Annotated in this window: 80 protein-coding genes, 1 pseudogene and 1 riboswitch (2 of these 82 cut by a window edge); of the genes and pseudogenes, 47 read left to right on the forward strand and 34 right to left on the reverse strand. The window is 70.6% G+C overall.

What is annotated here, in order from left to right; genetic code table 11:
- Positions 1-760: the 5' portion of an ABC transporter permease subunit gene (locus JJJ15_RS08135; RefSeq protein WP_200510400.1), read on the reverse strand. Its footprint begins 62 nt before the window's first position; the window shows 760 of its 822 coding nt (coding positions 1-760); the start codon lies at positions 758-760; its stop codon lies beyond the left edge, outside the window.
- A 27-nt stretch (positions 761-787) separates the two neighbouring features.
- Complete coding sequence (locus tag JJJ15_RS08140) at positions 788-1,816, reverse strand: ABC transporter ATP-binding protein (RefSeq protein ID WP_200510401.1); 1,029 nt, start codon at positions 1,814-1,816, stop codon at positions 788-790.
- Between the two features lie 292 nt (positions 1,817-2,108).
- Between JJJ15_RS08140 and JJJ15_RS08145 the strand changes: the two genes are divergently transcribed.
- Complete coding sequence (locus tag JJJ15_RS08145) at positions 2,109-3,089, forward strand: Bax inhibitor-1/YccA family protein (protein ID WP_200510402.1); 981 nt, start codon at positions 2,109-2,111, stop codon at positions 3,087-3,089.
- A 319-nt stretch (positions 3,090-3,408) separates the two neighbouring features.
- Positions 3,409-3,816 (forward strand): FKBP-type peptidyl-prolyl cis-trans isomerase, encoded by a 408-nt coding sequence (locus JJJ15_RS08150; RefSeq protein ID WP_106110213.1) that lies wholly within the window; start codon positions 3,409-3,411, stop codon positions 3,814-3,816.
- 320 nt (positions 3,817-4,136) lie between these two features.
- Here the strand turns inward: JJJ15_RS08150 and JJJ15_RS08155 are convergent, their stop codons facing one another.
- Positions 4,137-5,213 (reverse strand): hypothetical protein, encoded by a 1,077-nt coding sequence (locus tag JJJ15_RS08155; protein WP_200510403.1) that lies wholly within the window; start codon positions 5,211-5,213, stop codon positions 4,137-4,139.
- A gap of 534 nt (positions 5,214-5,747) precedes the next feature.
- Here JJJ15_RS08155 and JJJ15_RS08160 point away from each other — a divergent pair.
- The 5 genes from JJJ15_RS08160 to JJJ15_RS08180 all read left to right on the forward strand — a co-directional run bounded on the left by JJJ15_RS08160 (position 5,748) and on the right by JJJ15_RS08180 (position 15,591).
- Positions 5,748-6,275, forward strand: coding sequence for a DUF2992 family protein (locus tag JJJ15_RS08160; protein ID WP_200510404.1), 528 nt, complete (start codon positions 5,748-5,750; stop codon positions 6,273-6,275).
- Positions 6,276-7,044: 769 nt separating this feature from the next.
- A complete protein-coding gene (ilvD, locus tag JJJ15_RS08165; protein WP_200510405.1) occupies positions 7,045-8,928 on the forward strand; it encodes a dihydroxy-acid dehydratase in 1,884 nt (627 codons plus the stop codon).
- A gap of 482 nt (positions 8,929-9,410) precedes the next feature.
- A complete protein-coding gene (locus JJJ15_RS08170) occupies positions 9,411-10,796 on the forward strand; it encodes an alpha/beta fold hydrolase (protein ID WP_200510406.1) in 1,386 nt (461 codons plus the stop codon).
- Positions 10,781-15,013, forward strand: a complete 4,233-nt coding sequence (locus tag JJJ15_RS08175; protein WP_200510407.1) for a tetratricopeptide repeat protein — start codon at positions 10,781-10,783, stop codon at positions 15,011-15,013. Before JJJ15_RS08170 ends, JJJ15_RS08175 begins: the two co-directional genes overlap by 16 nt.
- A gap of 98 nt (positions 15,014-15,111) precedes the next feature.
- On the forward strand, positions 15,112-15,591 hold the full coding sequence (locus JJJ15_RS08180; protein WP_200510408.1) for a hypothetical protein: 480 nt from the start codon (positions 15,112-15,114) through the stop codon (positions 15,589-15,591).
- A gap of 662 nt (positions 15,592-16,253) precedes the next feature.
- Here JJJ15_RS08180 and JJJ15_RS08185 read toward each other — a convergent pair.
- The gene (locus tag JJJ15_RS08185) at positions 16,254-16,862 is read right to left on the reverse strand and encodes a DUF1269 domain-containing protein (RefSeq protein WP_200510409.1); all 609 of its coding nucleotides are present in this window, start codon (positions 16,860-16,862) and stop codon (positions 16,254-16,256) included.
- A gap of 390 nt (positions 16,863-17,252) precedes the next feature.
- On the opposite strand from JJJ15_RS08185, the gene ilvA reads away from it, so the two are divergent.
- Together ilvA and JJJ15_RS08195 are read left to right on the forward strand one after the other, a co-directional pair.
- A complete protein-coding gene (gene ilvA / locus JJJ15_RS08190) occupies positions 17,253-18,824 on the forward strand; it encodes a threonine ammonia-lyase, biosynthetic (protein ID WP_246742260.1) in 1,572 nt (523 codons plus the stop codon).
- A gap of 97 nt (positions 18,825-18,921) precedes the next feature.
- A complete protein-coding gene (locus JJJ15_RS08195) occupies positions 18,922-19,476 on the forward strand; it encodes an NAD(P)H-dependent oxidoreductase (protein ID WP_200510411.1) in 555 nt (184 codons plus the stop codon).
- A 1,007-nt stretch (positions 19,477-20,483) separates the two neighbouring features.
- Here JJJ15_RS08195 and JJJ15_RS08200 read toward each other — a convergent pair.
- Both JJJ15_RS08200 and JJJ15_RS08205 read right to left on the reverse strand, forming a co-directional pair.
- Positions 20,484-22,571: an ABC-ATPase domain-containing protein gene (locus JJJ15_RS08200; RefSeq protein WP_200510412.1), complete on the reverse strand. Its 2,088-nt coding sequence runs from the start codon at positions 22,569-22,571 to the stop codon at positions 20,484-20,486.
- Positions 22,572-23,014: 443 nt separating this feature from the next.
- On the reverse strand, positions 23,015-24,094 hold the full coding sequence (locus JJJ15_RS08205; protein ID WP_200510413.1) for an acyltransferase: 1,080 nt from the start codon (positions 24,092-24,094) through the stop codon (positions 23,015-23,017).
- A gap of 90 nt (positions 24,095-24,184) precedes the next feature.
- Between JJJ15_RS08205 and JJJ15_RS13490 the strand changes: the two genes are divergently transcribed.
- Both JJJ15_RS13490 and JJJ15_RS13495 read left to right on the forward strand, forming a co-directional pair.
- The gene (locus tag JJJ15_RS13490; RefSeq protein WP_281433018.1) at positions 24,185-24,523 is read left to right on the forward strand and encodes a LysE family transporter; all 339 of its coding nucleotides are present in this window, start codon (positions 24,185-24,187) and stop codon (positions 24,521-24,523) included.
- On the forward strand, positions 24,514-24,789 hold the full coding sequence (locus JJJ15_RS13495) for a LysE family transporter (RefSeq protein WP_281433019.1): 276 nt from the start codon (positions 24,514-24,516) through the stop codon (positions 24,787-24,789). Before JJJ15_RS13490 ends, JJJ15_RS13495 begins: the two co-directional genes overlap by 10 nt.
- A 73-nt stretch (positions 24,790-24,862) precedes the next feature.
- Here the strand turns inward: JJJ15_RS13495 and msrA are convergent, their stop codons facing one another.
- From msrA to JJJ15_RS08230, 4 genes are all read right to left on the reverse strand, one after another.
- Entirely contained in the window at positions 24,863-25,540 is a 678-nt protein-coding gene (gene msrA / locus JJJ15_RS08215; RefSeq protein ID WP_200512001.1) for a peptide-methionine (S)-S-oxide reductase MsrA, read from the reverse strand.
- Positions 25,541-25,689: 149 nt separating this feature from the next.
- On the reverse strand, positions 25,690-26,172 hold the full coding sequence (greA, locus tag JJJ15_RS08220) for a transcription elongation factor GreA (RefSeq protein ID WP_200510414.1): 483 nt from the start codon (positions 26,170-26,172) through the stop codon (positions 25,690-25,692).
- 735 nt (positions 26,173-26,907) lie between these two features.
- Positions 26,908-28,242: a PPK2 family polyphosphate kinase gene (locus JJJ15_RS08225; protein WP_200510415.1), complete on the reverse strand. Its 1,335-nt coding sequence runs from the start codon at positions 28,240-28,242 to the stop codon at positions 26,908-26,910.
- A gap of 991 nt (positions 28,243-29,233) precedes the next feature.
- Complete coding sequence (locus JJJ15_RS08230) at positions 29,234-30,079, reverse strand: hemolysin III family protein (RefSeq protein ID WP_246741976.1); 846 nt, start codon at positions 30,077-30,079, stop codon at positions 29,234-29,236.
- Positions 30,080-30,262: 183 nt separating this feature from the next.
- Here JJJ15_RS08230 and uppS point away from each other — a divergent pair, with 183 nt between their 5' ends.
- Positions 30,263-31,054 carry a polyprenyl diphosphate synthase gene (uppS, locus tag JJJ15_RS08235; RefSeq protein ID WP_200510416.1) on the forward strand — a complete coding sequence of 264 codons (792 nt, stop codon included), beginning with the start codon at positions 30,263-30,265 and terminating at the stop codon, positions 31,052-31,054.
- Between the two features lie 199 nt (positions 31,055-31,253).
- Positions 31,254-32,567, forward strand: coding sequence for a PhoH family protein (locus JJJ15_RS08240; RefSeq protein ID WP_200510417.1), 1,314 nt, complete (start codon positions 31,254-31,256; stop codon positions 32,565-32,567).
- 578 nt (positions 32,568-33,145) lie between these two features.
- Here JJJ15_RS08240 and JJJ15_RS08245 read toward each other — a convergent pair.
- From JJJ15_RS08245 to xseA, 3 genes are all read right to left on the reverse strand, one after another.
- Positions 33,146-34,102, reverse strand: coding sequence for a PfkB family carbohydrate kinase (locus tag JJJ15_RS08245; RefSeq protein WP_200510418.1), 957 nt, complete (start codon positions 34,100-34,102; stop codon positions 33,146-33,148).
- A gap of 74 nt (positions 34,103-34,176) precedes the next feature.
- The gene (locus JJJ15_RS08250) at positions 34,177-34,425 is read right to left on the reverse strand and encodes an exodeoxyribonuclease VII small subunit (RefSeq protein ID WP_106110226.1); all 249 of its coding nucleotides are present in this window, start codon (positions 34,423-34,425) and stop codon (positions 34,177-34,179) included.
- 329 nt (positions 34,426-34,754) lie between these two features.
- The gene (gene xseA / locus JJJ15_RS08255) at positions 34,755-36,050 is read right to left on the reverse strand and encodes an exodeoxyribonuclease VII large subunit (protein ID WP_348641470.1); all 1,296 of its coding nucleotides are present in this window, start codon (positions 36,048-36,050) and stop codon (positions 34,755-34,757) included.
- Positions 36,051-36,313: 263 nt separating this feature from the next.
- On the opposite strand from xseA, the pseudogene JJJ15_RS08260 reads away from it, so the two are divergent.
- Together JJJ15_RS08260 and JJJ15_RS08265 are read left to right on the forward strand one after the other, a co-directional pair.
- Positions 36,314-37,309 (forward strand): annotated as a pseudogene (locus JJJ15_RS08260) (4-hydroxy-3-methylbut-2-enyl diphosphate reductase); the annotation flags it as partial.
- Between the two features lie 8 nt (positions 37,310-37,317).
- Positions 37,318-39,636, forward strand: a complete 2,319-nt coding sequence (locus tag JJJ15_RS08265) for a serine/threonine-protein kinase (protein WP_106110229.1) — start codon at positions 37,318-37,320, stop codon at positions 39,634-39,636.
- 314 nt (positions 39,637-39,950) lie between these two features.
- On the opposite strand, the gene JJJ15_RS08270 is transcribed toward JJJ15_RS08265, so the two are convergent.
- The 14 genes from JJJ15_RS08270 to JJJ15_RS13500 all read right to left on the reverse strand — a co-directional run bounded on the left by JJJ15_RS08270 (position 39,951) and on the right by JJJ15_RS13500 (position 54,624).
- Positions 39,951-40,559 (reverse strand): hypothetical protein, encoded by a 609-nt coding sequence (locus JJJ15_RS08270; protein WP_200510420.1) that lies wholly within the window; start codon positions 40,557-40,559, stop codon positions 39,951-39,953.
- A 236-nt stretch (positions 40,560-40,795) separates the two neighbouring features.
- Positions 40,796-41,134 (reverse strand): hypothetical protein, encoded by a 339-nt coding sequence (locus JJJ15_RS08275; protein WP_106110236.1) that lies wholly within the window; start codon positions 41,132-41,134, stop codon positions 40,796-40,798.
- A gap of 266 nt (positions 41,135-41,400) precedes the next feature.
- Complete coding sequence (locus tag JJJ15_RS08280; protein ID WP_106110237.1) at positions 41,401-41,685, reverse strand: pyrophosphorylase; 285 nt, start codon at positions 41,683-41,685, stop codon at positions 41,401-41,403.
- A 410-nt stretch (positions 41,686-42,095) separates the two neighbouring features.
- The gene (locus tag JJJ15_RS08285; protein WP_200510421.1) at positions 42,096-42,440 is read right to left on the reverse strand and encodes a hypothetical protein; all 345 of its coding nucleotides are present in this window, start codon (positions 42,438-42,440) and stop codon (positions 42,096-42,098) included.
- Positions 42,441-42,531: 91 nt separating this feature from the next.
- A complete protein-coding gene (locus JJJ15_RS08290) occupies positions 42,532-43,350 on the reverse strand; it encodes a hypothetical protein (RefSeq protein WP_200510422.1) in 819 nt (272 codons plus the stop codon).
- 288 nt (positions 43,351-43,638) lie between these two features.
- Entirely contained in the window at positions 43,639-44,316 is a 678-nt protein-coding gene (locus JJJ15_RS08295; RefSeq protein ID WP_200510423.1) for a hypothetical protein, read from the reverse strand.
- 147 nt (positions 44,317-44,463) lie between these two features.
- Positions 44,464-44,601, reverse strand: coding sequence for a hypothetical protein (locus JJJ15_RS08300; RefSeq protein ID WP_200510424.1), 138 nt, complete (start codon positions 44,599-44,601; stop codon positions 44,464-44,466).
- Positions 44,602-44,754: 153 nt separating this feature from the next.
- Positions 44,755-45,471, reverse strand: coding sequence for a hypothetical protein (locus tag JJJ15_RS08305; RefSeq protein WP_210338790.1), 717 nt, complete (start codon positions 45,469-45,471; stop codon positions 44,755-44,757).
- A 116-nt stretch (positions 45,472-45,587) separates the two neighbouring features.
- The gene (locus JJJ15_RS08310; protein WP_129591582.1) at positions 45,588-46,025 is read right to left on the reverse strand and encodes a hypothetical protein; all 438 of its coding nucleotides are present in this window, start codon (positions 46,023-46,025) and stop codon (positions 45,588-45,590) included.
- 47 nt (positions 46,026-46,072) lie between these two features.
- Complete coding sequence (locus tag JJJ15_RS08315) at positions 46,073-46,486, reverse strand: hypothetical protein (protein ID WP_129591583.1); 414 nt, start codon at positions 46,484-46,486, stop codon at positions 46,073-46,075.
- A gap of 281 nt (positions 46,487-46,767) precedes the next feature.
- Positions 46,768-47,139, reverse strand: coding sequence for a hypothetical protein (locus JJJ15_RS08320; protein WP_106110244.1), 372 nt, complete (start codon positions 47,137-47,139; stop codon positions 46,768-46,770).
- A 63-nt stretch (positions 47,140-47,202) separates the two neighbouring features.
- The gene (locus tag JJJ15_RS08325) at positions 47,203-47,613 is read right to left on the reverse strand and encodes a hypothetical protein (protein WP_106110245.1); all 411 of its coding nucleotides are present in this window, start codon (positions 47,611-47,613) and stop codon (positions 47,203-47,205) included.
- 2 nt (positions 47,614-47,615) lie between these two features.
- Positions 47,616-48,263, reverse strand: coding sequence for a hypothetical protein (locus JJJ15_RS08330; protein WP_106110246.1), 648 nt, complete (start codon positions 48,261-48,263; stop codon positions 47,616-47,618).
- The gene (locus JJJ15_RS13500) at positions 48,253-54,624 is read right to left on the reverse strand and encodes a DUF6531 domain-containing protein (RefSeq protein ID WP_200510426.1); all 6,372 of its coding nucleotides are present in this window, start codon (positions 54,622-54,624) and stop codon (positions 48,253-48,255) included. Before JJJ15_RS13500 ends, JJJ15_RS08330 begins: the two co-directional genes overlap by 11 nt.
- A 379-nt stretch (positions 54,625-55,003) precedes the next feature.
- Between JJJ15_RS13500 and JJJ15_RS08340 the strand changes: the two genes are divergently transcribed.
- The 8 genes from JJJ15_RS08340 (at position 55,004) to JJJ15_RS08375 (ending at position 59,547) form a co-directional block, all read left to right on the forward strand.
- A complete protein-coding gene (locus tag JJJ15_RS08340; protein ID WP_129591584.1) occupies positions 55,004-55,435 on the forward strand; it encodes a hypothetical protein in 432 nt (143 codons plus the stop codon).
- Positions 55,436-55,565: 130 nt separating this feature from the next.
- Entirely contained in the window at positions 55,566-56,015 is a 450-nt protein-coding gene (locus JJJ15_RS08345) for a hypothetical protein (RefSeq protein WP_200510427.1), read from the forward strand.
- A complete protein-coding gene (locus tag JJJ15_RS08350) occupies positions 56,005-56,586 on the forward strand; it encodes a hypothetical protein (RefSeq protein ID WP_200510428.1) in 582 nt (193 codons plus the stop codon). The genes JJJ15_RS08345 and JJJ15_RS08350 overlap by 11 nt, the downstream gene beginning before the upstream one ends.
- 105 nt (positions 56,587-56,691) lie before the next feature.
- Complete coding sequence (locus JJJ15_RS08355) at positions 56,692-57,396, forward strand: hypothetical protein (RefSeq protein ID WP_200510429.1); 705 nt, start codon at positions 56,692-56,694, stop codon at positions 57,394-57,396.
- Between the two features lie 100 nt (positions 57,397-57,496).
- A complete protein-coding gene (locus tag JJJ15_RS08360) occupies positions 57,497-58,057 on the forward strand; it encodes a hypothetical protein (protein WP_200510430.1) in 561 nt (186 codons plus the stop codon).
- 65 nt (positions 58,058-58,122) lie between these two features.
- Positions 58,123-58,440, forward strand: a complete 318-nt coding sequence (locus JJJ15_RS08365; protein WP_200510431.1) for a hypothetical protein — start codon at positions 58,123-58,125, stop codon at positions 58,438-58,440.
- On the forward strand, positions 58,437-58,787 hold the full coding sequence (locus JJJ15_RS08370; protein WP_200510432.1) for a hypothetical protein: 351 nt from the start codon (positions 58,437-58,439) through the stop codon (positions 58,785-58,787). The genes JJJ15_RS08365 and JJJ15_RS08370 overlap by 4 nt, the downstream gene beginning before the upstream one ends.
- Positions 58,788-58,824: 37 nt before the next feature.
- On the forward strand, positions 58,825-59,547 hold the full coding sequence (locus JJJ15_RS08375; protein ID WP_200510433.1) for a hypothetical protein: 723 nt from the start codon (positions 58,825-58,827) through the stop codon (positions 59,545-59,547).
- A 157-nt stretch (positions 59,548-59,704) separates the two neighbouring features.
- Here JJJ15_RS08375 and JJJ15_RS13505 read toward each other — a convergent pair whose 3' ends face one another.
- From JJJ15_RS13505 to JJJ15_RS08390, 3 genes are read right to left on the reverse strand one after another with little or no spacing between them, the layout of a single operon-like run.
- Positions 59,705-64,015, reverse strand: a complete 4,311-nt coding sequence (locus JJJ15_RS13505) for an FtsK/SpoIIIE domain-containing protein (RefSeq protein WP_200510434.1) — start codon at positions 64,013-64,015, stop codon at positions 59,705-59,707.
- A gap of 47 nt (positions 64,016-64,062) precedes the next feature.
- Positions 64,063-65,568, reverse strand: coding sequence for an ABC transporter substrate-binding protein (locus tag JJJ15_RS08385; RefSeq protein WP_129591589.1), 1,506 nt, complete (start codon positions 65,566-65,568; stop codon positions 64,063-64,065).
- Complete coding sequence (locus tag JJJ15_RS08390; protein ID WP_200510435.1) at positions 65,565-68,492, reverse strand: hypothetical protein; 2,928 nt, start codon at positions 68,490-68,492, stop codon at positions 65,565-65,567. The genes JJJ15_RS08385 and JJJ15_RS08390 overlap by 4 nt, the downstream gene beginning before the upstream one ends.
- Positions 68,493-68,897: 405 nt before the next feature.
- Between JJJ15_RS08390 and JJJ15_RS08400 the strand changes: the two genes are divergently transcribed.
- The 12 genes from JJJ15_RS08400 (at position 68,898) to JJJ15_RS08460 (ending at position 86,265) form a co-directional block, all read left to right on the forward strand.
- Positions 68,898-73,325: a polymorphic toxin-type HINT domain-containing protein gene (locus JJJ15_RS08400; RefSeq protein WP_246741978.1), complete on the forward strand. Its 4,428-nt coding sequence runs from the start codon at positions 68,898-68,900 to the stop codon at positions 73,323-73,325.
- Positions 73,326-73,610: 285 nt separating this feature from the next.
- Positions 73,611-74,171, forward strand: coding sequence for a pentapeptide repeat-containing protein (locus JJJ15_RS13165; RefSeq protein ID WP_281433042.1), 561 nt, complete (start codon positions 73,611-73,613; stop codon positions 74,169-74,171).
- 37 nt (positions 74,172-74,208) lie between these two features.
- The gene (locus JJJ15_RS08410; protein WP_200510439.1) at positions 74,209-74,847 is read left to right on the forward strand and encodes a hypothetical protein; all 639 of its coding nucleotides are present in this window, start codon (positions 74,209-74,211) and stop codon (positions 74,845-74,847) included.
- Positions 74,848-74,970: 123 nt separating this feature from the next.
- Complete coding sequence (locus JJJ15_RS08415; protein ID WP_200510440.1) at positions 74,971-75,612, forward strand: hypothetical protein; 642 nt, start codon at positions 74,971-74,973, stop codon at positions 75,610-75,612.
- A 967-nt stretch (positions 75,613-76,579) separates the two neighbouring features.
- On the forward strand, positions 76,580-77,377 hold the full coding sequence (locus JJJ15_RS08420) for a pentapeptide repeat-containing protein (RefSeq protein ID WP_165271641.1): 798 nt from the start codon (positions 76,580-76,582) through the stop codon (positions 77,375-77,377).
- 128 nt (positions 77,378-77,505) lie between these two features.
- On the forward strand, positions 77,506-78,366 hold the full coding sequence (locus tag JJJ15_RS08425; RefSeq protein ID WP_200510441.1) for a hypothetical protein: 861 nt from the start codon (positions 77,506-77,508) through the stop codon (positions 78,364-78,366).
- Positions 78,360-78,653 (forward strand): hypothetical protein, encoded by a 294-nt coding sequence (locus tag JJJ15_RS08430; protein ID WP_200510442.1) that lies wholly within the window; start codon positions 78,360-78,362, stop codon positions 78,651-78,653. The genes JJJ15_RS08425 and JJJ15_RS08430 overlap by 7 nt, the downstream gene beginning before the upstream one ends.
- Positions 78,654-78,928: 275 nt before the next feature.
- Positions 78,929-79,558 carry a DUF4291 domain-containing protein gene (locus JJJ15_RS08435; protein ID WP_200510443.1) on the forward strand — a complete coding sequence of 210 codons (630 nt, stop codon included), beginning with the start codon at positions 78,929-78,931 and terminating at the stop codon, positions 79,556-79,558.
- A gap of 701 nt (positions 79,559-80,259) precedes the next feature.
- Complete coding sequence (locus JJJ15_RS13170; protein ID WP_246741980.1) at positions 80,260-80,928, forward strand: excalibur calcium-binding domain-containing protein; 669 nt, start codon at positions 80,260-80,262, stop codon at positions 80,926-80,928.
- Between the two features lie 278 nt (positions 80,929-81,206).
- The gene (locus JJJ15_RS13175) at positions 81,207-83,534 is read left to right on the forward strand and encodes a phospholipase D-like domain-containing protein (protein ID WP_246741981.1); all 2,328 of its coding nucleotides are present in this window, start codon (positions 81,207-81,209) and stop codon (positions 83,532-83,534) included.
- A 286-nt stretch (positions 83,535-83,820) separates the two neighbouring features.
- A complete protein-coding gene (gene ychF, locus JJJ15_RS08455; RefSeq protein ID WP_106110266.1) occupies positions 83,821-84,921 on the forward strand; it encodes a redox-regulated ATPase YchF in 1,101 nt (366 codons plus the stop codon).
- Between the two features lie 372 nt (positions 84,922-85,293).
- The gene (locus tag JJJ15_RS08460; RefSeq protein ID WP_200510444.1) at positions 85,294-86,265 is read left to right on the forward strand and encodes a diaminopimelate dehydrogenase; all 972 of its coding nucleotides are present in this window, start codon (positions 85,294-85,296) and stop codon (positions 86,263-86,265) included.
- A gap of 1,029 nt (positions 86,266-87,294) precedes the next feature.
- Here the strand turns inward: JJJ15_RS08460 and JJJ15_RS08465 are convergent.
- Positions 87,295-88,584 carry a cell wall-binding protein gene (locus tag JJJ15_RS08465; RefSeq protein ID WP_200510445.1) on the reverse strand — a complete coding sequence of 430 codons (1,290 nt, stop codon included), beginning with the start codon at positions 88,582-88,584 and terminating at the stop codon, positions 87,295-87,297.
- A gap of 1,045 nt (positions 88,585-89,629) precedes the next feature.
- Positions 89,630-89,788: riboswitch (TPP riboswitch) on the forward strand.
- Positions 89,789-89,834: 46 nt separating this feature from the next.
- On the opposite strand from JJJ15_RS08465, the gene JJJ15_RS08470 reads away from it, so the two are divergent.
- The 11 genes from JJJ15_RS08470 (at position 89,835) to JJJ15_RS08520 (ending at position 107,226) form a co-directional block, all read left to right on the forward strand.
- A complete protein-coding gene (locus JJJ15_RS08470) occupies positions 89,835-90,944 on the forward strand; it encodes a thiamine ABC transporter substrate-binding protein (protein ID WP_200510446.1) in 1,110 nt (369 codons plus the stop codon).
- The gene (locus JJJ15_RS08475) at positions 90,941-92,662 is read left to right on the forward strand and encodes an iron ABC transporter permease (RefSeq protein WP_246741982.1); all 1,722 of its coding nucleotides are present in this window, start codon (positions 90,941-90,943) and stop codon (positions 92,660-92,662) included. The genes JJJ15_RS08470 and JJJ15_RS08475 overlap by 4 nt, the downstream gene beginning before the upstream one ends.
- 182 nt (positions 92,663-92,844) lie before the next feature.
- Entirely contained in the window at positions 92,845-94,023 is a 1,179-nt protein-coding gene (locus JJJ15_RS08480; RefSeq protein ID WP_246741983.1) for an ABC transporter ATP-binding protein, read from the forward strand.
- Positions 94,024-94,803: 780 nt separating this feature from the next.
- Positions 94,804-95,277: a hypothetical protein gene (locus JJJ15_RS08485; RefSeq protein ID WP_200510447.1), complete on the forward strand. Its 474-nt coding sequence runs from the start codon at positions 94,804-94,806 to the stop codon at positions 95,275-95,277.
- A 1-nt stretch (position 95,278) separates the two neighbouring features.
- Entirely contained in the window at positions 95,279-95,872 is a 594-nt protein-coding gene (locus JJJ15_RS08490; protein WP_200510448.1) for a hypothetical protein, read from the forward strand.
- 10 nt (positions 95,873-95,882) lie between these two features.
- Positions 95,883-97,721 (forward strand): HSP90 family protein, encoded by a 1,839-nt coding sequence (locus tag JJJ15_RS08495; RefSeq protein WP_200510449.1) that lies wholly within the window; start codon positions 95,883-95,885, stop codon positions 97,719-97,721.
- A gap of 101 nt (positions 97,722-97,822) precedes the next feature.
- Positions 97,823-101,005 (forward strand): hypothetical protein, encoded by a 3,183-nt coding sequence (locus JJJ15_RS08500; RefSeq protein WP_200510450.1) that lies wholly within the window; start codon positions 97,823-97,825, stop codon positions 101,003-101,005.
- 442 nt (positions 101,006-101,447) lie between these two features.
- Complete coding sequence (locus tag JJJ15_RS13510; RefSeq protein WP_281433020.1) at positions 101,448-102,524, forward strand: ABC transporter permease; 1,077 nt, start codon at positions 101,448-101,450, stop codon at positions 102,522-102,524.
- A complete protein-coding gene (locus JJJ15_RS08510) occupies positions 102,521-103,510 on the forward strand; it encodes an ABC transporter permease (protein ID WP_200510451.1) in 990 nt (329 codons plus the stop codon). Before JJJ15_RS13510 ends, JJJ15_RS08510 begins: the two co-directional genes overlap by 4 nt.
- Before the next feature lie 237 nt (positions 103,511-103,747).
- Positions 103,748-105,397: an ABC transporter substrate-binding protein gene (locus tag JJJ15_RS08515; protein WP_200510452.1), complete on the forward strand. Its 1,650-nt coding sequence runs from the start codon at positions 103,748-103,750 to the stop codon at positions 105,395-105,397.
- Positions 105,397-107,226, forward strand: coding sequence for an ABC transporter ATP-binding protein (locus JJJ15_RS08520; protein WP_200510453.1), 1,830 nt, complete (start codon positions 105,397-105,399; stop codon positions 107,224-107,226). Before JJJ15_RS08515 ends, JJJ15_RS08520 begins: the two co-directional genes overlap by 1 nt.
- A 7-nt stretch (positions 107,227-107,233) precedes the next feature.
- On the opposite strand, the gene JJJ15_RS08525 is transcribed toward JJJ15_RS08520, so the two are convergent.
- From JJJ15_RS08525 to JJJ15_RS08535, 3 genes are all read right to left on the reverse strand, one after another.
- Positions 107,234-108,016, reverse strand: coding sequence for a potassium channel family protein (locus JJJ15_RS08525; protein ID WP_200510454.1), 783 nt, complete (start codon positions 108,014-108,016; stop codon positions 107,234-107,236).
- Positions 108,017-108,246: 230 nt separating this feature from the next.
- Positions 108,247-113,604, reverse strand: coding sequence for a DUF3418 domain-containing protein (locus JJJ15_RS08530; RefSeq protein ID WP_200510455.1), 5,358 nt, complete (start codon positions 113,602-113,604; stop codon positions 108,247-108,249).
- A 257-nt stretch (positions 113,605-113,861) separates the two neighbouring features.
- Positions 113,862-114,716 carry a class I SAM-dependent methyltransferase gene (locus JJJ15_RS08535; protein ID WP_246741984.1) on the reverse strand — a complete coding sequence of 285 codons (855 nt, stop codon included), beginning with the start codon at positions 114,714-114,716 and terminating at the stop codon, positions 113,862-113,864.
- A gap of 537 nt (positions 114,717-115,253) precedes the next feature.
- Between JJJ15_RS08535 and JJJ15_RS08540 the strand changes: the two genes are divergently transcribed.
- On the forward strand, positions 115,254-115,343 hold the 5' end (the start) of the coding sequence (locus JJJ15_RS08540) for an RpiB/LacA/LacB family sugar-phosphate isomerase (protein ID WP_106110278.1). Its footprint extends 354 nt past the window's final position; only the first 90 of its 444 coding nucleotides appear in the window; the start codon lies at positions 115,254-115,256; its stop codon lies beyond the right edge, outside the window.

The following is a 115,343-nucleotide window of genomic DNA, read 5'->3' on the forward strand; positions in this document are numbered from 1 at the left end:
CGAAGGTGACTATGGCCATGGTGTGCGTGGGCGCGCCCTCGGAGTAGCGCCGGGCGATATTGAAGGGGTCGGCCAGCGCCGGGGACGTCACGAGAGGTGTGTGGTGGCTGAGGACCTCGGCCCAGTGCCACTGGCTGCCAGCGATCTGCAGCGGGATGTCAATGACGAACAGCAGGGTGAGCACCACGGTGGTGGCGCCCGCCGTGGAGCGCATAAAGAAGCCCAGTCCCAGGGCCATGAGCGAGATGGTGGCGAAGCCTAGGCCTGAGCCCCACACCAGGCCCCACACCCTGGCGTCGCCGAAGGACGGGGCCTTGTCTCCCATGAACGGGGCGGAGATCACCCAGGTCAGGAGCACCGAGAAGGCGCCAGCCAGGAAACTCCAGAGGGCGATGCTCAGGCTCTTGGCCCAGAACAGGCGCCAGCGGTGCGGCACGGCGGCCAGGGAGGAGCGGATCTGGCCCGAGGAGTACTCCCCGGTGACAATGAGGGCGCCCAGGACCGCCATGGCGATCTGGCCGAAGGTGATTCCTACCACCATAAGGGCGGGGGCCTGGTCAGCGAGCAGCTCCTCGTTGTCGGAGGAGGCGATGGACAGGCCTGCACCGATGAGGACCGCCAGGCCCACGGCGATGACGGAGGTGATCCAGGTGGAGGCCAGGGTGCGCAGCTTGACCCACTCGGCGGCGATGGCCCGGCCAAAGGTCTGGCGTCCGTTAATGCGGCCGGTCCGGGTGCCGGGTGCGACGGCGGTGCTCATAGTGTCTTCTCTTCTCACGTCGTGCGGTCAGTGGGTGGTGGGGGTGGTCCCGGCCGGGCGCCCGCGTCGGGCCTGGCCCGTGGGCGTGTCCCCGCCGGGGGCGGCGTGGCCGGGGCGGGCGGCGTGGCCAGAGTGGGCGGCGTGTCCTGAGGGGGCTCCGGTGGAGTACTCGACCTCCCCGTTGGTGAGCTCCAGGTAGGCCTGCTCCAGGGAGGCGTGGATAGTGGTCAGCTCGTGCAGGACGATCCCCGAGGCCGCCGCGATCTCGCCGATCCTGGCGGCGGGCGCCGTGCTGGTGGTCAGGACCCCCCGCTCGGGGGACTGGACCGCGATCCCGGCCCGGCTCAGGGCGGTGGCCAGTTCCGTGGCCTGCGGGGAGGCCACCCGCACCTGGTCCGAGGTGGCGCGGGAGATGACCTCGTCCACCGGGCCCTGGGTGATAATGCGGCCGCGGCCGATGAGCACCAGGTGGTCGGCCGTCTGGGACATCTCGCTCATGAGGTGGCTGGAGATGAACACGGTGCGCCCCTCGGAGGCCAGGCGTCGGCAGGTCTCGCGCACCCAGATGACCCCCTCGGGGTCCAGGCCGTTGACGGGCTCGTCGAAGATGAGCACCTGGGGGTCGCCCAGGAGGGCGGCGGCTATGCCCAGGCGCTGGCCCATGCCCAGGCTGAACCCCTTGACCCTCTTCTTGGCCACGCCCGTCAGCCCGGTCAGCTCCAGGACCTGGCCCACCCGGGAGCGGGGGATGCCGTTGGAGACGGCGAGCTGGGTCAGGTGGGAACGGGCGGAGCGGGAGCCGTGCAGGCCCTTGGCGTCCAGGAGGGCGCCGACCTCGCACAGGGGGGCGGTCAGGTCGCGGTACCGCCTGCCGTTGACGGTGACGGTCCCCGAGGTGGGACGGTCCAGTCCCATAATGAGGCGCATGGTCGTGGACTTGCCCGCGCCGTTGGGGCCCAGGAAGCCGGTGACGGTCCCGGGTTCCACGGTGAAGGAGATGTGGTCCACGGCGGTCTTGTCGCCGTAACGCTTGGTCAGGTCATGGGCTTCAATCATGTGCGGTGCTGCTCTCATTGAGGTGGGTGCAGGTGGCGTCCTGGCAGGTCCTGAGGTCTTCACCTGGGGGTGCTCCCGGGCTGACGTCCCCAAGGCTAGGAGGCGGGGAAGGGGGCCATCATCGGAGTGCGGGATGAACCTGGCGGGGGCCTTCTGGGCCCCGTGGGGGAGGAGCCTCCTCCCACAGGAGGAGAGGGGCCGGGTATGAGGTCTTTCCCAGGAATGTGCGGCAGGATAGGGTTGTTGACCCCATGTGGACGGGGCACATCAGCCCCTGAGAGGACCGACACCAATGAGCAATCCCTTCTTCGACCGTAGCCCAGCCTTCAACAGCAAGGGGGGCGTCGGCACCACCCCCAACGGCTACCCCGCCATGCCCGGCTACCAGCCCGGTGCCCAGTACGGCCAGGCGCCCACTCAGGGCTACCCCGGCTACAGCCAGGCAACCACCCAGACCTACCCGGGTTACGGCCAGGCGCCCGCCCAGGGCTACCCCGGCTACGGCCAGGTGAGCCCGAACCAGGTCGCCGGCCTGGAGGCCCAGTACGCCGCGCCCAGCGCCACCAACGTCGACCGCGGGCGCATGACCTACGACGACGTCATTGTCCGTACCGCCGGGATGTTCGCCCTCATCCTGGGCACGGGGGCCCTGTCCTGGATGCTGGCCACCAACAGGGCCACCATGGGGGTCGGCTACCTGGTCATGATCCTGGGCTCCATCGGCGCCCTCGTCCTGGGACTGGTCAACTCCTTCAAGAAGGAGCCCAGCCCGGCCCTCATTATGGCCTACGCCGCCTGTGAGGGCGCCATGCTCGGGGCCTTCTCCGGCGTCATGAACTACTTCTACCCGGGTATTGTGATTCAGGCCATGGGGGCGACGGCGGCCACCTTCGTCGTCATGCTGTGCGCCTACAAGTTCGCGAACTTCCGGGTCTCGGCCCGGGTGGCCCGCATCCTGCTCATTGCCATGGGCGGCTACCTGCTCTTCAGCCTGGTCAACCTGGTCCTCATGGCCACCGGTGCCGTCACCGACCCGTGGGGCCTGCGCGGCAGCGTCACCATTATGGGCATCCCGCTGGGCGTCATTGTGGGCCTGGTCGTGGTGGTCATGGCGGCCGTGAGCCTGGCCATGGACTTTGAGGCCATCCAGCGCGGGGTCGAGGGCGGCCTGCCCACCCGCTACGCCTGGGCCGGTGCGTTCGGGCTCGTGGTCACCATTGTGTGGCTCTACGTGGAGTTCCTGCGCATCCTCGCCATTCTGCGCGACAACTGAGGCCCGCGCCTGCCTCGTACCGCGGTCCGCCCGGCTGGTAGCCGGGCGGACCGCTGTCTGTAGCGGCACGTCTGGGTGGCGCGGGTGGTGGCCCCTGCCGCGGGGCAGGCCGCGCTTAACGCGAGCGGCTGGACGGGCCGCCCCGAGACGGTGGCCTCTGCCGCGGGCCGTGCGCTGGTCCGCCTCGTCCTCGGAGCTGGGCGTCTCGGGGGAGGCTCTACGGGGAAGCTCTAGTCGATGGCCTCCTTGTCCCCGGGGGCCAGTTCGCGCTGGGCCAAGGAGGACGGTGAGCTCGGCGTCGTCCCGTAGGCTCGCGGGCATGAGCAGTACCAGTATGCCCTCGGTTCAGGGCGCTAAGGGCACCAAGCCCGTTCTCACCTTCCCCGGCCCGCAGGCCCCTGAAGGCCTTCAGGTCCAGGTGCTCGACGCCGGGGACGGCCAGGTGGTCGAGGCCGGGGACACCGTCGTCACCCACTACCTGGGCCAGGTCTGGGACGGGCAGGTCTTTGACAACTCCTACGACCGCCACCAGCCGCTGGACTTCCAGGTCGGCGTCGGCATGGTGATCCGCGGCTGGGACGACGGCCTGGTGGGCCAGCGCGTGGGCTCGCGCCTGCTGCTGTCCATCCCCGCCGAGCTCGGCTACGGGGAGCGCGGCGTCCCGCAGGCCGGCATTAAGGGCGGGGACACCCTCGTCTTCGTCACCGAGATCCTCGGCGTCATGTGACCACCAGCCCCTGACAGACCGGGGCGGTCCGGCACCACTGTGGTGCCGGACCGCCCCGGTTCGTTCGGGTAGGGCCGCCTGGCTCAGGCTCGGGTAGGGCCGCCCCGGTCTGGGAGGCCGCCCGGTTCGGGTAAGGCCGCCTTGAGCGGGTGCCGCAGCCCCTCAGCGCCCCGGTCGCGGCCTCCTGCTGCTGGGCGCGCGGCCTAGCCGACACTCCAGGACCAGATGGGCCTGGGTGCCGCTGCTGGGCGCGCGGCCGGGACCCGTGCCAGGGCGGGTCGGCTAGGACGGTCCGCCCCCGGGCCCGCTCGGCTACCCCCTTAGGACCGGCGCATCCGCCTGAGCACCAGGAGGAGGCCCGTGGCCGTCAGCCCCAGTGCAATGCACAGCACACCGGCGATCTGTACGCCGGTCATGGCCAGGCCCTCTGAGTCCTGGGTGGAGGCTGCCTGGACGGGAGCGGGCTCATTGGGGGCGGGCTGGGCGGGAGCCGGGTCCGGCGCCTTGGGGTCGGGGTTCGGCGCCGGGTTGGGGGCCGGTGCCGGGTTGGGAGCAGGGTTGGGCTCGGGCTCGGGCTCGGGGTTGGGGGCCGGGTCCGGGGCTGGCGCGGTCTTGGTGGTGATACGGAAGGACGGCGACTGGATCGGTGTGCCGTCCACGACGACGTCCGGGGTGTGCGTGGCCTCGGCTCCGTAGCTGTCGGGGGCCGTGTAGGTCACGTCGAAGCTGGCCTTCCACACCCCGTCCTCCACGGTCCCGGTGACCGTCTGGCCGTCGACGGTGACCGTGGGCGGGGTGGCGGGCGCCTGCGCGGCCGGAGGGGCGGGCGGCGTCTGGGAGCCCAGCTTCCAGGCGGACAGGACCTCCCCGCCGAAGTTCCCCCGGCGGTAGGCCGTGAGCCTGGTGCCGGAGTCCGGGACCGTGCAGGTCACGGTGGTCTCCTGACCCGGGTCCAGCTTCTGCTCCTCGGGTTCGCAGGTGCCGCCGGTCAGCTCCTGGCTGGCGTCGTCAGTAATGTGGAAGCGCATGTCCGCGGGGTTGGCGAACACGCCCGAGCCGTTCCTGACCAGGAACGAGACGGAGCGCTGCGAGCCCGCGGCCTGTGAGGGGATCTCAATGCCGTAGCTCCGGGTGACCTCGGCGCCCGGGTCCACGTCCAGGGCGTCGGCCGGGGAGTCCAGCAGGCTGACGCGGGGGCTGCCCCAGGTCGTGGCGGGGGCGGGCTGGGTGTCGGCGTAGGCGGCCGTGAGGCTGCCGAAGTGGCCGGGGTCGGAGCACATGAAGCCGTCGGCGCACTCCAGGGTCGGCTGGTCGGCGGCGGCGGTGGGGGCCAGCAGGACGCTTCCTGCCACCATGACGGCTGCGGCCGTGGCCGCTGTGAGTGGACGACGTCGCATGGGAGAGGCTCTCGTTTCAGGGCGCGGAGAACAGGATGGAGTTGAGGGAAGCCTAACGAAGGCGTGGTCTCCAGGAGAGCACCCGAGGTCATGGTATGTCTCACGTCACCGCGACACCGCGGACACCTGGACGCGGGCCACCCAGTCGAGCAGGGCCCAAGGCCCCGCCCCTTCCGTGAGAACGGTGCTTGTTCGTCGTGAGAACGGTACTTATTCGTCGCGAGAACGGTACTTATTGCTCGTGAGAACGGGGGTGCCCTGGTGGCCTGGCTGCCGACGCCCCTGCCCTGGTCCGGTAGGTGAGTCGGTGGACGCCCGCGGTATCCTGGCCACGGCGCAACCGCGCCACACCCGGTCGCACGAACTGCACGGTCCGGAGGAAGTCCGGATGACGCCGCTGGGGCAGGAGTGCCCCCAAGCCCATAGGGGAGTGATAACCAGGCGTTCGTCACCCACGGCACGACGGCCCACTGCCACCGCCGCGGGACTCCAGCTGCCACCGGGTGCGAGTAGTCGCACCCGAAGGAGTCCGCAGTGCCCTCGTCGTCCGCGCCGTCCTCGTCCCGGTCCAGCTCCCCGCCCTCGCCAAGGGTCTCAGCCCGCTTCACCGTCTTCTTCGACGGCCAGTTCTGGGTAGGCGTCCTTGAGCACGTCAGTGCGGCCGGGGCCAGTGGCGCCGCTGACGGGGCCGTGGCGCACACCGTCCGTGCAGCCAGGTGCGTGTTCGGCGCCGAGCCCGGCGACGCGGAACTGTACGCCTTCCTCCTCGCCCACGGCGATGACCTCATCGACGCTGTTGAGAGCTCGACGCCGGTGACCGCCACCGGCCGTGCCGGACGCATCGGCCCTGCGGTCAATCCCAAGCGTGCTGCTCGCCTGGCGGCCAAGGAAGCGGCCCGTCCCCGCCCCTCCACGGCGGCTCAGGTAGCGCTCGCGGCCGCTCGCCAGGAGCAGGCGGCGCGCGCGGGGCAGGAGCGGAGCCGAGGCCGCCGCCAGCAGGCGGATGAAGCCTGGGCCCGGCGTCGTGAACGAGCCCGGCGTCGTCATCGTGGACGTTCGTGACGTAAGGGTTCCCCACCCCGCCCCGGACGACCAGGCCCGCGTGCACGGCCTCGCGGCGCCTCGCGGAGGCCGCGCGCCCCGCCCCGGCTGACCAGACCCGCAACCAGGCCTCGCCTACGCTGTACGCCAGGGCGCGGCGACCGCTGGCCCGGTGGCGGAAGGCGCACAGCGTCCGCCCGGGGAGGTGACGACGGGCCGTCAAGGACGGCGGCGGCGTCGCAGCGGCCGCCTGGGGAGGTGACGCAAGACGTACGTCACGCAATTGCCCCTCCTGGTCGCCCGGGCACGTCAGCGGGACGCACGGTGCGACGCCAAGGTGCTGTGTCTCACCTCTGTCGCCCCGTCCTCTTCTCTCGTGGTCGCCAGCTCGCTGCCTGACGCCCTGGTGCCAGCGGCCCGCCCGCTACGAGGCAGGCTCCGAGCCACCAGGTCAGGTGCCTGGAAACAGCGTGGTACCGCCGTTTGACGCCCCTAGGTCCCGGCGTGGGACCAGGGGCGGCGCACCGTCCGCCGTGGTGCGGGGGCGTCACGGTCGGGTGGGGGAGCGGGGCGGGGGGCGTCGCGGTCAGGGGGTCGGGTGGCCTGCCCGCGGGCCCGGGAACAGGCGCGGGTGCTGCGCGGTTGCCTCCTCGAGCCTCGGTGGCACCTGTGGCGCGTCGCGGCCACGTGCCGCAGACTACGCTGGGGACGACACGGCGTCGTGAAGCGTCGGCCCCGGTCGGCTCCTGCGACGCCGTTCCCGTCAGACACGTCCGCAAAGGATCGCCACATGCCGCAGTACCGCAGCGCCACCTCCACCCACGGCCGCAATATGGCGGGCGCCCGCGCCCTGTGGCGCGCCACCGGCGTGAAGGACTCCGACTTCGGCAAGCCCATTATCGCCATTGCCAACTCCTTCACCCAGTTCGTCCCCGGACACGTGGGCCTGCGCGACGTCGGCCGCCTCGTGGCCAAGGAGATCGAGGCCGCCGGGGGCCTGGCCAAGGAGTTCAACACGATCGCCGTCGACGACGGTATTGCCATGGGGCATGACGGCATGCTCTACTCCCTGCCGTCCCGCGACCTCATTGCCGACTCCGTGGAGTACATGGTCTCCGCGCACTGCGCCGACGCCCTGGTGTGCATCTCCAACTGCGACAAGATCACCCCGGGCATGCTCATGGCCGCCATGCGCCTGAACATCCCCGCGATCTTTATCTCCGGCGGGCCCATGGAGTCGGGCAAGATGGTGGCCGCCGACGGTACCACCCGCAAGCTCGACCTCATTGACGCCATGATGGACGCCGCCGACCCCACCGTGGACGACCAGACCATTAGCGCCATTGAGCGCCTGGCCTGCCCCACCTGCGGCTCCTGCTCCGGGATGTTCACCGCCAACTCCATGAACTGCCTCACCGAGGCCCTGGGCCTGGCGCTGCCCATGAACGGCACCCTGCTGGCCACCCACGCCGACCGCGGTGAGCTGTTCAGGCGGGTCGGCCGCCAGGTCGTCGAGATCACCCGAGCCTACTACGAGGGCGGGGACGTCTCCGTCCTGCCCCGTTCCATCGCCACCAAGGCGGCCTTCGAGAACGCCATGAGCCTGGACATCGCCATGGGCGGGTCCACCAACACCGTCCTGCACCTGCTGGCCGCCGCCCAGGAGGCCGAGGTCGACTTCCACATGGCCGACATCGACCGCCTCTCACGACGGGTGCCCCACCTGGCCAAGGTGGCGCCGTCGACGAACCTGTACCACATTGAGGACGTCCACCGTGCCGGCGGCATTATGGGGATCCTGGGCGAGCTGGACCGCGGCGGCCTGCTGGACACCTCCACCACCAACGTGCTGCGCTCCACCCTGGGCGAGGTCCTGGCCGCCTACGACGTCGCGCGCCCCGGCCCCGACGGCGTCCCCGGCTCGGGCGTCGCCGACTCCGTGCGCACCGGCTACCTGGCCGCCCCGGCCGGGGTGCGCACCACCGAGATGTTCTCCCAGGCCTCCCGCTGGGAGTCCCTGGACACCGACCGCGCAGGCGGCTGCATCCGCGACATTGAGCACGCCTACTCCGCCGACGGCGGCCTGGCGGTCCTCTTTGGCAACATCGCGGAGAAGGGGTGCATTGTCAAGACCGCCGGGGTGGATGAGTCCATCCTGACCTTCTCCGGGCCCGCCGTCGTCTTTGAGTCCCAGGAGGACGCCGTGGCCGGGATCCTCGGCCGGAAGGTGGCGTCCGGCGACGTCGTGGTCATTAGCCACGAGGGGCCGCGCGGCGGGCCGGGCATGCAGGAGATGCTCTACCCGACCACCTACATTAAGTCCATGCACCTGGGCAAGGAGTGCGCGCTGCTGACCGACGGCCGTTTCTCCGGGGGCACCTCGGGGCTGAGCATCGGGCACGTGTCCCCGGAGGCGGCGGCCGGGGGCCTGATCGGCCTGGTGCGCAGCGGCGACGTCATTGACATTGACATCCCTGCCCGCTCCATCTCCGTGCGGCTGGACGAGGCGGAGATAGAGCGACGGCGCCGGGAGGAGGAGGCCCGCGGCGAGGCCGCCTGGAGGCCGCACACTGTGCGCCCCCGCAAGGTCTCCGCCGCCCTGCGCGCCTACGCCATGCTGGCCACCAGCGCCGACCTGGGGGCGGTGCGCAGCCGCGAGCTCCTGGGGCTGTAAGGACCGCCCTCTGAGGTCTCCATCTGCTTCATGGGCCCCGCCCGCTCCGGCCGTGGGGAGCGGCGCAGGCACCTCCATGCCACGGCGGCCCGGGCAGGAACCGGGCCAGGGCCGTAAGAACTCTGTCTCCATGCCCTCGAAGACCTTTGCCACCAGTGCCTGCTCCGTTACACCACGCCAACCCCATCCGCAACGGTGGATCAGGGTTTAGACAGGCGGGTCTGTACAAGTACTTGTCGGTTCTTACGCTTGCATCTTCTGCTGGTTCCGGCCCTGCGTCGCCCGCGTCCAAGACGTCCAGGCCCTACACGGCCCAGCCCCACGTCACCCAGCGGGGTCCCAGACCCTCGATCGTGTGGTCCATGGCCCTGGCCCTGAGAGGCCTGCCGATACCAGAACCTGTTATGTGACCTGCTGTGCAGGTGGGCTAGGGCGCTGTTAAGCTACTAATTCAGTGGTAGGTCTTGACTCGAGAGGTTGCCATGGAACCCCTGATCGTTGTCATCCCTGGTATTGGCGGGAGCATCTTGGCCGACGATGACGGCCGCACCGTCTACACGGTGAAGGCCTCGACTGCCCTGGCACGGTGCCTGGACCCGCAGGCACTGGACATGGACCGCTCCCTGCACCCGGTGGGGCTCATCCCCACCTTCGGCGCCTGCCACCCTCTCCTCATCACCGGCTACGACAGGCTCATGAGCCGTCTGACCCAAGTGCTCGGCCTGAGTCAGGCGGAGGTGGCTACGGCTCGTCCGGACGATCCTCAGCCGGTGCGACCCGACGCCTCCCTCGTGGCCTTCCCCTATGACTTCCGCCGCTCCGTGGCGCACAATGCCGAGGTCCTGGACCAGGAGATCCGTCGGCGCGCCCAGGGACGACCGGTCGTCCTCGTTGCTCATTCCATGGGCGGGCTCGTGGCGGCGTCGTGGTGGGCCAGTCTCAGCGACGGGATCGAGGTCAGGGAGATCATGACCCTGGGTACCCCCTACCTGGGGGCCACGAAGGCCCTCGAGGTCCTGGTCAACGGGGCGAGCGCGCGCGGCCTGCCCCTGCCTGGCCCTTTCAACCGCGTGCTGCGGGGCTGGGACTCGGTATTCGACCTGCTGCCCCACTGGAAGGCGGTCGGGGACGGGACGGGCCGACTCTACCCCTACCAGGTGGCCCAGGCCGAGCAGGTTGTGCCCGGTTTCCAGGCCCGGGCCGAGGCGGCCTACCTGGCAAACCGCGCCCTGCACCAGGAGCTGGACGCCAAGGCGGCCAGCATGGGTGGGAACCCCTTCACCGTCTACTACACGCAGGGCATCCCCACCTTGTGCCGGGCCGTTCTGACCGGTGACCGCCTGAGGACCGAGAAGGCGGACCTGCCCGGGTTCGGTACGGGCCGCCACGGCGGTGACGGTACGGTTCCGGCGACCTTTGCGATCCCCGATTTCCTGGAGGGGACACCGAGATCCTGGCACCGATTGAAGAGTAAGCACGGCGAGCTCATGGAGGAGGGTGCCGTGGACGGGCATGTCGCCGGTTACGGCACGTCGCCGGTGCCTGCGGCCATCCGGGGCGCCGAGGAGCACCCTGCGGCCTATATGTGTCTGGACCTTAATGACGTCGTCCCGGCGGGGCAGCCGCAGACGGTGCGTATCACTATTGAGGACGCCTCCGGCCAGGCGCTGGATGCCACCGATCTCCGGGTCGTCCTCACCTCAATGGGCGAGGTTCCCGTCGAGGCCGACGGTGAGGCGTGGGTGGCGCAGATCCCGCCGCTGAAAGCCGGGGTCCACCGCCTGAGGGCCATGGCCGCGGGTGTGTCCGGGGGGCTGGCACTGGAGGAGATCGTCCGAGTGGGGGTTGTGCCGTGTCTGAGCGAATAAGGTGGGACGCCGAGCAGCATCCAACCTACCTGGCGCGTATGGTGCACGCTGGCTGGGTGCATCGCCTCCTACCTGCGGCGGACGGCCGGCAGATGCCTGGGCCGGACTCGAGCGAAGTTTCTCTCAAGTGCCAGCGGATCATAGAGCAGCTGGCCCTGCTGGGCATCCGCTACGTGCGCGAGCCGACGGACTCTGAGCGCGGGGCGCAGGACGTGCGCCCTCTGAACGAGGTGCTGTCCTGGCGGCTGGCCACCTGCCTGGACATGTGCGTCACCTTCTGCTGCGCCGCCCTCGATGCGGGTGTGTACCCTATGATCCTCACCCTTAAGCGGGGCGAGCGAGAGCATCAGCAGCGGCATGCGATCGTCCTGGTGCCTGTGAACGCCTCCTGGAGCGTGGGCTGTCCGGTCCGGCTGGAGGAGGGGTTTGCGCGCGAGCCCTTCCTCGATGAGGACTTCCGGATTGAGGACCTTGTCGCGTCCGATCCTGAGCGCGCCCAGTCCTGGCTGGCGATTGACGCGCAACAGGCGACGACCCCTCCCGGTGGATCTCCGGGCGACTGGGCAAAGGCTTTGGCCAAGGGCGCCGAGTACCTGCGGACCTGGCAGTGGGACGTGTGCGTGGACGTCGGGGGCCTGCGGGCCACCACGATGCTCGACGACGCCTCTGCACCCGAGGTCAAGGATCCCTCCGTGATTCTGCTGCCTGGCTACCTCCCTTTGGCCGAGGGGGTGACGCCACTGCAGCTGCTCCGCACACGCAGCGGGGTGGTGCCCTTCTGCCCCCGCCAGGAGCTGAACCAGCTGCGTGACTGGGCCCGCACCGCCAGTGGCACGTCCAAGGATTCCGATCGCACAGGCGCCGATCTGGCGGTGGCCCTGGTGACGGGCGCGGGAGGATGCGGCAAGACGAGGCTCGCGGCCGAGCTGTGTCACAGCCTGAGCACCTTGGGCTGGTGCGCGGGTTTCCTGCCCGCGCGGGCGGACCTGTCTGACGCCGAACTGGCCGAGTTCAGTAAGCTGACCACCGAGTTACTCATTGTGGTGGACTATGCCGAGGAGTCCCGCCAGGAGCAGTTGCGGCGTCTTCTGCGCGCCCTGGCCGCGCGCCGTTCCCCGACGCGGCTCGTCCTCACCGCCCGCGGCGCGAACGTGTGGTGGGAGCAGTTCCGGGAGAACATGGAGGAGGACGGGGTCCGCCTGGGGCCGATGCTACCCGTAACGCTTGATCAGCGTCTTAAAGTTCCGGAGCTCCTATACCGCCGGGCTGCCCGCGCCTTCGCCAAGGCCATGGACTCATCCTTACCCGCAGACCTGCCCTCCCCGGAGCGGGAGGGGAGAACCACCCTGGACATTGTGCTTCAGGCCTGGCTGACGGCGCTGCCGAAGAAGGAAGCTGATGCAAAGAAGGCCGACGTCGAGAAACCAGCACCAACACGGGCCGACCTGTATGGCAGGGTGCTAGAAGCGGAGTTCGGGCGGTGGCGTGAGGAGGCACGGGGATCGGGCCTCACAATTATTAGTAAGGCCCATCATCGTCGGGCGGCAGCCGTCCTGACCATACTGGCTCCAGCCCCCGACGCCGAGGCGGTCGACGAGGTTCTCTCCCGGCTGCCGGAGTGGAGCAACGAGCACCTCCTGCGGAGCCGCTACGCCGAGCTCCTGGAGGAGACGCTGCTACGCGGTGCCGGGGATGGCGGTGTGGCCCTCCAGCCGGATCCGGTGGCGGAGAACCTGGTCCTCCAGGTCTGCAGAAAGGCGCCGGAGCTGCTCGATGAGGTGTTGCCCCAGGACCCACTGACGGTGCCGGGCCTTGAGGATCCTGAGGCTGACGACTTGGTGGTTGCGCGGGCGCTGGCACTGAGGGAGCAGGCAGAGCGGTGCTGCGCCGTCATTACCCGAGCCGCGGACCTGGACCCGGAACGAGCACTGATCCTGGCCAGGCGAGTCCTGGCCGCACGTCCGCATCTGTGGCGTGCGGCTCTGCGTGTTTCCCTGGCTCAGGGAGGACCTTTTGTGTGGGCCCTGGAGGAGCTCGTCACTAGCGGAGCTGATCTGCCACTGGCGGAGATTGATGAAGCCATTCCCCTCGGCCACAGCTGGCTGAGAAATCTGGGTGTGGCGGTGGCGCAGCGACTGGAGACCTTGGCGGGAGACGAACCTGCGCAACGAGCCCAGACGCTGAACAACCTTGCCGTCCGTCTGTCGGAGGCTGGGCGTCGGGATGAGGAGGCGCTTCGTGCCGCCCAGGAGGCCACAGGTCTCTACCGGCAGCTTGCGGAGTCCAATGAGGCTGCCTACACCCCTGACCTCGCCATCTCCCTGAACACCCTCGCCAACTGCCTGTCGGAGGCTGGGCGTCGGGATGAGGCGCTTCGTGCCGCCCAGGAGGCTGTTGACCTGCGCCGGGTCCTGGTCGAGGGCAATGAGGCTGCCTACACCCCTGACCTCGCTATGTCCCTGAACAATCTTGCCGTCCGTCTGTCGGAGGCTGGGCGTCGGGATGAGGCGCTTCGTGCCGCCCAGGAGGCCACAGGTCTTTACCAGCAGCTTACCGAGGTTAATGAGGCTGCCCACACCCCTGATCTCGCTATGTCCCTGAACACCCTCGCCAACTGCCTGTCGGAGGCTGGGTGTCGGGATGAGGCGCTTCGTGTCGCCCAGGAGGCCACAGGTCTTTACCAGCAGCTTACCGAGGTTAATGAGGCTGCCCACACCCCTGATCTCGCTATGTCCCTGAACACCCTCGCCAACTGCCTGTCGGAGGCTGGGTGTCGGGATGAGGAGGCGCTTCGTGTCGCCCAGGAGGCCAGCGGTCTCTACCGGCAGCTTGCGGAGTCCAATGAGGCTGCCTACACCCCTGGCCTCGCCGCCTCCCTGAACAATCTTGCCGTCCGTCTGTCGGAGGCTGGGTGTCGGGATGAGGCGCTTCGTGCCGCCCAGGAGGCCACAGGTCTCTACCGGCAGCTTGCGGAGTCCAATGAGGCTGCCTACACCCCTGACCTCGCCGCCTCCCTGAACACCCTCGCCAACCGCCTGTCGGAGGCTGGGCGCCGTGACGAGGCACTCCAGGCCGCCCAGCAGGCCGTCACCCTGCGCTGCTCTCTGGCCGAGGTCAATGAGGTTGCCTACACCCCTGGCCTCGCCAGATCCCTCACTAAACTTGCGGACATCCTGTCGGAGGCTGGACGTTGTAAAGAGGTCTTGGAAGCCTTCACTACGAACACAGGGCACCTGTCGTCGGCCGCCCGAGCCTATCTCCTGCTGGCGCGGGCCAATTGGCGTGGGTCCGAAGGGACCGAGGATGTGGTTGCTGCTGCCCAGGAAGCCAATGAGGATGGCGATCCTCGACTTCTTGGGCCATGTCGACGCGAGATTGCTGCGGCCTTCCGGGAATTCGGTCTCGCGAATGAGGCCACTCCCGCCTGGGCGACTGTTGTTGTCGATGAGCCTCTCAGGCAACGTCTGGAGGCATGGCTTGGATGCGATGGTCCAGCCGAGCAGGCAACCTACCTGAAGTCGAATTGGAGTTCTCCCACTCCCTCAGACTGCGAGACGCTCGGTGCGATTACCGATCTCTTCGTCGATGTGCCATTGATTGCTGTACTTCATCAGTATGTCGCCCAGGTCAAGAGTCGTGGTATTGATGAGATTGTCTCGTTGTTGAGAAATCGGGACCTCGCCGTGACATTGACCAAAGAATGGCTCACCGAGCACAGGCAGGGTCGCGGAGGCCGGTACCTGAGCGACCACCCCACGCTGCTGACCAATCCTGAGTTTGCAGACCTTGTTCCACGAGTTCTGACGAATCTCACCTCTGCCGACGAAGCCGCCGCACTCACGGCACTGCTTGACCTGGCCCGTCTGTCCGATCCGGAGATCGCCTACGCGGTCACGAGTACTGATGATGCTGACGATGCCCTTGCGGATCTTCTGGAACAGGGGAAGTGGCAGGCACTCCTTGCTGCCCTGGTTCTGAGCCCCTTGACTGACCACGCGCCGCTTGGCATTCTCGCTGAGGTCCTGCATGCGGCTGCGGTCGGAGAAACCGAGAAAGCAGTGGTCCGGCTCCGAGACGCACTCGAGTCGGTGTCGTCGTTCCACGTTGATCAGTTTCATCTCCTGCTGTCCCAGGCTCTTCTCCATGAGAATTGCCCGTCAGGTTTCTCGGATCTGCTTGACGTCCTCAATCATTCCTCATGTGCGCCCTCGTCATGAGATTAACCGCTGCGGATGTCATATTTTTCAGGCATCTCAATGAGCGCTGTCGCAGCGGCACCGAGGGGGAATGTCGATCAGCCAGGGAGGTGCGCCGCGTGTGGATCAAGAGCAAGCTCGAGCAAGGAGCGCCTCTCAGCGAGTTTCGAGATACGTCTGCGACTTCGGCCGCGATGAGATCCGTGCGTAGTGCACGCCTGAAGCACCGGTTTGTCCGTTGTTGCATACTTACATCGATCCTGCTCTCCCGCGCCGTCACCTCCCTGGTGAGCCGCGACAGCCAAGATATTCGAGATTTTATTACTGAGTTTGAGACGAAGGGGCGTCTGCTTCCCGATGGCCGGGCAGCCTTGACGACCATGGGCGTCGAGCCCACACGTGACTTGGAATTCGTATCTCAACGCTCGCGTTCACGACAGAGGCCATCGACCGCCATTCTTATTATGACAGGAAGTGAAAGTAACGGGAATAATTTCAATGCCGGGGTCACTTGGATCCGTACGCTCTTCTGTGCTGCGAGCAGGAAAATCGAGGAATACCATAACGTCACGACGGACGAAGTGCCCTCGCACTGCTGATCCTTAATCCTTCACCTCGTCTTCCACGCAACCGGTAGCGCGGCAGAGCTGGCGGACTCTTGTGATTCTTCGAAATCCGTTCAGGTCAGAGTCTCCAATCTGACTGCCATGCTCGCAGCAAAACCTGCGTCCGGTCTTCTCGTCCTCGACGGGTGTGGCTCAACCTTGATCGCCACGCACTTCGATAACTGGTCGTCGGCAATTGTGTCCTGGCCCGGGAAGGTCAGTGACCGTAGTCTTTACAAATCGCTGCTCCAGGGGAGAAGCTGGCAGATACTCATCGAGCTGGATTAACGGCTCTTGGCAGTGTCCCCGAAGAGCGGTACCCAAAGTATGCCGGCAATATGGAGTGGATTCTCGCACAAGGCTGCCCGTGATTGGAGTGGCAAGGTGCGGGTCGGCTGGCACGGGCGGGTCGGTCTCAGCCTGCGGCCACTAGGGCCAGGTTTCGGGTGGCCTCGGTGTGCTCTTGGGTGACCCGAGTGCGCCTCGCTGTTCGCATGTTCTCGCCCCGTTCCGTGTGTTCCTGCACGTCCCGTCCTGACACACGTCGCCGCGCCTGGCAGTCTCGCCTGCAGGTCGGCAGAGAGGGCTGCTCCACCGGGTGGACCCCAGGCCCCGGGGCCCGCAGCTAATACGGGCCCCGGGGTGGGGAGTGTCGCTCAGTCGCCGATACGCAGCCTGGTCTTGAGCGAGGCCAGGCGCTCGTCGAGCTTCTCCTTGCGCTCGGAGCGCTTCTGCTCGCGCACCACCCGCCGGGCCTCGGCCTGGGCCGCCTCCGCGGCGGCGCTGGCGGCCTCCAGCTCGGCCACGACCTCGGTAACCGGGCGGCGGTAGACGGTGCCGCCCAGGGCGGACACCTGCCCGTCCACGACCTCGGTGGCGTACTCGGTGACCTGGGCCAGCAGCGCGGTCTGGCCCGGGGGCACGGCCTGGCCGAACTCGGTGAGGACGTCCGCGCTGCGCTCGGCGCGGTCGATGTCCAGCAGGCCGCCGACCAGCGCGCCCGCGCCCCAGCCCATGAGCATCCCCAGGGGGCCGCCCAGGACGCCGATGAGCATGCCGACCAGCCCGCCGGTGGCGGTCCCGGCGGCGCCGGTAGTGTCCTCCTGCTCGGGGACGGACAGGTGCCCGTCCGGGGCGCGCCTGACGACGGCGGCGCTCACGAGGTCCAGGCGGCCCGCGTCGGAGGCCTGGCGCAGCTCGCTGAGCGCCTGGTACGCCTTGGACTCCTCGGGGAAGGTGACGGCGATGACGTTGGTGTCTGCCATAATGAGGCTCCTTGCCTGTTGGTTGTCCGCTGACTGGCTGTCCGCCGGCAGCCTGCCAAGAGGCTGCCGGCGGCCCGTCTGTCGGCCGCGTCGGCTCCAGGTCCTCGACGTGGGCCGGGGCCCTGGAGCTCGTCCGTGATCCGACCGATACCTGACCGTAGGTATCGGGGCTGGTGACGAGGATGGTTCTTCCTGTGTGCCGTCTGGGTAACTGGCACCGGGTGGTGCTGGTACCGGGGTCCCTCAAGGCGGGCCGGGCGGGCGCTGGTCTTGGCGCGGGCGGGTGCTGGCCTTGGTGCCAGGCAGGTACCGGGCGGACGCTGGCCTTGGCGGCGGGCGCCAGCCTCGATGCCGGGCGCCGGCCTCGGCGTCGGGTGGTCTGCGGCTACCCTGGGCACCGTGAACACGCTTGAAGGCAATCCGACCGCCTGGGACAGTGCCCGCTACCTGCGGGAGGTGCTGCGCGCCCCCGTCTACGAGGTGGCCGAGCACACTCCCCTCCAGCCCATGCCCGCCCTCTCCGAGCGCCTGGACTGCACCGTCCAGGTCAAGCGTGAGGACCTCCAGGCCGTCCACTCCTTTAAGATCCGCGGCGCCTACAACGCCATGTGCGCCCTGGACGAGCAGGCGCGCGCCCGCGGCGTGGTCACCGCGTCGGCCGGCAACCACGCCCAGGGGGTGGCCTGCTCCGCCTCCCGCCTGGGGGTGAGCGCCCTCATTGTCATGCCCACCGTCACCCCGCGCATTAAGGTCGACGCCGTCCGGGCGCTGGGGGGCGAGGTCCTCCTGCACGGGGAGAACTTCGACGCCGCCAAGGCCGAGGCCCTGCGCCTGAGCCAGGACGAGGGACGCACCTTTATCGCCCCCTTCGACGACCCGCGGGTCATCGCCGGCCAGGGCACGATCGGCCTGGAGCTCATCCAGCAGGACGCTCGCCTGGACCGTGTCTTCGTGCCGGTGGGCGGCGGTGGCCTGGCCGCCGGCATCGCCGTCCTGGTCAAGCAGCTCATGCCCGGGCTCCAGGTCATCGGGGTCGAGCACGAGGAGTCGGCCTGCCTGGCCGCCGCGATCACCGCCGGCGGGCCGGTGACCCTGTCCCACGTGGGGCTCTTTGCCGAGGGCGTGGCCGTACGCCGTATCGGGGACGAGACCTACCGCCTGTGCAGCGAGCTGCTCGATGACGTCGTCACCGTCTCCTCCGACGAGGTCTCCGCGGCCGTCAAGGACATCTTCGAGGACGTGCGCGCCATCTCCGAGCCCTCCGGCGCCCTGGCCCTGGCCGGTCTCAAGCGCTACGTGGCCGAGCAGGAGGTCAGCGGGGAGCGCCTGGCCTGCGTCCTGTCCGGGGCGAACCTCAACTTCCACCAGCTGCGCTACATCTCCGAGCGCTCCGAGGTCGGTGAGCAGCGTGAGGCGGTCCTGGGCGTGACCATCCCCGAGCGCCAGGGGGAGTTCCTGCGCTTTGTCTCGGTCCTGGGCGGGCGCGCGGTGACCGAGTTCAGCTACCGGGTGGCGCGGCAGGACCCCATGGAGGACGCCCGGATCTTCGTGGGCGTGGGGCTGACCCGGGGGCGTGAGGAGCGTGCCGAGATCGTGCACGACCTGCGTCAGGCGGGCTACGACGTCGTCGACCTCACCGACGACGAGCTGGCCAAGGTGCACGTGCGCTCCCTGGCGGGCGGGCGGGCCCCCGAGGGGCTGAGCGAGAGGCTCTTCTCCTTCGAGTTCCCCGAGTCCCCCGGGGCGCTCATGAACTTCCTGGAGAACCTGGGGACCCGCTGGAACGTCACCCTCTTCCACTACCGGACCGACGGCGCCGACTACGGGCGCATCCTCACCGCCTTCCAGACCGGCTCCAGCGAGCGTGAGGCTACTGACCTGCGTCGTCACATGGACCGCCTGGGCTACGTCTACCGGGAGGAGACGGACAACCCGGCGGCCCGGTTCTTCCTGGGCAGCTGAGGTTCTTCCTGGGGCAGCTGAGGCGGCCGCAGGACTTGCCGCTGTAGGACCATGGTCCTTAGAGTGGTGGGTGAACCACCGACCGCAAGGAGAGACCATGGTCCGTTTCGCCGTCATCCTCGGCTCTGTCCGTCCCGCCTCCGTCGGCGCCCCCGTGGCCCAGTGGGTCGCGCGCAAGGCCTCCACCGTCGAGGGGGTCCAGGCCGACGTCATTACCCTGGCCGAGCTGGGTCTGCCTTTCTTCGCCGAGCCCGTGCCCCCGTCCCTGGCTGCCCCTACCGACCCCGCCGGGGCGGCCTGGAACGAGCGGCTGGCCGCCTACGACGGCGTTGTCATTGTGACCCCCGAGTACGACCACTCCGTCCCCGGGGTCCTGAAGAACGCCATTGACTTCCTGCGCCCGGGGGTGCTCGCCTACAAGCCGGTGGGCCTGGTCGGCTACTCCTACTACAACGGCATCCGCCCCCTGGAGCACCTGCGGGACATCCTGAGCGGGTTCGACGTCTCCTTCGTGAACCCCGAGGTGCTGCTCTCCCTGCGGGCCGACTTCACCGAGGGCGCCTTCACTCCCGCCGCCTACCACGAGGACGAGGTGCCCGCCATGGTGCGGGCCATGGTGGCCCGCTCCCAGGCCCTGGCCTCCCTGCGCTAAGAAGGCCGGGCCCGCCCGCCCCTTCCTCTCCCGCCCACCCGCCCACCCTCCTTCCGTGAGAACGGTACTTATTCGTCGCGAGAACGGTACTTATTGCTCGCGAGAACGGTACTTATTCGTCGTGAGAACGGGAGGTACGCTCGGGGCCTGCCTCATCGACTGGTGTGGGTGCTCTGGGCGTGAGCGCTGGTGGGGCCTGAGCGGGGGGGCGCCTGGTGCGTGTGGGTGTCCTGTTGGCGGGTGCGCCCCTGTCCGGACGTCCTCCGGGTGCTTCTCTGATGTTCTGCTGGACCCCCGCTAAAGGCATCGGCCTCGAGGTGCCTGCTGGCCGCGGGACGGGGGGCGTTCGGTGCATCTCCTGGCATAAGTCTGGGCAGATTATGCGATCACTTAGGTAGTCTACCGGTCGTATGCTGCTCCCGATCCTGCGCATGGCGCAATCTGAGGTTCAGAACAGAAGGCTCCCTCGGCTGTTCCAGGGCACAAGCCCATGACCTGGGCGGACATTGAGTGTCCAGAGTTGGGTTCAGGGTGCGTCCGGTCCTGAGTCTCAGATTGCACCAAACGGGCACCTGGCACACACTGGTCGTGCCTAAGCCGTCGGTGGCCTGATTGTCGTGGGAACATGTGCGGGGCGGTGGGTGAGTTGCACGTCCCTGAGCTGCTCACCGTGAGAGCGAGGGCCATCTAGCGGCGCGGGCTCCGGAACGTAGCGGCGCGGGCTCGGAGGGGTGAACGTACAACCCCACGAACCTTCCCTGTGAGCGCCACCATGGCCCATCACCATGATCCGCAGGCACCGCCAGGCCCCACGCGGAGGCGCGCCCCCCGTTCTCGCGGCAAATAAGTACCGTTCTCACGACGAACAAGTACCGTTCTCACGAGCAATAAGTACCGTTCTCACGGCGAACAAGTACCGTTCTCGCGACGAACAAGTACCGTTCTCGCGACGAACAAGTACCGTTCTCGCGGGGGAGGGGCGAGGGGCGAAGGGGCGGGCGGGGTGCCTACCGCGCTGAGCGGCCGACGTCCTCTGGTGTTGACGGCGTCGGCACCCGCGGCGAGGTCTCCAGCTCCAGCGCCCGGTAGCGGTTCGTGGCCGCCGCCACGTCCACGGCGCGGGGCCTGACCAGGAAGGCAGGGCGCTCACCGACGTCGCCCAGCGCGTCCAGGCCCTCGTCGTCCAGGAGCGCGTCCAGGTCCTCCAGGCACTGCGCCAGGGTGGCGTGCGCGTCAAAGCGCTGCTCCAGCAGGGCCCTCAGGGCGTAGGCGGCGGCCTGGGCCTGGCCGGGGTCCACGAGCCCGGCGACGTCACGGACGTCAATCTCCTCCCGGTCCAGGGTCAGGACCTCCGTCCCCCGGGCCCGGGTACGCACCGGACCGCGCCGTGTCCGGGCCGGGGCGGGCCGCGGCACCCGGCCCACGGGCCACGGGAACCCGGGCAGAGCGGTCACCTCACGCGGCTGGTCGGCGACGACGTGGCCCGCCTCCTGGGTCGCGTCACGCAGGTGGTAGGCGTCCATGAGCAGCACCCGGTCGGCCACGTCCAGGTAGTCCCCGCTGCCGCCCATGACCATGACCGTGGAGACCCCGGCCTCGGCCAGCGCCCCGACCCGGTCCACGAAGGGTGTGATGGGCTCGCGCTCGGCCGCCACCAGGGAGCGCATGCGCCGGTCCCGGATGAGCAGGTTCGTGGCGGAGGTGTCCTCGTCCAGGAGCAGCGCCGTGGCCCCGGCCTCCACCGCCTCGATCATGGAGGCGGCCTGCGAGGTCGAGCCCGAGGCGTTCCCGGTGGAGAAGGACTCCGTGTCCTGTCCGCCGGGCAGGTGGGAGATAAAGGCGCTCAGGTCCACCCCCGTGATGGCGCGCCCGTCCGCGGCCCGGACCTTGACGGCGTCGGGCAGGGTGGCCACGAGCTCGCGCCCGTCCCCGGGCACGTGCGGGTAGACGCCCCGCTCGATGGCGCTCAGCAGGGTGGACTTGCCGTGGTAGCCGCCGCCGACGATGACGGTGACACCCGCCCCCAGGGCCGTTCCCCGCACCGTGCCCGCGTGGGGCAGCTGGACGGTGGCGGCCAGGGAGTCGGGGGCCTGGAGCGGCAGGGCCCCGGTGCGCAGCGGCTCGTCCGACACCCCGGAGCGGCGCGGCAGGAGGGAGCCGTCGGCCAGGAAGGACACCCAGCCGCTGGCCTCCACGGCCCGGGTCAGCGCCCGGTGGTCCTCCAGGGCCGCCACGTGCTCCAGGAGGCGGCGCGCCCGCTCCCCGGTGAGGTCGAGGATCCGCTCCACGGCCCGGGGCAGGTCCCAGGAGACGATCCGGGAGGCCTCCCGTCCGCGGATGGAGCGCCCCTGGGCGGGCAGCGCCATGCGGGCGCGGATCTCAATGGTCTCGGCCGCGGGCTCACCCGGCCCGTCGGCGGTGTCGGGCCGGGGGCCGACGCCGGAGGGACCACCGGGCTGCGACGTCGCGGTGGCGTGCGGGCCCGCGCCGCCTGGGCCCCTGCCGTCCTGGGAGCCGGTGCCGGGGTCCGTGGGCGTGACGGCCGCCCCCCGGGGGTCCAGGAACACCACGCTGGAGCGTTCCAGGATCTCCTGCCCCGGGGAGGCGATGGACAGGGCCGTGCCCCGGAAGGCCGCGTAGAGCTCGCGGGTGAGGAAGTCCGCCACGGCCAGGCGCCGGTCGCCGGTCCCCAGGAGCCCCTCGTCGGCCAGGATCTTGGTGCCGGGCAGGTCCACGGGCATGGTGACGCGGATGCGCGTGGGCGGGGCGTAGGGGTCGGGCTGGACGTGGTCAATGTGGAGGGTCCAGCCCTCCGGGGCGGTATAGCGTCCCACCACCGCCTTGTAGGCGGCGTAGGAGCGCCCGTTGAGGGCCTGGAGGTGGCTCACCAGGTCGGTCAGGGCCCCGTCGCGCGGCTCGTCCACGTAGACCCGGCGGGAGCGGTCCTGGGCGCTGTGACCGGTGCGGCCGCCGCCCCGGCGCTCGTACCCTTCGCCCCGGCGGCCGTGGCCGCCCTGGCGACCGTAGCCCTCGCCCCGGCGGCCGTAACCGCCCTGACCACCCCGGGCCCCGTCGTCGTGCCTGTCCTGACTCATGCGTCCATCCTGGCACAGGACCGTGTGCCCCACCCAGGTCGCGTGTGGCGTGGGGCCGGGTGTGGCGTGGGGCTGGGGCGCGCCTCACCGATGCGGTACGCGGCGGCCTCGGTGGTGGGCAGGCCTGACCCGGCGGGTGCGCTCACCGCGGGCGCAGGCGTGGGCGCTGACCTTGTCCGCGGGGCCAGCCAGGTGTGCCGGTGGGCCGGGCGCCACCCCCCGCGCCCCGCGGGCGCGCCGCTCCGGTCCCCCGAGAAACCGCGGGAGACCGACGCCACCCCCCGCGCCCCGCGGGCGCGCCACCTCGCGGCTGAAGAGCGAGGCCGCCGACAGGGTGACCGCGCGCCGCCCCGCGCGCGGCAGCCCACGAGCGGCACCCCCGCGAGCGGCAGCCCGCGTCCTACCGGCGTCCGCCGACCGTCCACAGCCCCCGGAAAGGTGGCTCAGGTACGCGCCCGGGCGCGGCGTCGGGCGTAGGCGGAGCGGATGCGCCGCTGGGCGGGTATCTCCACACCCCGGTGCAGCGCCTCGGCGCAGATCCAGGAGACCACGCACACCGCGGTCAGCAGGGCCAGTCGTAGCGGGATCCCCAGCTCCGTGCCGGGCAGGTACGTGTCCATGAGGTCGTTCGTGACCGCGATGACCATGTAGTGGACCAGGTACAGGGCGAAGGAGACCCGGCCAGCGTGCTCCAGGAGGGGAGAGGCCAGTGGCCCCGGCCTGCCTCGGACGTCGGCCAGGGCCGAGGAGACCACCAGGGCGCAGATAGCCGGCAGTGAGATGAACGACGCCGCCATCTTCATGGTGACCCCGGCGTTGCGCACCACCATGGCCAGTGCGTAGGAGGCGATGCAGGCGAGTACGCACACCTGTACCGGGGGGACGTGATTTCGCAGGTGGCCGCGGCGGAAGAGCTCAGCCAGCACGACGCCGATCACGAACTCCGAGGAGCGGGCCAGCGGCATGAAGTAGGGCCACTCCGCGTAGCCCATGAGGGTGACCGTCCGCCCCAGCGCCACGGTAATGACCAGCCAGGTCACGGCCACGACCACGAGGGTACGTGGTGGGCGACGGCGTAGCGTGGTAATGAGCCACGGCGCCAGGAAGTAGAAGAACGCCTCCGCCGACAGGGACCAGGAGACCGCGTTGAGGGACACGGCGATCCTCTCGTAGGGAGCCCACGCCTGCAGCAGAAAGGCGTCGAGGGGGATGAGCCACCAGTAGGTTATCGGCATAATGAAGAGGGAGACGACCAGCGTCACAATATGTGAGGGGTAGATCCGGGCGAAGCGGTTGACCCAGAACCTCCTGGGCTCAACGCGCTCACCGGGGCTGGCCCAGGTCAGGACGAACCCTGACAGGACGAAGAAGAACGCGACACCCATGTGGGCCAGGTCAAACAGGCGCCCGCCCGGGACGATGTGGATGAGCCTGGCGTGGAAGACGAGGATGAGGGCGGCCGCGAAGAAGCGCAGGGACGTCAGCCTGGGCAGGTTGCCGCCCACTGTTCTGGGTGAGGTCATGTGCGGGACTATACGTGCCGCCCCGGTCTGTGCCGGGACCTGTCGCCGGGGCTGTCTGCAGCCGCCGGACGAGTCCTTAACCTGGTGCCTATGAGCACAATGTCTCCCTATCTCACCGGTCTGGGTACCGGCCTGGGCCTTATCGTGGCGATCGGTGCCCAGAACGCGTGGGTGCTCCGTCAGGGGCTGCGTCGGGAGCACGTCGGCGTGGTGGTGGCGGTCTGCGTGGTCGGGGACGTGGGCCTGATCGCCGCCGGGACCGTGGGGATCGGTGTCATTAGCTCCTCCCCCTGGGTCCTGCGCGTCCTGCGCTGGGGCGGGGTCGTCTACCTCCTGGCCTTCGCCTTGCGGTCCTTCCGCTCGGCCCTGCGCCCCCGGGCCCTGGAGGGGGAGGGGAGCGCCGGGTCGGGCCGGGGGCCGTGGCCCTGACGACCCTGGGGCTGACCTTCCTCAACCCCCACGTCTACCTCGACACGGTCGTCATGCTCGGGGGCGTCGTCAACCAGTTCGGGGACTCCCGCTGGGTGGCGGCGGCCGGGGCCATGACGGGCTCCGTCCTGTGGTTCACCAGCCTGGGGCTGGGGGCCCGGACCCTGTCCGGTCCCCTGGCCAGGCCCCGGACCTGGCAGGTCGTCGACGTCCTGGTCGGACTGGTCATGGTGGGAGTCGCCATTGGCCTCGCCCGGGGGGCCTGAGGCGGGTTCAGGGAGCTGGCGGTCCCGGGTTCAGGGCGCTGGCGGCTCCGGGTTCAGGCTGGCGGCCCCGGGTTCAGGGGGTTGGCGGCCCCGGCGGCAGGACCTCCACCTGGGCGGGCAGGTTGGCCACGCCCACCGGGCAGGTGACCCCGTTGGGGCCGTGGTTGCAGTAGCCGCCGGGGTTCTTGTGCAGGTAGCCCTGGTGGTAGTCCTCAGCCAGGTAGAAGGGGCCGCCGAAGTCCGCGTACAGGCCCGCGGCACCCTCCACGGTGGTCACGCAGGTGCCCAGCCCCAGGCGGGTGAGCTCGCCCTGGAACGCCTCGCGGGTGGCCAGGGCGGCGGCGTACTGGTCGGGCGTGGTGGTCCACACCGCCGAGCGGTACTGGGTGCCGACGTCGTTGCCGTGGCGGTTGAGGTGGGTGGAGTCGTGGTTCTCCCAGAAGACCCGCAGCAGGGACTGGCCGCCCGGCCCGCAGACGGTGGGGTCGTAGGCCACCCGCACGGTCTCGGCGTGACCGGTGGCCCCGGTGCACACCTCCTGGTAGGTGGGGTTGGGCGTGGTGCCGCCCATGTAGCCGACGGCGGTGGCCACCACCCCGTCCTGGCGCCACAGGATGCGCTCCATGCCCCAGAAGCAGCCGCCCGCCAGGTAGACGACCTCGGTGCCCTGCGGCCAGGGGCCGTCCAGGGGCGTGCCCAGGACCACGTGGTCACCGGGGGCGGGCAGGAGTGGGGACTGCCGGCCCGGCAGGACCGTGCTGCGTGCCGGAGGGGCGGGGCTGGTGGGGGCGGCGTCCGTGGGGTGAGTGGCCTGGGCGCGGCCCGCGCCGCCGTCGGCGTGAGCGGGGTCGGTGTGAGCGGGAGAGGCGCTGCTCGTGGGGCCGGACGGGCGGCGGGCGCTCACAGTGTCGTGACCTCGAGGATCCTGGCGGTGATCTGGCGCCCGCTGGGGGCGTCGTAGGTCACGGTCTCACCGGCCCGGTGGCCCATGAGGGCCTTGCCCAGGGGGGCGTCGGGGGAGAAGACCATGACGCCCTCGGGGACGTCGGCGGTGATCTCCTGGCCGCCCAGGACGAAGCGCTGCTCCTTCCCGGCCACGTCGGCGGTGACGACGGTGCCGGGCGAGACGGTGCCGTCGGAGGCCGCCTCGCCGATCTGCGCCGTCTCCAGGAGGCGGACCAGGGTCGCAATGCGGGCCTCGTTGAGGGCGGCCTCCTCGCGGGCGGCGTGGTAGCCGGCGTTCTCGCGGAGGTCACCTTCCTGCCGGGCCGCCTCGACGCGCTGGGTGATCTCCTTGCGGTCGACCTCCCTGCGGCGTACGAGCTCCTCAGTGAGTCGTTCGTAGGCCTCCTGAGTGAGCCAGGTGCTCTGCTCCTCAGCCATGGTTCCTCCTGCGTGTGGTCGGTGGCTCGCCCCGGTACCCGGCACCCGCTCGTAGCCGGACGAGTCGGGTGATGGGCGGGCAGTCTACCGCGCCCCGTAGGCGTGAGAACAGATCTGTGGCGTGTGAGGTCGGGGGCGCAGGCCGACGGCGCCCGTGCCAGGGGCGGAGGCGCGTGCGGGGTGGTTCCTGACTCGTGCCGCGCGTGATCGCCACGCAGGTCCGAAAGCGTCTTAATGCACCTAGCGGTGCGGGGTGCTCCCTGACGATCACCATGGGCGACTGGGTCGGTTGGGACGACTGGTCTTAATGCACCTAGCGGTGCGGGGTGCTCCCTGACTGGCACCCGTCGCCGCGCCTTATGTGGCGTGGCAGCGTCTTAATGCACCTAGTGGTGCGGGGTGCTCCCTGACCCCTGCCTCTGGGAGGCGCGTGGTTGCAACGTTTCCAGGGGCTGGATCGCCACCGGCCCTGCGGGGCCCTTCCGGCAGGTGGCTGGAGCACCCCATTTCTACCACCTTTCGTTGGTATGACGCCACTCGCCACCGACGGCCCCGGGAGCGGATCCGGCGCCGGCTTTGGACGAGACCATGCGGAAAAGTGGCAGTCAGACGGGGTGTCCCGCACCACATTGATAGTGGCCAACATCACAAGTTTGGCCAGCCTCAAGCGTGGTTCTCAACCCCGCGGGCACCCGCACCGCCACCCCTCCTCTCACCAGATGCCCGGCACAAACCCTAGCTGTGCGACCTCCTGGCCTTCTCCGCCTTTCGGGCCGCCTTGGCCGCGGCCTTCTTAACCGCCTTGCGCGTACCCTTCCCGGTCTTGCCGGGCTTAGCGGCCTTTCCGCCCTTGGAGGGCTTCCCGACGCTCTTGGAGCCCTTCCCTCCCTTGCCCGGGTGCTTCCCGGCGTCGTCGGCCACCTGCTGGGCTGCCGGACTGACAGCACCACCTGAGCTGGCGCCACCCGAGCCGGTCCCCACGGACTGGGCCGGGGCGTCCCCGGGAGCAGCCTCCGACGCAGGGGCGGGCGTCGGGGCGGGCTCGGCGGAGAACACCAGGATGGTGGCGGCGTCCTCGATAACGGTGATACGGGCGTCCACCTTGGCGAGCTTGGCCTGGATCCTGGCGTCGTAGCGGGCCAGGGCCTGCGGCGAGAGGGTGGCGCGCACGCGGTCGCGCTCGGTGTCCACGTCAAAACGGGCGGGCGGCCAGTGGACCTCGGTCTCCGCCAGGGAGCGCAGCAGCATCTCGGTGACGGCCAGGCGTGAGTACCACTTGTTGTCCGCCGGGATGACGTACCAGGGGGCCTCCTCGAAGCTCGTGGCCCGCAGCACCCGCTCATAGATGGACTGGTAGTTGAACCACTGCCCACGCACGTTCATGTCGTTACCGGAGTACTTCCAGCGCTTGTCCGGGCGGTCCACGCGCTCCAGCAGCCGCAGGCCCTGCTCCTCGTAGGAGACCATGAGGGCGATCTTGACGACCGTGGTGCCCTGGTCGATCAGCTGGCGCTCAAAGTCGTGGATCTGGCTGGCGTACCGGTCGAACCCCTCGTCGTCCAGGGTGCCGGCCGCCCCGGGGACCAGCATGTCCTCGTAGTGGGAGCGGTCGAACAGCCCGATGGTGCCCGGCCCGGGCACGGCCTTCCAGATACGCCACAGGAAGTCGTGCTCCTTCTCCTCGGGGGTGGGGGCCTTGAAGGCGGTCATCCGCACCCCCTGCGGGTCCACGAGCCCCATGACGTGACGCGCGATCCCGCCCTTGCCCGCGGTGTCCAGGCCCTGGGCGACCACCAGCACGCGGCGGTCGGACCCCTCCTTGGCGGCGGCGAACAGCTTCTCCTGGAGCGCTCCGAGCAGGGGGGTGACCGCCGCGGTGTAGGCGACGGCGTCGGACTCGCTGCCCGCCCAGCCGGGGGTGGCGGCGCGGTCCATGGAGGCCAGGTGGAAGTGCTCGTCCACGCGCAGGGCCTCGCGCGGATCCTCTACCCACCGGTTGGTGGCTGTGCCCAGGACGATCTCCAGGGGGTTGGCGTCCCCGTAGGCGTGCTTCTTGCCGTTCTTGCTCATGGCGTGCCTCCTGAGGCAGGGCGTGGGGCGACTGGCCTCCAGGGTATAGCAACCTGTGGGGAAAGTGTTGGAACTGAGCGGGTTTCCCGGATCTGACCAGGTCGACGCCGGGGCCCGGCGCGTGCCGCGAGGGCGCCTGCTGGTGGCTTCCGGGATCTGGCGGTCTGGGCGGGGCCCGGGGTGTGCCAGGGGGCGTGGGTGCTGCACCGACAGCTCCCACGTCTGCCAGCACCGTGGTGCCTGGGTGCGGGTGAGTGACGTCGGGAGGGCGTTCAGGCGTCGCAGGGAGCGGCGTGGTGCCGTGGTGGAAGGCCGGTGGGGCGGCAGGTGGCGGCGTCCGTGCTGCCCGCGGTTGGTGCGCCTGGCTCCGGCGGGGGCCGGTGCGGTGTCTAGCGGAACATTTTGTGCACAGGGTAACCGATTGCGCAGAAAGTGACCTGGATTCGTTACCTTCTGCGCAAAACGTCACTCTGTGCACAAAATGTTCCGCTCTGCACAAAATGTTCTCCTGCGCCGTTATCCCCTAATCCCTGGCGTGCCCGGTAGGTGCGGATACCGAGCACCCGGGCGACGCGCCGGGTGCCCTAATCCCCGGCGTACCCGTTAGGCGCCCCGCGGGCCAGGGCGTAGGAGCGTAGGTTCTCCCTGATCTCCGGCGTGCCCGGTAGGCGCGACGACCCCGCGCTGGGCCGAGCATGTCACGGCCCTAATCCTCGGCGTGCCCGGTAGGCGCTGGCCGACCAGGCCCTCGATGGGCGGAGGGTAGCCCGGTCCTCAGCGTGACCAGCTGGCGTGACCAGTAAGCGCCCCCGTCTCCGCCCCGACCCCCGCAATCAGGTCCTTGCTCTGTCTACGTTATAAGTACCGTTCTCACGAGGAACAAGTACCGTTCTCACGAGGAACAAGTACCGTTCTCACGACGAACAAGTACCGTTCTCGCGACGAATAAGTACCGTTCTCGCGGCCGGGGGGATGCGGGCCCGGCGGGCGGTCAGCCCAGGATGGCCAGGTAGCAGGCCACGCACTGGCAGATCCAGGCGGCCACCGTACACACGTGGAAGACCTCGTGGAAGCCGAACCAGCGGGGCAGCGGGTCGGGGTGCTTGCGGGCGTAGACCACGGCACCGGCCGTGTAGATGACGCCGCCGGCGATAATGAGCAGCACCGTGGCCGCCCCGCCCGCGCGCCAGAAGGCGGGCAGGAACCAGATGGCCACCCAGCCCAGGAGCACGTACAGGCCGGTGGACAGCCACCGGGGTGCCTTGGCCCACGCCAGGCAGGAGATGATCCCGCCCACGGCCCCGGCCCACACGATCCCCAGGACCAGGCGGGCCGTGCTCGTCGGCAGCAGGGCCACCGACAGGGGCGTGTAGGTGCCGGCGATGAGCAGGTAGATATTGGCGTGGTCGAGCCGCTGGAGGGTGCGGCTGACCCGCTGGGGCCAGTGCCCGTTGCCAATGTGGTAGACCCCGGAGTTGGCGAAGAGCAGCAGGGAGCAGGTCAGGTAGACGGCGCACGCCCAGGCCAGGGGCGCCGTGGGGGCCAGGGCGGTCAGGGTGATGCAGGCCGACAGGGCCAGGGGCGCCGTGGCGGCGTGGATCCAGCCGCGCAGCCGGGGCTTGACGGCCAGGAAGGCCGCGTTGGCGCTCGCTGCCGCGGCACGCGCCTGGGTGGCGGCAATGCGGGCCTGGGCCGCTGCCGTGGAGGCGGCGGCGCTGGCGGCCTGGGTGGCTGAGGCCGCGGCCTGGGTGGCCGCCCGACTGGCGGCCTGGGTCGCGGCGCGGGCGGCCGCGCCAGCGGTCTCGGCAGGGGTCGGGCTGTGCGATGTCGAAGTCATGGCTCCTCCTCATGGCACGGCAGCCGTGCGAACGGCGTAACTTACGATTCCGTAAGTTACGGTACCGTAGGTTCCTGGGAGCGGCGACACCCTCGGCAGTGACCTACAACGCGATACGGTAGTGGTGGCGTCGGGCCCCCCGCACGCCGTCCCGGCACCCCCGCCCTGGCGTCAAGGAGAGGCATGGCACGCGACAACCTCCTCTACGAGATCTACGCGCGTCGACTGGCGTCCCAGGTGCCGCCCGAGCGCGTCCCCGCCCACGTCGGGGTCATCCTGGACGGCAACCGCCGCTGGGCCAGGGCCATGGGGTTCGTCGCCTCCCAGGGGCACCAGCGCGGCGCGGCCAAGATCGCCGACTTTCTCACCTGGGCCCGCGACGCCGGTGTGCGCGTGGTCACCCTGTGGCTGCTGAGCACGGACAACCTCGACCGCGACCCCGCCGAGCTGGCCCCGCTGCTGGACATTATCGCCACCGCCGTCGAGGGGCTGGCCGCCCAGGGCTGCTGGTGCCTGCGCCTGGTGGGGGCCGTGGAGCTCCTGCCCCAGGCCGTGGCCGTGCGCCTGCGCGACGCCGTCGCCCCCACCCAGGCCCGCCCCGACCCCGGCTCCGGGGCCCCGGGCGAGGCCCTCATGGAGGTCAATATCGCCGTCGGCTACGGGGGACGCCACGAGATCGCCGACGCCGTGCGGGCCATCCTGCGCGAGCGGGCCCAGGAGGGTGACACCCTGGAGGCGGTGGCCGCCTCCCTGACCGAGGAGGACATCTCCGCCCACCTCTACACCCGCGGGCAGCCCGACCCCGACCTGGTCATCCGCACCTCGGGGGAGCAGCGCCTGAGCGGTTTCATGCTGTGGCAGTCGGTCCACTCCGAGTTCTACTTCTGCGACGTCAACTGGCCGGCCTTCCGGCGCGTCGACTTCCTCCGGGCCCTGCGTGACTACGCCGGCCGCGAGCGCCGCCTGGGGCGCTAGCCGGCTCCCGGGCCGGGCCCGTCAGGCGGACGGCCCGTCAGGAAGTCCCGTTAGGCGAGCGGCCTGTCAAGCGGTCAGCCCGTCAGGAAGGCTTGTTAGGCGGAGCCGTCAGGCGGGCGGCCCGACGGCGCCATATACCGGACACCCGTACCACGCATCTGCGACAATGTGAGAACTACCATATGGAAAGGTCCTCATGATGCGCACCTACGTCCTGGACACCTCCGTCCTCCTGTCTGACCCCCGGGCGTTGACCCGCTTCGCCGAGCACGAGGTGGTCCTGCCCGTCGTCGTCATTACCGAGCTGGAGGGCAAGCGCCACCACCCCGAGCTCGGCTACTTCGCCCGCTGCGCCCTGCGGCTGCTGGACGCCCTGCGGGAGCGCTACGGCCGCCTGGACAGGCCCATCCCGGTCAACGACCACGGCGGCACCCTGCGCGTGGAGCTGGGCCACACCGACGCCACCGAGCTGCCCGAGGGGGTGCGGCTGGGGGACAACGACACCCGCGTCCTGTCGGTGGCCGCCGCCCTGGCCGCACGCGGCTCCCGGGTCACCGTGGTCTCCAAGGACCTGCCCATGCGCATTAAGGCCGCCTCCGTGGGCCTGGACGCCGACGAGTACCGCGCCCAGCTCGCCGTGGACTCCGGTTACACGGGCATGACCCGCGCCGTCCTCAGCGAGGAGGAGATGGCGCGCCTGTGGGAGGAGAACGTCCTGGACCCCGCCGACCTGGAGATCCCCGAGAGCCGCGAGGAGCTGGGCACCCAGTGCGTCAACACCGGCGTGGTGCTGACCTCACCGCGCGGCTCGGCCCTGGCCACCCTCACCCCCGCCGGCCTGCGGCCGGTGCGCGCTGGCCTGGAGGTCTTCGGCCTGCGCGGACGCAGCGCCGAGCAGCGCGTGGGCCTGGACCACCTGCTCAACCCCGATATCGGCATTGTCTCCCTGGGTGGGCGCGCTGGCACCGGCAAGTCCGCCCTGGCCCTGTGCGCGGGGCTCGACGCCGTGGTCAACCGCCAGGAGCACCGCAAGGTCATGGTCTTCCGGCCCCTGTACGCCGTGGGCGGGCAGACCCTGGGCTTCCTGCCCGGCAACGACGCCGAGAAGATGGCGCCCTGGTCCGAGGCGGTCTTTGACACCCTGTCCTCGGTGGTGGCGCCCTCCCGCATCGACCAGGTCCTGGCCAACAAGCAGATCGAGGTCCTGCCCCTGACCCACATCCGGGGCCGCAGCCTCCACGACGCCTTCGTCATTGTGGACGAGGCCCAGTCCCTGGAGCGCAATGTCCTGCTCACCGTGCTCTCCCGCGTGGGCCAGAACTCCAAGGTGGTCCTCACCCACGACGTCGCCCAGCGCGACAACCTGCGCGTGGGCCGGTGGGACGGGGTGGCCGCGGTCATTGAGGTCCTCAAGGGGCACCCGATCTTCGCCCATGTGGACCTGGTGCGTACCGAGCGCAGCGAGATCGCCGAGCTGGTGGCGAGCCTCCTGGACGAGGTGCCCCTGTACTGAGTACTGCTGAGGCGCTCCTGTACTGAGGCGCTCCTGTACTGAGGTCTCCTTAAGTACTGAGTACCGAGGCGCTCCTGCACTACTGCAAGGCGTTATTCGCCGGTCCTGCCCGGGGCGGCGCGGGCGGCGCCTGCCTCACCCGGGGATGGCGGGTGGGACGTTGGGTGGCTCCTGGGTCAGGGCCTGACGGCCGCCTCGCCCGGGGATGGCGGGTGGGACTGGTGAGGCTGGTGGGACGGGACCAGCGGGTCCGGTGGCGGGGCTGGCGGTGCCAGTAGGGCCAGCGGGTCCGGCGGTGGGGCCAGTAGGGTCGCCCGGGCTGTGCCCATTGCCAGGGCGGGCCTGGGCGCCGGTGAGGAGGCGCGTGCCAGCCCAGGGTGAGGAGGCGCGCGCCAGCCCAGGGGGCAGACGACGGCGCCTGCGGCAGAGGTCGCAGGCACCGTCGTGGTACTTAGTGCAGCCCCGGGTGTGCCAAGGGCGGACCGGAGGGCTGGGGCACTGGGCCTAGGTCAGCCCGGGCCCAGCGCTACAGGGCACCGGCCACGGGCTCAGCTCCCGGCGGCCCAGCCCCCGGCGGCTCAGAGCTCGGCGCGGGTGGGCGGGTTCGCGCCAGTCCGTGAGACGGTAATGTCCGCGATCCGGCTGGCGTGGGTGACGATCCGCTCCAGGGTGGCGGCGTCGATGGAACGCAGCGCCTCCCTGCGGTCCGCCCCCACCAGGCCCTCGCTCCACAGGGCGTCCTCGAGGCCGCCCATGAAGGAGTCCCCGGCGCCGACCGTGTCGGCCACCACAATGTCCGGGTTCGAGGGGACCTCCAGGCGCAGCCCGGAGGCGGTCAGGGCCAGCGAGCCGCGCTTGCCGCGGGTGAGGACCACAATGGCCACGCCCGTCTCCAGCCAGGTGCGGGCCACAGACTCAATCGCCTCGTCGTCGTGCTTGTCCAGGCCGTAGAACCAGGCCACGTCCTCGTCGGAGCACTTGACCAGATCGGACACGGCCACAATGCTCTCCACCGTCTTGCGGGCGTCCTCGGGCTCGCCCATGAGCTGGGGGCGGGCGTTGGGGTCGTAGCAGATGGTGGAGGTGGCGTGGAAGTCGCTCAGGACCTGGCGCACGGTGCTCGCGCCGGGCTCCAGGACGGCCGCGATGGACCCGGCGTGCACCAGCAGGGGCGCCTCGGACTCCTCGCGCTCGGGGTAGGGCGGGTTCCAGTCGAGGTCGAAGACGTAGGTGGCGGCCCGGTCCTCGCCAATGGTGGCCTGGGCGGTGGAGGTGCGCTCGGCGCCGTCGGAGCCGGAGGTCAGGCGGACCCCGGAGGCCTCCAGGTGGGCGCGTACGACCTGGCCGCGCGGGTCGGTGCCGATCCAGCAGTCGAGCTCGGCGTCTCGGCCCAGGCGGGCCAGGCCCAGGGCCACGTTCGCCGGGGAGCCGCCGGGGACGTCAACAGGTTCGGCTCCGGGGTGGATAACGACGTCGACGAGGGCCTCACCGATAATGAGGGCGGTTCCTTCGCGGCCGGGGGCGGTAGTGGTCACAGCTGGCTCCTTGTGCTCGTGGGGTGGGGGTGACGGCGGTCCCTGCCCGCCGGTGCGGCCGACGGGCGGGTGTCTCAGGAGGTGGGACTGGTGCGCTCGGTGACGGCGGCGAGGCGGGCGCGGGCCTCGTCGAGCCAGGACTGGCAGCGCGCGGCGAGGGCCTCGCCACGCTCCCACAGCGCCAGGGCGTCCTCAAGGGGCACCTGGCCGGCCTCGAGGCGCTGGACGACGCTGACGAGCTCCTCACGCGCCTGCTCGTAGGAGAGCTGGGCGACGTCCTCGTTGGCGGGGCCGGAGGGGCTGGCAGGGTCAGTCAGGCTCATGACAGGGATTCTCGCACGCCCTACCCCGGTCATGGGGGGACTCGCGCCCCCAAAGTCCGCCCGGATTCGTCTCCTGGCAGACCCGGGCGGGTGGGACCCCGCCGTCCCGGGCGCGTCGCCGCACCCCCGTCCGCCCGGCGTCCCCCGGGTCGGCCGGGTCGGTCTCTTGACCGGTCCCTGGTCGGCTTCGGTGGATCCCTCAGCCAGCCCCTTGGTGGGCACCCTCAGCCCGCTCCCGGGGCGGTTGGTGGTCTCCCGGGTAGGCCTCTGGGCCAGCCCCTTGACCGGTCCTCGGCCGGTAGGACCCCGGTGGGCCCTGGGTCGGCCCCTTAGTCGGTCCCCGGCCCCGGGGCGGGCTTGGTGGCCCCCACGACCTGGGCCACCAAGCGCCCGGAGGCGAGCACGCCCTCCAGCAGGTCGCCCTTTCTCACGTCCTGGGCGCTGGTGACCAGACCGCCGCCGGGCTTGCGCAGGATCGCGTAGCCGCGGTCCAGCACCGCCTGGGGGGACAGCGCCGTCAGCCGGGCGTGCTCGGCGCGCAGGTCCGCCCCGGCCAGGGCCAGCGCCTGGGCCAGGGCGCGGCGCACCCGCTCCACGCCCGCCTCCACCTCGGCCGACCGCTCGCGCACCATGGTCCCCGGGTCGGCCATGACGGGGCGGGCCCGCAGCTGGTCCAGGCCCGACTGCTCCCGCTCCAGGAGGGTGCCCAGCCAGGACCGCAGGCGCTCGCGGGCGCCGTCCAGGCCCACGGTCTCCTGGGCCAGGTCGGGCACGACGCGCCGGGCGGCGTCGGTGGGGGTGGAGGCGCGGTAGTCGGCCACCAGGTCCAGCAGGGGGCAGTCGGTCTCGTGCCCGATGGCGCTGACCAGGGGCGTGCGGCAGGCGGCGGCCGCGCGCACCAGCCCCTCGTCGGAGAAGGGCAGCAGGTCCTCCACGGCCCCGCCCCCACGGGCCACCACAATGACGTCCACGTGCTCGATCGCGTCGAGCTCGCGGATAGCGGCACTCACCTCCCGCACCGCACTGGCCCCCTGGACGGCCACCTCGCGGATCTCGAAGGGGATCCCCGGCCAGCGCGCCCGGGCGTTGACCACGACGTCGTCCTCGGCCTTGGCCTGGCGCCCGCACACCAGCCCCACGCAGCGCGGCAGGAAGGGCAGGGGCCGCTTGCGGCTGGCGTCGAACAGGCCCTCGGCGGCCAGGACGCGGCGCAGCGCCTCAATACGCGCCAGGAGGTCGCCCACGCCCACGGGGCGGATGTCGTCGGCCTGGAGCTGGAGGGAGCCGCGCTTGGCCCAGAAGGTGGGCCTGGCGTGGACCACGACGCGGGCCCCCACCTCCAGGGGCGCCCCCAGGCCGGTCTCGATGGCGGCCACCACCCGCGAGTAGACGGCGACGTTGAGGCTCATGTCCGCCTCGGTGTCCCGCAGGGTGAGGAACTGCATGCCCGCCCCGGGGCGCCGGTTGAGCTGGACCACCTGCCCCTCGACCCACACGTGCGTCATACGGGCCACGTACTCGTCGATCTTGCTGCTCAGCAGCCGCAGCGGCCAGGGGTTGTCGGCGGTGGTCAGGTTGGCGCGGGGGGCGAGGGCGCGCGCGGCGGGGCTGGCGTCGGGTGTCACGTGCACCACTGTGCCACGTCCGGCCCCGGGGGCGGCGTTAGTGTGGGGGTGTGACTCCGACTCAGGGGACGACGGTGGGGCCCGCCGTCGCCCAGGCTCCAGATCCCGCGTCGCGTACCCTCCCCGCCACCCAGGTCCCGGACGGTGGTTGTGCCTCTGCGCCGGCCCCGACGCCGCCAGGTACTGAGGTCCCAGAGGGCGGACCTGCCCCCGAGGGCGCCCCGGCGCCGGTCACGGAAGGAGCCCCGGCGCCGGGCGGCACGGGTAAGCGCCTTCTCCTGGCCGCACCCCGAGGCTACTGCGCGGGCGTGGACCGGGCGGTCGACGTCGTCGAGCAGGCCCTGGCCCACTACGGCGCCCCCGTGTACGTGCGCAAGGAGATCGTCCACAACAGGTACGTGGTGGAGGCCCTGTCCCGGCGCGGCGCCGTGTTCGTCTCCGAGACCGACGAGGTGCCCGAGGGCGCCCGGGTCGTCTTCTCCGCCCACGGCGTCTCCCCGGCCGTCCACGCCCAGGCCGCGGCCCGCCACCTGGCGACCATTGACGCCACCTGCCCCCTGGTGAACAAGGTCCACAAGCAGGCGATCCGCTTCGCCAAGGAGGACTACGACATTATCCTGGTGGGGCACACCGGGCACGAGGAGGTCGAGGGCACCCAGGGGGAGGCCCCCGAGCGCATCCAGGTGGTCAACGGCCCCCACGAGGTGGACCAGGTCCAGGTGCGCGACCCGCAGAAGGTGGTGTGGATCAGCCAGACCACGCTCAGCGTGGACGAGACCCTGGAGACCGTGCGTCTCCTGCGTGAGCGCTTCCCCGCCCTGGCCGACCCGCCGGGGGACGACATCTGCTACGCCACCCAGAACCGGCAGGGCGCCGTCAAGGCCCTGGCCCCCCGGTGCGACGTCGTCATTGTGGTGGGCAGCGGCAACTCCTCCAACTCCGTGCGCCTCAAGGAGGTGGCCAAGGAGGCCGGCGCCGGGGCCAGCTACCGGGTGGACTTCGCCCGGGAGATCGACCCCGCCTGGGTGGCCGGGGCCACCACGGTGGGCCTGACCAGCGGCGCCTCGGTGCCGGACATCCTGGTGCGGGAGGTCATCGAGCGCCTGGGGGAGCTGGGCTTTGACGACGTCGAGGAGGTGCGCACGGCCACGGAGAAGATCACCTTCGCCCTGCCCAGGAACCTGCGCATGGACATTAAGGCCGCTGGCGGCGCCCCCGCCCACGCCCGGCGCGTGCCCGCCGCGGACCACACCTGCTGACGGCTGCCGTGAGCGCCGCGACGTCCGCCTCCCGGCCCCGGGCCCTGGGTGCCCGCTACCGCCTGGAGCGTCTCCTGGGACGGGGCGCCATGGGGGAGGTGTGGCTCGGCGAGGAGACCGCCTCCGGCCGGAAGGTGGCGGCCAAGCTCCTGCGTCCCGAGCACCTGGAGGACCCGGGGCTGGTGGACCGGTTCGTGCGGGAGCGCTCGATCCTCCTGGGCCTGCGGGATCCGGGGATCGTGTCGGTGACGGACCTGGTGGTGGACGGCGACGACCTGGCCATTGTCATGGACTACCTGGACGGCGGCTCCCTGCGCGGGGTCCTGCGCGACCGGGGTGCGCTGGCACCGGCCCTGGCTGCCGGCCTGGCCCTGCGGGTCCTGGAGGCCCTGGCCCACGCCCACGCCCAGGGGGTGGTCCACCGGGACGTCAAGCCGGACAACGTGCTCCTGGCCTCCGGCTGGGAGCGCTGCGCGCCCGGCGACGTACGCCTGAGCGACTTCGGGGTCGCCCGGCTCGTGGGCGACGGCGCTCGCACCGCCTCGGGGGTGCTGGGGACGCCCGCGTACATGTCGCCCGAGCTCATTGAGCACGGCTCCTGCGGGCCGGAGGGGGACGTCTACGGCGCGGGCGTCCTCCTCTACGAGCTCCTGGCCGGGCGCACGCCCTTCGAGGGCGCCGGGACCGACTTCACGGTGGCGCACCGCCACCTCACGCAGGCGCCCCCGCCCCTGGACGTGGGGGAGGGGCTCTGGGGGCTCCTGGAGACGCTGCTGGCCAAGGACCCGCTCCGGCGGCCGGGTGCGGCCGACGCCGCTGCCCGCCTGGCCAGCCTGCTCCCGGACCTGGGGACCCGGGCCCTGGAGGACGTGCTGGCCAGCGCGCAGGACGCCGAGCTGGACGATAAGCCGGACGGCGCCCGGTCCCAGGACGCGCCGGACGCCGAGCCGGATAACGTCCGGTCCCAGGAGACGCAGGACGACGAGCCGGTGCCCACGCACGTGCCCACTCTTGTGCGCCCCCGCCCTCTTGCGGCCGGAGGCGAGTCCGGCCCGGGCGGGAAGGACGACGTCGATACTGAGAGCGGGTCCGGTGCCGAGGGGGAGGACGGTACCAAGGAGGAGGCCGGTACCGGGCCAGGGCCGGGCGGCTTGGCCCGGGCCAGGGCCGGTCTGGCCTCCGGGGCCCGCAGGCTGCTGGCACTGCGCCCGGGCGCCGCACCTTCGGCGGACTCCCCGCAGGCCGAGCCGGATCCTGAGCCCGAGCCGCCCCTGCCCGACCTGGGCCAGGCGCCCCAGGAGACCGTGGTGCGTCTGCTGCCCTCAGGCCGTCAGGAGTCGACCGGGTCCGCCCCGCCTGCCGAGCCCGCCGCCCCCACCTGGCGTGAGCGGGTCAGGCGGTTCCTGTCAGGGCCGCGGCGACGCCTGGCGGTCGTGGCCGTGGGGCTGGTCCTGGTCCTGGCGGGCGGGGTTCTCCTCGCCCACGCCCTCTGGGCCGCCGACCCGGGCGGGGGACCCAGCGCCGAGGCCACGGTGAGCAGCACCCCGGAGGCGGCGTCGGCCTCGCTGCGCGGCCAGGCGACCCCCACGGGCCTGAGCACCGACCGCCAGGCGAGTGTGGACCCGCGAACGGGCAAGGTGGTCCTCACCATCACCTACTCGGCGCAGTCGGCCCCGCTGACCGGCCCCTTCCTGGAGGTCATTCCCCCGCTGGAGGAGGGCGGCAGCTGCCCGGCCACCAGCTGGCCGGGAGGGAAGCCGGACCCGAACCTGCCCAGCGTCACCGGGATCTCGACCCCGTGCGCCTGGAGCGTGGAGGCCGGGACCGTCCCCGCCCAGGGGGTGGCGAGCGTGGACGTCGTGGTCTCCCTACCCCTGCCGGCTACGGGAACCCAGGCCGCGCTGGAGCAGTGGCTGCGCGGCGCCCAGACGGCTACGCAGGCGGCCCTGGCCGACCCGCACGTGGTCTCCACCTCCTACCCCGTTCAGCGGCTGGCCGGTGTTGACGTGGTGGTGGCCTCCCAGGTGGTCACCGGCTCGCCGCTGACGGTCACGCTCCTGCCCGTGTGGCCCTCGGGGGCGGACGCGGTCCACCCTCTGTACGTGAGTCCTTCCGCGGGCGCGCCCTCCACGCTCCTGACGGCGGTGGCGGGCGGGGCCTCCGGGGTGTCGTTCGCCGACGGCTGCGCCGGGGCCCTGGTGGTCTCGGCGGACGGCCTGAACGTGGTCACCGTGGGGGCCGCGCCCCAGTGCGTGGTCAGGGCGCGGGTAGGCAACCTGGGTGACCTGGTCTCCAACACCTTCGCCGTGGTGGGCCACGGGAGCTGAGGGCGTGGGCGGCCGGGCATCTCGCCCCGGCAGGCGTCCGGGCGGGCCGGGAGCCGAGACGTACATTTTGTGTACAGGGGGACGTTTTGCGCAGAAAGTAACCAATCGAGGTTACTTTCTGCGCAATCGGTTACCCTGTGCACAAAATGTTCCGCTACGTGATTGGGGCATACCCTCCTGAGCAGTGGGGCCGCCCCGGTCAGCAGGGCGTCGGACGCCGATGTCCAGGTGCTCCCCGACGGCGCGTATGGCAGCGAGGTCTCCCGGGACTTAGTCCCTGCCCGCATCTCCTCGGCTGTTTTCCGTGTCTCGGGTCAGGCTTTGCGGTTGTGCGGTAGCAGGCTTCTTACCATATGCCGCAACGTACCTCGGGCCGACCGCGGGTGCGGACCGGTCTCGGAGTAGGCGATAATGGTGGCGTCGGTGTCCCAGGTGGGTAGGTTGTCCTCAATGATCTCCTCGGAGACTCCGTCTGGGGGTCCGTAGAGGGGGAGTGGGTCTATTATGTGGGGGACGTTCAGGAGGAAGAACTGGAGCCTGGGTGAGATAAAGCTGAAGTACCAGTCGCCGACGTACTCGACCGAGATCTCGAGCTGTATCCCGTCCTCCAGTCTTTTCATCCTGTTGCATCCCATGGGGCTCTCTATCGGTGAGGGAGGTCGTGCATTGGGGTGCTGGGGGAAGGCCAGGTCGTGGAAGCTGCGTCCGACCAGAAGCGCCGCGTTGCTCTCAAAATACCAGTCCGCGCTCCTCATGTCGAGGAGGACCATAATCTCCAGGCGACGCACGTCGATCAGGAGGTCCAGGATACCCGCACCCGACAGGGCGCAGTCGCACACGAGCGGGTCCTCCTCACCGAGAGAGGACAACGACGGCAGGGCATCAGTACCCGTCACCCTCGGCAACTGCCTGATCTTTACCATCTTTCATCAACCGTTCTGGCCTGTCGGGTACTGGCCTGCATCACGTTCAATATGCCAGGCTGGATCCGCCTTTGAGACCAGTCTCTTGTTCCTATGGTTAGCTGTTCTCATCGTGAATGTACCCGTCGGGGTACGAGTAGTTCGGATCCGGTTCTGTCGTGGGACCCGTGACGCGCACCCCTACCGTGCTTGCGTGAGGCCCCGGCGTGTCCCAGGGCAGTGAGAGGACCTGCCTTCTACTGTTGTTTGTGTTTGTCTTGGTGCTGGTTGTGTTCGTGGGGTAGGAGGCCGGGTGGGTTGTCTCGCAGGAGGGGGTCGGTGCTGGTGCCCAGGAGGTGGTCGACGGCGTGCAGTGCCTCCAGCTCGTGGGGGCTGACGGTGGCGCCGCACTCGTGGAGCTGGGTGCACAGGACGGTCAGGGCCGTGATCCACTCCCCGTTGCCCAGGAGGTGGAGCACGACGGCGAAGCCCTCGTGGGGCAGGTCCCGGTTCCTGGCGACCTGCAGCATGAGGTTGCGCGCCCGCCGCCCGGTGGCGGACTGGTCGATGAGGACGCGGTTGCCGCTGACCACCACGCCCAGGACCTTAGAGGGAGAAATCGTCTACGCATTCTAGTCAAAAAGTACCCGGCTAGCGCCAGCCAGATTAGCGGCGAAAAGATACCCTAATACGGCCCAAATGGTCGGGCTGGGTGGAGGTGCACGCTCTCCTGCACCTGGCCGACGTCCTCCCCTCTGCCCGTTGGGGTGGTGGGTTGGGGGAGGACGTCGTGGTGTCTGGGTGGTCTCGTGTGGGTATGGGTTGGGGGTGGTGTGGTGTCTGGGTGGGTCTGCCTGGTGTGTCAGGCGCCGCCTCCGGCGCTCATGATGTTCTGGGCGATCGTCTGGAGCTGGCTGCGCAGCTGCTCGAGCTCCTGCTTGGCCTTGTCCAGGGCCGCCTTGGTCTCCGGCCAGGTGGTGGAGCGGAAGGTGTCGGCCAGGGGCCCGTCCCAGACCGAGGGGTCGGACAGGGTCTGTCCCTCGTTGTTGAGGGCCGTGATCTGGTCGGTGAAGCCCTGGTTGATGATCGACTGCAGCTTGGCGATCGAGGTCTTGGCCTGCTCGGTTGACAGGACGCGTCCGGACATGACTTACCTCCGTGTCTGGGTTGTCGTGTGCCACCAGCCAGGAGGACCACTGCCGCTCAACCGGTGGCCTGGCCCAGACGTTACCATCCTGAGACCGTCATGGGAACACCCTGGCACGAACCACTCCCCAGGACACCGCCCAGGACCGCCCGGGACGCCGCCCGAGACCACCCGCCCACGCGGCCTGACCAGCACAGACACCCAGGCCAGGGCGGGCCGTCCCGGTAACGATCAGGACCTTTGATGACGGCCCGGCGCCAGCTGGCCCCCACCCCGGGCCGTTACCGGCCCTGCCGGTGGGGGTGGACGCGCGGTCCGGGCGGCGTCGATGAAGGTCTTGACGTACCGGCCTGCCGGTGGGGGTGGACGGCACGGCCGCGTCCTGGGATCCGGGTGCTCCCCTACCCGTGCTATGCGCCCTGGGTCGGGTGGTCCGGGTTGTGGAGGGTCTGCATGAGGTTGTTGATCGACGTCGGGGAGAGTCGCCTCGTGTCGGTGGCCTCCTGCCACACGCCCTCGAAGACGCTGGCGCTGGTGTAGCAGGCGGTGAACTCGTCTGCCTCGTTTATGGTCTCGACCTCTGGCATGGGTACGGGCTCGTAGAAGTTTCCCTCGCACACTATCGCGTCTGTCCTGCCGTCGCGGAAGACGTCGATTATCCGCTCCAGGTAGCGGCCGTAATCGATCTGACCCATGACAATGAAGGGGTTCTCGGGGTTGTCGTTTCTCCAGTCTGAGAGTATGTACTGGCTCATTCGTGTCTCCTGTGGTCGTGGTGCCGGGTGGGTTGCCGGGGCGTGTGGGGTGGTCGGGCTGCCCGGGCCTGCCAGATCGTGGCCACTGGGGTTACTGGTGTGCTGTGTGGGGTAGTCCTTGGTGGTGCGTGTGGGGGAGGGTGAGGTGCCAGGTGGAGTAGAGGCCGTCGGTGAACACCTCGAGGGTCCACCTGTTGCTGAGGGTGATCCTGATGTCGGTGTCCTGGGCGCCGGTGGTCTCGAACCGTAGGGGCCTGGTTCCTGTCAGCCTGCCTATGGCGCTGCTGTCCTCCAGGTCGGAGGAGGTGACGGGGTTGTGGTCCTGGTCCAGCAGCCTCCAGGGGGCTATGGTCCGCAGGGACCAGGATCCGGCGACCAGCTCAGTGCACAGGCCGTACGCGGTGTTGTCGTCGTCCTCCACCGCTCCCTGGGGGATGGTGCGTCCCTGCCAGAAGGCCGCCCTGGGCAGGGAGTCACGGATACCGGTGATGACCCCGCCCTCCTGTGGGACCGGGGCCAGGGGCCTCCAGGACCGGCGGGAGGAGCCCAGGCGGACGACGCCCTCGGGTACCTTGAAGCCGGGTGGTGCGTCCGGGCCCTCCCTGCCGTTGACCCTGAGGATCCAGGCGTCGACGAAGAAGGTGTCGAGGACCTCGATCACCGTGCCGTCCGACAGCTCCACCCTGAGGTCACCCTCTGGGGTGGCGTCGTAGCAGGTCACTCCCACCACGTCCAGGCCGACCAGGCGACCGAGCACCTCCTGGTAACGCCCCGGGTCCCACAGGTCCGTGGTACCCAGCACCACCCTCCCGTCCCCGTCCAGCACCCGGACCAGGGTCTCCGGTGAGAAGTTCCAGTTCTCACCCCCCATCCAGATAAAACAACCAGCTATACTCTCAATCCTGCTCACCCGCAGAGGCGGCAGAGAACCCAGCCAGCGCGCGTACACGTCAGCCCACGTAGCATCCTCACCCATGACACCCTCCCTGTACGGAAACCGATTCCACCACCATAATAGCTCTTCGCCGCTAAGAATTCGACTGGAGATGCAGCATGCAGCGCCTTCCCGGTTATTCCGGGAACTGGGGCTGCGCTCGTTCTGTGTCCCTGTGTGGATTCAGTCTTCCTCGGGTCCTGTTCCGCGCCCGTCTCGGCCTTACGGCCTCAGCGAGGTGGGTCGCTAATAAGTCGGCGTCGCCTATTCTGGGGTCGTGGGTGGGTGTGTCTTGTTTCGTGTGCCTGTCTGGTTGGGGGGTGGTCTGAGGGTGACGGTCCTGCCCGGGACGCCCTTCCTGGGCCGGTATCCGTGACGCATTCCTTCTGCCATGAACTTCCTGACTTGGTCCAGGGGTATGTCCAGGAAGGTTTTGCGGTGGCTGAGTCGCAGGGTTCCGTCTGGCCAGGTCCCGAGGCGGCGGACCCGGATGGGCTGCCCCACGACGGGGTGGAAGTCGGTGGAGAAGAACATGCGGTCGAAGTCGACCAGGGACCACATGACCGTGCCGGTCTCGCCTGAGGCCAGGAGGAGCACGTCAAAGCCCCGCTCGCGTAAGGCTGTGATGACGCCCCACTCGGCCAGTCTCAGCCCTGAGGGCCACCCCGTCTTGCGTCTGCGGACCAGCTCCCAGGGCTCGGACCACTCGATAGCCGCCTGCTGGGCCGTCAGGCGCAGCTCCCCGCTGGGACGCACCTCCATACGACGCACCCGGATACGGTCCCCCACGTCCGGCCAGTACTCCTCGTTGGCGTGGAAACTGTTGTCATCGACCAGGATCCGGTCGACCACGCCCACGTCACCAGAGGCCTCCAGACGCACCTCCAGCCCGTACGGACGGTGCGCCACCACCACCCCCCACTCCACCGGACCCAGACCCATCTCCTCAACCCTACCCACAACCACTCACCCCTTCCCCAACAGACCCTACAGGACGCCACACACCGACCGCGGGAACGCCGCGTTACCGGCAGGGAACGCCTGCCGCGCCCGTTATTCCGCTTCTGCAGGACAGCGTCGTCAGTGGTCTCAGGCTGGCGTGCCGGGCGTGGGTACGTGTCGGCAGAAGGCCTCCATGCGGTTGAACACCTCGAACAGACCCCGGTTCCAGTGCAGTTCCGCGGCCCACCAGTCACCCGGGACGTTCACATCAGAGGATCTGCTCATTGTGCTTCTCCTTAAAGGGCTCGTGCTCCTGCCTGCGTACTCGCCTGGCCACTATCGCGAGTGTCCTGTCCCTGGGGCAGGGGGAGTGAGGCCGATTCTTATGGCATTTCTACGTGGCGTCAGCCCTGTCCCTGGGGGCAGGCGGTGGCGAGTTCAGGTCTTGTTCTGTTCCTGCTGTTCCTGTTGTTCTTCTTGTTGTCTCTTTCTTGCCCAGTGGGGGAGGAGTCTGGGGTCGTCTAGTGGTATGTCTGTCCCGATGGCCATGCCTGGTGGTGGGGGTGGTAGTGGTCCTGGTGGTGGGTCGTAGTCGGTGCGGTTGGGTGGGTCGCCCCCTCTTACGAAGCAGGCGCGGTGGCTGAGCCGTAGGGTGCCGTCTGGCCATACCCCCAGGCGGCAGACCCGGATGGGCTGCCCCACAACGGGGTGGAAGTCGATTTTGAACACCTTCCGGTCGGCCTCGACCAGGGACCACATGACCGTGCCGGTCTCACCCGAGGCAAGAAGGTAGACGTCAAAGCCCCGCTCGTGTACGGCTCTGATTACGCCCCACTCCGGTGCCCTCAGGCCTGAGGGCCACCCCGTCCTGCGTCTGCGGACCACCTCCCTGGGTGACCACTCGATAGCCGCCTGCTGGGCTGTCAGGCGCAGCTCCCCGCTGGGGCGCACCTCCATACGACGCACCCGGATACGGTCCCCCACGTCCGGCCAGTACTCCTCATTAGTCCGTATAGTGCTGTCGTTGACCCACGCCCTCTCGACCGTGCCTACCTCACCCGAGGAGTCCAGGAACACGTCCAGCCCGTACGGCCAGTGCGCCACCACCGTCCCCCACTCCACCGGACCCAGGCCTACGTCCTCAGGCCTGTCCACAGCTAATCACCCCTTCCCCGACGGATTCTACAGGATGCCGCACGCTGACTGCGGGATTCTGCGTTACTAGCTGGCTGTCGTGCCTGGACACGTTCAGGACGGTGTCGTCAGTGGTCTCAAGCTGGTGTGCCGGGTGTGCGTCGGTGGAAGGGCTTCATGTGGCTGAGCAGGCCGTACTGTGTCAGTATTCTGGCCTCGTAGGTGGGGTTCCAGGTCCTGGTGAGTAGTCCTTCTGGGGTGGTGGTGATCTCTATGCTGCACGGTCTGTTGGGGTGTCCGTGCGCGTGGAGGTCGAGTAGGTTCGATACCTGTATGCGTAGGCGTAGGGCGTTGTTGCCTCGGGCGGCCCACCTGGCAGGGAGGGGGTTGGGGGCGTCGGCCAGCTCCACTATCAGGTGGATGCTCTCGGGGATGTGGGAGAAGCAGGTGCGTAGGCACAGCGCTCCCCCCAGGGAGGCGGGGCGGCGGTTGAACACCTCGAACAGGCCCCGGCACCGCGAGAGGCCCGCGGCCCACCAGTCACCCGGGATACCCGCGTCAGATGACCTACCCATTATGTCCTCCTTAATGAATGCTCCGGTCCGGGCGCTAGCCGGGCCGTCTAGTAGGGGTTGTAGCCGTAGGCCTCGTAGTGGTCCAGTAGGCAGGTGCGGGCGCGTACGCGGATACTGTGCCCCTGGCGGGCCAGGCGCAGCTGGACGTGGTCGTCGCCCGTACCTCCCAGGTGGATCCCGTCGGGGCCCGTCCCGGTCCCGGTCTCGGTGGTGCCTGTGACCTCCACGTCCCCGCGGAGGGACAGGAAGAGGTCGATCATGCCGCAGCCCGGCCGCCAGCGGGCGGGCGGGTTGACGGGGACCTGGATAATACTCAGGCGCGCCCCGACTGTTCCCGTGGTGTGGTCCACGTCGATCATGTTGCCAATCAGGTTGGACGCGCACGGCCCCTGGGGCCCGTACATCTCGTAGACGACACCCCCACCCTCTATGACCGCATAGTCCACGCTAGCCGACGCCATCAATCCTGTCCCAGACATTGCCCCAGTCTCCGAACCCATACCAAGAACCCCCTCCACCATACCAGTATCCAGGTCATGCGGTGGCCGGACGCTGAAGCGCGGCCCCTGCCCCGCCCAGGAGTACCTTTCCCCACCCCGGCTGGCGCCCCAGGGGGGGTCAGGCGACAGGGACCCGGTCACCACACTTCAGTACCGGGTGGGTTCAGCAGGTCTTCGCTGTTACGACCGCACGGTCGGCTCCGGCACTGGGCGTGTCGTGGTCTTCGCGGCCGACCGCAGTTTTACGCCGTGCGGTTGTACAGCGACCTGGTGATGGTGCACGTGCGGGCCTCGACGTCCAGTGACAGGGACTGGCCGCGCATGACGAACCTGACGAGATCACCGTCGCGCGAGGTGGTCAGCTCTATGCGTACTGGCTCAAACGGTCTTGGTGTCCCGGACCAGTGAAGCTGTTCTATGTCGTCGACGTCGAGCTGTACGCGGTCTGTTGCGAGGCGCTCCGCGCAGGCGCGAGGAAGCCAGTAGTCGTGCCCCTGGTCGAGCCAGACACCGACCTGGGTGAACCCCGCCCCTGTGGAAAGAATCAGGTAGTCCAAGGTCGCGGGAGTATGGGTGAAGCTCGTGGGACTCAGGCGCGGCAGGGTACCGGGCATTGTGCTCCTCCTCCAGGAATCTGTTACCTTAAGAATACTCAGCGCGCGGCCCGTGCCAGCGCCTCACTCGAGCCAGTGGGGCGAGCAGCCGACGACCGCGACCGACCCGCATACGACGACCAGCTGGAGCCTGCTCTGACCGAGGCGGATCTCGTACCCCGACCCCGTGACCGGGGTCCTCATCGTAATTATTGTAGAGGCGTCCGGATCACGGTCCCGCGTGACACGTGAGTCCACCGCCGACACCTGTGCGAACTCAAGCCGGACGGTCACGGCGTTGTAGCTCCTCGCCGGGGTGTCGCTCTCGTTGCCGCATCCGGGTCCTATAGAGTACTCGAGGTTCATCCCTAGTACCGCTCGCACGGAGTTAAAGTCCACGCCCAGGAGGCCCTTGTATACCAGTCCCCGCTCGGAGTCGAACAGGTCCTCAGGAGACCTGACACCGAGGACCTCAGCCAGCCACGAGGCATCCATCCCTAGGCGCCTCCCGTTCGCGTCCGAGACGACTCCTCGCCTGCCCCGGCACCTGCCACCATCTGCTTCCTTCTTACGTGGGCTGACACCGCGCTCAGGAAGCAGTCCTTACCTGACAACGACCTTCTCAGGTCGTTCACGCTGGAGATGAGGAAAGAGCTGCGAGGAGGTCTCACGGAGACGGTCTCGAGCAGTCTGCGCCGCCTGGCGACGTCGACCTCCAGCCTCACGGACAGGTCCACGACTCCCTGCAGGACCCTCTCGTCGGTGCACGACTCCGCGACACGGTAGAAGCAGGGCAGGTGGTTGCAGATCACCTTGGTACAGCGCTCGTCAATCGTGTTGTCCCCGAGCATCTGCTCTGACTGCGCTGGGAACCCGTGGGCGATCTCGACGAGCAGGTCGAACCCGCACCTGAGGCCGTGGACCGTCGAGCACCCGTCGCAGATCCTGTCTGACACGACCAGGGCGGTGGGTTCCGCCGCCTGGTACAGCTCGCGCTGGAAGAACGCGTTCCCCTCTATCCTCCAGTACGCGCTATCAGCGTCGTCGTCATCCTCCGCCCCCATCATCTCGTCAATTGCCGACGGCAGGTCGCAGGGGTCACCCAGCGCACGCAGGTTGGACCAGTCAGTACTGTCACCCGTCACCCCAGGCACCTCCTTTCTGACCCTTGACGCCCGGCGGGAACTGCGACTTGTCAAATCTGGTCTGACACCTTACGCAGGGGTCAACCCCTTTTCCCGTCCTTGGTCTAACAGGTTCGACAAACCTAATATCTTTCCTGGTCAAATCGGGATCGACATCCTCTTTTAATCTGTAGTAAGCGTCGTCCTCTGCGCATCCAAACTTTGGCTCGCCGTTTTTTGTCGGTCCAAGTTCTTCTCGACTTCCGCTCCTTCCTACTCTGATGTCCTCTACCCCATGACCAGGAACGTAGGCTGCAACAACTGTGGCAGGCCGGCTATTAGATGAAAAAGATGCGGCATACTCATCCCGTAGTTGCCGGGCTGCGTCACGCAGTTCATCCTCGTCTGGCCCGCATCCGCCTGCGGGTGTTGTGTTGTGTACGAGTATTGCTTGTTTGGTGGTGGTGTGGACGTGGTAGTTGTGGGTGTGGCGTATGGTGAGGTTGTGGACGGTGGTGGTGTGTCCGGTGGCCTGGACGGAGACGACGTGGACGGGGGCGTGGTCGGGGGTGGTGAGGGTGTCGCCGGCCCTGAGGTGGCCGGCGGGGACGTAGCCGCGTCCGGCCACGTGGACGGGGTGGGTGGCGGTGGTGGTGACGGTGCCGCTGGTGGTGGTCAGGCGTATGGTGGGCACGCGCGCGTGGGTGTGGGTGCGGTCCACGGTGGCGGCCACCAGGCGGCCGGTGGCGGGGTCGCGGGAGGCCACCCGGTCCCCGGGGCGCACGTCCTTGATGGGCCTGGTGGTGCCGTCGGCCATGAGCACGGGGGTGGTGGGGGTGAAGCACCCGTAGCGGGCGGTGCCGGTGGCCTTCTCCAGGGCCGCGCTGCTGGCCCCGTCCAGGGCGCCGTCGAGGGCGCCCCCGCCCACGGCGCGGGCCAGGCCCCCGACCGTGACGGGCTCGCCGCTGGTCAGGTACTCCAGGCCGCTGCTCACCCCGTTCTCGGCGGCGCCCTCGGCGGCCCCGGAGAGCAGGTTGCGTCCCAGGCAGGAGCGCATGCCCCGCGTGGCGCGGTCCACCGCGGCCACGGCCCCGCCCCCGGCCAGGGACGAGGCCGCCCCGATGGCCCCGTCCACGGCGACCTGGCCCCAGTCCACCCGCCCCGTGGTCATCTTCTGGGTCCCGGCCGACATGCCCGCGCTGGTCAGGGCCCCGCTGATCACGGCCGCCCCCACCGGCCCGCCCACGCCGGTGCACATCACCGCCACCCCGGCCACCACCAGAGCCCCGGCGGCCAGGTACTCCCAGTTGCCGGCCAGCCAGGAGCCGGCCGCCCCCAGGGCGGCGCCCAGGGCACCATGGCTGGCCTGCTGGTAGGCCCTCAGGTCGGCCTCGCTGACCGGGGACAGGCCCGTGGGGTCACCCGCCCCCACCGGGTCCCCTCCCGCGTAGGAGTACCGCGCCCCGGCCCACCCCACCCCGGCCGGGGCCCCCAGGGGGTCAGGCGACAGGAACCCGGCCACCACCGGGTCGTACGCCCGCGCCCCCAGCAGACCCAGGCCGGCCACCACCAGGCCCCCCGAGGCCGACACACCCACACCACCAGGACCAGCACCACCCGGACCGGCCGGGCCAGCCGGGCCAGGCGCGCCGGCACCACCCGGCCCAGCACCACCCGGACCGGCGGGGCCAGGACCACCGGCACCGACGCCGGCGGGGACCCAGGGGGCGGGCCCGGCCACGCCCACCACACCGCCCAGCCCCCACACGCCACCAGCACCAGCACCGGCTGGCCCGGGACCACCGGCACCACCAGCACCAGCAGCGGGACCACCAGCACCACCGGCACCGGTAGGTGCCGCGGGCCCACCGGCACCGGTGGGGACGGCCGGGCCAGCCGGGCCGGTGGCGCCACCGGTACCGGCGGTGGCCCACTGCCCCGCCAGGGCGGTGGGCCCGTCGGTGTCGGGCACCAGCCAGGCCGTCCCCTCCTCCCCGCCGGTCAGGGCCGTCGCGGTCAGGGCGTCGGTGACCACCCTGGTACCTACCTGGGCCAGGGCCGGCAGCACGGCGGCGCTGTCCCAGAACACGTCCACGCCCCCCACACGGGCCGTCTCCCCGCCGGGATCGGTGACCAGCTCCTGACGACGCGCCCACAGGCGGTCACCCCGGCGCACCACGTCCGTGACCGAGGCCAGCTCACCCCTGGGCCCCCAGGACAGGCGCCGTTCCCCGCCCGGACCCGCCTGACGGGTACGCCGCCCCGCCGCGTCATAGGAGTAGGTGGTGACCGCACCCCCCACACGGGCGGTCACCAGCTGGCCCGCCGCGTCGTAGTCGTAGACTGTGGACGCCCCGTCCTCGACCCTGCGCACCAGACGCCCCGCCGCGTCCCAGGCCCAGGAGCAGGCCGTCCCCTCACTCGTGACGGCCCCCACCAGACGCCCCGCCGCGTCGTAGTCGTAGTCCGTACGCGCCCCGTCACGCACCTCGGCCACCACGCGCCCACCCGCGTCACGCTCCACGCCCGTCTCCTGGACCAGGCCGTGGCGGTCCACCCGGTGGCCCACCACGAACCCGTCCTCCCACCGCCAGCGGGCCTCCAGACCCGGGCCGCGCACACCCACCACGCGCCCCACCGGGTCACGCTCCACGTCCACCCGCCCCAGACCCTCCTGCTCCAGGACGGCCAGACGGTTGTTGGCGTCATAGGAGTACCTGGTCACCACCCCGTCAGGCCTGCGCATACCAGTACGCCGCCCCGCCACGTCATAGGTGTAGGACACCCCCACCCCGTCACGCAGACGCGAGACCAGACGCCCACAGGCGTCCCACGTCCAGGACACCGACCCGCCGGGCCCGTCCGCGCTCATGGTCCGGGCCGCAGGATCCCGCCTGAGACGGGCCAGCAGGTCCCCGTCAGCCCGGACCTCCTCCAGGCGTCCGGCCGTGTTGTAGGCCCACTCCAGCACCCGGCCCGTGGCCTCTGCCCGGCGTACCGGGCGCCCGGAGGCGTCCCAGGACCAGGAGGTGGTGCGTCCCAGCGGGTCGGTGTCCGCTACCAGGCGCCCCATGGCGTCCCAGGAGCGGGTGGTCCTGTTGCCGGCCGGGTCTGTCACCGCCACCTGGTGGGACAGGGCGTCGTACTCGTAGCGGGTCACCCCGCCCGCACCGTCCACGGCCGCCACCAGCTGGCCGGCCGCGTCGTAGCGCAGACGCCGCGTCCCGTGCCAGGGGTCCTGGATGGTGGTGATGCGCCCGCACTTGTCGTAGCTGAAACGCACCACCCCACGCCCCGGGGTACGCCGCTCCACAATCCGCCCCGCGGCGTCAAAGCGGGTGGACACCCGGCCGCCGTCGGGCCAGATCTCGCCGACCAAGCGCGAGTCGGCGTCGTAGAGGATCTCGTAGCGGTCCCCGCCGGTGGACACGGTCGCCGACCACCGGCCGCACCGGTCGTACTCGTAGCGGTAGACGCCCCCCGTAGGCTGGGTGACCGCTACCGCCCGGCCAGCGGCGTCACGCTCGTAGCGGGTGACCGCGCCGGTGGCGTCCACGGCCTCAACCACGCGCCCGCACCGGTCGTAGCGCACCGTCTGCTCGGTGCCGTCAGGCCCGGTGACGGCCACGACCCGCCCCAGGCGGTCGCAGCGGGCCTCCAGGTCCTCGCCCCCGTCGTGCACGGCCACGACCTCGCCCAGGGGGCCGCGCTCCACGTTGCGGCGCACGCCCGTGGGGTCCTGGGTGGCGGACACCAGGCCGTCGGCCCCGTAGCTGATCGACCACTGCCCGCCCGCGGCGTCCTTGACGTGCGTCAGGTGGGACAGGGCGTCGTAGCCCAGCTTCCACGTGGAGCCGTCCGGCAGCCTCATGCCGGCCAGGTTGCCCAGGTCGTCGTACCACTGGCCCACCACCCGGCCCAGGGGGTCGGTCGTCGTCTCGACCTGCCCGTCCTGCCCCCAGGACACCGTGGTGCGCCCGCCCATGGGGTCGACCCGGGCCGACATGCGCCCCGCGGCGGTGTACTCAAAGCTCCACCGGCCCCCCGTGGGGTCCGTGCGGGTGGCCAGCAGCCCCGTGTCCGGGTCGTACCGGTACTCGGTACGGTTCCCCAGAGGGGTGACGGCCGCCACCACCCGGCCTGCGGCGTCACGCTCCAGGCGCGCCACGGCCCCCTCGGCGTTGGTGACGGCCACCAGCTCACCGAAGTCGTCGTAGGCGAAGTCCACACCCACCCCGGTGGGATCCACCACCCGGGCCAGCAGGCCCCCCGGACCCCACAACAGTCGGGTGACCCCGCCCTCAGGATCCACCACACGACAGGGCTGCCGGGCCGGGCCCTCGTAGACGAACCGGGTCACGGCCTCCACCCCGGCCCCACCGGCCCCGTCGTCGGCACCGGTGACGGTGGCGGACACCAGGCGGTCGAGCTCGTCCCACTCCCAGGCCTGGCGCGCCCCCGAGGGCAGACGACGCAGGACTATGCGGCCCCGATCGTCGAAGACGCACGCCGTGGCCTGCCCGTCCCGGGTACGCACCATGACCTTGTTGCCCCACCGGTCGTACCCCATGGACTGGCGCCGCCCCTGGGCGTCCACGACCCCCACCAGGCGGCCGCGCCGGTCGTGGATCCAGGTGTTGCCCCTCGAACCGTCCTCGTCGCTGGTGGCCGTCACCCCGCCAGCCAGGTAGGAGTAGCGGGTGGTACGCCCGAACGGGGAGCGCTGCGTGGTCACGCGCCCCGTCTGGTCGAACGTGTTAGTCACCTCCACCACGCCGTCAGCGTCCACGACCTGGGCCAGCAGGCTCGCCTCGTCCCACCGGTAGGTCCGTGACCCCACCGGGCGCACCACCCCCACCAGGCGCCCAACCTCGTCGTAGTCGTAGACCACGCGGCGCCCGTCCGAGGAGACGGCCCCCACCACGCGGCCGCCCTCCCAGGACAGGTCCACGAACCGGCCCCGCTCGTGGGTCAGGCGCACCAGGCGCTCACCCTCCCAGGACAGGGTCACGCCCGTCCCCGGCCCCGCGCCCGCGTGCACCACCCGGCCCACAGAGTCAATGCGCCACCGCAGGCCCCACGAGGAGGAGACCACGTAGCCCCCACTCTGCGCGACGTCCTCATCACCGTCCGGGCGGGCACTGTCCGGGCGGGCCCCGCCGGGACCGTCAGCCTGGTCAGCACCGTCCTGGCTGGCACCGTCCTGGCCGGCCGGGGCGCGCTCCAGCCACAGGCTCTCGCCCTCGGCCCGCCCCCAGCCCTGCCCGGCGCGGGGGAAGACCACCACGCGCCCGTCGGGCAGCGTCAGCCGGGCGGCGTCCCCGGTAAGGACCAGGCCCACCTCGGCCCACGAGGACCAGCCCCGCCCGAAGGCACCCACCACCGGGTTCAACGAGCTGTAGGAGCGCGTCCACGCCAGGGACCCGCTCGCCCCGGCGAAGCCCAGATCCTCCTCGACCTCCAGGAAGGCGCCCGTACTGGTGTTGACCGGGTCGTCGCTGTAGCCCGTGGTGGGCGGGGACCCGTAGGCCGTGGGCGGGTCGATCACGATGTCCGCACGCTGGCTGGACACGCCCGCACCGGCCAGGACCGCCTCCACGGCACTGTCCGGCAGGGCGGACACCTCACCGCTGCCTCCCGCGTCCTCAAAGGCCTGTCCCACGGTCTGGGCCCACTTGGCATCCTCTTCGTTGGCCAGCAGCCACTGCCGGTAGCCTGACAGCACGCTCGAGGCGTCCAGGGTGGCCCACGAGCAGGAGGTGGCGAAGTCCAGGCAGTAGCCCTCGAGCTGCCCCGGGACCGCCCTTAGCGCCTCGTCGGCCGCCCGCGACTTCGTGGCGAAGTCCTTCAGGTCACCGGGTCTGGCCGACGACGTCCCGTTCGAGTTCCCCACGCTCCCCGGCTGGGGCGTCTGACGTGCCTGGGGTGCACCCGCGGTCACCGACTCCGAGGGTCCCTCGTCGTCGTCGGCGATCTCCTTGTAGGGCGGTTCCTCACCTCCACCTACGCGGTCCAAGGTCCTCTCCCAGAAACCGCGCTTTGCACGCCGCTCGGCCCACTCCCGCGCGGCCCGACGCCGTGCGTTCTCCGCACGGGCCTTGGCCGTCACGGCCTCGACCTTCGTGGCCACCAGATCCAGGTTACGTACGATCTCGTCCAGGTCAGACAGCTGAGTGGTCCCGTTGGTCCTAAAGACCACCGAGAAGTGCCCCTTGAAGTCCTTACGGGCATTAAGTCGGTAACTAGCCCGCTCAGGGTGCTGGTCCCGCAGGTTACGGGCTGCCAGACGGAACATCGCGGCCAGGGAGTTCGCCACACTGAAGTCGTAGGCGACGTCAGGCATTCCCTTGAGGTTGTCAAGGTTTGCGTCATTGACCTCCACGGACCGCCTCACCTCCCTGCCTGATCATGTCCCTGCCCGGTCGCGGCCGTAACCGTTCTGTGACCAGGAACATACCGCACATCCTGTAGCGCCAACAGGGGCAGCCCACACCTGTTCACCCACAGCAGAATAAGGGTGGTCGTAGCTGCCCGTCGGTCCTGGTAGGCCCGCTGGCCCGGGTGGTTCTGGGGCCCCGCTGGCCCAGTTGGTGCTGGTGGTGCGGGTGTGCTGGCTGCCGGGGCCTGGTGGTGGCCGGCCTGCTGGGGATGCGGGCGTACGACCCGGCGGTGGTCGGGCTCCTCGTCGCCCCGCACAGGACATACTGATAACGGCAAGGTGGAGGGAACCCTTGACCACTACGGATTCGGAGACTGGAGCAATGTCACCTGGAACAGACCCGACGGCGTCGGCTAGTGACGTGGACTACGCGGTCATAGAGGGCGGGGAAGTCGTCTACGAGATGTATGGGCCCCAGGGCCCGTGCGCGTCCAACCTGATCGGCGACGAGCTCATCATCTACCACAGCACGGGCACTCTGAAAGTGTGCCTGAGTATTGTCCAGACTCCCGTCAACCCGCCCGCCTGCTGGAGACCGGGCTGCGACATGATCTGCCTGTTCCTGTCCCTCCACGGGGACGTGGAGGTAGCGGGCACCACCAGGGCCGGGGCTGGCCCCGACGAGGTCTACCTGGGGGCCCTAGGCGACGACCACGTCGAGCTGCGCCTGGCCCGCCAGGGACACAGCATCCGCGTACGCGCCCGCACCTGCCTACTGGACTACTACGAGGCCTACGGCTACAACCCCTACTAGACACCAGCCCGACTAGCAGACGGACAGGACGACAGCCCCGACGTCGGGCCCACCGCACCCTCCAATCCGAGCACACGGGCAGGAGCACGAGACCTTAATTAGGGAGGACATAATGGGTAGGTCATCTGACGTGGGTATCCCGACTGGCTGGTGGGCCGCGGGCCTCTCGGGGTGCCGGGGGCTGTTCGAGGTGTTCAACCGCCGCCCGGCCTCCCTGGAGGGGGCGGTGTGCCTGCGTGTCCGCTTCGTCAACTTTGACGACGTCCGCCTGGTTGTGGAGCTGGGCGACGCCCCCGACCCCCTCCCGGCCAGGTGGGCCGCCCGAGGCAACAACGCCCTACGCCTGCGCATGCAGTTAGCGGACGTGCTCGACCTCCACGTCCACGGGCACCTTACTGGCGGGCTGTGCAGCATAGAGGTCGCCACCACCTCGGAGGGAGTACTCACCAGGACCTGGAACCCCACCTACGAGGCCAGGATACTGTCACACTACGCCTCACTTAACCACATGGAACCCTTCCACCGACACGCATCCGGTACACTAGGTAGGGAGGAGGGAGGATCCTGGGATGGGTGGTGACTACGGGGTTGAGTGGGGTTCTCTGCGTACCAGGGACGGGGTGGGTATGGATCCTGCTCCGATCGGGGTGATGCTGAGTGCCCCGGACTCCAGGACGGCTAATGAGGCCTACTGGGGTATCGAGGGTACCGCGTTCTACTCCCGGCAGCTTGAGGAGGCGGCGTTGCCGGTGACGCGGGTGCTGGTGGACGCGGTGTGCGAGGGGGAGTGCACGTACTGGGGGACGGTGTACGCCACGGACGCCCTGGTGGAGATCACCTGCGGTGAGATCTCCTTCGGCGAGATGCAGCACGGCAACGAGGACCTGGACAGCAGGTGCCTCGCCGTCGTGAGAGCCCGCCTGCCCCGCCTCTACCAGATGCTCGAGCAGGCGACCGACGACACGATCCTGTCCAACCTCATCACCATCGTGCACAACACCGAGGACGACACCCCCACCAGACGGGCCCTCCTGGAGAAGCTCTCACACCAGGACCTTCCCGGACCGAGCGACAACGCACTGCACTGGAACCTGGTAGAGGAGTACGGAGAGGACAGAAGAACACAGGAACAGAACAGGAAGAAACACTAGGAGCAGACTCGGACTCCTATCACCAGGCCCGACCCGCACCCAGGGGCAGGACCTCATATACACTCTTCTGGACGGGAACAAGGCCCGGGGAAGAGGCGGTCAGCTGTGGACAGGCCTGAGGACACCGGCTGGGGTCCGGTGGAGTGGGGGATCGTGGTGGGGTGTCACCAGTGCGGCCTGGATGTGCGTCTGGAGGCCTCGGGCGAGGTCGGCATGCTGGACAGGATGCAGAGTCACGACAGTTACATGCGTCGTAACCCGGAGTATCTGCCTGACGTGGGGGACCGTATCCGGGTGCGTCGTATGGAGGCGCGTCCTGGTGGGGAGGTGCGTCTGGTCTCCTTCCAGACCGCGCTCAACGGTTGGTCTGAGCCCGAGGAGGTGGTCCGCAGGCGTATGTACGAGTGGCCTGCCGGCCTGGGAGAAACGGAGCAGGGCGTGGTCACGGCCGTGCACGAGCGGGGCTTCGACGTCCGCCTGGACGCCTCGGGGGATGTCGGCACGGTCATGTGGTCCCTGGTGGAGGCCGACCGCGCGTTCTTCTCCACCGACTTCCACCCCCGCATGGGGCAGCCCATCCGGGTCCGCCGCCTGGGGGTCTGGCCAGACGGAACCCTACGGCTCAGCCACCGCAAGGCCTTCCTGGACATACCCCTGGACCTCGTCAGAAGACGTTGGGACGAGGAGCGGCGTCACGGCTACCGGCCCAGGAAGGGCGTCCCGGGCAGGACCGTCACCCTCAGACCACCCCCCAACCAGACAGACACACGAAACAAAACACACCCACCCACAAGCACACAAAACCCCTAGACCAGACGGCCCACGGATAGTAATCTGATCCGAGTCTGCCGAAACGTTCTCAGGGGCCGCTTTCCCGAGAACGTCAAGTTTGAGAAGGGGGGAGCCTGGAGTGAGTAGTGACTACGGGGTTGACTGGGGTTCTCTGCGTACCAGTCACGGCGTGGGTGTGGATCCTGGGCTGATCAGGGCCCTGCTGTACGCGCCGGACGCGGGGTCGGGTGGTAAGGCCTCTGACCAGCTTGAGGGTCTAGCCTTCTACTCCCGCTACCTTGAGGAGGCGGCGTTGCCGGTGACGCGGGTGCTGGTGGACGCGGTGTGCAAGGGGGAGTGCACGTACTGGGGGACGGTGTACGCCACGGACGCCCTGGTGGAGATCACCTGTAGTCACACCTCGGCCGGGCGCACCGACCTGCCCGACAGGTGCCGGGCCGTCGTAAGAGCCCACCTGCCCCGCCTCTACCAAATGCTCGACGAGACAACCGACGACATGGTCCTGTCCAACCTCATCACCATCGTGCACAACGCCGAGGACGACACCCCCACCAGACGAGCCCTCCTGGAGAAGCTCTCACACCGCGACCTGGAAGGGGCCAGCGAGCTGGCACTCCAATGGGCCCAGGACGACGAGCAGGAAAGACTGGATCTACCTGGAACGGGACGGCAGGTTTAACAGACACGCTTCCTTCTGAGTCCCTAGAAGGGAGCCGTAATGGTACTTACGCTTAAGAAGACGCCATGATTAGCAGCGCCGCCTGGGTCAACGCCTACTCGCGTTGGTTGGAGTCCTTACTGCCTCTGCGGGTGGGTGGCGCGGAGAGCATATCCGATTTCTTTCTCTGGGTGGGGGGTGAGAACTGGTACCTGACGTCGAAGACATCGAGCCGGGTGCTGGACGGGGACGGGAGGGTGGTGCTGGGGGCCGCGGACCTGTGGGACCCTGGGCGCTACCGGGGGGTGCTCGAGGGCCTGGTAGGCCTGGACGTGGTGGGGGTGACCTGCTACGACGTCACCCCGGTAACCCACCCGGCACCACACCACAGGAGACACGAATGAGTCAGTACATACTCTCAGACTGGAGGAGCGACGACCCCGAGAACCCCTTTATCGTGTTCGTCCAGATCGACAGCGAACGCTACCTGGAGCGGATTATCAATGTCTTCCGCGACGGCAGGGTGGAGATAGAGAGTCTCTGGGAAGAGGACCCGATAAACATCTCACCCCCAGTCCCGGAACTCCAGTTCATAAACGACCAGGACGAGTTCACCGCCTGCTACACCACTGCCAGCCTCTTCGAGACGACCTGGAAGGAGGCCACCGACACGAGACGACTCTCCCCGACGTCGGTCAACAACCTCATGCAGACCCTCCACAACCCGGACCAGGGGTCCGGGAGCGCGTAGCCCGTTGTAGGATCTGCTAAGGAAGAGGCGATCAACTATGCGTAAGCCTGAGGACGTAGGCCTGGGTCCGGTGGAGTGGGGGACGGTGGTGGCGCACTGGCCGTACGGGCTGGACGTGTTCCTGGACTCCTCGGGTGAGGTAGGCACGGTCGAGAGGGCGTGGGTCAACGACAGCACTATACGGACTAATGAGGAGTACTGGCCGGACGTGGGGGACCGTATCCGGGTGCGTCGTATGGAGGTGCGCTCAGACGGGGAGCTGCGCCCCGGCGGGGAGGTGCGCCTGACGGCCCAGCAGGCGGCTATCGAGTGGTCACCCAGGGAGGTGGTCCGCAGACGCAGGACGGGGTGGCCCTCAGGCCTGAGGGCACCGGAGTGGGGCGTAATCAGAGCCGTACACGAGCGGGGCTTTGACGTCTACCTTCTTGCCTCGGGTGAGACCGGCACGGTCATGTGGTCCCTGGTCGAGGCCGACCGGAAGGTGTTCAAGACCGACTTCCACCCCGTTGTGGGGCAGCCCATCCGGGTCTGCCGCCTGGGGGTGTGGCCAGACGGCACCCTGCGGCTCAGCCACCGCGCCTGCTTCGTAAGCGGGGGCGACCCGCCCAACCGCACCGACTACGACCCACCACCAGGACCACTACCACCCCCACCCCCATCAGGCATGGCCATCGGGACAGACATACCACTAGGCGACCCCAGACTCCTCCCCCACTGGGCCAGACAGAGGCAACAAGAAGAACAACAGGACCAGGCCTGACGCACCCACTTGTAGAACACAGTGCACCAGGTCAGGTGGTACCTGTCTGCCCTGACCGTACGGACCTAGGGATTTATGCAAGGCATTCTGTCGAGGAGATTAAGATGGCGAGTCAGGACTTGCGCAAGAGGGTGATCGACGTCGCGGTGAGACTGCTTCAGGGCAACGCGGTCTGCATGAGCGTGGCGTGCCCGTTGAGGCACAGGTAGCCGCGCCCGGTGGTCATGGGCACTGAGGCCCGCCGGGGCACGTTCACCCCCAGCAGGTCGCCGTCGAGGTCGATATTGGGACGCAGCAGGATCCCGCACCGGGAGCGCCGCAGGGTCTTGGTCCAGTGGCTGTACAGGGTCCGGACGTCGTCATTGCGCCCCGCCGCGGCAATACGCAGGTGAGACGGTCCGGAGGCCAGGAGCCCGCTGAGGACGCCGTCAGGGTCCTCCACCCGCTCGGCGTCGTCGACCAGGAGCAGGGCCGGCCCCTCATGGACCGTGATGGCCGAGCTCAGGACGGCCAGCTCCGAGACCTCGGTGACCACCTTGTCCAGCCCCGCCTCAGGGCCGGCCGCGGCCAGGGGCGAGCGGCGTGAGGCGAGCGCCCCCACCCAGATCTCGGCTCCGGCCGCCTGCGCCGCCTGCCGGGCGGAGGCCGCCAGGGCCAGGAGCGTCATGGACTTGCCCGAGCGCGGGGGCCCGGCCACCATGAGGTGCTCGCCCTCGTAGCTCTCCAGCACCGCCGTGGACAGGTCGGAGGCCAGGATCCCCACGGGCAGGCGCCAGGGCTCACCGGACACGTCCCCGGACCCCTCCAGCGCCGCCACTGCCACCTCACTGGGCAGCTCCCCCACCACCGGCCGCTTGGGCTCCGCCCCGACCCAGCGGTCACGCAGCAGGTCCACGGCCTCAGCCAGGGTGCAGGCGGGGGTGGCCACATGCGTCTGGAGCCGGGTGCGTGAGACCACCGCCCGGCCGGGCACCTCCGGGGGGCCCTCAGTGGGCTTGAGCCCGGCCTGGGCGTAGTCGTAGCGGTCCACCAGGTGGAAGAGCCACTTCTGGGTGGTGACCTCCTCGATCGCCGAGGGGATGACCTTGACCCGGGAGGTGCTGACGGCCACGTGGATCCCCAGGTCAGGGCCGTCCGCGTAGACGCGGTAGAAGCTGTCCAGCAGCTCCAGGCCCTCGGTGTCCTGGTACTCGTCGCGCAGGGCCGCCAGGCCGTCCACGAGCACGACCGTCACGCGGCCGACGGCCCCCGCCCGACGGCGCTCGAGCTCAGCGCGCAGGTAGTTGATAAGACGCCCCTGCCGCTCCCGCCCTCCCGGGCCGGTACCCGCGTAGGCGAGCGTGTGCGGCAGCCTCTCGAGGGCCGTGAGCTCACCGGTGCCCATGTCCAGCACCACCAGGTCCATCTCCTGGGGCGCCCACTGGGTGGCGGCCGCCAGGGCGACAGAGGCCAGGGCCGTCGTCGTCCCGTACCCGGGCACGCCACCCAGGAGGAGGTTGCCCTCAGCCAGGTTCCAGCCCTCCACCACCTGGCGCTGGCGGTCCGGGTCGTCGGAGAGGGCGAACAGGATGCGGTCCCCCTCACGCCCTCCCACCTGCGGGACGGCCCTGCGCGGGTCGTCGGGCACCGGCGACGCCGGGAAGCCCTCCAGATCCACCCGGGGCCCCAGCGGCTCGGGCCACACGGGGCGCGGCGGGGCGATCCCCGCCTGCTCGCTGGCCACCACAATGGCGTCAATGAGCAGGTCCAGGTCCGTCTCCGGCTCGCCCGGCCCCGGCGCCTGGCCTGGCGTCGGCGCTCCCGCTGGCCCCGGCACCTGGCCCGGCGCGGCGACCAGTACCCGCCCGTCCTCGTCCCGCAGGGTGACCGGGGCCCGGTCGTCCTCCTGGAGGGCGCCGGTGACCAGAGCCGTCTGGACGGGGGTGATGTCGTCCTGGCCGAGCTTGATCAGGGCCCGCCCCTTCTGGTGGCGTCCGATCGCGGCGGCGTCGGGCACGTCAATGACGTTGGAGGAGTCCTCACGGCTCTGGACGCGCAGGGCCACCCGCAGGTTCGTATTGGCCAGGATGTCGTCGTTGACCACGCCCGCGGGCCGCTGGGTGGCCAGCACCATGTGGACCCCCAGGGTGCGTCCCACGGCGGCCACGCTCACCAGGGAGGAGAGCACGTCAGGGTACTCCTTGGCGAGCATCGCGAACTCGTCGACCACCAGCAGCAGGCGCGGCACGGGCTCGGAGGGGCTGGTGGCCAGGTAGGCGTCCAGGTTGTCCACGCCGTCGCCCGCGGACGCGAAGAGCCGCTGGCGGTAGGTCATCTCGGCCTCCAGGGCGCGCAGGGCCCGGTCGGCCATCTGGGCGTCGAGGTTGGAGATGGTGCCGATCGTGTGGGGCAGGCGCTCACAGGTCTTGAACGCCGCCCCGCCCTTGAAGTCAATGAGGATGAAGGTCAGGCGCGTGGGGTCGTTGCGTGCGGCCAGCCCGGCCACCAGGGAGCGGAGGAACTCGCTCTTGCCCGACCCCGTGGTCCCGCCCACCAGGCCGTGGGGGCCGTCACGTACGACGTCGAGCTCCATGACACCCCGCTCCCCCACGCCGATGGGGGTGGAGACCCCCGGGCTGCCCCACAGGCGCCGCACCTGGGAGGCGGTGACCTCCTCCAGCCCCAGGAGGGGGCCGAGCCGGACCAGGCCGGGCAGGGAGGCGCCGGGGACCTCCAGCTCAGGATCCTCCAGGCGGGCCAGGGCGCGGGCGGCCTGCTCCGCCTCCGCCACGCTGGCCCCGCACAGGGCCACGTCCTCCACTCGCTCACGCCTCTGGGGGTGCTCCAGGACCCCGGTGGAGTCCTCGCCGACCTCGATGACGGTGGTGCAGGCGGCGGGCAGGTGCTCGCGCACGGCCGCGACCACGATGCCGCTGACCCGCCGCGGCACGTGGTCACGTGAGGGGCTGGCCGCGCGCCCCCGGCCCAGCAGGGCGCGGGCGGGGGAGTCCCGGCCCTCGGTGAGCACGTCGGAGTCCAGCAGCAGGAGCACGTGGGGCGTGGGCAGGGACTCCACGCCGTCGCGCAGCCGACCCAGGAGGGAGTCGCTGACGGTCCGCTGCCCTCCCAGCCAGCGACCGGCCTCGGGGCCCAGGCGGCGGGTGTGGGGCAGCCAGGAGGCCCACTCCCACTCCTGGGCCCGACCGGGGTCGTGGAAGACGCCCACGGTCAGGTCGGCGGGACCGCAGTGGGTGGCCGCCTGGACAAGGAGGCTGCGGGCCAGGGCGACCGCCCCGGCCCGGTCCCCCACGATCCCCACCACGCCGGCCCCCGTGAGGTCCACCTGGGCGGGGGCGCCGGGCACCGAGGCGCGCGCCAGCAGCGCGGACACCTCGTCCTCCTGACGCTGGCCGGGGCGGGCGTCCACCTCCGGGACCCAGTGGACGTCGGCCGTGCCCGCGGTCAGCAGGAGCACGTCGGGATCCTCGGCACGCCGCTGCCACAGGGTGGTGGTCGGCACCAGCGCACGGCGGCGCATGAGCTGGACGTCGGGGGTGTCGGCCCGCATGACCAGGCGACGGGCCCTGGCGGCCCCCAGGAGGTCCTTGGTGAGGGTCTCCAGGCCCGTGGCGAAGGCGGCGTCGGCCTCCTTGACCTCCTGGGCGCGGCGACGGCGCTGCTCCGCCCAGGTCCCCACGGCCAGCAGGGGGCTCATGAGGGAGACCAGGGCGTAGCGCAGGTCGCGCATCATAATGATCATGACCAGTGCCAGGGCCAGGGGCGCCAGGACCGTGATGAGGGAGAACTTGGTGGCCGGCGGGATGCTCTTGCGCTGGGGGAGGGCCAGGGGGCGGGGCGGGGCCGGACGCCCGGGGCGGGGTGGGCGGTTGAAGGGGACGGTGCCGGCGGCGGTGACGTTGTGGAGGCTGCCCGGGCGAGGCGCGGCCGGTTCTGCCACGTCCTTGCGCACCGCCACCGTGCACCCGCCCACGCGCACGACGGCGTCGTCGCTCAGCACGGTCCCCTCGGCGTCCAGGGGCGTGCCGTCCACCGTGGACCCGTTGGTGGAGTCCCGGTCCTCAAGACGCAGGCCCTCCTCCTCCAGGGTGGCGGTGGCGTGGAGCCAGGAGGCGCTGGGTGAGTCCGTCGTCAGGTCCGCCCGGGGGGAGCGGCCGATGCTGACCGGCTCCCCCGGGGCGGGCGCGCAGTGGCCCTGCGTGCCAGTGCCGCCCAGGACGGTCAGGGTCCAGCCCTCCAGGAGCTCCAGCGCCTGCGGTCGCTTAGAGCCGATGGTGCTGCCCTCCATGAGGGTCAGGGACTCCAGGGGCGCGTCCAGCTCGTAGGAGGCGTCGTCCACCCACAACGGGCCCCTCAGGTCGTGGACGGGGCCGTAGGCGGCGTCCAGGAGGTCCGCGAGCGTCGCGGCCTCGGTGTGGTCAACCAGGTCCACGGTGCGGGGGTTGTCGAACAGGGTCAGGACAAGACGCACTCAACGACTCCTTACACTCACGTACACGGTCTGTTTGGTCGCTTTCCCTACCCTTTAGGTGTGAACCAGTACAGGAGCGGGTGGGCCTTTGAGGTGGCGCGCAGGCCCGGGTCCTGGTTCGTGGAGACCAGGGTGACCACCGCGTCGGTGGACAGCGCCACGTAGCCGGTCAGGTCCAGGTCCCCTCCGGCCAGGCCGTCACCGTGGTCCAGGCGGAGGGTGGCCAGGGCCCTGCCCACGGCGGCCGGGTCCGTGCTCCCGGCCTGTGCGGCGGCCCGCACCAGGGCCACGACGGCGTCGTGACTGGCCACGTCCGCGCCTCCCGCCGCGGCGTCGCCGAAGGGCTGCCCGTCCAGGATGTCCACGGCGGCCGGGTCCTCGCTCATAATGCGCACGGCGGCGAGGTAGGCGGACAGGGCGGCGCCGTCCTCAGTGGGGGTCAGGGCGCTGGGGTCGTGGTCCGCGACGCCCACGGTGGTCAGCGGGGTCGACAGGCTCCCGCCCGCCTCGGCCAGGGCCGCGGGGAAGGCGGGGCTGAGTGCCTCGGGGGTCAGCACGATCGGGAGCGTGGTCCCGGTGCCCTGGAGGGCGTGGACCACGGTGGCCTGGGCGTGGGCGGGACCGGAGACGAGCACGGCGTCAACGGCCTGGCTGCTGGCCGCCGCGGTGACCGCTGCGACCAGCTCGGCGGTGTCCTGCCCGTCGGTGTAGGTCAGCACCTGCGCCGGTGCCACCTCGGTGGGGTTGGCGCCACCGGCGTCAATGAGCAGGGGCGCGGCGGAGCCGACGTCCTTGAGGGCCTTGGCCAGGGCGATCGCCGTCCGGTTGCGGGTCAGGCCGGTCAGCCAGGCCCCGCTGCCGCCGGCGACCAGCTCGTTGGAGGTCTCGTAGGGCATGAGCACGGGGACCGAGTGGCTGGCCGCGGCGCTCAGGGCGGCCTGGACGTGGCTGCCGCCGGTGGCCAGGACAATGCCGGAGACGGACTGCGCCGCGAGCTGCTCGACGGCGGCCTGCGCGCCCTCCGCGGTACCGTGGTCGTCGGCGGTCACCAGGGTCACGGTGGTCCCGCCGAGCCGGTAGCGGTAGGCGGCCACGGCGGCGCCCTGGGCCGGGCCCACCCAGGTGGAGCCCTCCGCCTCCGGGGCGCCGGGGCTGACCACGACCCCCAGGGTGATGGTCGCCGGGGCGCCGTCGGCGACCAGCTCCACCGGGGTGGGGGCGGCCGGCGTTCCCACCCCGGACGTGGCGCCCGGGACGGGGGAGGCGGAGGCGACGGCAGACCCCGGGGCGGCTGGCGTGGGGCTGCTCGCGGGGCCGGCGGAGCAGCCCGCGACCACTAGGAGGGCGGGGGTCAGGGCGCCTACCAGCACCGTCCTGACGCGGCGGGTGCCCGCCGGGCGGGCTGCGGGAAGCTCGTGGCTCGTGCCAGGAAGCTGGTGGCCCGTGCCGTGAAGCCCGAGCTGACGTACGCGGTCCCGGGCAACCCGGTGCTGACGACGGCCCGCGCCGGGAAGCCCGGGCAGTGCCCGGAGGACGGCGTCCTGGATACTCACTGGTGGTCTCCGATGCGGATGCTGTACAGGGTCGTGACCCGGCCGGTGGGGTCCTCAATGTGGAAGGGGCTCATCCGGGCCTGGGCGATCAGGCTGGCCTTGACCTGTGCCTGCGTCAGCAGGGCGGCCGCCAGGTCCTGCCCCCTGACGGCGGCGTGGGCGGAGCTGGCCTGCGCGGCGAGGGCCACCTGGTAGTTGGCGCTGCCCACCAGGGCGGAGGAGGAGGACATGAGCCCGATGAGGCCGGTCCCGTTGCCGTCCTTGCCGCCCAGGTCGGTCAGGACCGTGGTGAGGTCCGCGCTCAGCAGGGTGCGGGCCGCCTCAATGTCGGTGACCGAGGAGGTCATGGCGTCGGACATGGTGCTCAGGCTCGCCTGGGCCTGGTCGTGCACGTGGGCGGCGGCCTGTGCGGCGGCCGTCTGTACCTGGGCGTTCTGGCCGGTGACCACCTGGGCGCCGGTGTCCGTGATCGCCTTGGCCTGCCCGCCCAGGGCGCTCGTGGACCGCTCGAACATGCTGCCCAGGGTCGCCGTGTCCAGCTGGGCCTGGGCGGACACCAGGCGGACCTGGGTGCCCACGGTGGTGCGGGCGGCGTCGGCGCTGGCGGCGGCGGAGTCGAAGGCGGTGGTCACGGTGGTGGACAGGGTGTCCTGCTGGGTCTTGAGGGCGCTGACGGCGCTGGTCAGGGTGGTGCGGTCGGTCGTGAGCTGGCTGACGCTGGTGCTCAAGGTGCTCAGCGCCGTCGTCAGGCTCACGGCGTCGGGGTCGTCCGGGTCCCCCGACAGGGCCTTCTTGGCCTGGCTGACGGCGTTCGTCACGTCGGTCACGGCGGTGCGCAGGCTGGTGACGGCCGTGGCGGTGGCGGCGCCCTCGGTCTTGGTGTCCGACAGGGTCGAGGCGTCGGCCAGGGTCGTGGCCTGGCTGGTGAGGGTGTCGCTCAGGGTAGCGGTGGCGTCTGCCGGCAGGGGCAGGCTGGCCTGCGCCGAGCCGGGGCAGGGGGTGCTGGTGAGGTAGGCGCGCATGGTGTTGGCGTGCTCCAGGTTGGCCGCCTCGGTGGCGCCGGGGACCTGCGCGTGGCACAGCTGGTCCGCCAGGGCGGTCACCTGACCCGTAGCGGTGGTGTTGTGGGTGGTGGCGTTGGCGACGTCGGAGTGGACGGCGTCGAGCTTGGACACCAGGGTGTCGACCTGGGTCGAGAGCGTGGAGGCGGCGGTGGACAGGGTGTCCAGGTCGGTGGACAAGGTGGTGGAGGAGGTGGTCAGGTTCGCGGCGGCCTGGGAGACCGTGTCCACGGTGGTGGACAGGGTGGTGGCCGCGCTGCCCACGTTGCTGGCGACCTCGGGCTGGAGGCTGGCGGCGGCGTCGCTCCCCTTCTGGCGCAGGTCCTGGGCGACGGAGGCCAGGGCCGTCTGGGTGGAGAACAGGGCGCAGGTGGTGGAGGTCTGGCCCACACAGGTGGTGGCGTCCGGCTCGGCGGGGCCTATGGAGGCCAGGAGGCTGGACTGGATCTGTGTCTTGCAGTCGTCGGTGGCACCGGCGTAGGCCTGGAGCTGGGCGGAGACCTGGGCGAGGCTGCCGTACAGGCCCCGGGAGGCGACGGCGGGGGCCGGGGCGGCGGGTGTGGCGGTGGCGCCCGGCTGGGACGCGGTGTCCTCGCCGCCGGCGGTCGGGGTGGGGCCGGGCAGGGCGGCCTGGCACCCGGTGCCCTCCAGGGTGGGGGTCGGGACCTGCTGGGTGGTGTCGCCCATGAGCGCCGACACGGTGTTGACCACCTGGAGCAGCTGGGCGGTGGAGGTTGACTCCGTGGACGCCAGGGAGCTGCTCAGGGAGGAGCGGAGGGAGGACAGCGTGGAGCCCACGGACCTCATGGTGCTGGTCAGGGCGGCACTGGAGGAGGCCAGGTCCGCGGCGGTGGTGCTGGCCAGCGTGGTGGCGTTGGTGTCGAGGTTGGTACGGACCTTGGTGACAATGGCGTTGGCGTTCGCCAGCACCCCGTTGACCTGGCCCAGGACCTCGATGGTGGTGCTGGTCTGGGCCAGGGCGGAGCCGGGGTCGGTGCGGAAGGCGCTGTCCAGGAGGGACTGGACGGAGGGGTCGGTGACCAGGCCGGGGTAGACGGCCATGCTGATCTCCGGGACCGTCAGGTTAGTGGCGTCCATCACGAGCCGCAGGTGGGCGGTGGCGCCCAGGCGGGGCGGGGCCATGAGCATGGCCCACTGGACCTGGGCGGTGCCGTCGGGGCCCTGGCTCAGGACGCCGTTGGTGGTCTGGGCCGGGTCGTCGGCGGCGGTAATGACCTGCTGGGGTGCGGCGCCCAGCGAGGTCGAGGCCACCAGGGTCAGGGGGACGCCGACCAGGGCGGTCTGGGTGCGGGCGGTCCCGGCGACGTCGTAGGTCAGGGACTGGGGGCTCACGGTCAGGTTCTCGACGGTGACGTCAATGGTGACCCGGCCGGTGTAGCCGGCCAGGTCCGCCAGGTCGGTGCCCGAGGAGTCCTGGGTGCGGTAGGCGGTGCGCACGCGCACGGGCAGGTCGGCGGCCGCCTTGGAGGGGTCGTAGGAGTGCCTGTCGCCGGAGCTCCCGTCGCTGGCGACCGTGGTGCTGGTGATGGAGGTGACCGTGCCGTCCTGGCCCACCTGGACCTGGACGGTCTGGAGGGTGCGGAGCTCCTCGGCGTGGGTGGGGGCGGAGACCAGGGAGGAGACCACGGCCAGGACGCCGACCAGGACCGTTGCGACGACGCCGGGGTGCCGACGGGGCCAGCGGGCCGCGGTGCGCAGGGTCCCCGGGAGCCGGGAGGGGGTCAGGGCGCCCGGCAGGAAGAGGAGCGGGCGCAGCCCGGACGCCGCGCGGGCACGCAGCCGGGAGGGTGCCAGGCGCAGCCGGTGCCGGTTGCACCACCGGGGCCGGTGGACGTGGATCACGGGATCTCCTTCAGACGCTGGGTGACGTCGGTGGTCTGGTCATCCTAGGCACACACCACCCCGATAGGTGTGAGTCATTACATAACCGAGTTGGTCCCGTGGGGCTGCGGCGCCGGGACCGCCGACGGCGTCTCCCGGCTGACAGGGCTTCTGACCTGCGGAGACGGTGTGCGCCCAGCGGCATGCCCTGCGTGTTTGCGTATCGGGTCACAACCAGGTCACGGCGCGTCGGGGGCGGCTCACCTACTACACCTACCTGCCCGGCAGGGTGACCGTGGTCGCCGACGAGGACGGCACCCGTGCCAATACCTGGGTCCACGACGACCGGGGCCGCCTGGTCCGCGTGACGGACAGCGACGGCAGGTCACAGAGGTCGGGCTGGGACCGGTGGGGCACAACCAGGTCATGGTGGTGGAACGCGACGGCGGCCGCACTGCGCGTCTCTTTGACGACCGGGGTCGTCTCACCCTGGAGCAGGGCCCCACCGGCGCGCGTGCTGAGTCCGTGTGGGACGAGCGGGACAGGCTCACCCAGGTCCGGCTCACGCCCGCCGCCCGGTCGGGCAGGACGGGAGGGCCCCGGGACGCCCAGGGCCGGGACGCCGTGAGCGTCACCCGCTACGAGTACGAGGGCGAGGACCGCAACCCGAGCGTCATCACCGACCCCGAGGGCGGGGTCACCCGCCTGTGGTGGGACGGCTCCCTCCTGACCCGGCTGGAGGATCCCACCGGGGTCACCGTGAGCCTGGCCTATGACGCCCACGGTGACCTGACGAGCGTGACCGACGCCGCCGGAGGGGTGCACCGCCTGGTCCGGGACGAGGCCGGGCGCATTGTCTCCGCCGTCACGCCCCTGGGGCACACCACCTCCTTCCGTTACGACGACTCCGGCCTGTGCGTGTCCCGCACCGACCCCGAGGGCGGGGTGTGGCGCATGGAGTACACGGCGGCGGGGCGCCTGGCCGCCCGCGTGGACCCCCTGGGCGGGCGTACCGAGGTCACCTACGACTCCGCGGGCCAGGAGGCCTGCACCGTTGACGAGCTGGGGCGTGAGCTGCGTCAGACCTGGGACGACCTGGGGAACCTGGCCAGTGTCACCCTCCCGGACGGCTCCCACTGGGACCTGGGGCACGACGCGCTCTCACGCCTGACCAGCGTGCGTGACGCGAGCGGGGGCCGGTGGAGCATCCGGTACGACTCCCAGGGGCGGATCCGCTCCACCACGGACGCCGTGGGCACCACTCGTCACGTCACCCGGGAGGAGGGCGGTGCTCCGAGCCTCCTGAGCGACCCGCTCGGGGCCTGGGAGTCCACCTACGACGGCCTAGGGCGGCCGGTCGGGCTGCGCACCCCCGCCGGCACGGGTGAGGACGTCACCTACGACCGGTGCGGCCGGGTCCTGACCGCCACTGACGTGACCGGGGCCACGACGTCGTACGCCTATGACGCCGCCGGGCGCCTCACCCGCGTGAGGCTGCCGGGTGGGGACTCCTACGGCTACGAGTACGATGAGCTGGGACGCTGGTGCACCACGGTCTCCACGGCGGGGGCCCGCTACGAGGTCTCCTACGACGCCGACTCCCGTCTCACCGGTGAGCGCTGGCCCACCGGTGAGCGCGTCACCACGGAGTTCGACGCCTGCGGCCGGCCCGTCTGCCGGCGGGAGCCCGGTGCGGGGACGCGCCACCTCACCTACGACAGGGCGGGGCGGGTGGTGCGCACCCAGGACACCCAGTTCGGGACGCGCCGCTTCCGCTACGACGCCGCGGGCCAGCTCGTCGGGGTCGTCAACGCCCTGGGGGGCCTGACCACCCTGGAGTACGACGGCAACGGGCGCGTGGTGGCCCAGGTGGATCCGGCGGGCGGGGTGACCCGCTACGAGCACGACGGCATGGGGCGGGTCGTCTCGGTCACGGACCCGCTGGGGCGCCTCACCCGCCGCCTGGAGCCCACCGGTGAGGCGGTCCTGTGGGAGCGCGACCCGGCCGGGCGCGTGGTCTCCGAGGTCCTGGCCACCGCAGGCGGCTCGCGGAGGACCCGCCGGAGCGTGCTCTACGACGTGGCCGGGCGCCAGGTGAGCGTGAGCTCCGGGCCCGCCCCCGGTGCTAGCGAGGACGGCCCCGCGGCCGGTAGCACGCGGCAGGTGTGGGACGCCCGCGGCTTCCTGACTGAGTCCTGGGTGGGGACCGAGCGCACCACCTGGACCTATGACGAGGCGGGGCGCCGCACCTCCATGACACGCCCCGACGGCGTGGGCACCACCTACGAGTACGACGCCGAGTGGCGGCTCGCCGCCCTGGTCACCGACGCCGGCGCAGGGGCGGGCGCGGGCCGTGTCAGCGTGGAGCGGGACCTCATCGGCCGACCGGTGAGCGCGCACGCCCCCGGCCTGTACGTCTCCTGGACCTGGGAGGACTGCTACCTGGCCCGGGAGGAGACCCGGCGCGAGGGCGCCAGGAGCGTCACCGTCTTCGAGCGCGACGACCAGGGGCGGGTGCTCGCCCGGACCACGAACGGGGTGACCACGCGCTTCGGCTACGACGCCGCCGGCCAGCTCACGCACCTGGTGGGACCTGACGGGGTAGGTACCACCTACACGTGGGATGCCGCCGGACGCCTGCTGAGGGAGACCAGCACCGGGGCGGACGGGCTCGGCTCCTCCACGGTGGAGTACACCTACGACGCCGCTGACCAGCTGGTGACCAGGACGGACGCCCTGGGCACCACTCGCTACACCTACGACCTCCTGGGGCGTCGCACCCGGGAGGAGGGGCCCGCCGGTGAGCGCCGCTACTCGTGGAACACCGACGGCGAGCTGACCCGCGTGGTGCGCGTGCACCGTGAGGGGGACCGACGGCGGGCCGAGCGGGCCTGGGACATTGAGCGCGACGCCTCCGGCACCGTGACGAGCGTGGGTGAGGTGCCCCTGACCTGGGACGCCGCCAGCGGGGCCACCGCGCCGGTCACGGTGGGCGCCCTGAGCCTGGACACCACCTCCGGGGTGAGCATGACCAGCGGGCCAGCCGGTGCCGGGGCGCGGGCGTGGCCCACCTGGTCGGCGTGGGACGTGCCCACGGAGGGGGCTGGCACAGGGAGGACTGGCGCAGGGCCCGGCGCGGAGGGGGATGGCGCCGGGCCCGGGCCGTCAGGGGGCGGGGGCCGGGCTGCTCAGATTGGTGACCCCTGGGCCCAGGTCGGGGCCGCCTCCCTGGGGGAGGACCTGGTCCTGGAGACCAGCGGCGCCCTGGGCCTGGACGGCCTGAGCCTCATGGGCGCGCGCGTCTACGACACGGCGACCCGCTCCTTCCTCACCACGGACCCCCTCCTGGCCCCTCCCGGGGCGGCCTGGGGGCCGAACCCCTACTCCTTCGCTGGTAACGACCCGGTCAACCTCGCCGACCCCACGGGGATGGCACCGGTGTCCGACGAGCAGCTGCGGGCCTACAACCAGGCGCACTCGGGGATGCTGGCCAGCGCCTGGGACGCGGCGACGTCCTGGGTGGCGGACAACTGGCAGTACGTTGCCGCCGCCGCGGTGGTGGTCGCGGGCGTGGCGATGGTGGCCACCGGGGTGGGCACCGGGGTCGGGGCCAGCATCCTGGTGGGCGCCGCCAGCTCGGGGGTGTTCTCAGCAGGCTCCCAGTACATCACCACGGGCCACATTGACTGGCGCCAGGTGGCCCTGGACACCGCCATCGGCGGTGCCAGCGGGGCCGCGGGCGGGGGAGCGGCGGCGGGACTGACCCGGGCGACGGCACGCACCTCCATGTCCTGCATGGGACGCAACATCCTGGTGGGTGCCGCTGAGGAGGCTGCCGACAACGGCGTGTCCAACGCGTTGAACTACCTGACGGGACCGGGGCCGCACACGTTGGGTGGCCTGGCCTCGAGCACCGGTGAGGGCCTGCTGGAGGGAACCATCTCCGGCGGTGCCGGCGGGGCCCTGGCCAAGGTGACGGGCACCAGCGACATTGGCTGCTTTGTCGCCAGCACGCCCGTGGTGATGGCGGACGGCAGCCGCAAGCCCATTGAGCAGGTGACCGTTGGTGAGGAGGTGCTGGCCCACAACCCGGCGACCGGCTCCGAGGAGCCCCGCGTGGTGGTGGAGGCCCTGGTCCACGAGGAGGTGGGGACCTGGCGGGTCTCCACCAGCGACGGCGGCAGCGTCACCACCACCGCCACCCACCCCTTCCTGGTGGAGGACGGGGGCTGGGTGGCGGCCCGGGACCTGCGCCCGGGGGACCGGCTCCACCAGGCCACTTCGGGTGCAGGCGGTACCCCTGAGGGGCGTGGCGCCCTGGGAGCGGCTGCTCAGGGCGTGGCCGCCCCGGACGGCGCCCCGGTAACCGTGGTCTCGGTGATCCCCACCGGGCAGGAGGCCACCGTCCACAACCTGCACGTCGCCGGGCTCCACAGCTACTATGTGGTCACCACCAGCGGCATTCCCGTCGCCGTCCACAATAAGTGCACGGATCCAAGGAAGGAGATTGAGGAAATCGCTCAGGAGGAGGCCAAGAAGGGGCGCGAGGCGCTGCTATCGACGCTCACGGTAGACCAGCAGAAAGCTGCTGAAAAGAAGTCATGGCTTGAGGACGTCTTTACCGGTCATGCTGTACATAACCAAACTAACGCGGTTCTCCAGGATCGTTATCCTAAGGAGTTTAAGTACAACCCCAGTAATGGCGTTGACTTTACGCACACAGATCCGGACACCAAGGTTGTGACCAGGATCGAGTTGACTACCTCGGGGCAGGTAGAAAAGCATATCGCGCGAGGTGGAGAATGCGAGACAGCGCAGTACGCGACGTATGAACTACCTCGACCTGGCACGTAGCGATAGTGGCGGATAGTAGTTCGCGAGAATATGTCTTTAGGAGGTCTTGGTATGAGGGGTGTGAGGCGGAGGAGCGCTGAGGAGATGGCGCTTCTTGGGGGGCTCGTTGTAGAGGAGAATCATTTTGGTCCGAATCGGAAGCCTCATGGGTCTGCTGGTGGATTGAGGGTGTGCGGCGCCGACTGGTCTCGGCTGGATCTGGACAACTTCAGTGTGTGGGACTGCGTGTTCGAAGGGTGTGACTTCAGTGACTCCCAGGTCAAGGTGTTCCACATGGGTGGAGGGATGGTGTTCTCTGAGTACCGGGGTTGTGACTTCGGTGGGCTGCGGGGTGCGAATCTGGCCTCGGGGAGAGGGCGTTTCGTGGGGTGCTCGTTCCGTGGGGCGCGCCTCAGGGGTTTCAACGCGCGTAGTATGAGCATGGTCGACTGTGACTTTACCGAGGCGGTGGTCAGGAGCTGCGTGTTCTGGGGTGCGCCGCTGGTCATGGACCTGGAGAGGGACCCGAGTCTGCCTGTCGCCAATGAGTTCAGGGGTAATGACTTCTCCGGTGCCGACCTGGTGTCATGCTCGTTCCGTCGTGGTGTGGACCTGGACGCGCAGAAGCTCCCCGAGGCCGACTACTACGCCCGCGTCCGTCACGCGCCGGCCGCTCTTGAGCGCGGCCGGGAGCTGGTGGCATCCTGGGACGGACTCGGCGACCAGGAATCTGGGCAGAATGTTTTAAATGCAATTGCGCGAGATATTGAAGTAGATCAGCTAGACCAGTTTATTGACGTTCGTAGGTGCAAGTTCACTGACCCTGACCGCTGGCAGCAGCTCAAGCAGGTCCTCGAGCAGGCCTAGACAGCCCTCGTACCTTAGCCCCCTGGAGGATTACGGCATGGAAGACAAGACAGATCTCCTGATTCAGATTGCTCCACCGCCACCGTGTCCTCATGTTAGTGAGTCAGAATCCGAGGACGTCGTCGCCTGGCCGCAAGATCTTATTCATCTCTACAGTGTCTACGGGCAGGGTTCCTTCGATATCTTCCTGTCTGTCTTGGCCAGGGTTGACGACAACCCGTATGTCAGTTCTTCCGCGGTTACGCCCGCATTTCTTGACGAGCTTAGGGAGGCGGTCTCATTTGAGGAGTCGATGATTCCTTTGCTCCAAGCAATTAAGGACGCTGAGGCGTGGGCAGTGTGGGGTTCCACTGACAATGGAGACCGGTGCTTGTGGCTGTCTCCTTCAGGAGATCTTCCAGAGCGTGTGGTTGTCGTTGATCTCAGGGGCCTGGAATGGCTTTCCTATGAGATGAGTGTCACCAGCTTCCTGTACGGTATTCTCGCTCGTAGCGTCGATTGCCCTATTCTTGTGTACAGCGAGAGTTTCCCTACTCGCTACTCTGACATGCAGGGTGTCAGCAGGATCCTGGGACGCACCGTGTCCACTACCGAGCACTTCTTTCTCACGCCCGAGGACGAGGTAAAGGTTTTTGACAGCTGGGATGATATTGGCCCCGAGCGGAGGAGGGTCTAATCGTGACCGGACGTTACTATAACTGCTCGCACAAACTTATTGACCTTGATTGCTGGCAGTTCAAGCAGGTCCTCGAACAGGCGTAGACAGCCCCTGCGCTTTAGCCTCCTGAAGGATTACGGCATGGAAGACAAGACAGACCTCCTGATTCAGATCGCACCACCGCCACCGCTCCCTCATATAAGCGCCGTTCCTCCTGGTATCAAGGTCGTCACCTGGCCGCAGGATCTTATTCATCTCTATAGTGTCTACGGGCAGGGCTCCTTCGATATCTTCCTGTTCATTTTCGCAAGGACTGACGATAACCCTTACGCTAGTTCTACGGCGGAGACGCCCTCGTTCCTAGAGGTGCTGGAGGAGATCGCCTCCCATGATGATTCGGTCACTCCACTTCTTAAGACCATTCGTTCTGTAGAAGCGTGGGCGGTGTGGGGAGGTACCGATGATGGTGATCGGTGTCTGTGGTTGGCTCCCACGGGGGACCTTCCGGAGCGTGTTGTCTGCGTTGACAGTAAGTGCTTTGAATGGTCCTTCCACGAGATGAGTGTCACCAGCTTCCTGTACAGTCTGCTCACTCGTACTGTCGATTGCCCTGTCCTCGTGTCCGGGGAGGGCTTCCCTACTTGTTATGCTGATATGCAGGGCGTCAGCAGGATCCTGGGGCGCACCGTGTCCACTACCGAGCACTTCTTCCTCACGCCCGAGGACTCCGTCAAGATCTCTGAAAACTGGAATGATATTGGCCCCGAATGGAGGAGAGCCTAATCATGGAGGTCGGAAGCGGTCTGCCGTACCTCACGATCCGTCAGGCCCACTGTCTTTGGGAAGGCAGCATCCCTGACGGCGCCGGTACGGCCGACCTGGGTGCCAGACCACTACCTTTAGGGAGGCGGCACCTCGAGAAGCCGGTGTGCCTGAGGTAAGGAAGGGGCGTCCCGGATGGGTGGCACTCTGGTAGCCCTAGCCTGAGCGGTAACCGCAGGTCAGAGGACGGATCTGTCTGTCGCCTGTGCGTCGTCGGGCTTGCGGTGGGAGGGCGGTGGAGGGGGACAGCCAGACCACAACCTCTGTACGCCGTCGGGCACCACGGTTATTATGTGACCACTACCGCCGACGTCCTCCAGACGCTTGCATCTGTACTCGATTCAAAGACTATGAAACATATTTTATGCTACTTTAATGATTGCTAGACTGGGCAACGATCGGGGAAAGAGTTCGCTCGAGAGGTTCCTAGGCGACGATGGTGGGCTCGTTAAGAAGCTCTTTAAGAGTTTTAACGGTGTTCCATGAGATATTAATGGGGGCGAGGTCATGGCGTACTCTACAGGAGAGCTACTCGGGTCGATCAAGGCGCGAGGACCTGCGAGCCGGGCTCACATTATGTCGACGGCGGTCACCCAGTACCTAGAGCCGCTTAGACGGGCGATGTGAGTGGCTCTTTCATCTGCTGGTTCAGCATTTGTGGCAGGACTACTCAGCCCGCAGGTGCGGGAAAGGCTGGCGGAACGTGTCAGCCAACTTCCTCTTGAACGCCTACCACACTTCACGTGCGCGACGGCCTTCACCATGCTCACCCGCTTAGGGGCGTACCTGGGTTCGTGGGAGACCCGAGAAGCGTAGGAGGTGCCACGGACGACTCAGTAAGGTGGCTCCTGGACGTGCGGCACGCCCAAACAGAATGTATAATAATGATGTCAGGTTCGGAAGAAGGACGACACAGGGAGGATTGGTCATGGAAGGGACCGGGCTGAAGAGCGTCAAGGAGATGGCGGCGATCAGGGGCCTGAGGGTGAGGGAGAACAACTTCCCGGACATGGATCGAGAGATCCTTGGCTCCGCTGGCAGGGTAAAGGCGGTTGGCGCTGACTGGTCCCGGCTGGATCTGGACAAGTTCAGCGTGTGGAAAAGCGTCTTCGAGGGCTGTGACTTCAGTGGCTCTCGGATCGGCCTGTTCGGCATAGGCGGAGGCGCGTCCTTCTCCGAGTACCGAGGCTGTAACTTTAACGGCCTGAGGGGCGCGATGATGGCATCGGGAAGGGCCCACTTCGTGGGCTGCTCATTTCGGGGTGCGCACATTAAGGGAATTAACTCGAGCACAATGAGCCTGGTGGACTGCGATTTCTCCGGGGCAGTGCTCAAGGACTGCGTGTTCTGGGGGTCCCCACTGAGGAGCGACCTCAAGAACGGCTCGACCCTGCCTGCCGTCAACGAGTTCAGGGGCAACGACTTCTCCACTGCCGACCTGGTCTCCTGCTCCTTCCGTTACGGCGTCGATCTGGACGCGCAGAGGCTGCCGGAGGCCGACTACTACGCCCGTGTGCGTCATGCGCCTACTGCCCTTGAGCATGGTCGGGAAGTGGTGAAGTCATGGGCCGGGCTCGTCGAGTGCAGGGTCGGTGAGCGTATCCTGGACGCAATTGAGAGAGAGATACAGACATATCAGTTCGACCAGTTCTTCGACAGTCGTCCGTACGAGTTCACAGACATTAGCCTCTGGCAGCACCTTAAGAAGGTCCTCGAGCAGGCGTAAGCGCCCTCGTCTTCGATTTATTGACGACGGTGAGGACGTCATTGGGGCTCGCTGGGTGGAGTTGACTCCGGGTATGTTTCTAGGAGGTCTTGCTCGTGGTGGCGCGTGTTCGTCGTGACTGGTCTGCTGTGAGGTCTGACGTGATTGAGTGCGTGGTGGCTGCTGAGGGGCTGTCGCCCCGGGGTGTGGCCAGCGTGCTGGAGCTCGTGGGGCCGGGGGAGCTCGAGCTGGCGGTGGACCAGTTCCTGCGGTGCACGGGGTGGAGGCCGGACGAGCCCCTGCTGGGCAGGCTGCTGGGCCTGGCCCGGGAGCTGGGCGTCGACACCGAGAAATACCTCAGGCGCTGGGACGAGAGGGAGGCCTCGGGGGAGCCGCGTGGGGAGGGGTGGTGGGATCCGCTGGCCTGCCGCAACACCGAGCTCCCCCTGGACTGGTCGCAGGAGGAGGTCGACGCCTACGTGTCCGGGATGCTGGAGGACCCGCGGGCCTCCCGCTACCTGCTCACCGGCGCCCCCGGCAGGCCCTGTGCCAGGAACGGCACGCCCGTGCTGTGCTGGGTCAGCGCCTACCCGCCCGGGGTGTGCGTCGTGGCGGAGCTGGCCACGGGCCGGGTCGACAGCCGCAACCAGGTGGTCGTCGACACCTCCCCGACCGGCACGCGACTACGCAACCAGCTCCTCAGGGCCGTCGACAACCCCGACCTGCCCGTATTCGACTTCGCCGGGGTCCTGGACCTCATCTCAATGGGCGAGTGGGCCCTCGCCCTGAGAGTGCTCTGCACCCAGGTGTGCGAGACGGGCACGCACCTCACCCCCACCAACCTCACCAACATCCAACAGGCAGGGCACACGCTCAACATCGACACCACCACCCTCCTACAAAAGAACCCGCCAGACGTCATGAGTAAATGTAGTGCTATAGTTACGGGATTGAGGCGGAGAGTGAAGATGCTGTGTCGCAGCGGGAGGTCAGGGGGGTCAGAATGCTGACTGTTGACGAGATCCTGTCAAGGCTTGTAGAACTCCTGTCGCAAGAGGGCGAGACATACTATGCGCGCGTGCTGGAGATCCGTAGGCTCCAGTTCGTCAAGGCCCCTGGCGAGGCCGAGCGCAGGGACGTGGCGATTGACATACTGAGGATGTACGGAGGCATGGGGAGCTTCAATGACCTCGTCCTGCAGGACGGTGTGCGGACGCCGTCAGGCAGCAACCGCAGGCTGAACTCCCTGAGGAATGCCCTGTACGAGGCTGCCAGCAGGCTCGCAACGACACGGTAGCGGATTCAGGTGCGTGTTATTTGCGCGCTCCGGTCTGGGGGCTGCGCGCCGCTGGTGTCAACGGCGTCAAGGCCGCCGTCTACCAGCCGCCTTCCGGGAGACCTTGACGGTTGTCGCGGGTCAGACCCGACTCGGCGTCGTGCCCGTGCTCTGTGAGAACTGGACGGTATTGGCACCGACCGCGCCCTGAGCTGGGAGCTGCGTGCCCTATCCTGTGCCGTACGGTATCCTTCAGGGATCGGAGTAGCCGTACCCTTAGGAGGTCCAGGACAGTTATGCTACCCCCTGTCCCCGACGATATTCCTGCGCGCCAGGTGCGCGCGCTCTACGACGATGACACGATCACGGTCTACCAGGCGTACTCGTCCAGTATCGCTGAACCGGCCCTGCGTGCGGGTCGATTCGTGCCACCTTTTAGCCGTACCAGAATGACGTGGATCAAGCCGTCGTTCCTGTGGATGATGTACCGCAGCGGTTGGGCCACCAAACCCGGGCAGGAGCAGGTGCTCGCTATCCGCCTGCTGCGCTCAGGATTTGACGAGGCCCTGGCCAGTGCGTGCCTGAGCAGTTTCGACCCCGCCGTGTACCCCACCTACGAGGCCTGGCGCTCGGCCAAGACCACCAGCTCGGTCCGGGTCCAGTGGGATCCTGAGCGTAATGTCCGCTCCGCCCCCCTGCGGCACCGGTCGATCCAGGTGGGGATCGGCCCGCGCATGGTCCCGAGCTACGTTGATGACTGGATTGTCGATATTACTGACGTGACAGACCTGGTCAGCGAGCTGCGTAACTCTGAGCGCATCGACCTCAGCCGCCTGCCCCGCGAGGTCCCCTACCCTCTGGCCGCTGCGACTGCCGTCCGGCTCGGCGCCTCCGAGGCACCCACCTCTGGGCCCGGGAACGACTGACCAGCCCGAGCGCCACTGTGTCGCCGCCCAGGCACCCACCTCTGGGCCTGGGAGCGGCTGAGGCACACGACCAGCATGACCTGGACCACGCGCTACCCGCCTCTGGGCCCGGGAACGGCTGTCCCAATAGAGGCCCCGGTTCCTCCGCCGGGTCCGGGCCAGGCGACGCGGGCGAGCGGGTCGGTTTCCTCGTGCTGGCAGGCGAGCTGAGCGGGGCGGGGGCCAGCTGGACGCGGTGGCGGCTCGGGCCCGCGGACGTGCGGCCGGGTACAGGAGCTGGGCTGGAGGAGTTGGGCTGGGTGCCTGCTTCACCGGCCTCGGGCCCGCGGACGTGCGGCCAGGTAGGTGGGCACAGGTGCGGGGACCGGGGACCGATGAGATCCAGATAGACGGGCCTGCAGGCGCGGTGAGGTAATAGGAAGACCTTATCGGTCGAACATGTTCAATCGTGGGCTTTCAGACTTTGGTGGGTTCTGAGTGTCTTAGGAGTTGTTTTCTCGCACGGAGTGCGCGATGGCTTTGAGTGCTTGACGAGCCTTCGTGTTGCGGGCGAGTTCAATGGGTGTACAAAGTGACCTCATCGTTATTTTGTTCGAGTTTCATAACAATATGATGACAAATGCGGTGGTTTATTGCCGTCGCGGTGTACCAGGGTGTATCCCAGGGGTGTTGTTCCGCTCCCGTCACCTAAGGATCCCACCGTGTCCGCTCCCCAGTCCGTCTCACCGCGTCGCCGCAGTAGGCTGCTGTCCGCCAGTAGCTGGTTCGTCGCCCTTGTCCTCGTCCTGACGCCGGCACTTGCCGGGTGCGACCAGGCGTCGGCCAAGAAGACCGCGTCGTCGGAAGCCACCACCGCCCAGACCACGATCGAGGTGCCTGACGTCGTCGGCCTGAAGGGCGACGCCGCCGTCGACGCCCTTGAGAAGGCCGGTCTCACCGAGGACCCCACCTTCAAGGACGTTGACGGCAAGGAGTCCGTGTGGAAGAAGAGCAACTGGTCCGTGACAGCCCAGGACCCCGCGGCTGGTGAGCAGGTTGCGGCAGACCGGGAGATCACCCTGACGGTCACCCACGACTCCGCCCACGCGGAGGCGTCAGCCAAGGCCTCGGCATCTGCTGCGGCAGCTGCGGAGGCGGCGGAGAAGGCGGCGCAGGAGAAGGCGGCCCAGGAGGCGCAGCAGGCCGAGGAAGCAGCGCAGGAGCAGGCGCAGGAGCCGGAGGAGCCGGCACAGCCTGCGCAGAAGCCGCAGGCCTACTACAGGAACTGTGCCGAGGCAAAGGCCGCAGGTGCGGCCCCGTTGTACCAGGGCGACCCAGGTTACCGTTCTGCTCTGGACCGCGACCATGACGGGGTTGCCTGCGAGAAGTGAGTACGCCGCCCGCGGGCCCTGTGGGACATGGCCTCTGCGCGCATCGAGGGTTCTGGCCGCGATCGTGAGCGTGGTGTCCCGCAGGTGAACGCGCTTTCGGGTGCGTGAACGCTATGTAGAGCGGCGTTCATATACCCTTAAGCGCGTCCACCTACGGGACAGTGCGTTCATCCGCAGGCCAGTGCGTTCATCCACAGGACGGCGCGTCCACCCGTGGGGGCCGACGTCGGCCCAGCTCAGAGTCAGGGCGTCCTCCGGCGTCGTGGCAGGATGAGCCCATGGACTGGAACCAGCTGTCGACGGGAACGTGGGTGGTGCTGGAGTACGCGATCAAGATCGTGGCCCTGGGCGTCATCCCGGAGAACCGCCGCCCCTCCAGCTCCACCGCCTGGCTCGTCCTCATCTTCTTCCTGCCGCTCGTGGGCCTGCCGCTGTACCTCTTCCTGGGCAGCCCCTGGGTCCAGGGCAAGCGCTACCAGCAGCAGGTCGCCGCCACCAGGACCACACTGGCCTACACGCGCAACCTGCCCGACGCCCCCGAGGGCGCGACCCCCAGCCGCTCCCTGGGCTCGCTGCTGCGGATGAACCGGCGCCTGACCGGCCTGCCCTGCGTCACCGGGGAGGTCGTGGCCCTGCACTCGGACTCCCCGTCCACCTACGCCGCCATGGTGCGTGCGATCGACGCCGCTACCGGCCACGTCCACGTGGAGTTCTACATCCAGAGCTGGGACGAGGTCACCGACCCCTTCTACTCGGCCCTGGCGCGCGCGGTCCAGCGAGGCGTGACCGTCCGCCTTCTCCTGGACCACCTGGGAAGCCGCAAGTACCCCGGCTGGAACCAGCTCGGGCGTCGCCTGACCGCGGCGGGTATCCAGTGGTACCTCACAATGCCGCTGCTGCCCCTGCGTCGCCGCTGGCGGCGTCCGGACCTGCGCAACCACCGCAAGATCCTTGTGGTCGACGGTGAGCGCGCCTTTATCGGCAGCCACAATATTATTGACCCCACCTACCGGCTGCGCCGCAATATCCGTGCCGGGCGCACGTGGGAGGATCTGACCGTGGAGGTCACCGGCTCGGTCGTGGTGGAGGCGCAGGCAGTCTTCGCCATGGACTGGTACTTCGAGTCCGGGGAGACCCTGGACCTGCTCGACGCCGTTCCCGGCGCCGCCGAGGCCCTCATGAGGTCGCGGGGCAGGCGCGCTGACCCGGGGCTGGTGCGCACACTGGCACAGGTGACGGAGTCGGGACTGGCCGCTGAGCTGGGGGTGGGGTCCGGGCTCGTCAGGGGGGTGCCCAGGCACCGGCTCGGGGGCAGGCACGTGCTCAGGGGTGGTTATGCCCAGAGCGGGCGAGCGACCGTGGACGGGCACGTGACCGGGGGAGGGCCTCGTCCTCGAGGCCGGCACGCCCTCGGGAACAGCTACGCGATCGGGAACGGCTACGCGGCTGCTGGCGGGTACACCACCGCGGACGGCTACACGGTCGGAGGAAGGCACCGGCTCAAGGGCGGCAGGCACCGGGCCAAGGGGGAGCCCGACCGCGCGACCAGGCGTGACCAGAGGATCTCGGGGCAGGGGTCCCGAAGCGGATCCGCTGTTCCCACCCCGGTTGGTCCTGGCGGGGTCGGTCCTGCCTCGGTTGGTTCTGCCACGGCAGGTTTTGCCGGGGCTGGTCCGGTTGGTCCTGGTGGGGCTGGTCCTGCTGGGGCAGGTAGGCCGCCTGCTGGCCGCGCACCGACCCGTCTCGCGCCGGATGGCCGCGCACCGGCTGGTCCTCGCCTCGCTAACCGGGGCCCGGCCGACGGGCTGCCTGCTGGCCGCGGCAGCGCCACGCCACCCCGGCCCGGGTACCTCGCTCCCTTCCACGACATGGACGACTCCTCGCTGAGTCCTCTCGTCGTCGCCTCCGCCTCCGTCACCGCCCCGGCGCCCTTGGTTAACGGTGCGATACCGCAGGTGGACGACTCCATAATCCTCCCTGAGCTCACCGCGCAGATTCTCGATACCGCCCCCGTGGGGACTCCCGCGCCCCAGCCGGGACGTCCTGACGCCGTCGTCAACGCGATGCAGCTCGTCCCCTCCGGCCCCGGCTACCCCACGGAGCCGAACCTACGGCTGTTCCTCTCCCTTATCCAGAACGCCACCAGGCGGGTCTCTATTACCAGTCCCTACTTTATTCCTGATGAGGCGCTCCTGTCCGCCATGACCACGGCCGCCTACCGGGGGGTGGAGGTGGAGCTCTTTGTGGGACAGGAGTCCGACCAGTTTATTGTCAACCACGCCCAGCGCTCCTACTACTCGGCGCTGCTCGCGTCGGGGGTTCGTATCTACCGCTACCCGGCGCCCACGGTGCTGCACGCCAAGTACATGACCGTGGACGGGGAGGCCTGCGTTATCGGCAGCGCCAATATGGACTTCCGCAGCTTTGCGCTGAACTACGAGGTCATGCTGCTGGCGTTCGGCGGAGACCTGGACGACCTCCTGCGGGAGAACGACGCCCACTACCGGGAGATCTCCACCGAGCTCACCGCGGCGCAGTGGGCGCGCGAGCCGTGGTGGAACAAGTACATTGACAATGTGTGCCGGCTCATGTCGTCGGTGCTGTGAGGAGTGGCTCAGGCCGTGCCTCGGGGCCGGGTGGGGCAGTGCGGCAAAGGGCGGACCTGGTCCTCTCCGGCTCCGGTGGGGTGGACCTGCCCGTGGGTCCTGCGGTCCTGGTACGCCGGTGTCCTGGCTGCGTGGGCACGGTCTCCCGGGTGCCGCGGGCCGCGGTCCTGGTGCGCCGGTGTCCCGTGGGTCGCGCTGGGGCTGGCGCGCCCTGCTGGCTCCGTGAACCTGAGACGTCCCTGTCGTCCTTCGCCCTCTGCCCCGCCCGGTGGCCTAGACTCAGGGCGTGGCTCTCACTATCGGAATCGTCGGACTGCCCAACGTCGGCAAGTCCACCCTGTTCAACGCCCTGACCCGCGCGAGCGTCCTCGCGGCGAACTACCCCTTCGCCACGATCGAGCCGAATGTCGGCGTCGTCCCCCTGCCTGACGCGCGACTGGGGCGCCTGGCCGAGATGTTCCACAGCGCCAAGGTGGTGCCTGCCACAGTGTCGTTCGTGGATATTGCCGGGATCGTGCGCGGGGCGAGTGAGGGCGAGGGTCTGGGAAACCAGTTCCTGGCCAATATCCGCGAGGCTGACGCCATCTGCGTGGTCACGCGCGCATTTGACGACCCCGATGTGGTCCACGTGGACGGTGTCGTCAACCCCGCCTCCGATATTGAGACTATTGCCACCGAGCTCGTTCTGGCTGACATCCAGACCCTGGAGAAGGCCGTTCCGCGCCTGGAGAAGGAGGTGCGCGGCAGGAAGACGGACGCCTCAGTGCTGGAGACGGCGCGGGCGGCGCTGGCTGTCCTGGGGGAGGGCACCCTGCTCTCCGCGGCAGTGGCCTCTGGCGACGCCGCCCGGGCCGGGATCGAGCCCGAGGTCCTGCGCACCTTCCAGCTCATGACCACCAAGCCCGTTATCTACGTGTTCAATATGGACGACGCCGGAATGGGAGACGAGAAGAAGCAGGCCGAGCTGCGCGAGCTCGTGGCACCGGCTGAGGCGATCTTCCTGGACGCCCAGTTCGAGGCCGAGCTGGTGGAGCTGGAACCTGATGAGGCTGCTGAGATGCTGCACGACAGCGGGCAGGAGGAGTCGGGGCTGGACAAGCTGGCGCGGGTCGGCTTTGACACCCTGGGCCTGCAGACCTACCTGACGGCGGGGGAGAAGGAGTCGCGCGCCTGGACCATCCGCAAGGGGGCGACGGCGCCGCAGGCCGCCGGGGTCATCCACACCGACTTTGAGCGCGGCTTTATTAAGGCCGAGATCATCTCCTTCGACGACCTCATGAGGTACGGCTCCGTGGCCGAGGCCCGCGCCCACGGCCGGGTGCGAATGGAGGGAAAGGACTACATTATGGCCGACGGAGACGTGGTCGAGTTCCGCTTTAATGTGTGAGATGCTTTTAATGAGCGGTCGCTCGTTGTTCCCGGCGTCTGCTACTTTGAATGGGGTCTGCGGTGACGCGGTCGCGTGGTCATTTGTGTGTTGACGTCGTTCTCAGTCCCTTGTGGAGGTCTGCCGAGTATCTCCCGAAGGTGGGCGGCTCCGACTACGATGTGCCACTGTGCATGGGTGGAGGCCGTAAAAGAGTGATGAGCATCTCATATGCCTCGTTCGGGCGCCGAGCCCCTCGCCGTCGACCGTGGCCTGATGCGCGTCCGCAGGCCCCGGGGTTCGTTCCTCGCGAGACGTCGCCCGCCGGGGCTCGCGTCGAGCCGGTCCTGGTGGGAGGCTTGGGGCCACAGCGTCAACGACAGGAGGGCTCCCATGATCAGAGTCGCAATCAACGGGTACGGCAACCTCGGGCGAGGTGCTGAGCGGGCGATCGCCCGGAACGACGACATGGAGCTTGTCGTCGTCTTTACCCGGCGTGATCCGGGCACGGTCGCCACGCAAGGGGCCCCGGTGGCCCACGTCGACGACATGCCGGACTGGGAAGGCAAGATCGACGTCTGCCTCGACTGCGGCGGATCCGCGACGGACCTGGCCGAGCAGGGCCCGGCGGCGGCCGCCTTCTTCAACACGGTCGACTCCTATGACACGCATGCCAAGATCCCGGCCTACTTCGCGTCCGTCGACGCCGCTGCCAGGAAGGCCGGCCACCTCGCCATCATCTCCACCGGGTGGGACCCGGGCCTGTTCTCCATGCTCCGGGTCCTCGGGGACGCGGTCCTGCCCGACGGCACGACGACGACCTTCTGGGGGCCGGGTGTCTCGCAGGGGCACTCGGACGCGATCCGCCGCATCCCCGGGGTGGTGGACGCGAGGCAGTACACGCTGCCGGTGCAGGAGACCGTCGACGCGGTCAAGGCCGGCGACGACGTCGAGCTGACGACCCGCTCGATGCACCGGCGTGACTGCTACGTGGTGGCCGACGACGGCGCCGATCTCGCTCGCATTGAGAAGGAGATCGTGGAGATGCCGAACTACTTCGCGGACTATGACACCACTGTGACCTTCATCTCCGCCGAGGAGATGGCCGCGAGGCACAGCGGCATCCCGCACGGGGGCACGGTGATCCGTCGCGGCGAGACCTCCCCGGGGGTCGCTGCGCGCATTGGCTTCGAGCTCGACCTGGGATCGAACCCCGAGTTCACCGGCTCCGTCGTGGTCGCAATGGGCCGGGCGGCTGTAAGGATGGCGGCACGCGGCGAGACCGGGGCGCGCACGGTCTTCGACGTGACACTGGCCGACCTGTCGGCGAAGGACCCGGCCGACCTGCGCGCGTCGTACCTCTGACTGGCTGCCGGAGTCCACGGGCGTGACCGATATGGCCCGCGCCCTTAACGGTATCGCGCCGATGACCGTTCGCTATTACGAGCCGATGCGCCAGGCTGCTCCCGACCTCGCTGTACGAGCGTAGGGGCCGGTCTTCCCGAGGAATGCGAGGAGGCCGTCCCCGGTCTCGTCTACAGCGCTTTCTGCCCGCGAGGTTGGCAGAGGCAGGTTCAGGGACTGGGGCACGTGCTCGAGAGCCCGGGTCCGTCAGTGTGGCGCTCGTCAAGGGCGTAGTGGCCGGGTGGGTGCGCACGCGCATTCACTCGGAGGGCTCAGTGGGTAAGGTCGATGTTCTCGCTGTGGATTCCGGCTTCCAGCGCCGGAGGGATCGGCCGGGCTGTCAAGCACGGCCGGGGGCATACTCTGGGCGCGGGAATGGCCATAATGACGGTGGAGACCGGAGGTGGTCCGGGGTAAGGGGCCAGGTGGTGGGGTGCCTGCCGAGTTCTCCCGGCGTGGGTCCGGGTGAATCGGGGCGGATTTATCTGGCGAACCGGATAATCTGCCGTCTGTCTGCTGGCCCGGTTCGTACGTGTGTCGCAATCTGAGGATCAGGGCGGTGGGCACTCTCTGCCGCGCTGGGGTCCGGGCTCCTGACCTGCGTGGACATTGAGTGTACAAAGAGTTGTGCGGGGTGGGGTCGGCTCTGATCCTCAGATTGCGACAGAACCGTCCGCCCACCACCGCCGGGGCCGTGCATAGCCCCCTTATCCTAGGGCCGCCTCTGTGCTCCTGCCTGAATCTAGGTGTCCGCGCGAGCGTGTAGGGCGGGTTGCCGGCGGCGGCGCCACCGGGTGCCCAGCCGTAGAGGTGTTCGCGCGATTGCGTGGGGCGGGAGAACCGGATGGTCCTCCCGCCCCACACGTGCAGGTCCTCATCGGTCCCGCCTGTTCCAGGGGTCCTGGTGGCATCCTTATAGGAGACAGATGACGGTAGGAGAGACGATACAGTTGGCTACTGGTCTGCTGGCCTGAGGAGAATGGGGGGCGGTCACCGCTTGGCGGCCCGGTATCCCGCGGCCTCCGCGTCCGACGCGTAGGCGAAGCACTCCTCGGCCTTGGTGACGTTGTAGGACTGCTGTCCTGGCCTGTGGTAGATCATACTGTCCTGGTTCCCCTTAATGGGGTGCGAGCTGGGGCAGGTGTAGGTGCCCGAGTAGATGCTGACCCACCGGCCGCTCCCGTTGAAGCGGTAACGGTTCCCGCCGGTGTACACCCACCCGGTGGACATGACCCCACTGCTGCCAAAGTAGTACCAGGACCCTCCAATCTGAGCCCAGCCGGTAGTCATGACCCCGCTAGTGCCGAAGTAGTACCAGACCCCTCCGATCTTGGCCCAGTCGGTAAGCATGGCGCCATTGGTGTTGAAGTAGTACCAGGCGCCTCCCTGGGGCAGCCAGGTGCTGCTGAGCATAGCACCTGAGTCGTTAAGGTAGAGCCAGTTCCCGCCTGAGGGGACCCACCTGCTGTGCTGCATGACGCCGTCGGTGCCGAAGTAGTACCAGGACCCTCCGATCTGGGCCCACCCCGTGGTCATGGAGCCGTTTGCGTCAAAGTGGTACCACCATCCTCTTACCTGCATCCAGCCCGTGGACATGACCCCTTCACGGCTGAAGTAGTACCAGGTCCCTCCGAGCTGCGCCCATCCCGTAGTCGCGGCTCCGCTGGGACCGAAGTAGTACCAGGACCCTCCCTGTGAGACCCACGTGCTGGTGGCCATGGTTCCGTTTGAGTTAAAGTAGTACGATGCTCCATCGACCCGGATCTGGCCCGTGGCCATGAAACCGTTTGCGTCAACGTAGTACCAGTAACCTCCCTGGGGGATCCACTTGTTGGTGGCCACCGTCCCTGAATCGGTCAGGTAGAGCCAGTTCCCGCCCGAGGAGATCCACTTGCTGCGCTGCATGACGCCGTCGGTACCGAAATAGTAGGAGATTCCTCCGATACGCGCCCAGCCCGTGACCATGGAGCCGTCGACGTTGAGGTAGTACCGTGCCTCTCCCAGGAAGAGCCATCCGGTCTTCTTCACGCCCTGGTCATAGTAGTACCAGACCCCGCCTTCAATATGCCATCCCTGAAGAGCGGGGGCGACAGGCGGATCCGGGGGGACGGAAGGTGCGTCCGTCGGTCCGGCCTGAGGGCTCGGGGCGGCCGGTGCCTCGACCCCGGGGCTGGCCGTCTGCCCGACGTCGGGGTCGTCGGCCGCGGCTGCGGGGACAACGGCCCACATGAACGACATTGCCGCGAGCGTCCCGACCGCGGATCGGTAGAGGTGGCTCATTGAATTCCTTTCTAGAGATATTGTGTGCCCGTGTCTTACCGCTGCTCCCGACAAGGAGGACCAGGAGATCCGCTTGCCTGCTGGCGGCGTCGGGCACATGGCTGCTGGTAGTACCTGCGAGGCTGGCGCGCAGTACGACTGACCCCAAGGCCGCCGAGCCGAGGGCCTGCACAGGTCAGGGCAGGCAGGGTAGGCGTGTTGGCGACCTTTTTATATCGATAAAGTAACGTTGCTGCGTGGAGGCCTCGCATGTCGCCCTATCGTATCTCCTGACCGTGCCTGAGGCCACTGACCGAATCGTCAGCTCGTGGCCGTAGGGCGCCGTCTCCTGGGGTGGTGGCTCCCGGACGGTTCCCGCCGGTGGGGGAGGCCCGATGGCGCCGTCCGTGGGTACGCCGCGCCGCGGCAGGATAGTCCCTGTGCGCTTGCGGTGCTCCCTGTCCACCGAGCTGACCTGGACGGGGGAGCCAGACGGTCCCTGCGCGTTCATGGCGCCCTCGCCGTGGCCTTGCCTGCTGTCCGTGCGGGGAGGGCTCCGGCGTTGGGCCCAGACGGTGTCCCGGAAGCTGCTGCTGTCCGGGGTGCGGGGAGGGTCCTCTCGGGCGGGTGCCGGGAGTCCGCGCTGGACGTGGCCTGAACCGGACGACGGGGTGTGGGTCGCCTTCGATGACGCGGGAGTCCGTGCTGAGCGTGGCCTGAACGACTGCGTCGTCTTAGGTGAGCACCCGGGGTGCGGGTTCGCGGCCTGGCCGGGTTTCACGTGGAACAGGTCCGCGGGTGGTGTGTGGGGTGCGGGTGGTGCGCCTAGGGCGGCAGGTCCGTTGGTGACGGGTGCGGGCGACGTCCTGGGTCGGGGTAGGCAGGTCCGTAGGGTGGCGGGCTCGAGTGGCGTGTGGGGGCAGTCGGATCGGTGCTGGGCGGTAGGGACTGGGCGGTGGTGCCGTGCCCGTGGGCATGAGGGGTCGGCGGGGCGGGAGCGCAGTACGCACAATATGGGCGAGCCGCGCCCGCGGATATGAAGGGTCGGCCCGGGCGCTATATGCTGTGAGCACGACAGGGGAGCGCGTACGCGCTGAGAGTGCGGGAGCCGCGAGGCGCCGTCGGGACCTGGGGCCAGCGCCCGCCGTCCCGGGCGTCCGGGCCGACGCAGACCCTCGAACCTGCTCCGGCTAGTACCGGCGAAGGAAGTCGAGACTTCTCCCTGGGCGCGCGCGTGCCCAGGCCCTCCGAGACACCACGGAGGTACACCCATGGCTGTTCCCACGGCCCCCACCCTTTCCCGCCGCACCCTCCTGGGCGGCTCCCTGGCCGGAGTGCTGGCCCTGACGCTGGCGGCCTGCTCCGGCAAGGGCGACGACGCCGGCCCCGCCGCCTCAGGGACGTCCGGCACCGGCTCCCAGACCGTCACCGTCGTCACCCACGACTCCTTCCAGGTACCCGAGGACCTGGTGGCCGCCTTTGAGAAGGACACCGGCTACCACCTCCAGACCGTGGCCTCCGGCGACAGCGGCGAGCTGGTCAACAAGCTCATCCTGACCAAGGACGCCCCCCTGGGCGACGCCGTCTTCGGTGTGGACAACACCTTCGCCAGCCGCGTCCTGGACGAGGGCGTCATCGACACCTCCGTGTCCGTGACCCTGCCCACCGGCGCCGACCAGTACGTGGTGGGCGCCACCCCGGCCCTGGTGCCCATTGACTTCGGCGAGGTGAGCGTCAATATCGACACCACCTACTTCGCCTCCAAGGGCCTGACCGCCCCCGCCACCTTCGAGGACCTGGTCAAGCCCGACTACAAGGACCTCTTCGTGGCCATCAACCCCTCTACCTCCTCCCCGGGCCTGGCCTTCCTGCTGGCCACCATCGGCCACTTCGGCACCGCCCAGTCCGGGGGCTTCGCCGACTACTGGAGGCAGCTGGTGGCCAACGGCACCAGGATCGACTCGGGCTGGACCCAGGCCTACGAGACGGACTTCTCCGGCGGCGGCAACCAGGGGGCCTACCCGATCGTGGTGTCCTACTCCTCCTCCCCCGCGGCCACGGTCAGCCCCGACGGCCAGAGCTCCACCACCGCCTCGCTGCCGGCCACCGCCTTCCGCCAGGTGGAGTACGCCGGGGTGCTGACCGGGGCCGCCAACCCCGCGGGCGCCAAGGCCTTCATTGAGTGGATGCTCACCAAGGACGTCCAGGAGTCCATCCCGCAGAACATGTACATGTACCCGGTCAGCCCCGACGCCTCCCTGGGCGACGCCCTGACCAGGTTCGGCACCCTGTCCACCACGCCGGTCTCGGTGCCCGCCGCCGACATCGCCGCCAACCGCGAGTCCTGGCTGACAACCTGGTCCGAGGCCGTCGGCCAGTGAGGGGACGCACCCCGCCCGGCGGCGCGTGCGCTACCGCCCCGGCGTCGGGCCCGCGCACCGGCTGGGGCGAGCGCGCCGGCTGGGCCCTGGCGGTGGCGGCCCCCCTGGTCTTCCTGGGGATCTTCTTCGCCTGGCCGGTGGCCACCCTGGTGGGCCGGGGCCTGGCGCCCGAGGGGAGCCCGGACCTGTCGGGCTTCGCCGAGGTCCTCACCCGGCCGCGGACCTGGAGGGTCGTGCGCCAGACCCTGACCCAGGCCACCCTGGCCACGGTGGTCTGCGTGGTCCTGGGCGTGCCCGGGGCCCTGGTGCTCTACCGGCGTCGCTTCCCCGGGCGCGACCTGCTGCGGACCCTGGTCCTGGTGCCCTTCGTCCTGCCCAGCGTCGTGGTGGGCGTGGCCTTCCACGCCCTGGTCACCAAGGGCGGGCCGCTGGGGGGCTGGGGGCTGGACGGGTCCCTGACCGCCGTCGTCGCCGCCCTGGTCTTCTTCAACTACGGGCTGGTGGTGCGCACGGTGGGCACCATGTGGTGCCGCCTGGACCCGCGCGCCGAGGAGGCCGCCCGGGCCCTGGGCGCCTCGCCGTGGCGGGCGTGGCGCACCGTCACCCTGCCCAGCCTCGTGCCCGCCATCGCCTCGGCCGCCTCCCTGACCTTCCTGTTCTGCGCCACCGCCTACGGGGTGGTCCTGGTCCTGGGCGGCACCGGGGTGGGCACCATTGAGACCGAGATCTACACCCTGACCGCCCAGTACCTTCAGCTGCGGGACGCGGCCGTGCTCAGCGTCCTCCAGCTCGCGGTCATCGCAGCCTGCCTGGGGGCCACCGAGCGTGCCCGGCGTGCCAGCCAGGCGCGGCTGGCCCTGCGCGTGGACGTGCCCGCCACCCGCCTGTGTCCGGGCGACGTCCCCGCCCTGGTCCTGACCCTGGCGGTGGTGGCCGTCCTCCTGGTGGGGCCGGTGGCCACCCTGGTGACCAGGTCCCTGCGCCGGGGCGGGCAGTGGACCCTGGCGAACTACACCGACCTGTCCACCACCGGCGGGCGCAACGCCCTGACGGTCACCGTCTGGCAGGCCGCTGGGAGCTCCCTGCGCGTGGCCGTGGTGGCTGCCGCCATCTCCCTGGGGGTCGGGGTGGCGTTGAGCCTGGTCATCTCCCGCTCCCCGCGCTCGGCCTGGCTGCGTCGGGGGCTGGCGGTGCTCGACGCCGTCGTCATGCTGCCCCTGGGGGTCTCGGCGGTGACCGTGGGCTTCGGCTTCCTCGTCACCCTGGCCCGCCCGCCGCTGGCCCTGACCCGCTCCTGGTGGATCCTGCCCCTGGCCCAGGCGGTGGTGGCCGTCCCCCTGGTGGTACGCACCCTGCTGCCGGCCCTGCGTGCCATTGACCCCCGTCAGCGCGAGGTCGCCGCCGCCCTGGGGGCCGGGCCGGGGCGCGTGCTGGCCACCGTGGACGGCCCCCACCTGGTGCGCGCCGGGGGCCTGGCCGCGGGCTTCGCCCTGGCCACCAGCCTGGGGGAGTTCGGGGCGACGTCGTTCCTCGCCCGCCCCGCCGAGCCCACCCTCCCCGTGGTCCTCTACCGGCTCATCGGCAGGCCCGGCGCCCAGAACCAGGGCATGGGCCTGGCTGCCGGGGTCGTCCTGGCGGGCGGGACCGCCGTCCTCATGCTTGTCTGCGAGTGGCTCCAGACCGCGGGCCACGGGAAGGAGGCTCCGTGGATGACCTGACTGGTGCTTCGGCCAGCCCGGGGGCGGGTGCGCCCGATGGTGCTCCGGCTGGTCCGGTGGGCGCGCTCGGTGCACCTGGTGCGGGGGTGCCGCACCCGGCTGGTCCGGCGGGTGCACCTGGTCCGAGACGGCCACCGGCGTCGGGCACACCCCCGACGGGCCTGAGCCTGACCGGGCTGCGCGTGACCTACCCGGCGCCCCGCCCCGCCCCGCCCGTGGCCGCCGTGGACGGGGTGGACCTGGAGGTCGGCGTCGGCGAGGTGGTGGCGCTGCTGGGGGCCAGCGGCTCGGGCAAGTCCTCCCTCCTGCGTGCCGTGGCCGGGCTGGAGCCGGTGAGCGGGGGGGACGTCGCCTGGGCGGGGCGCTCGGTGGTGCGCACCCCCGTGCACCGGCGCGGCTTCGGTCTCATGTTCCAGGACGGCCAGCTCTTCCCCTTCCGGGACGTGGCCGGGAACGTGGCCTACGGTCTGACGGGGATGACGCGGCCTGAGCGGGACCGGCGCGTGGCGCAGGTCCTTGACCTCGTCGGCCTGGGCGGGTACGGGGGGCGGGCGGTGACGACCCTGTCGGGTGGCCAGGCCCAGCGGGTGGCCCTCGCCCGGGCCCTGGCCCCCCGGCCCCGCCTCCTGCTCCTGGACGAGCCGCTCTCCGCCCTGGACCGCGCCCTGCGTGAGCAGCTGAGCCTGGACCTGCGGACCATCCTGCGCGAGCAGGGCATGACCGCCCTCTACGTCACCCACGACCAGGACGAGGCCATGACCGTGGCCGACCGCGTAGGCGTCATGGCCGACGGGCGGCTGGCGCGCCTGGACGTCCCCGAGCGGCTCTGGGGCGACCCCGGCAGCCGGCAGGTCGCCGAGTTCCTCGGGTACTCCCCGGTCCTGGGTGCCGACGACGTCGCCTGCCTGGGGTGGGAGGGCGCGCTCGCGGCTGGTGGCGCCACGGACGGTGGCTCCCCGGCACTGGCCCTGGCACCCGGCGCGCTGAGCGTGGTGGGTCATGGTGACCCGGTGGGTGGGGCGTTCTCAGCCACCGGGGCGCCGCCAATGAGTAGTGTGCTGGTGGGCGGGGCCGCGTCGGGCGGGATGCCCTCGGTGGGCGGGGCCCTGGGTGCGCGTGGAGGGGCGTCTGCGGTGCCTGGGCCCGGGCAGGTGCGGGCCCTCACGGCCACAGCGCGGGTGACAGGTCTGCGTGCCCGTCGTGGTGAGCGCTGGGCCGAGGTCCAGCTCCTGGGCGCCGGTGGTCCTGTGGGTGCCGCGGCCGCCCTGATCCCGGACGGCGTCGTCGTGGGGCACGGGCAGGAGGTCAGGGTTCGGCTGGATCCGTCCCGCGCGGCCGGTGTTCGCGACAGTAACCGGTGAATGGGGTGGCAGCCGGTAATGGGGTGGTGGTTGGCGTTCGCGACGGTGGCCGGTGACTGTGCCCGGGATGGTTGCGTGCTGTCGGCCCCGCCCCTGGATACCTGCGCCAGCAGGTGGGCGGCAGCTGCGTGAGCTGGCGGAGGTCCCGCCCCTGGATGCTGCGCGGCGTCGAGGGGCCTCTGGTGGGGACACGCTGGGCTGATTCGAGGTGGACGCGCCTTCGTGCGCGTGAACGCCGTTTCATACATGTGAACGCCGTCCTGGGTGGCGTTCGTATGCCCAGGAGCGCGTTCATCAAGGCTAAAGCGCGTTCAATGGCGTGGGAAGACGTACATCGAGGTCAAGGCGCGTTCAGGGGCGCGGGAGCGCGTTCACCTGGGCTGGGGTGTATCCAGGTTGCACTAGTTCTTGCATATCTCATCAGTTTCTGTACCGGCCCCCTGCAGGACCCCGGGATATCCGCATGATTCCGTAGGCCCCGGGCGCCTCCTGCAAGAACTGGTGCGGTCTGTGGGGGCGTGCTGTGTGGCCGGTCCCGTTCTCACGACGAACAAGTACCGTTCTCGCGAGCAACAAGTACCGTTCTCACGGCGAATAAGTACCGTTCTCGCGGTGGGGGTGGGGAGGGGGTTGTGCGGCTGGGACCGGGACGGCGCGCCCCGCGTGTCCGGCAGGCCGGGGCACCCGGCTGACGCGGGCCGGTGGGACCATCGGCCCGGGAGCCTGGGGCCCACCCGTGTTACCGGATGAGCCCGGCGGTATCGGGATACCATGCGGGGGATGGCTGACCTTCCCTCCGTGACTAGTGACCGCTTAGGGGCCTGGGCCCGGCGCCGTGGCCCCGGCTTCTCCTTTGACGGCAACGGGGGCCTCGACGTCCCCGGGCACCGCTTCCTCGCCTTCGTCTACCGGGGCTACGGGCTGGTGCTACGAGCCCGGTTCTCCGCCGAGATGACCCCGGCGCGCCGTGCCGAGGCCGTCGCCCTGTGCACCCGCCTCCTCCAGGAGCCCACCTGCCCCGCACTCGCGGTCTACGACGACCCCGAGGCCCCGCCGGCACCCGACCAGGACCCCTCTGCCGACCTGCCCCGCCGTGTCATTGTCAACGCGCAGGTCGTCACCACCGTCGGTGAGGGCATGAACGACCCCCAGCTCGCCACCGTCATGGACGACGCCGTGGCCGCCCTCGGCGTCGCCGTCGCCGCCCTGCGCCAGACCCTTGACGAGCTCGTCCCTGACATGGAGGAGGACTGACGTGCCCTGGTGGAACACGCCCCCCGAGGTCGCAGCGCCCCTGGTGACCCTGGAGCGGGTCTGCGCGGCCCTGCGGCGCCTGGGCCTGGACCCGGTCGTGCGGGACGGCCGCACTCAGGTCGTTCTCTACCGCTACCCCTGCACCCTCCGCCTCCTGAGCCCGGCCCCACCGGCCCCGGAGCCGGTCTCGACCCAGGCGGACAAGGCGGCCCCGGACCGGCTGAGCGGCGCCCTTGTGCCGGAGCCCGCCCAGGTGAGGCTGCTCATGGAGTCGCGCTACACCGTCGGCCTGACGCAGGAGGCGGCTGCCCGCCTGGCCGCCCACCTCCTGGAGAAGAACTCCGGCCGGGTCTCGCCCACCCTGCTCACGGCCCCCGGGCCGGACGGCATCGACGTGGTCGGGCGGGCCTGGTGCACCGTCACCGCGGGCATGAGCGACCCCCAGCTGCGCACGACGCTGCGGGTGTGGTGCGAGAGCACCCTGCACGCCCTGGACGAGCTCAGTGAGAGCCAGGGGCTCCCGCTGCCCCCCGACCCGACCGGGCCAGCCAGCCCGGGCCCCACCGACCCGGCCCCCGCGGCCCCGACCGTCTGAAGGCAGGACCATGGCAACCTTCCAGGTGGATCTGCGCGGGATGGTGGACCTCCTCGCCCGCAACCTCTACTCCGGGCCCCGCGTCTACGTGCGTGAGCTCCTCCAGAACGCCGTCGATGCCATTGCCGCGCGCGCCCACGACGAGCCCGACTGCCCGCGCCGCGTCACCCTCACCCTCGACGGGCCCCGCCTGACCTGCCACGACACCGGTATCGGCCTGGACGAGGAGGAGATGAGGACCTTCCTGTCCACCATTGGCGCCTCCTCCAAGCGCGACGAGCTGGGCCTGGAGCGCGTGGGCTACCTGGGGCAGTTCGGCATCGGGCTGCTGTCCTGCTTCATGGTCAGCGAGGAGATCACGGTGGCCTCCCGCTCCGCCCGCACCCCTGACGCCCCCACGGTCGGCTGGAGGGGCAGCACGGACGGCACCTACGCCGTCCTGCCCCCGGGCGAGGACGTCCCCGCCCTGGACGCCCCCGGCACCACCGTGGTCCTCAACGCCCGCCTCGGGGAGTCCTGGGTGGAGCCGGGCACGGTGCGCGCGCTGGTGGACGAGTTCGGCTCCCTGCTGCCCGTGCGCATCGAGGTACGCAGCCCGGGCGCCACCACCTACCACGGCAGCGAGCCCGCGCCCTGGGAGATGAGCCGTCACGAGGCCCGCGAGTGGTGCCGCACCCACCTGGGCGTGACGCCCTTCGACCTGGTGGACCTGGACGTGCCCGCCGCGGGCCTGAGGGGCCTGGCCGTCATTATGCCCACGGCCTCACCCACCCAGCAGGCCCACCACACCGTCAGCGTCAAGCGGATGCTGGTCTCCCGCTCGGCCCAGAAGCTCACCCCCGAGTGGGCCTACTTCGCCCGGGTCGTGGCCGACGCCCGCCACCTGCGCCTGACGGCGTCCCGGGAGACCCTGGTGGACGACGAGCTCCTGGGGGCCACCCGCGAGGCGATCGGCACCGCCGTGCGCGACTGGCTGGAGCGGCTGCGGCACACCGCCCCCACCCGCATGGAGGAGTTCGTCCGCTCCCACGCCGTCGGGCTGTGCGCGGTGGCCGTCCACGACCCCATGATGCTCGACCTCGTGGCCCACCACGTGCCCCTGGAGACGACCGAGGGCCCGCGCAGCCTCACCGCCCTGGCCGACCTGGTCCGCCTCGGGCGCCAGGTGCGCTACACCCGCACCGTGGACCAGTACCGGGCCCTGGCCGACGTCGCCTCCGCCCAGGGGATCGTGCTGGTCGACGCCGGGCACTCCTACGAGGAGGAGCTCCTCCAGGCGGTGCGCACCCACCCCGGGGTCCTGGGGGGCGTGGTCTTCGACCTGGTGGACCCCGGTGAGCTCCTCGACGTCCTGGAGCCGTGCACCCCGGCGGAGGAGGCGCAGGCCGCCGACCTGCTGCTGGTGGCCGCCCGCGCCCTGGGCTCCCAGGGCTGCCAGGTGGTCCTACGGCGCTTCGCCCCCGCCGCCCTGCCCGCCCTCTACCTGCCCGACCCGGACCTGGCCGGCCAGCAGGTCGCCAGGAGCGGGGCCGAGGCGGCCCGGACCGTGGGCAGTGTCTGGTCCGACCTGCTGGGCGTGGCCGACCCCTTCGCCACCTCCTCCCCGCCGCGCCTGGTGCTCAACCGCTCCAACCCGCTGGTGGCCAGGCTCGTGACCTCCGTGGACGAGGTCGTCCTCACCCAGGTCCTGCGCGGGCTCTACGTGCAGAGCCTGCTGTCGGGCCACCAGGTGCTCGGCCCCACCGAGCGCGCCTGGGCGGCCCAGACTCTCCACACCCTCCTGGAACGCGCCGTCGGCCCGGGCGGCCGGGGCGACGAGCAGGAGCCGCCCCCTCCCGCTGCCTGCTGAACGGTGGCGTCCCCCGACGTCGTCCCACCTGCCGGTAGGCAGTCGGGCCCCCACCCTCTACCACCTTCCCCTACCCGGCGTCGTGCCAAAGGAGAGCGTCCATGACCACTCGCGAGGACATCTGGGACCGCCTGGACCAGGCCCACGCCCTGCCCTACGGCCCGGCCCGCTCCGCCCTGGTGGCCGAGGCGGTGACCTGGGCGGACGCCATCGAGGACGAGGAGGCCGCGGTGGTCACCCGCCTGGAGCTCATCCACGCCTACCAGTGGGGGCGGGAGCACTGGAAGGGTGTGGCCCCCTTCGTGTGGTGCCTGGCCCGGCAGGCCGAGCGCCCCGACCTCTTCCACCACAACCGCCTGTACCACCTCATGTGGAACTACAAGTGGGTCGTGACCGCGGCGGCCGCCAACCCCCGGGTGAGCCTGGAGCAGGTGCGTCTCCTGGAGGACGGCATGGAGTCCTTCTTCCGCTCCCAGGGGGCCTCCATGCACACGGTCCACGGGCAGCGCTACTACGTCGCCGTGGACCTGGGCCTGCCCGACGAGGCGCGCGCCGAGCTCGCCGCCTGGCGCGCCACCCCCCGCGACGAGAACTCCGACTGCGTGGCCTGCGACCCCGAGCGCCAGGTGGGCGCCGCCCGCCGCGCCGAGGACTGGGAGCTGGCCGTGGCCACCGCGGTGCCCGTGCTGCGCGAGGACGTGGGCTGCGGGGAGCAGCCCGCCGGTATGCAGAACCTCGTGCTCCTGCCGCTGCTGGCCTCCGGGCGCCCCCGGGCCGCCTGGGAGGCCCACCTGCGCTCCTACCGCAAGCACCGCGTCAACCCCCGCTACACCGCCCCCATGGGGCGCCACCTGGAGTACCTGGCCCTGTCCGGGCACCTGGTCCGCGGCCTGGAGATCCTGCGCCGCCACGCCTCCTGGACGGCCGACGCCGACGAGGCCGACAGCCTCCAGGTCCTCCTGATCGGCATCGCCCTGGTCCTGCGGGAGGCGGAGCGGGCGGGCCTGGGGCAGGAGCCCCTGGGGGTGGACCTGCCGTCCCACGCCGTGTGGGGCCCGGAGGCGGGGGTCGGCGCCGAGGCCACCGTGAGCCGGGCCCGCCAGCAGATCCTAGCCTGGGTGCGCAGCCTGACGGCGGCCTACGACGCCCGTAACGGCAACCCCGTGCTGGGCCGGGACCTGGAGCAGGCCCTGGCCCGTGAGCCCTTCGCCGTGGCCGACTTCACCAGGATCCTGGAGCTCATTAGCCCCTCCGAGCCCCTGCCCGAGGCCGCACCCGTCTCCGACCTGCCCGAGGCCGGTGCCGGTCCCCACGCCAGCTCCGACGCCGGCGGCTCCGGCGGCTCTGCTGGTGGCGGCTCTGCTGGTGGCGGCTCTGCCAGTCCCGACGCCGGCGGCTCCGACCCCGGTGCCAGTCCCGACGCCGGTCCCGGGGCCCCCGGCGGTGCCGGCCAGGTCCCCGGCGGTGCCGGCCAGGCCCCCACCAGCCCGGCCAGCCCGGCCCCCGCCCCCCGCCAGGAGCCCGCCGAGCCCTACCCGCCCCTGAGCCTGCCCGTCCTGACCCCGCCCGCCGACGGGCTGGAGGCGGCCACGCGCATCCAGCGCCTCCCCGCCGCCATGACCCTGGAGGCGACCTTCCTCCACCAGCAGGTGCGTGAGCGCGGCCTGCTGCCCGTGGACGAGGAGGGGCTGACGCTCAGGCAGCGGTGCGACCTGGCGATGACGGCGGGGGCCGCGGCCTTCCGGCTGGACGACCCCTACCAGGCCATGGAACGGCGTCGGCAGGCCCTGGTGCTGGCCCAGCAGGAGGCCGAGCAGGATCCGGGGGTAGACACCCGCCTGCACGTCACCTGCGTCGCCCTGTCCTGCCTGCGTTCCGAGAACGCCGCCGCCGAGAGGACCGAGATCACCGGGGTGGACCAGGACGAGGCCCAGAGGATGCAGTACCAGGCCTGGCAGGGCCGGGTGGGGCGCCTCCACCACCTCGCCTCGCGGCTGCGCGCCGACGTCGCCGAGCTGGCCCAGGGCACGCCCCAGGACCGCAGGACCGCAATGAGCGGGCTGGACCACCTCGTCCGGTGCTCCTACCTCCTCAACGACCTCGACCTGGCCGCCGAGGTCCTCCAGCAGGCCGAGGAGCTGGTCCGGGACGTCGAGAGCCGCGGCGAGGACCCCGACGGGATCCTGCGCGACATCCTGGACCTGGACCGGGTGGCCGTGAGCGCAATGCGCGGTGAGCCCTACCAGGCCTGCGTGCTCGCGGACTCCCTCCTACGCCGCCACGACCCCTGCCCGGCCTGGCTGGCCCTGGCCGCCCGCGACTCCCTGGGCTGGACCTGCGGCATGTACGGGATGCAGGAGGAGGCCGCCCGCCAGCTCCAGGAGTCGGCCAATATCTCCCTGGCGCTGGACGTGCGGGACTGGGCGACCGAGACCATGGCCAACCTGGCCAACGCGCTCGGCGCCACCGGACGCTTCCTGGAGGCCGCCGAGGTCCTGGAGACGGCCATCGGGCTGCTGCGCGGGCCGGGACTCCAACGGCGCCGCATGAGGCTCCTGTGGGTCCTGACCCACGTGCTGGACGACCTCGACGAGTACGCGCGCCTGCGGGAGACCAGCCAGGAGCTGGCCGAGCTGGAGCTCGCCACGGGCAACGACAAGGGTGCGCTGGCCGCCTTCGAGCGGGCGGCGCGGGCCTCCTACGAGCTCAAGGAGGCCCACACGGCCGCCGCCCTCTACCAGCGCTGCGCCGACCTGGAGGACCCGGACAGCCCCGGCGGGGCCCTGCGCCGCTCCCGCCTCCTGCGTCGGGCCGCCTTCGCCCTGACCCGCCAGCCCACCACCGCCATGACCCGGGCCCAGCTGCCCCGGGCCCGTGACCTGTGGCAGCTGGGCGCCGACCTGCTGGACCAGGCCTGGGAGCGGCCCTGTGAGGAGGCCGTCCAGGAGCGCGCCGACGCCTACGAGCAGCTCGGGGAGATCCTGTGGTCCGGCACCGAGCTCCAGGAGGCCGGCAGGCACTTCGCGACGTCGGCCAGGCTGTACGCCGAGGCGGGCCGGAGCGAGGACCAGGCCCGGGTGACGGCGCACGTCGCACGGATCCACGCGATCCTCATCCGGGAGGATCCCGCCGCGCACCTGCCCCTGGCCCGCCAGGGGGTCGCCCAGGTGCGCGCCCTGCTGGCCCACCCCCGGTGGGAGGGCAACCCGGCGCTGGAGGACGTGGGCAAGGTCGAGCAGTACCTCGACTCCCTGGGGCCCGCCGGGGCGGGGTCCGCCGGGTGAGGCCCGGCTCCGGGCTCCTGCGGCTTAGGGCTCCTGCGGCCCGGGCGGGGGGCCTGCGGCCCGGGCGGGGGTCCTGCGGACCGGCACCGGGCTCCGGGGGCCTGCCTGGTCGGCTGGCTGCCCGGTCCCGGCTGGCTGTCCGGTCCCGGCTGGCGCCGGAATCGGGGACGGGCCCGGTAACGGGCTCCCGTCCCCGCGCGCACCCCTGGCAGTGACCCTGGTCTCAGAAGTGGGTTACGGCTTGGCGACGGTCCTGGTCGCCGGTAGCGTTCAGCGACGTCAAGGCGTTGACCGACGCCCGGGCCACCGGCCCGGTACCCGAACGTGAGGATCACGAGCCCATGCTCAAGCGAATGTGCTGTCGCCGCTGTCTGTGAGACAGCCGCACACCACGTTCGCCCTGCGCGCCCTGACGCGCGCCTGATCCCCCGAGAGGTGCCCCGTGCACACGTCCACCCCGGACGCCCCTGTACCCGTCGACCGTCCTGCGGGCGCCGACCACCCGGACGCCCCCGCCGTCGCCCCGCCGGCCCCTGCCGCCCTGCCCGCTCGGGGTACCGGGACACCCGGCGAGGCTCCTGAGGCCCTTGCCGACGCCGCCCCGCACGACCACACTCCAGACGGGCGTGGCGCCCCCCGCTCCGTGGCCCGCCGCCTGGCCTCCGACCGCTGGGCCGTGGCCGGCGGGGCCGTGATGGTCCTCACCGCCGTCGTGGCCCTCCTCGCCCCCTGGGTCACCCGGCTCCTGGGCGTGGACCCCTACACCTACCACCTCGACCTCCTGGCGCCCTCGGGCCTTCCCGCGGGGGCGCTGGGGGGCGTGAGCACCGCCCACCCCCTGGGCGTGGAGCCCCAGACCGGGCGCGACCTGCTGGCCATTGTCGTCGAGGGCACCCGCACCTCCTTCACCATAGGCATGGGCGCCACCGCCCTGGCCACGGCCGTGGCCGTCGTCCTGGGTACCTCCGCGGGGTACTTCGGCGGCTGGTGGGACGTCCTGGTGTCGCGCACCACCGACGTCGTCCTGGGGTTCCCCAGCCTGGTGTTCATGGTCGCCGTCTCCGCGGTGGTCCCGCCCACCGCCAACCGGATCCTGGTCATGGTCCTCATAATCGGCCTCCTGGGGTGGCCGTCGACCGCCCGCGTCCTGCGTGCCCGCACCCTGGGCACCCGCTCCCGGACCTTCGTGCGGGCCTCCCGGGCCATGGGCGCCTGCGAGCTGCACGTCCTGGGCACCCAGGTCCTGCCCAACCTGGTGGCCACCGTCATCGTCCTCACCACCGTCTCCGTGCCCGGCCGGATCACCGCCGAGGCCGCCCTGTCCTTCCTGGGAGTGGGCGTGCCCCCGCCCACACCCTCCTGGGGACGGTCCATAGGCAGCGCCGTGACCTGGGTGAGCACCGACCCCTGGTACCTCCTGGTCCCCGGGACGGCCCTGTTCGTGGTCACCCTGGCCTTCAACCTGTTCGGCGACGGCCTGCGCGACGCCCTGGACCCCAGGACCGGTGAGTCCCGGTGAGCCGCCTGCGTCCCCTGCTGCGCTCCGTGGCCCAGACCCTCCTGGTCCTGGTCGTCGTCACCTTCCTCACCTTCGCGGTCTTCAGCCTGTGGCCCTCCGACCCGGCCGCCCTGGCCTGCGGACGGCCCTGCACCCCGGCCAACCTGGAGCGCGCCCGCGCCTTCATGGGCTACGACCTGCCCTGGTACACCCAGTTCTGGGACTACCTGCGCGGGGTCGTGGCGGGGCGCTCCTTCGGGCAGGGGCCCGGCGCCGTCGTCTGCGCCGCCCCCTGCCTGGGCTACTCCTTCCGCCTGTCCGCCCCGGTGACCGACCTCATTGCCGCCCGCCTGCCCGTGACCGCCTCCGTGGCGGTGGGGGCCTCCCTCCTGTGGCTCGTGATCGGCGTGGCCGCGGGCGTCGTCTCCGCCCTGAGGCGGGGCAGCCGCTGGGACCGGGCCATTATGGGCGGCACCGTCCTGGGGGTGTCCGCACCCTCCTACCTGCTGGGGCTGCTGGGCATACTCCTGCTCGGCTTCACCCTGGACGTGGTCCCCGTCTCCGGCTACGTGCCCCTGGCCGACTCCCCCCTGGACTGGGCCTGGCACCTGGTCCTGCCCTGGTGCGTCCTGGCCCTCGTCTCCGCGGCCGTCTACGCCCGCATGGTGCGCGGGGAGGTGCTGGAGAACCTGGGGGAGGACTACGTGCGCACCGCCCGGGCCGTGGGCCTGCCCGAGCGGCAGGTCATAGGCCGGCACGTCATGCGCAACGTCTGCCTGCCGGTGGCCACCTACTTCGCCCTGGACCTGGGCGGCATGCTCGGCGGCGCCGTCATTACCGAGCGGGTCTTCTCCATGCCGGGGCTGGGCGCCCTGCTCATGGACGCCGTCGGCAGCACGGACGTGCCCGTGGTCATGGGCACCACCCTGGTGGCTGCCGCCTTCGTGGTCGTGGCCAACCTGGTGGTGGACGCCCTGGCCGTCCTCATTGACCCCCGCACCGCCTGAGCGGGCCCCGGCGGCGCGACGGCGGCGCGACGGCGGCCCCGCCCGCCTGCTGCTGGCCCCCGTCCGCGGCCCGCCACCGCCAGCCCGCCGTCCGCCCCCACCCGCACCTCTTAGAAGGAGCCGGGCCCCGCCTGCTGCTGGCCCCGCCCTCCCGGGCCCGCCCCCGGGGCCGGGCCCCGCCGACCTGTCGGGCCGCCACCGGCCCGCCCCACCACAAGGAAAGTTAAGGAGACCGACATGTCCCGTCCCGCACCCTCCCGCCGCGCCTTCCTCACCGGCCTGACCTCCCTGACCCTGACCCTGGCCGCCTGCGGCGCGAACTCCCGGGGGGCCGCGTCCGCCTCGGGCACCCCCAGCGCGGGCGGCACCCTCTACGTGCTCAGCTCCGACACGGACGTCAACTGGGACCCCGCCCGGAGCCAGTCCCTGGCGGTCACCTCCCTGGGCCTGGTCCACCGCCGCCTGACCACCTGGGAGCTCAGCCCCGGCGGGGAGCCGAGGGTGGTGCCCGACCTGGCCACCGACACCGGCACGGTCTCCGCCGACGGCCTGACCTGGACCTACACCCTCAAGGAGGGGCTGGTCCTGTCCGACGGGACCCCCATCACCTCCGCCCACGTCAAGCACGGCCTGGAGCGCTCCTTCGCCCCGGCCCTGTCCGGCGGCCTGGGCTACCACAAGACCCTGCTGGCGGGCACCAGCGGCTACACCGGGCCCTACGAGGGCGCCCACCTGGACTCCGTCGCCACCCCGGACGAGCGGACTGTCGTCCTCACCCTGGCCCGCCCCTACGGGGACTGGCCCTGGATCGTCTCCACCCCGGCCTTCGCCCCCGTCCCCGAGGGCGACGACCCGGCCACCTACACGCGCAACCCTCTCGCATCGGGTCCCTACGTGGTCAGCGAGTACAAGCAGGGGGTCTCGGTGACGTTGAAGCGCAATGAGCACTGGTCGACCGCTACCGACACGGTCCGGCTCGGCCTGCCCGACACGGTCGTCTTCTCCCTGGGGCAGGACGAGGACACCGTCAGCCAGCGCCTTATCGCCGACTCCGGGGACGACCGCCACGCCTTCAGCGCCCAGCTGCTCACCGCCTCCAAGCTCGCCCAGGTCAGCGCGGACCCCTCCGCCTCCGCCCGCCTGGCCACCTCCGACCCCGGACCGCTGCTCTACCTGGCGGTCAACACCGAGCGGGTCACCGACCCGGACGTGCGCCGGGCCATTGCCTACGCGGTGGACAAGGCCGCCGTGCAGCAGGCCCTGGGCGGCGAGCTCGGCGCCGGCGTCGCCACGACCTACATCACCCCCGGTATCCCCGGGCGCGAGGAGTACGACCTCTACCCGCGGGACACCACCCGGGCCACCTCGCTCCTGGCCGGCAAGCAGCTGCCCGAGCTGGTGCTCCTGACGCAGAACAACGAGGCCCGCCTGGCGGTCGCCCAGGCCGTGCAGCAGGCCCTGAGCGAGGTGGGCCTGACGGTGCGGCTGGACCCGCAGTCCTCGGACGCCTACTCCCAGCGCGCCACCCAGGGGGACGGCTCCTCCTACGACCTGGCCGTCGTCTCCTGGAACCCCGACTACCCCAGCGCCAACGCCAATATCCAGCCCCTGTACGCCTCCTCGGAGATCGGCGGCGGCGGGTACAACGTCTCGCGCTACTCCGACGCCGAGGTGGACCAGCTCATTGCGGAGGCCACCGCGGAGCCCGACGCCGTCGAGGCCGGTCGGAAGTGGGCGGCCCTGGACCGGCGCATCGCCCAGGACGTGCCCGCGGTGCCGCTCGTCAACCGCCGCAACTCCTTCCTGCGCGGCTCACAGGTCGCCGGCTTCTTCGTCAACCCCTTCCCGGCCTACCCCGACTACCTCGTGGTGGGGGTGGGGGCCTGATGGGCCGGGGGACCGGCGCCCCGGCGCTGAGCCTGCGCGGCCTGGGGGTCACCTTCGCGGGCGCCAGCGCCCCGGCCAGCGCGGACGTGGACCTGGACCTGGTGCCCGGCCGCGTGCTGGCCCTGGTAGGGGAGTCCGGGTCGGGCAAGTCCGTCACCGCCATGGGCGCCCTCGGGCTCCTGGCCCCCACCGCCCACGTCACCGGCTCCGCCGTCCTGTACGGGCCCGGGTCCCCCGGCTCGGCCGGGTACGGGCACCAGGATCCGTCCGGGTCTGGGGCCGGGCGCGGGGCGGGTACCGAGCTGGTCGGGGCACCGCGCCACGTCCTTGACGACGTGCGCGGGCGCCTGGTGGGCACGGTCTTCCAGGAGCTGGCCACCGCCCTGGACCCCCTGGGGACCATAGCCTCCCAGATCGGGGAGGCGGTGCGCGCCCACACCCGCGCCACCCGCCACCAGGTGGGCCAGCGGGTCCGCTCCCTGCTGGGGCGCGTGGGCCTGGGGGCGGGGGAGCAGGTCGAGCGGATCGCCCGCTCCTACCCCCACCAGCTCTCCGGCGGCCAGCTCCAGCGTGCCTGCATCGCCCTGGCCATGGCCTGCGACCCCCCGGTCCTGGTCGCCGACGAGCCCACCACGGCCCTGGACGTCACCGTGCAGGCCGGGATCCTGGACCTGCTGCGCTCCCTGACCAAGGAGGGCACCGCCGTCCTGCTCATTACCCACGACATGGGGGTGGTGGCCGACGTGGCCGACACGGTCGTCGTCATGCGCCACGGCCGCGTGGTCGAGCGCGGCGGCGTGCGCCAGCTGTTCGCCTCCCCCCGCCACCCCTACACCCGTGAGCTGCTGGCGGCCGTGCCCCGCCTGGACTCCCTGCGTCAGGAGGGGCCCGGCGCGGCGGCCCGTGCGCCCCGTCCGGTCGTGTCGGCGGGCTGCCAGGTGCGCTCGCCCGGGTCGGGGCCGGCGTCCGGGTCCGGCTCGGGGTCGGTATCCGGGTCCGGGCCGTCACCGGCGCCCGAGCCGCTGGTGCGCGTCCGGGACCTGGACGTGGTCTACCGCAGCGGGAGGCGCCGCGTGCACGCGGTGCGCGGCGTCAGCCTGAGCATCGCCCCCGGGGAGGTCCTGGGGCTGGTAGGGGAGTCGGGGTCGGGCAAGTCCACGCTCGCCGGGACCCTGACCGGGCTGGTGCCCGTGGCCGCGGGCAGCGTGCGGGTGGGCGGCACCGAGGTGGCCGGGGCCCGGCGTCGGGTCCTGGCACCGGTGCGCCGGACCACCGGCGTGGTCTACCAGGACCCCGCCTCGTCCCTGAACCCGCGCCGTCGGGTGGGGGCCTCCGTGGCCGAGCCCCTGGTGGTGCACGGAGGCTACGACGCCGCGGCCCGGCGCGCCCGGGTGCGTGAGCTGCTGGAGGCGGTGCGCCTGCCGGCCGCCTACGCGCAGCGCTACCCCCACGAGATGAGCGGCGGGCAGCGTCAGCGCGTGGCCATAGCCCGGGCCCTGGCCCTGGGACCGCGCCTGGTCGTCGCCGACGAGCCCACCAGCGCCCTGGACGTCTCGGTGCAGGCGGTGGTCCTGGACCTCCTGCGCCACCTGCAGCAGGAGCTGGGCTTCGCCTGCCTGTTCGTCTCCCACGACCTGGCCGTGGTGGACGCGGTGGCCGGGCGCACAGTGGTCCTCCAGGCCGGGAGGGTGGTGGAGGAGGGGGCGACGGCGCAGGTCCTGGCCGCGCCCCGCCAGGAGTACACCCGCCGCCTGGTGGCGGCCGTCCCGCTGCCCGACCCGGTCCTCCAGGCCGGACGCCGCGAGCGCCGCCTGGCCGCCACCCGCTGAGCGCGTCTCAGCTCCGTCTCGACGGCTCGGGGGCCGGCGGGCGCCCGCTCACCACCAGCTCCTCCTGCAGAGCGGTCACCTGGGCGCTCAGAGCCGCGACCTGGGCGCTCAGGGCCGCAACCTGCGCCCGTGTGGCCGCCTCCTCCTCGGCGTTCTCCTCGGTCACCAGGGAGACCACCCAGGAGGCCAGGGTCGCCGTGACCACGCCAATGAGGGCGACCCCGGCCACCATGAGGACCGTGGCGATACCGCGCCCCGTGGTCGTCAGCGGGGACAGATCCCCGTAGCCCACCGTGGAGACCGTCGCCAGGGACCACCAACAGGCGTCCTCGAAGGTGGTGATGGACGCCCCCGGGGCCTTCCGCTCGGTGTCCAGCACCGCCAGGGCCGAGACGAGTACCAGCAGCAGGACGCTGCCGGCGGTGTAGGTGGTGATCCGCCCCCGCAGGGCCGTCCCGGGGCCGCGGTGCAGGACGCTGACCAGGGCGATGAGCCGCAGCAGGCGCAGGGGGCGCAGCACCGGCAGCAGGACCGCGGCCAGGTCCAGCAGGTGGTGGAGGAACCAGCGCCCCCGCTCCGGGGCCAGGTACAGGCGGGCGGCGTAGTCGACGGCGAACAGGGCCCACACGACGTCCATGACCACCTCGGCGTACAGGCGCCGGGTCCCGTGCAGGTCGGCCAGCACCTCCCAGGCGTAGGCGGCCAGGAAGAGCAGGGCCGCGGCCGCCATCGGCCACTCGGTCAGGTGCTCCCAGCTGCGCAGACGCTCTGAGGCAGGACGGACGGACATAACACGGATCCTACGGGCCCGTCCCGGTCACGTGCAGCCAGGGGCACCCTGTGCGGTCCGGGGACGACGCGGGCCGCGGCCGTCCCCACGTCCGTGGCGGGGCGCGAGGCCGGCGTCTGCTCCCGGCTGATCGCCGACGCCGGTCCTCACGTCCGTGGCGGGGCGCGAGGCCCAGGGTGCCCGTCAGGAGCCGGGTTCCACCTGGTGGCGGCCCACGCCCAGGGCGTCTGTCAGATGCTCGCCAGGAGCCGGGAGATCCGCTGGAGGCTGACCTTGCGGCTGGTCCCCAGGGTCTGGGCGAACAGGCTCACCCGCAGCTCCTCGACCATCCACCGGGCCTCCTCCAGCACCTCCTGGCGGTGGGCGTCCGGGGGCAGCGCGGACGCCCGCGCCCGGGCGGCCTCCACCAGGTCCACGGCCTGGCCCACCTGGTAGGACAGGGCCGCGTCCTGGGCGGCGGCGCCCGGGGAGGAGGCCGCCCGTTCCACCCGCACGGCCAGGGCGGACAGGAACCGCGGCAGGTGCGCCAGCTCCTCGGTGGGCGTGGAGACCACGAACCCCGGGTACACCAGCTCGGCCACGTGCTCGCGCACCTCCTGGAGGGTGGCGAGCAGGGTCAGGGAGGTGTGCTCCCCCACCGCCTGCTCCACCCGGCGCACCGCCTGGAGGGTGCGCACCACCATGACCGCGAGCCGGTAGACCTCGTCCTCCAGGTGCTGACGTACCCAGGCCACGAGGTCCTCGAAGACCGCCTGCTCGCGCACCTGCGCCAGGGGGCGGCCGGCCTGGTCGGCCCACCGGGAGGCTACGCTGCGGGCCGCCGCGAGCTGGAGGTCGGCCACCAGCTCCGGGGTGCTGCGGTACGGGGAGGCGGCCAGGACCAGGGCCTCGTCCCCGCTCCACCGGCTGCTCACCCGCCCGGGTGGCAGGACCGTGCGCGCCAGTGCCAGGGCCGTCACCCCCGCCCCGTGCTCCCGCTCCTGGGACCCGGCGTCGGGCAGGATAGTCAGGTCCGCACCCAGAGGCGCCTGCCCGGTACGGCTACCCGGTGCCGACCCGGTGGCGCCCACCGTCCTCCCGGGCCCCGGGTTCTTCCCAGGTCCCTTCCCGGGATCCGGGTCTCTCCCGGGCCCGGATCCCTTCTTGGGGCTCTGGGGGCCGGGCCCCTTCCCCGGGCCGGGTCCGCCCGTGGAGCCCGCGTCCGGTCCCGGGATGCCGGCGCGACGCTCCTGGGCGTCGGGGCGCAGACGAGCCGCCCCGCCGCAGGCCACCAGCGTGGGGTAGCCGCGCACCACCAGGCCCGCCGCCCCCGTGGACTCCACGGTGGCCGGGATGGTGGAGGCCTGCGGGCCCTCCAGCCCCGGTACCCCGGTGGGCCAGTTGGTCAGCCCCGCGCGCTCGGCCAGGCCCGTGCGCAGGCCGGCTCCCGCGCCCCGCCCCGCACCGGGGACGTCCCCGGGGCCCACCTGCCCCGGCCGCCCGGCCCCGTGCCCGCCCCGGCCCGCCCCGGTGGCCCCGGCCGACCCACCGGGGCGTGCGGCCCGGACGCCCTCACCCCGGGCCGCACGCCCCTCCCGGCCCTGTCCGGCCTGGCGGCCCTGTCCGGCCTGGCGGGAGGAGTCGCGCTCGCGGGCCTCGGCCATGGCCTGGGCCAGGGCCCCGCGTACCACCGAGCGCACGGCGGCCTCGGTGCGCTCCGCCAGCCGCCTCTGGAGGGCCACCAGGTCCCTGCCACGGGCCAGCACCTGCCCCTCGGGTCCCAGGCCCACGAAGCCCATGCGCAGGTGGTCGGGCAGGTTCTCCTCCACCGCCTCCCAGTCGGCGTCACCGACCTCCACGTCGCGCAGCCGCGCCACGGCCGCGGTGAAGGCCTGACGGAAGGGCAGCGGCGGGGCACTGACGTCCCCGGCGCCGTCGGCCCCCGGGACCTGCGCGCGTATCTCCGCCCATACCTGGGCGCCCACGTCCGGGGCGGGCACCAGCTGGCGGCGCACCCGCTTGGGCAGGGCCCGGATGGTGGCCACGCACAGCTCGGGGCGCATGCCCGCCACCAGCCAGTCGAACCCCTCAGGCTCCAGCCGTCCCAGCACCTCCACCGGCACCTGCACGCTCACGCCGTCGTCGCCGCGGCCGGGCTCGAAGACGTAGTCCAGCCCCAGGGTCAGGTCCCCCTGCACCCAGGTGTCGGGGTAGCCGCTGGCGTCGCCCCCGCCGGGCAGCAGCAGGTCGCGGGTGAAGTCCAGCAGGTCGGGGCGACGCCGCCGCTCCCGCTTCCACCAGGCGTCAAAGTCGGCGGCCCCGTACACGTCCTCGGGCAGGCGGTCCTCGTAGAAGCGGACCAGGACCTCGTCGTCGGCCAGCAGCCCGTGGACCCGACGCCGCCGCTCCACGTCCCCCAGCTCCTCGACCAGCTCCCGGTTGCGTTCCACGAAGGCGTGGCGGGCGTGCCAGCCGCCCTCGACCAGGCCGGAGCGGATGAACATCTCCCGGGCCACCTCGCGGGCCGCCTGCGTGCCCACGCTCGCCAGGGTGGCGGGGCGGTCGGCCACCAGGGTCATGCCGTACAGGAGGACCTTCTCGTGGACCATGGCCGCCCCGTGGCGGGTGGACCAGTACGGCTCGCCGTAGACGCGCCTGAGCAGCCCGGCCGCCCCGGCCGCCTCCTCCACCCAGCGGGCGTCCACCTTGGCCACGGTGCGGGCGAACAGCCGGCTCGTCTCCACCAGCTCGGCGGTCATGACCCAGTCGTAGGTCTTGCGACGCAGCCCCGAGCCGGGCCAGATGGTGAAGCGGGTGCCGCGCGCCCCCGCGTACTCGCGCCGCCGCTCGTCCCAGCTGCCCACGTTGGACAGCAGCCCCACCAGCAGGGAGCGGTGGATGGCGTCGGCGTCGGGGGTGTCCGCGCTGCGGCCCAGGGCCACGACGGCCGCGGCCACGTCCCCGTGGGCGATGGTGGCCGCCTGGGTGCCCGCCTCCAGGGCGTCGCCGGCGGCCCGGATGGCGCGGGCGGTGGGCAGCTCCACGGGGGCCGCGTCCAGGCCCAGGGGGCGGGCCATCTGCCGCAGCTGGGCGTGGACGTCAAACCACTCACGCACCCGCAGGTAGTGGATGAACTCGGTGCGGCACATGCGCCGGAAGGCGCTTCCGGACAGCTCCCGGGCCTGGGTGCGCAGGTAGCGCCACAGGTTGAGGTAGGTCAGGAAGTCGCTGGTGGGGTCGGCGAAGCGCCGGTGCAGGGCGTCGGAGGCCTCCTGCCTGTCCACGGGCCGCTCGCGCACGTCCTGGATGGACAGGGCCGCCACCACCACCAGGACCTCCCCGGCGCAGCCGCGCTCCCCGGCCTCCAGCAGCATGCGCCCCAGGCGCGGGTCAATGGGCAGACGCGCCAGGCGTCGGCCGACCGGCGTCAGGCGCGGGCCCCGCCGCGGGGTGGCGCCGCGGCCGGTGCCGCTGGCACCGTGACCGGCATTGTGGCCGGTACTGTGGCCGCCGTCGTGGTCGGCATTGTGGCCGGTACTGTGGCCGCCGTCGTGGTCGGCATTGTGGCCCCCGGTGGCCTCGTCCTGTGGGCCGGTGCCGTGACCCCGGGCGTCGCGGCCCTCGGCCTCAATGGCCCCGATCTCGGTGAGCAGCTGGACGCCGCTGCGCACCTGGCGGGGGTCGGGGGCGTCCAGGAAGGGGAAGTCCTCCACCGCCCCCAGGCCCAGGGCCGCCATCTGCAGGATGACGGACGCCAGGGAGGTGCGCAGGATCTCCGGCTCGGTGTACTGCGGGCGGGAGTCGAAGTCGGAGCGGGAGTACAGGCGGATGGCGACGCCGTCGGCCACGCGCCCGCAGCGGCCCGCCCTCTGGTCGGCGCTGGCCCGGCTGACCGGCTCAATGGGCAGGCGCTGGACCTTGGTGCGGTTGGAGTATCGGGAGATACGCGCCAGGCCCGGGTCGATGACGTAGCGGATGCCCGGGACCGTCAGGGAGGTCTCGGCCACGTTGGTGGCCAGGACGATGCGGCGGCACGAGTGCGCCTCGAAGACCCGGTGCTGCTCAGCAGCGCTCAGGCGCGAGTACAGGGGGACGACCTCCACCGCCCCGGGGGTGCGGGCGCGCCCGTCGGCGGTGTAGCGGGGGCCCAGGTGGTCGGCCAGGGCCGCCTCGGTGTCACGGATGTCCCGCTCACCGGCCAGGAAGACGAGGATGTCGCCGCTGCCCGTCCCCATGAGCTCGTCGACGGCGTCGAGGATCCCGGTGACCTGGTCGCGGGGTTCACCGGGGTCACCGGCGCCTGTCCGCCCCCCGGCGCCCGTCTGGCTCCCGGCGCCCGCCTGCCCCCTGCCGCGGGCTCCCCCTCCCCGCGGGGAGGCGGCGGAGCGGACGGCGGAGCGTGCGGCCTGGCGCCGGGCCCGGGCGGCGGAGCGGACGGCCGGGTCGGGTGAGGTCAGGGCCTCCAGCTCGGCGTCGGTCAGCTCCCCGGGGGCGGCCGGTGGGCCGGGGGCGGGGGAGCCCGGGGCCGCGCCTGTCGAGCCTGTACCTGTCAGGGACGTGCCCGTCGGGGACGTGCCTGCCCCGCCCGCCTCCTCCCGGGAGCCCTCGGCACCCTGAGGGGGCGCGCCGTCAGTGCCGGGGGCGCCGTCGTCCTCGGCCTCCGGGGTAAGGGGCCGGTAGCGGATCTCCACGGGGTAGGTGCGCCCCGAGACCTCAATGACGGGGGCCGGCGCGGTGAGGGGCTCGCCGTCCCCGCCTACCCCGCGGTGCCCGAAGTGCTCGGCGAAGCGCGCCGAGTCAATGGTGGCGGAGGTGATAATGACCTTCAAATCCGGGCGGCTCGGCAGCAGGCGGGCCAGGTAGCCCAGGATGAAGTCGATATTGAGGCTGCGCTCGTGGGCCTCGTCCACAATGACCGTGTCGTAGCGGCGCAGCATGGGGTCGGTCTGGATCTCGGCCAGCAGGATGCCGTCGGTCATGAGCTTGACCAGGGTGGTGGGGCCGACCTCGTCGGTGAAGCGTACCTGGTAGCCCACCACCCCCTCACGGCCGATCGGCGTGCCCAGCTCGTGGGCGATGCGCTCGGCCACGCTTCTGGCGGCGATACGCCGCGGCTGGGTATGACCGATCATCCCCGTGACGCCACGGCCCAGCTCCAGGCAGATCTTGGGGATCTGGGTGGTCTTGCCCGACCCGGTCTCCCCGGCCACGATGACCACCTGGTGGTCCCGCACGGCCGCCGCAATGTCCTCACGCCGGGCGCTGACCGGCAGCTCGGCGGGGTAGGTCAGGGTGGGGACGGCCGCGGCGCGCGCGGCCAGCTGCTCGGGGGTGAACCCGGGCCAGGGGCCGCGGCGGGGGCGGCCTGGGCGGTCCGGGCGGCGGGGACGCCCTGAGCGCTCCGCGCGGCGGCCCTCGCCCCGGCCGCCGCGGTGCGGTGGGTGCTCACGCTGGTGGTCCTGTCCCCGTGGGGCCTGAGCGTGCTGGCCCGGGTCAGAGCCGGGGGGACGGCTGGTGCCGGTGGCGTCCTGCGTCTTCGGGGCGGGGCCGGTGACGCCCGCGGCTGCTGGTGTGGTGGCGTCCTCGGTGCGCTGCGTCTGACTCTCCATAGGTGCCCCATTGTCCCCCACGGGCGGTGCGGCCCCCGAGTGTGGGCGCGTGCTTCGCCTGACAGCGGCAGGCGGCCACCAGCCCGAGGCGCCGGGCCGGCCACGCGACCAGGTGCGATCGGGTGGTGCGGGGTGCGGGCCCGGTGGTCGCACCCGGCTGCTGGCGGGCGGCCTACCAGGTGGGGGCGGCGGGCGGCCTACCAGGTGGGAGCTGCTGGCAGATGACCTATTAGCGGTAGGCGGCCACCAGCCCGGCCTCAGGCGGGCCGGTGGGCGGTGAGGACGAACTGGAGGGGCAGGCGCTCAGGGTTCTCGCGCAGCCGCCAGCCCTGCTCGTCAAGGACCATGAGGTCGGGCCACGGGCACCACGCCGCGTGCCGGGTCTCCTCAAAGGAGTCCAGGACCAGCCCAGCCCCCAGCAGCGAGGTGAGGATCTCGCCCACGGAGTGGTTCCACTGGTGGTTCACTCCGTGGGAGACCACCGGGCCGTCCTCGGGGCCGGTGACGTAGCTGCCGGCGTCGTCCCAGGTCAGGGGCTCAGCCTGCTCGAAGTAGGGCTGCTCCACGCGCAGGCCGTCGGAGACGTCCTCGCCAATGGTCATGAACACGGGGTGGTCGTCGCGCAGCAGGAGGCGCCCGCCGGGGCGCAGCAGCGAGGCCACCACCTGCCCCCAGGCGACGACGTCCGGCAGCCAGCACAGCACGCCCAGCGAGGTGTACACCAGGTCGAAGTCCCCGGTCACCGCCTGGCGGGCGTCGTAGACGTTGGCCTCCACGTACTCGATGCCCGTGGCAGGCCCTGCGCAGCGGCGGGCGATGTCCCGGGCCCTGCGCAGCGACTCCCCGGACAGGTCGACGCCGACCACGCGCCGCGCCCCCAGCCGGGCCAGGCCCACCGTGTCGGTGCCCAGGTGGCACTGGAGGTGGATGACGTCCCTGCCAGCCAGGTCGCCCAGGCGCTCGCGGTCCTGGGCGAGCTCGTCGCTCATGGCCGCCGGGTCGGACACGAGGCGCTGGATGCCGTAGCCGGAGGCCTCGTGAAGGGCGGCCCGGTCGTCCCAGTTGGCACGGTTGTCCGCGAACCAGGCGGCCGGGGTCGAGGGGCTGCTCACGGGCGCGAGTATATGGGCCCGGTGTCGGGGGACCGGGCGGCCTCGATGACGTCCGTGTCGTAGCCGCCGGGTATGGGCCCGGTGGCGGCAGGCCGGGGGATGGCGCGGTACTGACGTCCTGTCCCCGGGGGTGCTCCCGGCGGGGGACGACGCCGGGGGCGGGCTGGAGGTAGCGCTATTGCCTCCAGCGAGGCTTTCCCGCAGAGGCCGACGCCGGTACTTACTCGGGCGCAGCTTACCCCGCGCGTCAGCGCCCGGCCCCGGCCGGTCCAGCCCGGTCCAGTTCGTCCTGGGCGCCTCGGCGGGCGGTACGGCGGCAATCCGCTTCGCCCTGGACCACCCCGAGCGCACCCGGGGACTCATCCTCTACTCCTCCGCCATGCCGTGCCCGCAGCGGCCCCGCAAGATCGCCGGTTACGTGGGACCGCCCAGACTCCTGCACAACGACCTGGTGATGTTCCTGCTCAGTGAGGAGCAGGCCGTCGCCGCCCAGCAGGTGCACGCCCGCTGCGCGCCAGGATCTGGGAGGATCCGGGTATGCGAATTGTCATTGGCGCACCTGACAACGGAGCGGTCCTCAAGGACGCGCTCAAGGCCCACCTGGAGGACGACGCGCGCGTCAGCGCC

The organism is Actinomyces sp. HMT897, from assembly GCF_016626125.1.
Taxonomy (GTDB): domain Bacteria; phylum Actinomycetota; class Actinomycetes; order Actinomycetales; family Actinomycetaceae; genus Actinomyces.

Bases quoted from the DNA above. Each gene is read 5' to 3' on its own strand.
- JJJ15_RS08285 (WP_200510421.1), bottom strand. From the start codon at position 42,440: ATGAGCCAGTACATACTCTCAGACTGGAGAAACGACAACCCCGAGAAC.
- JJJ15_RS08300 (WP_200510424.1), bottom strand. From the start codon at position 44,601: ATGAGCAGATCCTCTGATGTGAACGTCCCGGGTGACTGGTGGGCCGCG.
- JJJ15_RS08415 (WP_200510440.1), top strand. From the start codon at position 74,971: ATGGAAGACAAGACAGACCTCCTGATTCAGATCGCACCACCGCCACCG.
- JJJ15_RS08205 (WP_200510413.1), bottom strand. From the start codon at position 24,094: ATGACCTCACCCAGAACAGTGGGCGGCAACCTGCCCAGGCTGACGTCC.
- JJJ15_RS08485 (WP_200510447.1), top strand. From the start codon at position 94,804: ATGGCTGACCTTCCCTCCGTGACTAGTGACCGCTTAGGGGCCTGGGCC.
- JJJ15_RS08465 (WP_200510445.1), bottom strand. From the start codon at position 88,584: ATGAGCCACCTCTACCGATCCGCGGTCGGGACGCTCGCGGCAATGTCG.
- JJJ15_RS08225 (WP_200510415.1), bottom strand. From the start codon at position 28,242: ATGAGCAAGAACGGCAAGAAGCACGCCTACGGGGACGCCAACCCCCTG.
- JJJ15_RS08295 (WP_200510423.1), bottom strand. From the start codon at position 44,316: ATGGGTCTGGGTCCGGTGGAGTGGGGGGTGGTGGTGGCGCACCGTCCG.
- JJJ15_RS08435 (WP_200510443.1), top strand. From the start codon at position 78,929: ATGCTACCCCCTGTCCCCGACGATATTCCTGCGCGCCAGGTGCGCGCG.
- JJJ15_RS08240 (WP_200510417.1), top strand. From the start codon at position 31,254: ATGCGCACCTACGTCCTGGACACCTCCGTCCTCCTGTCTGACCCCCGG.
- JJJ15_RS13175 (WP_246741981.1), top strand. From the start codon at position 81,207: ATGGACTGGAACCAGCTGTCGACGGGAACGTGGGTGGTGCTGGAGTAC.
- JJJ15_RS08185 (WP_200510409.1), bottom strand. From the start codon at position 16,862: ATGGCAGACACCAACGTCATCGCCGTCACCTTCCCCGAGGAGTCCAAG.
- JJJ15_RS08280 (WP_106110237.1), bottom strand. From the start codon at position 41,685: ATGTCCGGACGCGTCCTGTCAACCGAGCAGGCCAAGACCTCGATCGCC.
- JJJ15_RS08170 (WP_200510406.1), top strand. From the start codon at position 9,411: ATGGAACCCCTGATCGTTGTCATCCCTGGTATTGGCGGGAGCATCTTG.
- uppS (WP_200510416.1), top strand. From the start codon at position 30,263: ATGGCACGCGACAACCTCCTCTACGAGATCTACGCGCGTCGACTGGCG.
- JJJ15_RS08530 (WP_200510455.1), bottom strand. From the start codon at position 113,604: ATGGAGAGTCAGACGCAGCGCACCGAGGACGCCACCACACCAGCAGCC.
- JJJ15_RS08230 (WP_246741976.1), bottom strand. From the start codon at position 30,079: ATGACTTCGACATCGCACAGCCCGACCCCTGCCGAGACCGCTGGCGCG.
- JJJ15_RS08150 (WP_106110213.1), top strand. From the start codon at position 3,409: ATGAGCAGTACCAGTATGCCCTCGGTTCAGGGCGCTAAGGGCACCAAG.
- JJJ15_RS08310 (WP_129591582.1), bottom strand. From the start codon at position 46,025: ATGGGTAGGTCATCTGACGCGGGTATCCCGGGTGACTGGTGGGCCGCG.
- JJJ15_RS13165 (WP_281433042.1), top strand. From the start codon at position 73,611: ATGGTGTTCTCTGAGTACCGGGGTTGTGACTTCGGTGGGCTGCGGGGT.
- JJJ15_RS13490 (WP_281433018.1), top strand. From the start codon at position 24,185: ATGAGCACAATGTCTCCCTATCTCACCGGTCTGGGTACCGGCCTGGGC.
- JJJ15_RS08400 (WP_246741978.1), top strand. From the start codon at position 68,898: ATGGTGGTGGAACGCGACGGCGGCCGCACTGCGCGTCTCTTTGACGAC.
- JJJ15_RS08470 (WP_200510446.1), top strand. From the start codon at position 89,835: ATGGCTGTTCCCACGGCCCCCACCCTTTCCCGCCGCACCCTCCTGGGC.
- JJJ15_RS08460 (WP_200510444.1), top strand. From the start codon at position 85,294: ATGATCAGAGTCGCAATCAACGGGTACGGCAACCTCGGGCGAGGTGCT.
- JJJ15_RS08365 (WP_200510431.1), top strand. From the start codon at position 58,123: ATGATTAGCAGCGCCGCCTGGGTCAACGCCTACTCGCGTTGGTTGGAG.
- JJJ15_RS08315 (WP_129591583.1), bottom strand. From the start codon at position 46,486: ATGGCGTCGGCTAGCGTGGACTATGCGGTCATAGAGGGTGGGGGTGTC.
- JJJ15_RS08420 (WP_165271641.1), top strand. From the start codon at position 76,580: ATGGAAGGGACCGGGCTGAAGAGCGTCAAGGAGATGGCGGCGATCAGG.
- greA (WP_200510414.1), bottom strand. From the start codon at position 26,172: ATGGCTGAGGAGCAGAGCACCTGGCTCACTCAGGAGGCCTACGAACGA.
- JJJ15_RS08155 (WP_200510403.1), bottom strand. From the start codon at position 5,213: ATGCGACGTCGTCCACTCACAGCGGCCACGGCCGCAGCCGTCATGGTG.
- JJJ15_RS08430 (WP_200510442.1), top strand. From the start codon at position 78,360: ATGCTGACTGTTGACGAGATCCTGTCAAGGCTTGTAGAACTCCTGTCG.
- JJJ15_RS08325 (WP_106110245.1), bottom strand. From the start codon at position 47,613: ATGGATGCCTCGTGGCTGGCTGAGGTCCTCGGTGTCAGGTCTCCTGAG.
- JJJ15_RS08410 (WP_200510439.1), top strand. From the start codon at position 74,209: ATGGAAGACAAGACAGATCTCCTGATTCAGATTGCTCCACCGCCACCG.
- JJJ15_RS08195 (WP_200510411.1), top strand. From the start codon at position 18,922: ATGGTCCGTTTCGCCGTCATCCTCGGCTCTGTCCGTCCCGCCTCCGTC.
- JJJ15_RS08145 (WP_200510402.1), top strand. From the start codon at position 2,109: ATGAGCAATCCCTTCTTCGACCGTAGCCCAGCCTTCAACAGCAAGGGG.
- JJJ15_RS08340 (WP_129591584.1), top strand. From the start codon at position 55,004: ATGTCACCTGGAACAGACCCGACGGCGTCGGCTAGTGACGTGGACTAC.
- JJJ15_RS08200 (WP_200510412.1), bottom strand. From the start codon at position 22,571: ATGAGTCAGGACAGGCACGACGACGGGGCCCGGGGTGGTCAGGGCGGT.
- JJJ15_RS08140 (WP_200510401.1), bottom strand. From the start codon at position 1,816: ATGATTGAAGCCCATGACCTGACCAAGCGTTACGGCGACAAGACCGCC.
- JJJ15_RS08500 (WP_200510450.1), top strand. From the start codon at position 97,823: ATGACCACTCGCGAGGACATCTGGGACCGCCTGGACCAGGCCCACGCC.
- JJJ15_RS08375 (WP_200510433.1), top strand. From the start codon at position 58,825: ATGCGTAAGCCTGAGGACGTAGGCCTGGGTCCGGTGGAGTGGGGGACG.
- JJJ15_RS08525 (WP_200510454.1), bottom strand. From the start codon at position 108,016: ATGTCCGTCCGTCCTGCCTCAGAGCGTCTGCGCAGCTGGGAGCACCTG.
- JJJ15_RS08515 (WP_200510452.1), top strand. From the start codon at position 103,748: ATGTCCCGTCCCGCACCCTCCCGCCGCGCCTTCCTCACCGGCCTGACC.
- JJJ15_RS08520 (WP_200510453.1), top strand. From the start codon at position 105,397: ATGGGCCGGGGGACCGGCGCCCCGGCGCTGAGCCTGCGCGGCCTGGGG.
- JJJ15_RS08370 (WP_200510432.1), top strand. From the start codon at position 58,437: ATGAGTCAGTACATACTCTCAGACTGGAGGAGCGACGACCCCGAGAAC.
- JJJ15_RS08250 (WP_106110226.1), bottom strand. From the start codon at position 34,425: ATGAGCCTGACTGACCCTGCCAGCCCCTCCGGCCCCGCCAACGAGGAC.
- JJJ15_RS08350 (WP_200510428.1), top strand. From the start codon at position 56,005: ATGGGTGGTGACTACGGGGTTGAGTGGGGTTCTCTGCGTACCAGGGAC.
- ilvD (WP_200510405.1), top strand. From the start codon at position 7,045: ATGCCGCAGTACCGCAGCGCCACCTCCACCCACGGCCGCAATATGGCG.
- JJJ15_RS08495 (WP_200510449.1), top strand. From the start codon at position 95,883: ATGGCAACCTTCCAGGTGGATCTGCGCGGGATGGTGGACCTCCTCGCC.
- JJJ15_RS08320 (WP_106110244.1), bottom strand. From the start codon at position 47,139: ATGCCCGGTACCCTGCCGCGCCTGAGTCCCACGAGCTTCACCCATACT.
- JJJ15_RS08270 (WP_200510420.1), bottom strand. From the start codon at position 40,559: ATGGTAAAGATCAGGCAGTTGCCGAGGGTGACGGGTACTGATGCCCTG.